Consider the following 115,343-nt stretch of genomic DNA (forward strand, 5'->3'; position numbering starts at 1 on the left):
AGAAATAATGATAGAGAATTTTATCATTTTCTTGGAATAGCAAATGCATCCTCCTTTGAGTTACAGACCCAGTTAATTTTAACTAGAGAATTAAATTTACTTGAAGCAGAAAAAGTTAATGGTTTAATATCAAATCTAAATGAAATTCAAAGAATGATTTATACATTCAAATCTAATTTAAAAAAGTAAAACAACCTGTTGGAAGTCTGAAATCTGACATCTAACATCTTGTATCTAAAAAAAGAAAAATGGCAAAACGTACAGATATAAAAACAATTTTAGTAATCGGTTCAGGACCTATCATCATTGGTCAGGCAGCTGAATTTGATTACGCAGGAACGCAGGCTTGTCTGTCTTTGAAAGAAGAAGGCTACAAAGTAATTTTGATCAACTCAAACCCTGCAACGATCATGACGGATGTGGAAATCGCTGATAAAGTATATATTGAGCCGATTTCATTACAGTTTGTAAGCCACATCATCAGAAAAGAACGCCCGGATGCTTTATTACCAACCCTTGGAGGCCAGACAGGTCTTAACATGGCGGTAGAACTGGAGAAATCAGGAATTCTTGAAGAGTGCAAAGTGGAAGTATTGGGAACAAAACTTTCTGCCATCAACAGAGCAGAAGACAGAGATCTTTTCCGTGAGCTGATGAGAGAACTGAACGAGCCGGTACCGGAATCTGATATCGTAAATACGGTTGAAGGAGCTCTTGCTTTTGCAGATGAAATCGGATATCCTGTAATTGTTCGTCCTGCCTTTACAATGGGAGGAACCGGAGGTGGTATCGCTTCCACAGAAGCTGAATTGAAAGAAATCGCTGAATTGGGACTAAAACACAGCCCGGTTACACAGTGTCTTATTGAAAAATCAATCGCAGGTTTCAAAGAAATTGAATACGAAGTAATGCGTGATGCAAACGACAACGCCATTGTAGTTTGTAACATGGAAAATATAGACCCGGTAGGTGTTCACACAGGAGACTCTATCGTAGTTGCGCCTTCTCAGACGCTTTCAGACAGAGAATATCAGCTGCTGAGAAATGCTTCACTGAAAATCATCAGAGCATTAGGAATTGAAGGAGGATGTAATGTACAGTTAGCTTTAGATCCGCATTCATTCGATTACTATATCATCGAAGTAAACCCTAGAGTTTCCCGTTCATCAGCATTAGCAAGTAAAGCAACAGGTTATCCGATTGCAAAGATTGCTGCAAAGATCGCTGTAGGATTGACTCTGGACGAAATCATGAACCCGGTAACAGGAAAAACATACGCATGTTTCGAGCCGGCTCTTGACTATGTGGTAACAAAATTCCCAAGATTCCCATTCGATAAATTCGAAACGGCAGACAGAAGACTTTCCACTCAAATGAAAGCTACCGGAGAAGTAATGGCAATCGGAAGAAACCTTGAAGAATCATTACAGAAAGCGATTCGTTCACTGGAAACGGGAATCAAACATTTAGGTTTAAAAACCAAGCAGGCTCAGGCACTTACTGCTGAAGAAATCGAAAGAAGAATCAGAGTATGTGATGACGAAAGATTATTCATCATCGGGGATGCTTTAAGAAGAGGATACGACTGGGAACAGATTGTAGAATGGAGTAAAATCGATAAATTCTTCATCTGGAAACTGAAAAAATTAGTTGACTTCGAAAAAGTAATCGCTGAAAACAAATTCGATAAAGAAACCCTGATTGAAGCGAAGAGATTAGGCTTTGCAGACATCAATATCGCAGTTCTTTGGGATGTAAAAGAGCGTGAGGTTTTCAACTTCAGAAAAGAAAACGGAATCATGCCGGTGTACAAAATGGTAGACACCTGCGCCGCTGAATTTGAAAGTGAAACGCCTTACTTCTACGGAACTTACGAAGAGGAGAATGAAAGCGTTGTTTCAGATAAAGAAAAAATCATCGTACTAGGTTCCGGGCCTATCAGAATCGGACAGGGAGTAGAATTTGACTATGCAACGGTTCACTCCGTATGGGCAATCAAAGAAATGGGTTACGAAGCGATTATCATCAACAACAACCCTGAGACAGTTTCTACAGACTTCTCAATTTCAGATAAACTTTACTTCGAGCCGCTTACAGAAGAAGATGTAATGAACATCATCGAGCTTGAAAAGCCAAAAGGAGTAGTGGTACAGTTCGGAGGGCAGACAGCGATTAACCTTGCCGATAAACTAGCCGCTCACGGAGTACAGATCTTAGGAACTTCACTGGAAGATCTTGACAGAGCTGAAAACAGAGATAAGTTTGAAAAAGCACTTCAGGAGCTTGGAATTCCTCAGCCAAAAGGAAGAACTTCAACTTCGAAAGAAGAAGCTATAAAAATTGCCAACGAAATCGGATATCCGGTATTGGTACGTCCAAGCTACGTTCTTGGAGGTAGAGCAATGGAAATTGTATACGCAGAAGCAGAACTGGCTCACTACATGGAAAATGCAGTAGAAGCAAGCCCTGAGCACCCTGTATTGGTAGACAAATACATGGTAGGAAAGGAAATTGAAGTAGATGCAATCTGTGACGGTGAAACAGTAGTGATTCCAGGAATTATGGAGCATATCGAAAGAGCAGGAGTTCACTCTGGAGACTCAATCGCAGTGTATCCGCCACAAAATATATCTCAGAGCGAGATTGATACTTTGGTAGACTACACACAGAGACTGGCAAAAGGATTAAACGTTATCGGATTAATGAATATCCAGTACGTTCTTTTCGAAGGAAATGTATATGTAATCGAAGTAAACCCTCGTTCTTCAAGAACAGTTCCTTTCTTATCTAAAATCACAGAAGTTCCAATGGCGAATCTTGCTACAAAGGCAATTTTGGGACAAAAACTGAAAGATTTAGGCTACGAAAACGGATTAGTTCCAAACAAAGAAGGAGTATTTGTAAAAGTGCCGGTATTCTCTTTCTCAAAACTAACGAAAGTTGATATCTCTTTAGGCCCTGAAATGAAGTCTACAGGAGAAGTTATGGGGAAAGATACAACCCTTGAAAAAGCACTTTACAAAGGATTGGTAGCAGCGGGAAGAAAAGTTCCTATGCACGGATCTATTCTGTTCACAGTAGCTGATAAGCATAAAGATGAAGCAGCAGCTCTTGCAGCAAGATTCCATGAAGTTGGATTCAGAATCTGGGCTACGGAAGGTACTGCGAAGTTCTTCGAAGAAAAAGGAATCCCTTGCAAAATCGGATACAAAATCGGAGAAGAAAGTGTAAATCTTATCGACCTGATCCAGAAAGGAAAAGTTCAGTATGTTGTAAATACCACTACAAAAGGTAAGCAGGCAGAAAGAGACGGATTCCAGATCAGAAGAATGAGTGTGGAAAACGGTGTTCCTTGTTTAACTTCAATGGATACGGTAGAAGCAATTCTAAAAGTAATCGAAAGCATGAGCTTCAAAATGGAGACAATGTAATTTCGAAAAATAAATATTCTAAACCTCATAGATTTTAAAAACCTATGAGGTTTTTTTATGCTCAAACCTACTAAAATAATACCACAAAAGGGTAATTGACATACGATTTCATACAGAGTACTTTTGGTATGTTATAATAAATGAAAGTTTGATAATACAACTCTCATTATATGCAAAACTCATTATCTAACCTCAAAAAACTATACAAATGGAACCTAATCAATGTACAAAGCTTCTGGAGGGTGGAATTTATACCACTTTGAATGTCGTAAAAACTGGAGATTTTCTTTACGACCTGAAGAAATATTATGAATCCGAAAAATTCAAAGACGATTTTAAAACTCAAAAATTTTCATTTGGTTTTGAAGCAATTGATCCTACATCAATGGTTAAAAATGTTTTAAATTTAGGTGCTTCTGATGATGAAATTCATAATTTTCAGGAGAAAATCAAATCTTTGGACACCATTATGGTCTCACAATCATTTTTTGATTCTTTTAGTTTGCATACACCCAACAAAGACATCATTGAAGGATATGTGAAATGTTTAGAAGTTCAAAATAATAAAAAAGGATTATTAACAGTAGTACAGGAAGGAGATGAAGGGATAACCATCTATATTTTTTACAACAAAATATCAAGCACGGATCCAAGCCCTATTGTCGAAGATTATAAAATAACCAATGGGATAGAAATAAGCAAAAGCTTTAATAAAGGGGGTATTCTGGATGATGATAATTCAATTACTTTTAAAAGAAACGATCCGTCAAAAGATATTTTCTTTTTCCTGGACACAGATAAAGGTCCTGTAAACTGCTTATTAAATGGACTTCCCAGTGGTTTTAATAAAGATTTTCCTGTAGGAACAATACTTTGTTCATACTTAAGTTGGGAAGAATTTCAGGAGGTAACTAAAAATAATCTGGCAAATCCTGATAAGAACTGGAATAGCAAATACTCAAAATGGGCACCTTGTGACGGAAGAAAAGTAGACACAACCTGCGGGCTTGCCCGTGCCACACAAAATCTTACAAATGTTCCCGATTTGAGAGGTATTTTCCTTCGTGGAAATAATGCTTTCGACTCCAATGAATTAGGCTACGGTATCCCAACGGTTTCTGAAAATCAAAAAGATCCAGAGGGTAACAGATTACGGGGAAGTATCCAGGGAGATGAAATCAAAGAGCACGATCATCAGATTGTTCAGCAGAGTTTTGGAGGAGTAACTTCAACGCCAAGGGCAGTTTCTGCAAATACATCAGGTGCTGATGGTGACCTTGATGGTTCACAGGTAGTTAGCGGTTATGATAAATCAACGGTCCCTTTAGTTATTGCTGCTGCCGGGGGAAAAGAAACCCGTCCCAAAAATATGGCTGTCAATTATTATATAAGAATAAATTAATAACAAAAGCGATCAAAATTGTTACTGTAGTACAGTCTATCCTGTTTTTTTAAATGATAGAACATGGATTTAAAAAATACTATTGTTTGGAAAAAATGAATCTTAATTCCCGTATGTTTTTCTTACGGGATTTTTTATCGGAAAAACTAATAAATTAAATTTATCTGACTATTTTTACAAAAAAATCATCTAAATTCCAGTACAATGAGTATAAAATCAATTACGATAGGATTTCTATGTTGTATTTTCGTAACAGTGCTTTCAGGATGTTCCTGGATAACTGATTTCTATATTCAAAACCTGACCGGATCTAAAAAAATAATTAAGATCAATTACAGTTATCCCATCTCAAAAGCAATTGATAATGAGGCTGAGAGCTTTGCATTTAATTATGAAAATAGAATATTGTCTCCTCGATCTTTTTATAAAATCAAAAATCCAAAGTCTCTTGAAAAAATAGAAATAAAAGATTCTTCCATTGTCCTTGAACTTTATCCAAATTCAACAACAAAAATTTACACAAGCCATAATGGAAGCTGGAGATATAGGATTAAAAGTGTTGAGATTAATGGAACCATTTTTTATCCTTCAGAATTAATAAATAAAAGCAGATATATCAGTAAAGGTTATGTTTATAAAATTAATTAAAAGTTTACTATGAATTTTTATTTGAAAATAAAACGGACTTTTCTAAAAAGCGTAATAGCGTTTATACTTATTATTGGTTTTCAGGCCAAAGCTCAAAAATCCCAGTTTAATATTGTTGGAAACTGGGAATCCATTGATTACTGGAAGAGTAAAGGCAAAGCAGGCTTTACTAAAGATGGATATGTATCTATTACAATTAACGGGGAAGAAATTGACGGTAAGAATTTTATCATTCACGGAGGTCCTAATAATGGGCAAAAGGGTGAACTCAAATATAAAATTGATATGGAAAAGACACCAATTCATATTGATTTTATTGCACTAAAAGATAATCAGGAAAAAGGAAGACTGCTAGGAATTATTGTTCCTATTAACGATTCAAAATTCCTTATGCTGATCAACATGAATGGGAAGCGGCCTGAAAGTATAGATCATGATGAAACAATGACACTTACAAAGATTGAATGAAATTGATCTGAAAAACAGTTTAAACCTCATACATTTCAGCAATTTATGAGGTTTTTCTATATAAATTCTATAATTTAGGTTAGTCAATATTTCGATTAAAAAGAATATTGTGGTATTATCAATTATTCTATGAAAAAAACACTTCTTACACTCACTTTTGTATTAGGAGTTATATGTATTCTCAATATCAATTTTCCATTAAAAAAGCAGGATATCTATGGAAAATATATTAACATGAATTTTGATAAGCCAATTTGCTGTGTGGAAGCTCCTCACACTGCAGATACTTTAGTTTTATATGAAGACAATACATTTAGAAGTAAATTTTATGGAAGGGGTACATATAAATTATATAATGGATTAAATCCTGAAATAGAACTTCATTATACAGATTTTGGTCAGCCAACTGCTTACAAAACCTATTTTTTAAATGGGATTTTTGAAAAGCCTAAAATTAGTCTAAATGCAGATTCAAACCATTATTATGAAAAACTTGATTGAAAAAATATAATTCTCAACTCTTTCTCAATCATTTTTATCACACCCGCTTAAAAATGCATTTATGTTTACCGAATTATTTATAAATTAGAGCGTTAAAATTCAAGCTGTTATTATTATTTAAAAACTAATACAATTCCACCAAATCAAAATATAACCATGGCAGAATATTACGCAAAATCAAGCAATTCTTTATCTTTTGAAGTTACAAGAGAAGAAAGATTAATTGGAAAACTTATCTATACAAGCTGGTTTAAATTTAATGCTGTTATTGAAATTGCTCATGGGCAGACCTATCAGGTGGAGCCAAAGGGTTTTTGGGGAACTACAATTGAACTGAAAGATCACGAAAGAGTGCTTCTGAAATTCAGAATGAACTGGAACGGGGAAATTGTGGTGCAGACCTATTTTGATGGGATTAAAAATGGCTATCTTTTTAAACACAGAGGTATTTTTAAAGAATCATTTGTCCTTACAGATCAGGACGGCGTCGAGCTGATGATCATAAAACCCCATCTGAAATGGACTTCTATGAATTACGAATACCAGATCACCACCTCTGATGCCTATGAAACCCTTCCGGAAAAAGAAATCGTTTTAATTAATGCACTGCATTGCGCCAATTACTATATGTCGATGATGGCCGCTGCTGTTATATAAGACAGGTAAAGTAAAACTTTAGCAATATAGTTACCTTTATTTTTATTAGCCTTATGGTAAAAAAGAATTGTGTCCTGAGTGTTTTTGGACTGCTATTACTATTTCAATGTAATCCTAGCAAAAATTACAAAAAAGAATTTGAAAAATTTGTTTTTGATGCTGATCAGGTTTTATCCAATGGTGATATTTTACATCCTGCTTGTGCCTATCTTAAAGATGGAAAATTAAAAGGTCTTGAGTTTAATAATCATCCAGAATGTGGAGATTATATCCAAAGATATTTTTTTTCTGAAAATGAAAAAATAAAGAAGATTGTTATTGAGAAAAATTATTATAATGAAAGCTGTGGTAAAACTTTTGACTCATTATTCATTATATATCCCGTATTGGGTAAAACAATTGTGTATGCGGATAATACAAACGCAAAAGAAATGGAAGATAATGTTTTACGGGAGGAAAAAATTAATATTGATCGCTATATGAAAATGATTAAAAATTGGAAAAATAAATAAAAAAACTTATCTATTGATTGAATAAAGGGTTTTCGGAATTTTCGAAAACCCTTTATTTATAGGCTATTCTATGGTAGAAGTTTTATGATTTGTATCATGTTTTTATTTAGAATTAATAAAAATAAAATAATTTTGCAGAACTAACTTAATTATAAACATGAAAAAAACTATTATTTCTGTAGCTCTATTAGCCGTAACGATGCTGAGTGCCCAGGAAACAGATACCATTAAAGTGGCTGAAATTCAATCCGTATCGCTCCAGGGAACTCACAATTACAGAACAAAAAAATCTGAATCTATCGCAAGGCTTCCTCTGGAAAATCTTGAAAACCCTACTGTTTATAATCTTGTTCCCAAAGAAATCATCAGTGAAATGGGAGCCATGGATTTCAACACAGCGATGGCTTCTGCTCCAGGAGTGGTCGTAAGCAATAGTGTAAACGACAGTGGAAATGATATTTTTATGAGAGGTTTCAGTTCCAATGCCAGTTTCAGAAACGGACTGACTCAAAATCCAAGAGTACAATCTGAGATCGCTAATATCGAGAGAGTAGAAGTAATAAAAGGTCCATCCGGAACCTTATTCGGTGGAACATTAGCCAATTATGGCGGTGTGGTGAATATCGTTACGAAAAAACCACAGGAAAACTTCGGGGGAATTATCAATTATACCACCGGAAGCTGGGGAATGAACAGGATTACAGCCGATGTAAATACCCCTTTAAATAAAGAAAAAACTGCATTGGCAAGATTCAATGTCGCAGCCTATTCTCAGGATTCTTTCCAGGATGCAGGCTACAACAAAGGATTATTTTTCTCCGGAAGTGTTTTGTACAAAGTAAGCGACAAAACCACAGTGACACTTGATACCGAGTTCCATGCTCCGGATAAAACATTGAATGCTTATGTAAGAAACTCAGAAAAGCTGACCTTACACTCCATGAAAGACCTGGAAGTAGCCTACAAAAGAGCGTTTACTAGTAATGATATCGGCTCGAAAAGAACCAACTTTGTAACGATGGCTGAGGTTACCCATAAATTCAATGACCAGTGGACGTCAAGGACATCTTACCAAAGAGGAGAAGCCAATGAAAACGAATCTATCTTTTTAGTACTCAGATATCTGAATAATAATCAGGTAGAAAGAATGATCCGTCCTTTTGACAGCTTTAAAGTGACCACAGACAATATCCAGCAGAATTTTACAGGAGATTTTAAAATAGCAGGGTTAAGAAACCGTCTGGTAGTAGGAATAGATTACTTCCAGCAAACAACAAAATATCAGTTCCCTTACTATGAGGCCAACGGATACAGTAATGTTTTCATGCCTTATGATAAAGTGAATCTTGATAGCTCTTCCGCATGGGATCCTATCTCAAGAAACAAATTCATGAATAAGGAAAGAAAATCCACAGAATCGGATATTACAAGATTCAGAACCATCAGCGGTTATATTTCGAATGTTTTAAATATCACAGATAATTTGCTGGTAATGGCCAGTTTGAGAGTAGACAGCTATAAAAATGATGATATGGTGGTAAATGGTGTAGAGATCTCTACCAAAAACGGATATCCTGAAAATAAAGTTTCCGGTTACAGCCAGACCCAGTTTTCACCAAAGTTCGGATTGGTGTATGAAATTGTAAAAGATCAGATTTCATTCTTTGCCAATTATGTGAATGGATTTAAAAACTATGCTCCATCACTGAATGAAGTGGGTATCCTGACAAAGTGGGATCCTGAACAGGGAAATCAGATTGAAACAGGTTTTAAAGTGGATCTGTTCCATAAAAAACTACTGACGACCGTGAGTTACTATAATATTAATGTTAAAAACAGACTGGTTGCAGATCCAGGCGGAATAGGAAGTATTCAGGATGGGAATATCAAAAGTCAGGGACTGGAAATAGGCATCATTGCCAACCCTTTCAAAGGATGGAATATCGTTGCCGGATATGGTTATAACGATAACAAATATGATGACCGGAGCAAAGACAGCGGAAAAAGAATTGCCTGGACTCCAAAACATGTTGCCAATCTATGGACAAGCTACAAAATTATGGATGGTGCATATGAAGGACTTGGTTTCGGAGCCGGATTTAATTTTGTAGACCAGACCTATATCAACATCACCAATCATTTTCTTGCTCCTTCTTATACTACGGTAGGTGCTACAGTTTTTTATGACAGGAAAAAATACAGAATCGGTCTGAAAATGAATAATGCGCTGAATGAAAAATACTGGAACTTCTACGGACAGCCACAGAAGCCAAGAGAAATTCTTGCCAATTTTGCATTCAAATTTTAAATCTAAAAAAACAAAAATAATCTCAACGAAAATATAAGGAGGAAAACCGCAAAGGTGCAAAGCTTTGATTTATAATATATCTATTTCTGAAGCCTTGAAATATGCTAAAGTAAACGGCAGCAGAAATAACTCTTTTCACTTTACAAACACGCCATTATAAATACAATTGCGCCTTTGCATTTTCTACACTTACATTGTTGATTAGATGAAAACAGATATGAAAAATAATAAAACGAATCCTAAAAAAAAGCAGGGTAAATCCCTTACCAAAAGGATCACCGGCTGGCTGCATCTATGGCTCGGTCTGGTTTCCGGAATCATTGTGCTTACTGTTACTCTTTCGGGAACTGTATTTGTCTTCTGTGACGAAATCATTGATCTGTGCGGCGGAAGCGCAAAATATGTCCAGGCTCCGGCTAATGCAGAAAAAATGACCCCTGAAGAGTTGCTTACCCACTTTCACCAGCAGGTTCCGGACAGAAAAGCGTTCTATTTTGATACCTACAAAGATGCTGACAGAAGTTTCAGAGTAGCTTCAGCAACGAAGCCTCCTAAAGATAAAAGTGCGGACAAGGCAGACAAACCAAAGAAAAAAGGCCGTGGTCCACGAGGTGTATTTGCCTATCATTATCTTAACCCTTACACCGGAAAAGTAATCGGTTCTACCAAAAGCTATGAGTTTTTCTATATTGTAGCCCATATTCATGCGCAGCTATTGGCAGGAAAGTTTGGGAAAACGGTGGTTGGCGTTGCTTCCATCATCTTTTTTGTTCAGCTTATCGGTGGACTGATTCTCTGGTGGCCTAAAAAATGGAACAAAACCACAAGAACAACAGCTTTTAAAATTAAATCCGGAACGAAATGGCGCAGGAAAAACTACGATTTCCATAATGTCTTTGGGTTTTATTCATTGCTTCCGGCTGTGTTTATTACCATTACAGGATTGATTATGGCCTATGAGGTTTTAACCAATCTAACCCAACAGGCTTTCGGAGGAGCTGTAGATGCCCATACTATTGCAGAAAAATATGAACCTAAGTTTGATCCGGAAAAGAAAGCTTTGACTTATACTGATGTTATAGACAGAAAGTTTAAAGAGTTTCCTGATGCAAAACAGTTCAGAATGAGTATTCCGAGAAATGATTCTGCAACGGTGTATCATGTGGGAGTCGCTCAGTTTATCGGGTTGAAAAGCCTTATCAACGGGAAAAGTATGGAAACCAATAAATACACAGGAAAGGAGATTGATTATCCTAAAGAAGTTCAGATGCATGAAGTAATAGAGCACATGAACTTCGATCTTCACGTAGGCTATTGGGGCGGAATGTTCGGTAAAATATTCACATTCATTATCGGAATGATCTGTACCAGTCTCCCGATTACCGGATTTCTGATCTGGTGGGGACGCAGAAACAAATCACCCAAAAAGAATAAAGAAATTAAAAATATTCATCAACACAGAAAAGATTCACACCATGAACAATTGGTTTAAAATTATATACCTTCCTGTATTTTTACTGTTTACATTTGGAAAATCCCAGGAAAAACTAACGATAGGGGAGAAGCAAAATGTATTTTCAAAAGTTCTAAATGAAAACAGAGAAATCTGGGTTCATCTGCCCAAAACGTATAACGACAGTACCATCAATCCTGCAAAATATCCTGTTATCTATCTTTTAGACGGAGAAATTAATTTTGATTATTATACAGGATTAACAGATTTCATTGCCAGAACACCCTATGCCGACATTCCGGAATGTATTGTTGTCGGAATTAAAAATACAGAAAGAACAAGAGATCTTACTCCGACAAAGTCTGAAAAGAAGAGTCCGGTAAACCCTGCTCTTACGCTTTTTGCCGACAGCGGAGGAAGTGAAAACTTTCTGAAATTCATGCAGGAGGAATTGAAGCCTTTTATTAATAAAAACTACAGAACTCAGGGTTATTGTGTGTTGGTAGGCCATTCTTTCGGCGGATTATTTGCCATTAATACCTTTCTTTCACATCCGGATTATTTTAATGCTTATGTTGCTAATGATCCTAGTTTATGGTGGGACAATAAAGTAACCATCAAAAGAACGAAAGAGTATCTGGAAAAGAATAAGAACTTTCCTGCAAAAAAATCTTTGTATGTTTCCCAGGCAGATAATGAAGAGCAGCAGAAAAACTGGAATTCTGATATGACCCAGGCGATTGAAGAATTTAAAGGAATGATAGAAAAAAACGGATCTTTGAACTATAAACATCACTTTTTTGAAGGCGAAACCCATGGGACCGTTTCTTATCCCGGAAATTATGAAGCTTTGAAATTTATATTCAAAGGGTATAGAACTGATATAAAACAGTTGGCCAAAAATCCCAAACTGCTTGAAGAAGAGTATCAAAAGTTTTCTGAAAAAATGGGAATAAATTTTATTCCTTCAGAAGCCTATCTGAATGTGGTAATCAAATTTATGAAAAGTAATGGTTTTAAAGAATCCGAAACCTATTTTATGAATCTGAAAGACAACTATTATCCTAAGAAATAATGAACTGAAAATAAAAACCAAATCCGTTTATCAACAGATTTGGTTTTTTATATCTTAATTCTAACGATACCTTTTATGTATCCAGAGAATTCGACATTCCGCTAGAAATCGGAATAAATTCTTTCCGGGAATTAATGCCTGTTATCACAATTAATCGGGAAATCCTTCTCCTTTTGATCTAAAAAATTAATGGAAGGACAGCCAAAAGACTGGGCAATGAACCCAAAAATAACCGGAGGTTTTCCTTTGAAAAGATGGCCTGTATATTGGAAAATATTAGCTTCATCAGCATCTATTCCATACAAAGGGAGGAATTCTCCGCCATCACTTTCAGCAAGGCTAAATGTTTTCTCAACAATTTTTTCCTTACGATCATTGATGACTGCCAGTTTACGCTCTGCAATATTTCCTTCTTCAAGATAATCCTGCAGATAATAGGTCAGATTTTCATATTGGGACTGATAAGTTTTTCCCAAAGCCAGTTTTGAGTGAGAAAAGTATTTTTTTGAAACATCAGCGCCGGCTTTTTGCCATTTCACAGCTTTCATTTTATTGTCTACAAACGGATTTTGATTTCCAAAATAGGCGATGGCATTAGTATAACGATCGTATTCAGTTGTTTTTTGATGAGTTGCCACCTGGAAACCCATCATATAAGAATCCGGGTCTAAATCCTGATCATCGGAATAAGGACTTAAGTAGGCCACGGCTTTTAATTGGCTGACTGGCATTCTTTGAAGCTGGTTGGAGCCATACTCATAGATGTAGAGAGAATCATTTTCAGTAAGGTGAATCCCATCCAGCAATTTTTTTCTGCTGGGTGCATCCAGTTCAAAATGCTGACGTTCCTCATAAGTCATCTGCTTCTGATTTTTCATAATAGCTGCAGGAATCGGTTGTTCCCCCTTATAAATATCTGAAACAGAAATGAAAATATCCATATCAGAATCTTTTTCTGCGGATGAAATAACGGACAGACTGAAAATATTAAAATCAGTATAATCTATTTTCTCCTCAGTTTTTGCTGTTTTTACAGAATCATTCGTCGGATGTATTTCTGTGGTAACAGTTTTTTTCTCTTCTTTCTTACAGCTTACAATAGCCAATGGCAAAAATAAAAGCGCAGCGACGGTTTGGGGTTTTATAATCTTTTTTAGCATTAAAGTGTTTATCATATTCTAATTCATTTTGTAATAAGGTTCTGAAAAATATTTGCTGGGTTTAATGTAAGCCATTTTCCTTTCTGCATCAAAGATCCAGATGAATCTGCGAAGCATATCAGCACCGAGATAATTTACATTCTGTATTTTCAGTTCCCCAGAGAAATATCCTACAGAAACATCTTTAAATACACTATTTCCCAACTTAAAATAGGGTAGGACAGCTTGTTTGGTTGTTAACGTTTTGCCTTCAGAATTCTTTAGTGTTTTTTCTCCTGTTATCTTAAGTTTTTTCTCCAGATGTTTTTCTTCAGCAAACTCATTGCTATAGAGAATAGCTCCGGAAAACCCGGATTGTAAAACAAAATAGGTTTCCTGCTGCGGTCCGTCGTCCATAATATTGTCTGCTGCAAGATAAAAGCCTTCATGATCCATAATGATGTTTATGGGTTGATAATCTTCCAGATCCGGCATTTTGTTATACATCACAAATTGGTTATTGTCGTAATCAATTTTAAAGGTTTTCCCTTCAAAAATTCCGGTCCCGATTTTTCCGTCTGCTTCATGACCTGTCAGCTGATTGTCAAAAAAACGCACATTTTCCTGGATGATCTTTCCGATCTCAACAGTATTATTATCGCTGAGTTCTTCTTTGTTGAAAATAATATGTGCTGCTTTCTGTTTACCATCAGGAGAAATAGCATAATCTTTCATGGCAATCTGGAACATGAGATTGAGCGAATCTTTTTTGTTGACAAGGGTTTTAACAATGATATTATTGTGTCTGGTGATCCGGAAAGGGATGGTTTCCTGCGCTTTCATACCATAAGATCCGGCAGAAAGCAGTATAAAAAGTACTGTTCTTTTGAGCATTATCAGTGATTAGTGTTTTAAAACTTTAAAATTACCTATTATCTTTGGAAAAGCAAATAATAAAATAAAATGGTTGAAAAATTGCTTCAAAGTGGAATCCATTGGGAAAAGAAAGCATTCAGACGAAATGAGTTCCTGAAGATTTCAGGCAGTACAGATACCTCTATTTATTTTATAGAAAATGGAAGTGTCCGGATCTTTATGATGGATGAAGATGAAGAAAGGATCATTCGTTTCGGATACACAGGAAATATTATTGTCAGCCTGGATTCTTTTTTATCGGGAAAGCCTTCGGATCTTTATATTCAGGCGATTAAGAAAACAACGGTAAGAATAGCTTCAAAACAGGATTTCTATGCGTTCGTACAATCGGACGAAGAACATATGAAATTCTGGATGAATGTCCTTGAAGATCTCGTATTACAGCAGCTTGAAAGAGAAAAAGATCTGCTGATCAATGCTCCCGGAGAACGCTTTGAGAGGGTTTTAAAACGAAGTCCAAAACTATTTCAGGAAGTTCCCAATAAATATATTGCCAATTATCTGAGGATGTCACCGGAAACTTTGTCCAGACTAAAAAAATCTTGAGTTCAGTCAAGATTTAAGAACATTCTGATCAGCATATTTGCATAAAAAACGTAATGAAAATTTCAACCTCAGAATTCCTGAATGAATTAAGAAATAGAACTGCAGAACATTTACAATTCGCTGAAATGTTGTTTTTAAAGACGGAACATGATCTGAATTTCAGAACTTCAACAGAAAGCTGGAGTACATTGGAATGTCTGGAGCATCTTAACCGCTACGGAGATTTTTATATTCCCGAAATAAGCCGTACTATTTCTTCTGCCGGAAAACCTTCTCAACTCTATTTTAAGCCCGGAATTCTTGGGAATTATTTTGCTAAAAGTATGCTTCCCAAAGAGAAACTGAATACGATGAAAACGCTTAAGGCCATGAATCCTATCCACAGTAATCTGGATAAAAGCGTAGTGGATACATTCATAAAACAACAGAAAAAAATGCTTGAATTACTGGAAGAGGCTCAATATATTGACTTAGAAAAAACAAAAACAAGTATTAGTATTTCAAAGCTGATCAAGCTGAAGTTGGGAGATACCTTTCGTTTTGTTATTTATCATAATGCAAGGCATGTTGAACAGATAAAAAGAATTTTATCGGATTAAAAACAAGTTATGATTTCCAAAAAGCTTAATTTTAAACGAATGGAAATGATACATCAAAAACATATATCAACCCCTTTGGGAGAAATGATTGCCTGTGCCATAGATCAGGGAATCTGTCTGCTGGAATTTACAGACCGGAAAAATATTGAAAAACAGTTGAAGGCTTTGTCAAAGATTTTGAAAACAGAAATTTTAGAAAAAGAACATCCTCATTTCAAACAGCTGGAAGAGGAACTGAAAGAATATTTTGAAGGAAAAAGAAGTCATTTTGAAGTTCCATTGTTCACTACCGGAACTGCGTTTCAGGAAAAAGTATGGCAGCTTCTTCGCGAAATCCCGATGGGAGAAATAAGGACTTATAAACAACAGTCAGAAATACTGGGAAACCCCAAGGCGATACGTGCCGTAGGAACAGCCAACGGTATCAATAAAATTGCCATTTTAATTCCCTGCCATCGTGTGATAGGTTCCAACGGCGAGTTGGTAGGGTATGCCGGAGGTATCTGGAGAAAACAAAAACTATTGGAGCTGGAAAAGGCTATCTTATTTTAGATATATTAAAAATATCCCTATATATCTGCATTTATCACAAGTTCTGCTACCTTTTATGAAATCAAAAATTCCGGTTATTTTAATCTTTTCCAGATTGATTATTGGCTTTCTCATCATTGCTTTAAGTCTCATTACAATAGAAAATTATCAGGCAATTACTGTCGTTCTTTTATCTATAGGGTTGTTCACTGATATTTTTGATGGAATTATAGCAAGGCATCTTCAGATTTCAACTCAGAAACTCAGGCGTATGGATTCTACTGTTGATCAGATTTTCTTTATCTCGGTAGGACTTGCAGCATATATACAATGCCCTGAATTTTTCAAAACAAACGCTTCCAAAATAATTATTCTTGCAGGATCTGAAGCCCTTATTTATCTGGTAAGCTTTTTAAGATTCAGAAAGGAAGTAGCAACACATTCTATTGGTGCCAAGATCTGGACTTTATTACTTTTTGGAACATTAATTCAGGTTATTTTACAATGTCAGTCTGTCATTCTGTTCAACCTTTGTTTTTGGGTTGGCCTGCTTACAAGGGCAGAGATTATTGCTATTCTTTTTATATTGAAAACCTGGACGAATGATGTTCCTTCTGTTTTTCATTCCATTCAACTAAGAAAAGGGAAAACGATTAAGAAAAATAAATTGTTTAATAGTTGATTATTTACTTTTAAAAAAGATTTGGCTAAAAAATACCGTCATAGAAAAATATCGGTAAAACAAATTTTAACGAAGTTTATGAAAGCTATTTCGCTCTGAATTTTGTAATTTTAAACAAAAATTTACACGTGAAAAAGTTACTAGCAGCAGTTTGCATTTCAGTTTCAGCATTCAGTTTTGCTCAGGATTATTCTGTGCCGGCAGCAAGTCCGCGCCAGAAGGTTGAGCAGCAGTTTTCAATGTCTAAAATTACCATTGATTATGGAAGACCGGGAGTGAAGGGACGTAAAATTTTCGGAGAACTGGTTCCTTATGGCCAGGTTTGGAGAGCGGGAGCGAACTCTTCTACAAAAATTACTTTCGGACAGGCCGTTAACTTCGGTGGGAAAACAGTGCCTGCAGGAACATACGGATTGTTCATCGTTCCTACAGAAAAAGAATGGAAAGTTATCCTTAATAAAGATTTCCAGCAATGGGGAGCTTATACTTACGATCCAAAACAGGATGTAGTAGACGTTACGGTACCGGTTAACAAACTGACAGACAAACAGGAATGGTTTGAAATCACTTTAAATCCTACAGATGAAAACTCAGGAAACCTGGTTATCAAATGGGATATGGCTCAGGCAGAAGTTCCTTTGAAACCGTCCAAATTAGACACTGTTATCAAGATTTCCGACAAGTTGAAAGAAATCAAGAAAATAGAATCAGATTCTACTAAAAAAGGCTAAGCAATGAATTTTTCTGTTCAGCCTGTTTTAGAGAATGAAGAATTTCAATTAATCCCCTTACAGCAAGGGGATTTTGAATCTTTATATGAAGTGGCTTCCGATCCTAAAGTCTGGGAACAGCATCCTAACAAAGACCGTTATAAGAGAGAAGTTTTTGAAAACTTTTTCACAGGAGCTATGGAGAGTAAAGGTGCTTTCAAAATTATGGAGAAAGCTACCGGAGATGTATTGGGAAGCAGCCGTTATTATGATTTTGATGAAGAGAACAATCATATTTTCATCGGATATACTTTCTACGGAACAAAATCATGGGGAAAAGGCATTAATCCTAAGGTTAAAAAGCTGATGCTGGATTATATTTTCCAGTTTGTAGACAAAGTTCATTTTCATATCGGAAAAGAGAATTTTCGTTCACAGACCGCTTTGGAAAGACTGGGAGGACAAAAAATAGCTGAAGAAGAAGTGGCTTATTTTGCAGAACCTACAAGAACCAATTTCGTATATGAAATTAAAAAAGAAAACTGGGTATGAAAAAATATAAAATACAGCAGTCCCCATTTGTAGTGCCTACTACAGACGGAAAACTGATTGAAGAACATTGGGGAAACTCAACAGGGAATTCCAATGTTTCCATTGCTCATATGGTAGCACCTCCGGATTGGAGTGAGCCTCACCAGACTCCTGAGTTTGATGAATTTACCTACATTATTTCAGGAAAAAAGCAATTTGAAATAGATGGAGAAATTGTTACGTTGGAAAAAGGACAGAGTATTCTTATTGAAAAAGGAGCGAGAATCCGTTATAGTAATCCGTTTTCAGAACCATGTGAATATCTTGCGATCTGTCTTCCTGCATTTTCTATGGAATTGGTGCATAGGGAAGAGGAAGGCGTAGACTAAGAAAAGAATTAAAAAATATAAAAAAGCAAATCTGAGAATAGTGGATTTGCTTTTTTTGTGTAATTACACCATCATGAAAAAATAATCATGAATTGCTGATTTCTTTGAAGTTGATTTTCAATGTGTTTTTATTAAGAATGCCCTTCAATAAAAGGTTTCGCAATAGTTTTTTCTTTTTCATGCCTGATAGTTTCAATTTATTTTGTAAGTTCGCGGACTTAAAAAAATGAACTAAAATCTATGAAAAACAAATTATCGATTGTATTCATGCTGGCAATCGCGCTTTCTACCACTTCATGTGCAACCATTTTTACAGGAACTCAGGATTCAATCGCTTTTTCTTCAAGCCCTGAAGGAGCAAAAGTATTTCACAAGGGAATTGAAAAATGTACAACACCTTGTACAACCAAAATTCCAAGAGGTTTGGGTAAGCAGATGGTTACATTTGAAAAAGAAGGATTCGAGAAGAAAGAAGTAAAACTGACAAAAACTTTTAATGCCGTGACTTTACTGAATATTATTCTGGGAGGTGCAATAGGAGTAGGAATTGATGCAGCAACAGGTTCTCTAACCAAATATTCTCCAAAGAAATATGATGTTGAGCTTCAGGCTAAACCGTAATTAAGCTAACAATATAAAAGTAAAAAGGCAAATTCATCAGTTTATGAATTTGCCTTTTTTATGTTTATTTCAAAATTTCTTTCAGGAAAAGCAACGTATGATTCCATGCTCTTTTGGCCATTGTTGCATTGTAATCCGGTGATTTCGGATCTGTAAATGTATGTTTAGAATGGGCATATGTGATGATCTGCCAGTCGGCATTTCCTTCATTCATTTCTTTGATGAGGTTATTATAATCCTCAGGAGTTACACTTTTATCATCAGCCGGATTTTCAACCAGAATTTTAGCTGTTAAAGCCTCATTTTTTCTGCTCTGATCTCTGCCCAGACTTCCGTGGATGGAAACAACACCCGCTACAGGAAGATGACCTCTTGCTGATTCCAGTGCTCCTGTGCCTCCGAAACAATAGCCGATAACCGCTACCTTATCAGAAATGGCTCCGTTTTTCTTCAACTGCTCCAATGCCAGCGAAATTCTTTTCTGGTACTCCTGATAATTCTGTTTGTAATACCCTGAGCTTTTTGCAGCAGATTCGTTATCTGCAGGAATTTTTCCTTCACCGTAAATATCAGCGATAAAAGCAATATAACCTTGCTTTTCGAGTTCAATAGCAGCTGTTTTAGCTTCTTCGTCAATACCTTTCCAGGCTGGAAGAATCAGTACTCCGGGAAGTTTTTTTCCGGCATTGGAAGTGATGAGACCATTAAGTTTCTGGGAACCGTCCTGGTAGGAAACAGATTTAAGTTTCTGACTGAAAAGATTTCCTGAAGCCATAATCATTGCAGTTAATAAGATGGAACGTATCATATTTTGTAATTTAATTTTAATACAGATTACACTAATCCTTTTCACAAATACAACCAATAACAATTGTGCAATTCGTGTAAAAATTTGTGATTAGTGTTGAAAAGAAATCTTATCGAAATTAATAAAAATAACTCAGAAAGAATATTAATAGAATATTATTTAATACTTTTCAGAAATTATCTAATGTTATAAGCCTTACTCAGGTTTGTAAAACTGGTATTGCTCATTTTCATAATAGGCATTAATGTGCTGCAAACCGTTTGTTAAAATAATTTCCCTGGCACCGATAATAGAATTGTACCGGGCAGTCTGTTCAAAAGTTTTTTCCGTTAATTTGATCTGCGGAGCTTTACATTCAATCAGAATTATGGGTTCGGTTTTTTCAGTAACCAGAAGGTCAATTCTTTTGGTAAGACCATTCAGGATAATCTTTTTTTCGGTAATCAGAGCCGATGTTGAGTAGGATTTTACAGTAAGATAATAATGTACCCAATGTTGTCTGACCCATTCCTCAGGAGTGAGCAGAAGATAAGTTTTGCGGACCAAATCATAAATAAAAAACTTATCTTTGTCTTTCTTGAATTTAAAATCAAAAGTTTCCTGAAAATTCAGTTTTGGAAGTTCCATTAATAAGATGAAAGAATTAGATTTAATCCTCAAAAATATTAAAAATAAAGAAGTTTTACCTATTTATTTTTTCCACGGAGAAGAAGCTTACTTCATTGATGTTGCTGTAAAAGCCCTTGAGCATAACTTCTTGGAAGAAGATGAAAAAGCTTTCAATCAAACCGTTACCTATGGAAAAGATACCTCTTATCAGGAAGTTCTTTCCCTGGCAAGACAGTTTCCAATGATGGGAGATAAGCAGGTGATTATTGTGAAAGAAGCTCAGGATTTACGATTCAATGAAGAGGAAAACAGAATTCTGGAAGCCTATGTAGAAAATCCCGTTCCTTCAACGGTATTGGTTTTTGCCCATAAACACAAGAAGCTGGACAGCAGAAAAAAAGCGGCCAAAGCATTGGATAAAGCCAAAGCGCTTTTCCTTAGCGAATCTGTAAAGGAAAGCAATCTGCCGAAATGGATTTCAGATGAGTGTGTAAAGCTTAAAATCAATACAGCTCCCAATATTTCCCATCTGCTGGCAGAATATCTGGGAAATGACCTGTCCAGAATTGCCAACGAGCTGAACAAGCTGAAGATGATCCTTAAAGAAGGAGAAATCCTTGACGGAACCATCGTTGAAAATCATATCGGGATCAGCAAAGAATATAATATTTTTGAGCTCCAGAAGGCTTTAGGAACTAAAAATGCCAATGCAGCTTTTAAAATTGCCCATTTTATGGGTAAAAACCCGAAGAATAATCCTTTTGTCATGATGTTGGCAAGTCTTTATAATTATTTTTCAAACGTTATTATTTACCAAACCATGGCAGGGCAGTCTCCACAAACGATTGCTTCGCAGATGGGAGTGAACCCTTATTTTATCAAAGACTATGCGGAAAGTGCCAGACTTTACCCTCTGAAGCATGCCACAAGAGTGATTTCTATTCTTCGTGAATTCGATATGAAAGGGAAAGGCCTGGGAGCGGTAAATATGGGAGAAGCCGAACTGATCAGAGAACTTGTGTATAAGATCATCAACGTAGATAAGATTAAGATGAAGGTGTGATGTGTTGCGGGATACGAGGTAGCGAGTTGCGGGATAGTGAGATGTGCGATTCGAGGTTTGAGGGTATTGGAGAAGAGTTTACATTTTCTTACCCACCTGAACCCCGTAACGCAATAACCCGAACCCCGAATCCCGGACCACTTAACAGTTACCATCGAAATTCAACATATCAGATATTGACAAGTATCATTAAAATAACTTTAAAAAGAAATTAAAAATTCCGAAATTAGCGGTCTAATTCAAATTAAATCTTTTCGAACAAAGCAAATTATGGAGCAAAACATTTTAGATTGTGTGATCGTTGGATCTGGGCCTTCTGGTTTCACAGCTGCTATCTACGCAGCAAGAGCAGACTTAAAACCTGAATTGTATACAGGTTTGGAGCCGGGCGGACAATTAACAACCACTACTGAAGTGGATAACTTCCCAGGGTATCCAGCCGGGATTACAGGTCCTGAAATGATGATGGATCTGCAAAAACAGGCAGAAAGATTTGATACCAAAGTTCATTACGAAATGATCACCAAAGCTGAATTCTCCAAAGAAGCAGGCGGTGTTCACAAATTATATGCAGGAAACAAAGAGATCCTTGCCAGAACAGTTATTATCTCTACAGGAGCTACTGCAAAATATTTAGGTCTTGAAGATGAGAAAAAATATGCAGGAGGCGGTGTATCAGCTTGTGCTACGTGTGATGGTTTCTTCTACAGAGGAAAAGATGTAGTAGTAGTAGGAGCGGGAGATACAGCTGCTGAAGAGGCTACATACCTAGCAAAGCTTTGTAAAAAAGTAACGCTGTTGGTAAGAAAAGATGTTTTCAGAGCTTCAAAAGCAATGGTTCACAGAGTGGAAAATACGCCGAATATCGAAGTGAAATTCCACCATGAATTAATCGGGATTGAAGGAGAAAACAGCCTTGTAGAAAGAGCGGTAATCATCAATAACCAGACTCAGGAGAAATCTACAGTGGATGTTGAAGGGATCTTTATCGCCATCGGTCACAAGCCGAATACGGATATCTTCGCAGGTCAGGTAGATCTTGATGAAAACGGATATATCGTGACTGAAAAAGGGTCTTCAAGAACCAATCTTCCGGGTGTATTTGCTGCCGGAGATGTTCAGGATCATATCTACAGACAGGCTATTACAGCTGCGGGAAGCGGATGTATGGCGGCAATGGATGCAGAAAAATATTTAGCTGAATTACACGGATAGTATTCAGTGTATACAATACAAAGCGTACCCGAAGGGTGCGCTTTTTTGTTCCTATATACCTGAGCTTTGTCGGGTAATCGCAATGTCGCAAAGGTTTTTTTCACTTTATGTATGATTTTAAGGTGTAAGAACATTTCGACTTCGCTCAATATGAGATTTTCAGTAAAGAATATACGTTATCAATTTTATCGGAGATAAAATCTTTGCACCTTATAACAGTCTTTTTTTAATATTACTTGCGCCTTTGTGCTTACAACATTCAACATCTCTCCATACCCAATATTCGCTAAGAAATTAGATAAATAGCTTTGTTTTCCAGAAATATTTCCAAAATCCTCATGACCATCTATATAACAACTGAAGACGTACACATTCCCCTCCTTTGGAGGGGTGTCAAAAATTCAAAGAATTTTTGACGGGGTGGTTACGACTATACAATTGAGTAAAAGTGATAGATAAGTTATTATGATCATCTTGTTTTGCGTAAAGTAAAATCCCTAAATTAGCCCATAATCAAAAACAAAATGGAAACAAAAATCATAAAAGTTACACACGTTACCGGAACTTACATCATTGAAGTTCCCAATGGAGCCCTTAATGACATGAAAACCCAGCTGGACAAATGCCTTAATGATGAACAGGGCGCAATTGTAGTAAAGGGAGAAGATGGAGATCAGTTTGTATATCCGTCTGATTTTTTAAAAAACAGTTTTATTTCCATTGTTGATCGGGAATAGGTAGCTTTTACAGGTATAAAATAAAAACGACTTCCAATGGAAGCCGTTTTTGTCCTTTATGTGGTGGTGATTATCCCTTTTTCAGTTTTTCATTTTCTTCTTTTAAAGCTTTAATCTGCTCTTTCAGAAGATTAATGTATTCCTGTTGGTTTTCTAATAAATACTCTGGAATATTGCAGTATTGATTGTAATTAATGCTGGAATTATCATTAAGAGTAGGCTTGTCATTGTGTTGTATTTGAGAAGTTTTCTCTTCTTTGATATCTTCTACAGAAACCTCCAAAGCTTTAGCCAGTTTCTCCCATTCGTCATCAAATATTCTTACGTCTCCATTTTCTTTTCTGCTGTAGTTGGAAACATCGGTGGCAAGAAGATCAGCAATCTGCTGCTGAGTATAGCCTTTCTGCTTTCTTAAAGTTCTTAGTTTTTCCATTGTCATAGGATACCTGTGTTTTTACAAATGTAGTGAAAAATATAATTTGCTTGGCTATTGAAAACACATCGACATAAGATAAATCATTTTTATGGTTTTCCATAATTGTGGACTAATATAATTTGTTAATTTTATATTAATTAAATATAAAAATAATAACCAAAAATGTCAAAAATAAAAGAAAAAGGTCATAATGTTAACTTAACAAATATTGTAATTCATAAGATTAATAAAATAGCAGGAGACAGAAAATCAACATTAAAGCTAGCAAATCAAGAAATAAAAATTGGGCTGCCTGAAAGAAGATTCATAGCAGATATTAGAGAATCATTTAGTAGAAGATCAATTCCCTCACATGGTGTATTCGAAGATGCCGTTGCATATAATGGATTTCAAAAAGCACTAATTGACTATAAAAATGATGAGATTGATTTTATGAAATTTTCAATTGACTCTATGGAATATTATAAAAGAACAATAGAAACATCAGCCCCAGCTACGGGTGGTTTTTTAATATTTGCAGATTATGAAATTACAGATAATAATGAACGGTATTTACTAGTTTTTTCGATAGATAATAAACAAGGATATAATTTAAGTGAAATAGCTTTAGTAATTCAAGAAATTCAAAATTTAGAATTGAGTAAGATGGATTTGGCTGCTATTATTAATATTTCTAGATGGGAACAATCAAAAGATCCTAGTAATGGAATCAAGACATACTTAACATTTATCAGGGGTAAAAAACAGATTTCTGATTATTTTCAAAATTTTATTGGATGTGAAGATAAAACTACCGCAACTGAATCATCTACTAGATTTTTGAATGCTGTGAATCATTATGTTGCGGAAAAGGGTGTCTCAGAAAAAGAAGCGAGAGACTTAAAAAGTAAAATATTGGATTATTGTCAGGATTGTAATAAGTCTAGGAAAGAAATCTTACTTTCACATATATCTTTTCTATTTGACGCAGATAATCCTTATGATTTCTCCGAATATGCAACTCATGAAAACTTTGGAAATAGTGAAATAATAAAATATGACAGTAAAATACTACGAAGCTTAAAGTTTATTGACTATCAAAGTAATGATTTAACTCTGAAATTTAATAAAAAATTGCTTGGGGGATCTATAAAAATTAATAAAGATAGAACAACTATTACAATTTCAAATCTTCCAGAAGATTTAAAGTCTCAATTTCCAACTTAATAGTTTATGAAAAATAATTTACAAGAATTTTTAAATTTAAATGGAAAAATATTACAAATAAATTCAGATAATTTTGTATATGAATTAGAAATTGAGGATAAGGATGTTATACTGATAAAAGATTTATATGATGATTGTATAGAAACGATAAAAACAGATGATGGGAAAATTATAAATATTGAAGATTTTGATAGGTTTTTAAAAAAAAATGTATTTATAGAATTTGTTATTGCTGAGATTAGGAGGATAGGATTTTATATTTCATTTAATGATTTTATACTTCATAATCGTTATCAAATGCCAAAAGAAGAATTTTATATTTTTGAGTTTACTTATTTAAGTACTGAAGGAGCTAGAAACGAGCAGATTGAAAAATATAAAGTTACAGTGCTATTAATTGATATACTAACAAATAAATCTAAATTTACTTCAGAAGACAATGGTAAAACAATTTTTTTAATGCAAGAAAATTCTGTCATTGAAATTCCGATTGAAAATATTGTTTATGAAGAATATTTAGATATTAAAAATATACATCCATTAAGCCAATATATTCGAGATATCGATTCTTATAAGGAAAAAAACACCATATATCTAAATCAATTAATTGATTTTTTAAATAATAAATCAAAAATTGATAGATTCAAAGAGCTGCTATTATATTTTGAAGAATTTTATGATAAATGTAATGTGGCATTTGAGTATTATTTGTCAAATTTTTCAGTTAATAAGATTCAACTTGAATTAGATAATTCTGTATTAGAGTACTCAAAAAATATTCGTTCAATTATTAATGATTCTCAATCAAAATTAATTGCAATTCCTGCCGCATTTATTCTTGGTGCAACTCAAATAGATTATACTAAGCCACTTTTATTGAAGAATTTTCTAATTATTTTTTCTACTTTCATTTTTTCTTATATAATTTCAATCTTCATAAAAAATCAAAAAAATGCAATAGATATAATTTCAGATAATTTAGATAATTATAAAATTAATTATAAAAACTCTAAATCGACAGAATTTGAAAGTGAAAAAGAATTAGAAAACTTATCTACTCTAATCAATAATTCTTATAGAAAAACAGAAAATGAGTTATTAGTACAGGAGAAAAGATTAAATATTCTTCAGATTTGTAATTGGGGAATATCAATTATATTAGCATTGTCAGTTATTATAATTTTTTTTGCTAGTAATTATAAAATGGTTTAAATCAAAGATTATTTAATTAGAAAAAATAATTCCCCTGATTCCTAGTCTATTATTAAGTTTTGTTAAAATTTGTGGGGAAAAGTTTTGCAGAAATTAAAAATCGTTCTATATTTGCACCACTGAAAACAACGGTATAGCCGGAGTTTAGGGAGAGTTGGCAGAGTGGTCGATTGCGGCAGTCTTGAAAACTGTTGACTGTAACAGGTCCGGGGGTTCGAATCCCTCACTCTCCGCTTAGGGAGACGTTTAAAAATAAACGTCTCCTTTTTTTATATCCTAAATGGCTTGATTTCCGGTCGGCAAAGGGAGGGACTTCTTATTCATATTGGTAGTTAAACTACATTCAAAAAGCTGGTACAACTTTTAAAAAGGGTTTTCACATTCTTGATAAAACCAAAGTTCTTTCTTTGCTATTTGATTTATCTAAATTGGATCTTCTAAAAATAAATTCTAAAACTGAATCTATGTATAAATATTTCAATTTTAAATGAAATAATTTACGATGCTCAAGTTGGTATAAATACTTTATTAATAGGCGTTTAACATAATAAAATATTTCTATTTTCATTGACTTGAATCCATATATTTGATTTGTAATTTTAAAAATTATCACAATCATGAAAAAACTATTATTTATTGCTATGATTGGTATAGCAGGTTTTGTAAGTGCAAAAGGAAATGTGGAGAAAGTAAATTCTAAAACAAAAGAAGTTAGGGTTGCTAAAAGCACTAAAAAATCTAAGAAAAAACTTCAAATGCAATGTGGAACATTTCAGGCAAGCTGTACATCTGCTTATACTTGTCAGGATTGGAGTGCTGATCAATGGATAGAGTGGGCAGAAAAAATTCAGGATAATTATTGTCAACTATAATTTATCAGTCACAAGTTAGTCATTTCTTTGAGCTCAATAGGAAAGAAGTGTTGACTATTAATCAAAATAATCGTTCAAATAATAAACCTTGTTTGAACGGTTATTATTTTCACAAAAAACAGCAATGAATTTCACAAAGAAACAAACCTTAACAATTTTATTTTTATTTTTTTTCTCTTTTTTGTTTTCTCAAACAGCTACTGGTGATTCATTAAGAGGAGAATTTACCTATTTACTTCAATATAAACCTAATACTCTAAATCGAGATAACGTTTACAAAGAACTTTTTACCATGCAAATAAGTGATAAACGTGCTTTTTTTATTAGTGAAAACAGGTTGAAATTTGACTCTCTTTTCATGGAGCAGTATAATAAAAATAGGAGTAATTTTAATATTGATATGAGAGGGTTGCCTTCATCAAAATTTAAGTTTTTAATTATCCAAACAACTGATAATTCTGAATTTTATGAGTCAGTTGGAACTGCTCTACTATCTTATAATACCCCTGTAATTCGTGACTGGAAATTGATTGATGAAACCAAAGTAATTAATTCTTTTCATTGTAAAAAAGCAGAGGTTCATTATAAAGGAAGAGATTGGACAGCTTGGTATTCAATGGAAATTCCTTTTCCTTATGGACCATACAAATTTAGTGGTCTTCCAGGCTTAATTGTTAAAATAACAGATAAGACAGGGGATTATGATTTTGAACTTGTAAAATCGTTATCAAGTGCTAAGTTGAAGGGAAGAATAATAACAGTAAATAAAAGACATTATCAAAATGCTAAGTTAGTCACAAAAAAAGAGTTAATTCAAGCAACAACAAATTACAGAGACAATATTAAATATGAATTAGAAAAAATGGGAACTGTATTTTCAGAGGGGCAAAGCAGACAAAAAATAAGTGAAACAGAGAAAAAAGGTTATAACCCTATTGAATTAGAGTAATGAAAATTTATTTTCTTAACACTTTTTTTAACCAGGAAAGCATTGTACATAAATTCAAGTATATTTTAAGCATTTAAAAGCTGCTAAAAAAGTGTCTGGAACTTAATTTGCTATTTGTTTTCAGTAAATAATTGATAGTCAATTATTTAATTTGCTATATGGTGACTTTATGTTATTACTAAGTATTTCAAGATAAAAAATTCCCTCCAAATTGTTGAGGGAATTATTTTGTCTAACAAGTCGTAGAAGGTTGATGTCTGTTTCTGAATTAATAAAGAGTTTTTATCAGTAATTTACACTTTTCATGTAAGACAACCATCAATTCATTTTTTCTTCTAATTCCCGCTTCAAAGTAGAAATCCGTTCATCTTTATCATGATGATGCCAGCCCGGAGCATTGAATATATACCCCAATTTCGCTTTCCATGAAGGTGCATTCCGGACATCCTTTATCATATTTCCAAACTCATCAAAGACGATATGAAAAACATTATAAGTATGAATGTTATGATAGATTCCGTAATCCGTCGTTTTCTTTTCTTCCGCTTTGTACGTGCCGAAAAGATGATCCCAAATCATCAAAATGCCTCCATAGTTATTATCTAAATCCTCAATTTTTCGGGAATGATGCACCCGATGGTTGGATGGAGAATTGAATACTTTATCGAACCACCCTAATTTTCCAATAGCATTGGTATGCGGCCAAAATTGAAAAATCAGGTTAAACTGATGCATCATAGCCATCATAATAGGATGAAAACCAATAATGATAAAAGGGATATACCAAATGTCCCGATATATAATTTCAAACCATCCCTGACGCAGTGCAATAGCAAGACTTAAATGAGTAGCCGAGTGATGATTGACATGACCTGTCCAGAATAATCTGATTTTATGACTCAACCGATGATGCCAGTAAAAGCCAAAATCCTGAACAATCATAACCAATAACCAAAGCCACCAGTGATCTGCATGCCATTGTAAAGTGAAGAATTTATTGAAATCTTTGATCCCGAAAATATCAGTAAGCCTAAAATGATTGTAAATCCAAAAAAAGTAGGATAATGATATAGCTTTCATCCCAAAGTCTAACATTACTGCCCCTATCCCCAATCCGATACTCGATACATTATCTTTGATGAGTTTTTTGGTGAATACTTTTTGAGGAATCTGATACAAAAATATTTCCCCTACTATCAACAAGATAAACACAGGAATAAAATAAGTAACAGGATCAGTAAAATCCAATGGACAGAATAGAGCAATATTATGAAAAAACCGGTTATCTTTTCTTTTCATAAGTCTTGATTTTATCGGATAATTCTGTTCTTTTTTTCAAGACCAACCACTCCCAGCACCAACATCAATTGGGCTAAAACATAAGTAATCATCACAACAAGTTCTTTCCCAATACTGCGCTGTACGAATATATTAATGGCCAATACGGAATCTGATATTACAAACAAAACAGCTCCCAGGATTAATAATAAAGAATAAGTTCTGATACTAAAATACAGCATCGTAGCAATGGTAATTCCGTAAATTAACACGGGTATCTTCATTTCGTTTAAATAAGGATATATATAGTAAATAAATGAACCTAAATAAAGCAAAACAAAGGGAAGCCAACTCCATGCATTTTTCTTTTCAATCTTAAAAAAATAAGCTATGTAACAAATATGAGCCAACAAAAAGCTTCCCAAACCGGGCATAAATCCCCATCCAAATAACAAAAACACATCACCCAAAAAGCTTAAAATTAATCCAGATAAAAACCATTGGTTGATCCGACATACGTTTTGCTTAGAATAAGTAAAATAAAACCAGATAATAACAGGTAACAACAGTGTCTTGGTAAAAAACCGCCAGGAACTATGATCCATAGCAATAAATACTAAATCAAATGCAAAAACAATGGACAGAAGGACTAATAACAATTTGATATTGAAAGATTTTATCATGGTATTATTTTATTGCAATTTTTTAATTATCTTTTTACTTGTTACAACATGGATATATCTCAGGTTTGTATCAAGTTGTTCTATATGTGATACTTAGCTCAGATTGTTAAATTACAAATAAAATGAAGATAAAATACCTTTGATATATAAAAATACAATGCATCACACTTTAGTTTATTTTCTATTTTAGAAATCGACTATTATTAGAAGTATTATTTAAGTTTATGCAGTTTAATTACATCTTTTCCAAAGTAATTTTCGAATTTTTTGGAAAATTCTTATCCTTGAACTTTAGGATTGTATGACGACTATCAAAAGCAATGATCTCAAGAAAGGATTTAGAAATTAAAAATTATTGCTAGATTTCCAGTCAGCTATATCTCCGGGTAGCTTGGTCTGGATTTTGTATTCAGGTTTGAAAATAACTAATAACCAGAACATGTAATAAGTTAGAGTTTATTATTATGAATTTGTTATGATAATCAATGAAAATTTTTTACTGGAGCTCAATGTAGAATATAGTAGCTTTTTTTCTAAAGAAGCCATATACAATAAAGATGGCTCCCGTCTTTATTTTTTCCAAATTAAAAACAGTAGAGTTGGATTAATGGTTTATCAGAAGGGTGATATTGGGTACAATAGCCTTGCAATAGGAAAGCTGAAGAAATCCAACGTCACATTCAATAATAAGACAACAGATCATAACTCATATTAAAAAACGAAATTATCTCAATCTAAAACGTTATCAATATGCTTTGGACTGTATGTATTTTGTGTATGACTATCTTAGGACTGATGTTTGTGTTGAAAAAATTTAATCAGCCTTATCTTATTGCTTATATTATTGCCGGGGTGTTATTAGGTCCTTATGTACTAAAGCTATTTAACAAACCGGAAGAAATAGAAACGATTGGCGAAATAGGAATATTACTGCTGATGTTTTTTATCGGAGTGGAAATTAATATTCCCAATAAAAAGAGCCTTATCATTAAGCCCTTATTGGCTCAGGGGATGAAAATACTCTTAAGTTTTATATTTGCGTATTTTGTGGGTAAGTTACTCCATCTGAATCTTGAAAGTGTGCTCCTCATCGCCATTCTGTTTATGTTCAATAGTACTGCAGTTGTAGTTGAGTTTCTGAAGAAGCATGGAACCCTGCATACTGCCTTTGGAATTATTATCCTCAATATTTTGTTATTACAGGATCTTCTTCTGGCTCCGGTGCTCACTGTGTTGAAATTCTGGAATAGCAAAGATTTCAGTATATGGAATATGATGCTTCCCATTGCCATATGTCTTGGTATTTTTTTGATATTCCGGAAAATCAGACATCTGAAGGAAATCAAATTGTCAAGTACATTCCTTGAAAATGACCATGAGCTGCAGGTATTTTCCGGCTTATTGATCTGTCTCGGCTTTGGTCTTATAGCAGAAACGGTCGGAATGAGTGCGGCACTGGGAAGTTTTATTGCGGGGGTCTTAGTCGGAAAAATTCAGGCATTTCGATGGCTGGAACATTCTCTTCTTCCATTTAAGGTTTTCTTTGTGGCACTGTTTTTTGTATCCATTGGTTTACGGCTGGACATCAATTATCTGTTATCCAATTATAAGCTTATCACGATAGGAACTTTAATTGTACTGATAAGCAACAGTATTATGTCGGCTCTCTTTTTCAGAATGCTGAATTTTAAATGGCAGGATAGTTTTTATGGAGGTGCTTTACTTTCTCAAACAGGTGAATTTGGAATACTGGCTATTTCGATTGCTTACAAAACCGGCATGGTAGAGTACGATCTCTATAAAGCCGGGCTGGGTATTACCTGCTTATCCCTTTTATTGTCCACAATATGGATAAGTTGCGGTACATTTTTCAGGTTTCGTAAAAAAAATTGTATTTAGAATAAAGAATAAAAAAACATACGGATGGCGAATGTTCTCAGTACCATGATTTTGTGTCAGTGGTGCTGAAAAAATGACAGAAAACCGGAAAAAATTTCACACTTAATCAAATGGTATTTTTTTTGTAATTTTTGATGTACAGCTGGCCAGCTGACGTGTTTTTAATGATTGTTAAACTTAATTAAAATGATTACAATGAATAATCTAATAAGAAGAAACGGAAACAGCAACCTGGGCTTTTCAAATGTCTTTGATGATTTTTTTGGTCGTGAACTTTTTAACTGGGGCAATAACAATTACTCATCTACCAGTACAACCGTACCATCGGTAAATATAAAGGAGAATGGAGATGCTTACGAAGTTCAGGTCGCAGCACCAGGTATGAATAAAAATGATTTTCAGATCAGGCTGGATGGTAACCTGCTTACCATTTCATCAACGAAGGAAGATCGTAAAGAGTCAAAAGATGACAATTTCACACGAAGAGAGTTCAGTTACCAATCCTTCCAGAGAAGTTTTGAGCTTCCAAAAGATGTGGTGGATCAGGATAACATTAATGCAAAATATGAAAATGGCCTTTTAATGTTAACCATCCCGAAAAAAGAAGATGCGAAGCAGAAACCTCCAAGAATGATTGAAATATCATAGAAAAATTATAAAAAAATTGGCTACTAAAAAGTAGCCAATTTTTTTATAATTTTTAAAAGGGCAGATTAACTTAAATCTTTGAATCGAATGATTCACGGTCTTTAATTGTAGCATATCCTGTGACTGCCAGAAAATCTATTCTATCCAAAAATGCCCTGCAGAATACGTTTGGGCTTTCCCTGCCACAATTACTCTTTCATTTTTATTTTCACAATAGAGCTGGCCGCCTCTTTCAGAGATCTGGCGGGCAAAAAGCTTATCCTTCCCTAATCTTGATGACCAGAAGGGAATCAGTGAACAGTGTGCAGAGCCTGTAACAGGATCTTCAAGAATAGAAGACTGCGGGGTAAAGTATCTTGATACAAAATCACTGTCAGTGCCTGCTGATGTCACGATAACACCGCCCGGGTCTAGGTTGATAAGGTCAAAAACGGATCTTTCAATGTTGATATTTTTTACATCTTCTTCAGAATCGTATACCAGAACATAATCTCTTGCTTTGAAAACTTCCTTAGGCTGTATATTAAGTGATCTGGATATGATTTCCGGAAGAGTAGAGGCTTCGGGCATTCTGGAAGGAAAATCCATATAATAAACTCCATCTTTTACATCTACTGTCAGGTCACCACTTTTTGTTTCAAAAATGATTCTATCATGCTGATAATTGAGGATGGAAACAAGACAATGAGCGGTAGCTAGGGTAGCATGTCCACATAAATCCATCTCTATTTCAGGGGTAAACCATCTCAGATGAACACGATCTCCATTGTCAATAAAGAAAGCGGTTTCTGCTACTGCATTTTCACGGGCTATTTTTAAAAGGATTTCATCGGGTAACCAGGTTTTTAATGGAACAACACATGCCGGATTTCCATGGAAAACAGATTCTGTAAAAGCATCTATCTGATATAATTCTAACTTCATAGGTTGTAAAAATTTTGTAAACTATAAAGATAATCCATTTTCATCAGGAAGTTCTCCGATATTTCTGAAAAAATTATTTCAGATTCTATTTTTATACAAATAAATAATGAGTTTTTATGGTCCTGTTTTGTAATAATTTTTCCACATCCGGGTGGCAATTTTCTTACAGATGTTTTTCAGGAAAAGCTTTCGGAAAATTTAGTTTTGTACTAAATAAAAACGGGAAACAGTGAAAAAATATAATCATAATTTTCTTCATTCAAGTCTTTCGGGAATACCCATGGCTGAAGTCTTCAATCTTTTGAAAAGACTCTGAATCTGCAATTGTTTTCCTAAGATTTCACTTCATTAATAACTCATAATCAAATAATAATGTTTAAAAACTTTACTACATTATCAGTAGCAGTGGCTTTGCTCTCTTACGGTATTGTGTCTGCTCAAAGTGTCGGAATCAATACAGCTCAACCAGGTTCAACACTGGACGTGAACGGATCATTAGCTGCAAAATACAGCACTGTTACTGCCGCAGCGTATACACTGTCTTCTGCGGATTTTCATATCTCGTATAACGGAACGGGCAATGCTGTTTTTACCTTACCGACAGCAATATCCGGTGCAGGTAATTTCAAAGGACGTATGTATACGATCAGAAATAATACCGCTTTTACCATTACAATAAATCCTTCAGCTTCAGAAACAATTAATGGTAATGCAAGTATGGCAATAGGTCCTAACCAGAGCCTTCAGCTGATCAGTACAGGTCTTACGGGAGCTGCTTCTACATGGGATATTTCAGGAAGTGCAAATGTAACGGCAAGCAACGGGCTTACAGCCATAGGGCAGGATGTGAGGCTTGGCGGTACACTTTTACAGAATACAGCGATTGATTATTTAGATAAAGCCTTGTATTTCAGGAGCAATGTAGATGGTGCAGGACTTACATCCATCAGCAACACGAATTCCGGGACTAATGCTTCCGCTCTTCTAAGGCTCACTAATGATGTGGGAAGTTCTATGGATATGTTCCTGAACTCTTCCACGAAAACAATAGAAGGTGGAGCTAATGCAGGAGTCATAAACAATATAGGAGGAGCGCTGACGATCGCGGGAAATAATAATGTTGCCCAGTTGAAACTCAGCCAGGCCAATGGAGGTGATTATCTTTTTAATGGGGACAGAAAGCTTAACTTCAATGGAAACGGTGATATTACAGCTTTTGGGGCTGCCGGTAATTCTGTGAATGCTTTCAATGGTCTTCTTACCTTAAAGGGAAACAGCAATAATCCTGCATTTGCCCAGGTAACGGTTGGTACTACAGGTCTTAGATACTATTATGGTAACAGCGCTAACAGTATGCTTGATATTGATGGTAATGGAGATATCAATATGAACAGACCGGAAGTTAGCGGTATTGGAGGAAATAAAGTGGCGGCCACCAAAGGACACCTTGATTTAAGCGGATACAACACACTGAATGGATCTGTAACCCAGATTTATCTTGGGGCGGAAGGTTTCAAATATAGTTATAACGGAAGTACAAAAGTAACGATTGACGGTAACGGGTTGGTGAGTGCTGCAGGTGGTTTTGTCAATACTTCGGATATGCGTTTAAAAACTCAGGTTAAAGAAATAGGATATGGTCTTAGTACCATTATGGCATTGCAGCCGAAACAATACGAGCTGTCTGCCAATAATCAGATTAAAGAAGGTAAGCCGGCTGTGAATCCGGCACAGAAGACTCAGCATAAAATAGGATTTCTGGCACAGGATCTTTATAAACTAATTCCTGAAGCCGTCTTTAAACCAAAAGATGATACCAGAGAGGCCTGGGCTGTTGACTATGCTTCACTTGTTCCTGCCCTTACAAAAGCTATTCAGGATCAGCAGGCTGAAATAGAAGAGCAGAAAACTAAGATCAAAAAGATGGAAACAGAAATGGAAACCATCAAAAAGAAACTGGGATTGTAATAAACAGGTACAATATTTTGGACTTAAAGTTATTGCATTTCCGATTCTAAGAACACACACACAGTAAAAAGAAAATACCTATCCTTTTGGAAAACTATTTTAATAAAGCATTCCCTCGGCTTTTATTAAAATATTCCGCGATTTAGGGTTTGAAATTCCCAAATTTTTTATTTTCCCATACGTCGCAAAAGCCTGCAGATAGCAGGCTTTTGTATTAATGAATATGGTTTACTAATAATCTTATTTCAGGTTTTTCTTAAAAAAACATCCAGCTTATCGAAAGGAATAATGTCTGTTTTGTCGTAAAGATCTATGTACAGCGTCAGGAATGATTATTAACTCCTTCGTATTCTAACTAATTTTCCCGGTATAGGATAGATCAAAAGGCCAGTATAAGCCAGTATAATAAGTCCACTTTCTGCCATGTGATTGGTATAGGGATCGGATAATTGCTCATTCACTGTCCCGAAAGGTTCGCTCATGGGAGATTATTTTTGATGGTTGTCATTGTTCTTCATTACTGTAATTCATTATATTAGCTTCTTAAAGTATATAATTTGCATTAAGGATATATAACTCTAAGGTGCAGCGATGTATTTTCATAGAAAAACATTAACCACAAAGAATTTAATCATGAAGCAGACTGTTCTTACAGCATTCTTTCTCTTGTTTGTATTAGGTGCAAAAGCACAAAAACAATCTATCCCCCCTGATACAATTTCTGTTTATTTCGATGAGCTGAAGACAGCTTCGAAAAAGAATATCGGACTTTGGAACAAAGATTTATATGGTCCTATGATTTTAATCGATCCGAAAACCAGAGAGTTTTTTGCCAGCGAGCCGGATTCGGAGGGAATACTGAAATATAATGGTACTCTCTATTCTGGAGTTTTACCTGCCACAGTCAACATTGCAAATACCGCTATCAATTGGGGCGGAAAAAGATGGGCAATGATCATGCTCCCGCTTTCTCAAAATAAAGAAAACAGGATTAATCTTTTGGCTCATGAGTCTTTTCACCGTATTCAGCCTTCATTGGGGTTTAGTCTTAACAATGCAGAAAATAACCATCTGGATCAGAAAGAGGGCAGAATTTACCTTCGTCTCGAATTGGAAGCGCTAAGGCAGGCAGTCCGCTCAAATTCAGAAAAAGAAATAAAGCGGCATCTCACCAATGCATTGATCTTTAGGAAATACAGGAATACACTTTACAAAGGTTCAGAAACTACAGAAAACCTGCTGGAACTGAATGAGGGAATTGCTGAGTTTACAGGGCTCATTGTGAGTGGCAGAAATAAAGATCAGACAAGATCATATTTTTTAAATGGCATAGAAGGTTTTATGAAAAATCCCACATTTGTACGTTCATTTGCTTATTACACCACACCTGTTTATGGGTATCTGCTGTATCATAAAGATCCGGGCTGGAACAAAAAAATTGATTCAAAAACAGACCTGACCGGTTATTTCATTAAAGCATTCGATATACGGATTCAGACTGACCTGCAAAAAGCAGTTGAAAAGCTATCTGACAATTATACTGGTACATCAATTATAAAGCAGGAAACCGATAGAGAAGAACAAACAAAAAAGCGTATTGCCGAATACAAACTGAAATTTATTCAACAGCCTCACTTTGAAATCAAATTTGAAAAAATGAATGTTTCCTTTGATCCGAGAAATATTATGCCTGTAGAAGATCTAGGGACAGTATATCCCAATATCCGGATTACTGATTTGTGGGGTATTCTTACGGTTGAAACCGGAGCATTGATGAGCCCCAGCTGGGATAAAATTTCAATATCAAATCCAGTGAAAACTGAAAATAAAAAAGTATCAGGGGATGGGTGGATTCTTGAACTGACAGACGGCTATACCATAGCTAAAGATGAAGACAATGGAAATTATAAATTGATTAAGAACTGATATCCATAAAAAAGCATCACTATTTAGGTGATGCTTCTTATTTTGTAATGAAATTAATGATACCATTTCTTTTTCAAGAATAAACTGGCTTTTACCAAGAGTATTAACACAGGAACCTCTACCAATGGACCAATCACCCCTACAAATGCCTGCGGCGAATGAATGCCAAAGACCGAGATGGCCACAGCAATAGCCAGTTCAAAATTATTTCCGGTGGCGGTAAAGGCTATAGATGCATTTTTATCATAAGGGATTTTTAATGTTTTATTGATGATAAAACTTACAAAAAACATCAGGACAAAATAGATCACCAATGGGATTGCTACCTTAATGACATCCATTGGTAACTCCAGTATTTTAGACCCTTTTAAGCTAAACATCAGTACGATGGTAAATAATAAAGCATACAATGTTACAGGAGATATTTTAGGAACAAATTTCCTGTTGTACCAGTCTGCACCTTTTGATTGAATCAGAAAGTATCGGGTGAGAAAACCTGCCAGAAAAGGAATTCCCAGGTAGATGAGCACACTTTCTGTAATGTCTTTCATAGAAACATTCACATTAAAACTTGCCAGACCAAGTTGAGTAGGAAGTACATTGATAAACAGCCAAACCAGAAAACTGTAAGTGAACACCTGAAAGATGCTGTTTAAAGCCACCAATAATGCTGCATATTCTCTGTTGCCTTTGGCAAGATCATTCCAGACAATAACCATAGCGATACATCTGGCCAGCCCAATGAGTATTAAGCCTGACATATAATCCGGTTCATGCCTTAAAAAAATGATCGCAAGACCAAACATCAAAACCGGGCCAATAATCCAGTTTAGCAATAAAGAAATGCTGATTACTTTTTTATCTTTAAAAACCAATGGCAGAAGAGTATAGTCAACCTTGGCCAATGGCGGATACATCATCAAAATGAGTCCGATGGCCAGAGGAATATTGGTAGTTCCTACAGACTGAGAATTGATGAAACCAGGAATAGCAGGGAAAAAATGTCCCAAAGCAATCCCTATCCCCATAGCCATAAAGATCCATAAGGTAAGATAACGGTCAAGAAATTTTAATCTGGGCTGCATGATTATCTTTTTATTTTAGAAAAAACATAAAACATTTCTGCTGCAATTTGTAAGCTTCTTTCAGCATATACAGCTGTTTGTTCCGGGGTGTGATCTGAAACCTTAGGATCTTCAAACGTGATCGGAATTCTCTTTTCCGCACCGGGAATAAAAGGACATCCGCCATCTGCCTGCGAGCAGGTCATAATCGCTGCAAAACCGGATACAGGATTGAACGGACTATCATATTTTTTAGAAAAGCCAATGATCGGAAGGCTGTTATCATCATATTTTACAGCATATACAGGATTGGTAGTATCGGCAATGCTGAAAACTGAAAAACCTTGTTCTGCTAAAACTTCTGCGATCTTAGGAAACAATGCCGTTGTTTCTGTTCCTCCGGAATAGCAACGGACTTCCGGAATTGTAAAGAAAGAAGCCGCTGCCTGTGCCCATATCTGTGCCAGATGGCTTCGTCTTGAATTGTGAGTGCAGATAAAATTCAGGTTGATTTCCTGTTTATCATCCACTTTTTGCTGGATAAAGCTGATCAATGGTTCAAGAACCTCTTTTCTATCGCTATCTGTATTTTCCCATTTCAGAGATTGAATCGTGTTTAATAATTCCTTATACATAAGATTTTAATAAAATTAATTAGCAGCATCCTGATCCCGGAGTACAGGCTGATGTTGGGTTTACAGATAGTTCAGACAGGTTTTTCTTTTGTTTTTCGGAAGGAATTCCGCAGGCTTCCTGAGCAAGGCAGGCTGTTGTTTTGTTTTTCAGGATGAAGTTTTTCCCGTTAAATTCAAGGTCATATTTTCCAATGGTTTCTCCCTGATATTCAACTTCAATTTCGCTATCTTCTATCCCGAGTCTTTCTTCAGAAAGCTGAATGATATGAAGCAGTTTTCCAGGTTTTAAACGATGCTCATAATCGTTGGCATCCCAGAGCTGGAAGTTGACCACTTTTTCATTTCTGATTACGCCGCCGCAATCGATGAAGTTTTTAATAATCTGTCCCACTTCCGTTACATGGAAATGTTCAGGAACAAAATGTCCGTTTTCCAATTGAAATTCTACATTTTCCAGGGTAGAAAGAATTTCTTTAATTTCTGATAATCTCATAGTAGATTAAAATTTAGTGTTATAATTTTCTAGTGTTATATTGCAATATTACGATGTTTTTGTTCAAAAAAATGCCTTAACAGCATTGTTTTATACTAACATCCTGATTAAAAAACAGGTTGAATTCATTTTGAAACTGTTTCCAGTTGCTTTCATTAATGCAGTAGCATACAGATTTTCCTTCAATGGAACCTTTGATAATTCCAATATTCTTCAGCTCTTTTAAATGTTGGGAAATGGTAGCCTGAGCCAATCCAAGTTCTTCAACAAGATCATTACAGATACATGCTTTTTGATTAATGATATACTGTAAAATAGCGATTCTTGCCGGATGTCCCAAAACTTTAAGCAGAGAAGCCAGCTTATTTTGCTCGTCAGTATAAATTTCTGTTTTAGTAACTCCCATTGTTGTAATTTTATATTGCAATATTACGATGATAAATTAATATAACCATGAAAAAACTTATTAATTTCAGATAAATAAAATTAAATTATTGAATTTCAGCATATTAAAATTGTTTTGTTATGAATGATACAGTTGTAAATCAAAAAAGATGAAGCTTGTTTCCGCTTCATCTTTTGATTTGTTGTTACGGTAAACTAATCTTTTTACCTTGTTCCGGGAAGATATAATTTACTTTTAGAGGATTGTTTTTCAGTAGCTCTTTTTTGATAAGTTCTGGATTATCACCTGTCGGTTTTCTGTGCGTAACTACTATATTAAGGCCTTCAAGGCTGCTTTGTCCTGTCTTTTCTTTGAGTTTGCTCAATTCCTCAATCAGCAGATTCGGAGTAAGGTGCCCGAACAGCAGATGTTCTGGCTGACTGTTGGGGAAAGAAACTTCAATTAATATCGTGTTGAGCTGTCTTTTTTTAACAAGTGGAGCTGTCCTATTCCAAAGTTGATCCAGACGGTCAGATTTTTCTATACGGTCTGCACCGGTATCTCCAAGATAAAGCAGATAATGATTTTCTCTTCTTACCAATGCGGCACTGCTTTTATATGGATTTACGTGGCTCAGTTCATAGCCTGTTATAAAAAAAGGTGTTTTAGGCGCTGGAATCTCAGTTCCTTCCTGGAGTTCATTATAATGGTATTTTCCAAGGATTGGTTTTTGTCCCTGATCTGCAAAATTGATCCAGGTATCTGTAATAAAGTAATGATTCTGTAAAATCTGAATCACAGGAGCTATGGCGAAAATATCTTTCTTGGAATCAGCCGGAGAATTGATGATAAGCCCTGACAAATGATCGAGATGACCGTGGGATACAAAATATCCTTTGATCTGATCTTTTAAAACCGTTTCTGCTGATCCTTCAAGACTTTTCAGTTCAATCGCTTTTCGTATTCCGGCATTTACGCTACCGGCATCCAGGCAGAGAAATGCATTGTCTTTTGGAGCGCCTACCAGATAGGCTGATAAATTGTCTTCGTGCTCACCACCATATATTCCTAAGGGGATTACATCAAAATTTTGTGCCTGGCAAACAATATTCAGAAGAACCAATAAAGAAAGTGCTGTTTTTTTCATAATACGTATAATAGAAAACCATCTTTTTCGGGATGGACAGAGCAAATTTACGCTATTTTTTGACGACTGAAGCCGTCTATCAGTAAAGCCTGCTGAAATGAGCAGGCTTTATTCTTACGATTATTTTATTGAGGTTGTTGCTGGGTGACACAATGCACCATTCCTCCATTGGCGAATAAATTACGGCAATCGATTCCAACTACCTGTTTACCAGGATAGAGCTGTTGGATGATGTTGTTGGCAACCGCATCATTCGGGTCATTATAATTAGGAACCAATACACGGTTATTGGCAATATAATAATTGATGTATGAAGCGCGGCCCACATTTTTCCCGTAAGTAGTGATCACATCATTTCTTGTTAAAGGTACTTTTACAAACTGATAGGCAGCTCCGGTTTTTGTGGTTGCATCATACAGTTTATCAATATCTCCATTGGGAACCTGCCAGTAGTTAAGATCGTCCGGATTCATTGTGATAATGGTAGATGAATTGGCAAATCGGGCAAACCCATCGATGTGCATGTCTGTGATATCCAGACCGGCTTTTCCATTCAGCCAGATAAATTTGGTTACTCCGAGGTTTTTAGTAAATATGGCTTCTGCCTGTTGTTGCGTCATTCCCGGATTTCTGTTATTATTCAGAATAGAACTTTTACAAGCCATCAACACTCCGTTTCCGTCAATTTCCACACTTCCTCCTTCATTGATCATGACTGAATTAAGATTGATTTTTGGTATATTGGTATCGGCTGCTATTTTTGAAGGTATTACGTTACATTTGCTGTAATCGGCTTTGTTTCCCCAGCCGTTAAATCCCCAGTCCTGAATGAATAACTGTCCGTTCTGATCTTTTACATAAATAGGACCGTTATCCCTTACCCAGAAATCATCCGTTGGATAAATTTTGAAGTTGATATTGGTGAGAGAAACTCCAGCATTGTTGAGCAGGCCTATAATACGATTCTTTTCTGCACCGTCATAAGCAATAATGTGAACTTTTTCACTTTGTACAAGTTCTTTAGTCATGGCTACCCAGGTGGCGTCCAGACGGTTTCTGTAGGTAGTTCCATATTGATACTGATGTGGCCACTGAAGCCAGGTTCCTTCATGGGGAGCTGATTCTTCAGGCATTTTGTAAACAATGGTTTCCGGATTTACCGTACCCGGTAATTCTGTTAAGTCCGCTGATGAGCAGGATAATAGAAGAAGAGGTAATAATGGGAACATGATTTTCTTTTTTTGCATAACTGATCTATTTTTAACAGAGCAAAATTAGATCGATTGTTTTTCTTAAAGTTGTCCCAAATTGACAACTTACTTCAAAGGTAATAAAATATAGGTCAGTTGTTTTTCCTGATCATCTTCGTTTTCAGCATGATTTTCATACTTTTCAATGATAGGAGTGTGTGAAAACTCAAGACCTGAATTGAAAATCCAGCGTGAATAGATCTTCGTATACGTGTCGTCTATTGTTTCGTAGCTTCCATGATGGGTAAAACGGGCATATTTACCTCCGAATATCATTTTTGAAGGTAGCTTTTTATTTCCGGACTGAACGGATGAGCATGCATCATAGCGGCAGTTGATTTCTGTTTTTATTAATGGTTCATCGGCTATAACTCCAAAATATTCTATCCCGGAGTCAGGGAAATCATTTTCCATGAACTTTTCCCACAGCACTTCAATCTCTTCATTGTTATAATAGGTGGTCATGCTCTGATAATATACCTGCATAGGCTTCAGATATACAATTTCGGGTTCCAGTAAGACTTCTGAGGTAACAGGGATGATGGCATCTCCACAAAGAAGTTGTTCCTTACTTTGTTTTGCAGCTTTAGGAGAAATCCCAAAATGTTGTTTAAAGGCTTTTGAAAAGGAAGCGATATTGGCAAAACCCACTTCAATGGCAATGGAGGTGAGATTTTCCTGAGTATAAAGAATCCGTTTATAGGCATTTTCTACCTTCAGCCTCTGTTGGAACGCACCTATTGTTTCCCCACAGCTGTACTTGAAAATGCGCTGGATATTCCGGTAAGAATAATGAGAAATGTCTTCCAGTTCCTTTACAGAAACAGGCTGATCATAATTCTTTTCCATGAAATTGATAACTCTGTAAATACAATTCAGGTTGTCTTCCATAAGCATTGAAATTGTCCGAAACTGGTGGTATGAAATAAATTACAAATAAAAGAAATAAAAAAAATATCTTGACAATATCGTATTTTAGCTTTCGGCAAAAATAGCTTTTAAAAAAAATAAATTTTACCGCTTTAAAACAAAAAACCAAAAAATACATTCAATATGGAAAAGGATTTGTCAGAATTAACCGATCAGGAGCTGATAGAGAAAAAAAGAACTATCGAAGCCAGAAATGTTGTGAATGCTATCATCCTGGGAGTATTGGCTGGAATTTCTATTTATAGTACCATAACCAAAGGGATCAGTTTCACTACTTTCTTACCGATACTTCTTGCTTTTTTTGTGGCCAACAGCTGGAATAAAGGAAAGAAAGGCTTGAAAAGGGAAATGGACTCCAGAAATGTGAAGTAATGCAGGAGTTTAACAGAAAAACAGAAATTGGTGCTGTAGCCTATTTTCGGTATTGCATCAGAAATGGAGATGTAAAAGGAGCATTAAGCTGTTTTCATCCTGAAGCAGTCTACATAGACCGCGATGGAAGAGAATGGAGAGGACCTGAGCAGATAGAAAGGGCAATGAATGAGATTTGTCGCTTAAAACTGGATATTCAGGGTGAAACTCCGCATATCACTGTTGTAAATGATCTGGCGATGTGGCAGGATCAGTGGGAAATAACGGGAACTGCTCCTGATGGGCATTCTATTCATATGACAGGCAATACTTCCTGTATCATGAAAAGAAATGAAGAAGGAGAGTGGCTATGGTTGGTTGACAATCCTTTCGGTTCTGCTGTGCTTAAAAATGACAATCTGGTATAAAGTCTTTCAGAAACAAATAAAAAACCTTCAGCTGAACTGAAGGTTTTACTTTTATATTATTTTACTGATTTTAGTTGCGTAAGAATTGGCCGATCCCGGGAGAATCGAAAGTGAATGAATTCTGATTTTCAGATTTGTCAATTTTATTGCTGATCGTTAATGCCCAAAGCACCAGTTCTTTGCAGAAGTTCTGATCTTCTTTGCTCAATTCGGAAGCATTTTCTTCCACTACAGTTGTCAGAGGTTCTATCTTATCAAGTTTAGCATAGAATTCTTCATCCGTATCATTGTAATTAAGTTCTAAATGATTTTTGTTGAACCACCTGATCAGGTCAGTGTACGGTGTTTTAATCCCTTCTTTTTCCAGTTTTGAAATACGTGGGAACAGGCTTTCAAATTGGGTCATTACGGCTTTATCAATTAAGATTTTGGCTACGTAATCAGCACCTTCCTGTTCACCTTCATACACCAGTTCGATTTTCCCTGTGATTGATGGAATGATGGACATGAAGTCAAGCAGACGTACAGTAGTTCTCTCTGCTCCGGATTCAATTAAACGTAATTTGGCTGCTGCCATTAAATTTTCCATAGCACTGATGGTAAGACGGGCACTGACACCACTTTTCGCATCCACATATTCGCTGATACGGGCTGCAAAAGCAACTTCTTCCAGGAGATCTTTCGCCAGATCAGGAATCTGGATCTGTGCTTTATCTTCAGCAGAAATCAATGCTTCCTGTTCTGTAATTTGTCTTGCAAGAGCGATAGTTTTTGGATAATGGGTGAAAATCTGAGACCCGATCCTGTCTTTCAGCGGGGTTACAATACTTCCTCTGTTGGTATAGTCTTCCGGATTGGCTGTGAAAACAAACTGAATATCAAGCGGCATTCTCAGCTGGAATCCACGGATCTGAATATCTCCTTCCTGTAAAATATTAAACAGGGAAACCTGGATTCTGGCCTGCAGATCCGGCAATTCATTTAAAACAAAAATAGAACGGTTGGCACGTGGAATCATTCCGTAATGTAAAACACGTTCATCGGAATAGGGTAGTTTCAAGGTAGCGGCTTTAATAGGGTCTATATCACCAATTAAATCTGCAACATTCACATCGGGAGTAGCCAGTTTTTCGTAGAAACGATGAGAACGGTGTACCCACGAAATTGGAGTTTCATCTCCTAATTCAGCAAGCAGATCTTTGGCAAACTTTGAAATGGGATGAAAAGGACTGTCATTAATTTCTGATCCCTTTACGATAGGCATATATTCATCAAGCAGATCAACCATGCTTCTTGCAATTCTGGTTTTTGCCTGGCCGCGTAGTCCCAATAAATTGATGTGGTGGCCGGCGAGTATTGCTTTTTTCAATTGTGGAACTACCGTGTCTTCATACCCCCAAAGTCCTTTAAATACGGGTTCTTTAGCTTTAATTCTTTCAATTAAATTGGCTTGGATTTCCTCATTAATTGTTTTATGAGTATAGCCGGATTTTTTTAATTCTTTGAATGTAATATCGTTTTTCATTGTCTTGTAATACTATTTATCAGATCAGGTTTTTATTTTAAATCATTTAAATCTGATCTTTATATTCTTCTTATTCTGTTTTTCTCGTAATCTTCAAAAATCATCTGTCCTAAGCCTGATAGCCCGGTGAGGAATGCTTTTCCTTTGTTTTGAGCTGTGAATTCCTCCACAAACTGACGCAGATAAGGATCCTGAGCAATCATGAAGGTGGTGATAGGAATTTTCAGTTTTCTTGCCTGCGCTGCTCTGTTGAAACATTGGTTTACAATTTTTTCATCCAGACCAAAGCTGTTCATATAAAATTCACCACTAGGAAGCTGAATACAACTAGGTTTCCCATCGGTGATCATAAAAATCTGTTTGTTGGTATTTCTTTTTCTGCGGAGAATATCCATGGCCAGCTCAAGTCCGGCTACGGTATTGGTATGGTAAGGGCCTACCTTCAGATAGGGAAGGTCTTTGATCTTAATGGGCCAGGCTTCGTTACCAAAAACAATAATATCAATGGAATCTTTCGGATATTTACGCTTGATCAATTCCACGAGTGCCATGGCTACTTTTTTGGCTGGTGTAATTCGGTCCTCACCATATAAAATCATAGAGTGGCTGATGTCGATCATCAGGACGGTACTCATTTGTGCCTTGTGTTTTGTTTCCTCTACGATGAGGTCTTCTTCTGTCAGGCGAAGGTCTGAGATTCCGTTGTTGATCTGTGCATTTTTTAAACTTTCCGTCATATTCACGGCGGCAAGATCATCTCCGTATTGGAAGGAACGGTTTTCGCCATCTCTTTCATCCCCGATTCCTGTTTTGTTGGTCCTGTGATTTCCGGCTCCGTTTTTCTTCAGTTTTCCAAAAATCTGATCCAATGCATATTCACGAAGAGCGGCTTCAAGCTTCGGAGTTAATATATTTTTACCTTTTCCACTTCCTGTGTTGCCTTCTTCAGGATCTTCTTCCCTAATGTAGCCTCGTTTTTTCAGATCTTCTTTAAAATCCTGAAGGGTGTATTCATCACTGAAAATATCATATTCCTGATCAAGCATGTCCAGCCACTCGAAAGCTTCTTCAATATCTCCGGAGGTGTGGGTAAGCAAATCTTTGAAAACATCAAAGATGCGGTCAAAATGTGATAATTCCTCCGGCACATGTTTACTGAATATAAATCCTTTTCCTGGATTAAAATTTTTATCTGTCATAAGATGATAAAGAGGTTTTGCAGTTATTTGCTTTTGAATATTTCAGAAAATGTAATGAATTGTCTGAAGTATTCTTTATTTCGTTTTAAACTGAAAAGTTATGAAAATATCATCGCAAGATTTCCGTAGAAAAATAGAAAATACTAATGATGGTGATATGGAATAAGAATATAACAGCTTGTTGTTTGATAGAGCTTAAAAAGAATCTAAAATTAACTGCGGTAGTGAGTTACTGTCAAAATGGAAATAATAAAGCTCCGGATTATTCCGGAGCTTATTACACATCATCTTACTATTAATACATGGTTACCATCCTAAATAATATTCAGGATCTAACCAGTAGGGCCAGTCTAATTTAAAATGAGTCTGAAGCATTTTTTCTGCTTCACAGAAAGCACCTTCCACCCAGCCTTGCTGATCAGAATACGCTTCCCCGATAATATGAATCTGTTCATCCATCAACGGTTTTCTCATATAAGGCATCACATCTTTTACGGAGAAACCTGCTTTCCATGCATGATATCCTGCACCGTAAGGATCATCTGTCCAGTCTCTGAAATAGGTTACATATGGTTGAGGAATATCTACTCCGTGTAATTCTTTCAGCTGATTTATCAATTCATTCACCATGAATTCTGTAGCCTGAACATCGTCAAACTTATGCAATTCTTCCAATGAGGCAGATCTTGCAGCTCTTACTTTAAACAGCACTTTGTCATCAGAAAGTGCTTTCCAGAATGTTTCTGTTTCCATATCACCATAGCTTCCCAATAACATTGAGTTTTTAGTTTCAGTATCGGTACCGAAATAATAACATTGTCTCATAGGTAAGTCTGTAATAGAATGCCCGGAATCAATCCCCAGATCTCTCCACCACGGACCTTCAAAACCCATAAGGATTTTAAATGCAGGCTCCATGATGATGGAACGGATATTTTCGTTCAGTTTCTGGTGTCTGTTGGCATCAAAAAAGAAGTTATTCTGATCCAGAAGTTCAAGTGATTTTCTTGGCATACCCAATACGATTGAATTGGCATACACTTTCCATGTTTCGTTGCTTTGTATATTCAGGAAAGTTAATTCGTATTTATGGGTAGCGGTCAAATGATGATCTTTGGTGAAAGTAATCAGCTTGTTTTCAGACCAGATGCGTGCTCCTTCATATTCCATATAAGTGTTGGCTACTGCATAGGCAATACTGTCATAGCCTTCCTCAATGGTTTTGTAGGTAGTATCAGCAGAGAAATCTCCTACCATATACGGAAACGCTTCTGCAGAATTCCAGTTGATGGTATTGGAATAATATCCTCCGGCATTTGCTAAGAACTCATATCCTTCCTGAGAAACCTGGTCTTTGATTAAGTTCCAGAAACCGATATCGTTTACCAGGCGTTTGTCATAAGGAGAACCCGGGAAATTGTAAACCATTCTTGGTTTTATAGCATCCCAGTCTCGGCTGGTCAGTTTGAAAGTGTAATCATAACCATTAGGATCAGCAATAATCAGATCTTTATAGGTTGCAGCTACCCATGGGTCTGCCATTAAAACATTATATATAATTTTGTTGAATAACTGATCAGAGCTGAAACCTTCATCATTTTCATTCAGATAGTAGCGTGTAATCAGTTTATTGCCTTGTTTCTGTTCTTCTGTCCATGCATTCTGTTTGAAACGCTCTTTTCTGATGTACATCAACAGTTTGTCAGGGTCTCCCATATGGAAAGGAATAGGAGTCATTTTATCTTTCAGAACAGGGGTTCTTTTGCTCAGATCTGTTTCTTTCAATGGATAACCTTCAATCAGAGTTGTTACAATTTCCTGAGAAGTCAGATAACGCATTCCTCCGAGTTCACCCCAGAAATTCATTCCCGGCATCATGACAGATTCCAGTCTTCCTCCTAATTTGTCACTCATATCGAAGATCTGGACTTCATGACCTTTGTATTTTTGGTCTGCTACCAAGCGAAAGGCTGTATATAATCCGGAAGTTCCGGCACCGATAATGGCTACTTCTACTTTCAGATCGCGCTGCATTCCTGGATACAGCGGTGTATTTTTGTTGACGTTTTCTTGATTCATGCTTTTATAATTTTTAAAGGGCTAAGAAATATTTATATCCTAATCGGAAGGGAGTAATATCGAAATTTGTATGTCCATCCAAGGCAAGATCCGACATGATTTTTCCTAAGAAAGGAGTGAATTTGGCTGCCCATCCGGTAGCGTACACCACAATGTTTTTATGGTTGGGAACATAAGACGGAGCGAAATCAATCAGTAGTTCTTTATTAGGAATTGTACTCAAAGCGATAAGGCATGTTGAAGTATATTCCGGAACGATGCTGAGTCCGCTCATATGATTCTTAATCCATTCTGAAGTATAAGCCAGTTCCTGAGGATTGGGAATTAGTGTTCTGTCACTCGGTTCTTCCAAAGGTTTGATTACAAAATCCGGTGCTACACGAATGTATTCGGGATGATCCCATTCCACGGAAGGAAAGCCGTAGAATTGATTCCCGTTTTCTCCGCTTGCATTCTGAAATACAAACCATGTTGGATATTGTATCGTAGGGTCGGTCTTTTTAAAATAAGCAGAAGACATATTCCAGTAAGTGGCTTCTATTTTAAAATCAAGCAGATTGATCACACTGTTGATATAAGGTCCGGGAATGATGGCCAGTTTTTTAGCGATATAAATTCCGTTGGGTGTAGTAAGCTCAAAAAGATCACCGTTTTGTTTAATTTCAAGCACCGGAGAATCTTCTCTGAGTTCTACGGTTTCTTCCTTCTGACAAAGAGCTAAAAGTGTTTCAATAGTTGCTTTAAAATTGATACTGGCACCATCAGGTTGGAACAGGCCTGTATAATTATCCGGTAAATTTTTGAAATGGTACTGCTCTTCAATTTCCTTTGATGTTAAAGTCGTATAAGGAACTCCTAAAGCCTGTAATGCTTTTTCTGCCTCCGCAATATTTCCTTCAGTGGAGTGTACTTCAGGGTCTCCAAACCAAAGTGTTCCAACTTTATCCAGCAATTGGGCGTCTGTCTTTTTCTGTAATTCATCCCAATAAGGCTGTGCCTCTAAAGCCATTTGTACCATATATTCATCCGGATAAGGAATCCGGAACTGGCGTGATACTCCTGCAGAGCTGCCTAATTGATTCACAAAAGTATATTGTTCCAGTACTAAAGTCTTAGCCTGACGCTGACCGAGATGATAAGCTGTAGCCAGTCCTATTGCTCCTCCGCCAATGACGATTACGTCGTAGTTTTCTGTAATCATAGGTTATTTTGTTTTATGTTTTATAATCGTAAGAAGAAATACAGAAAACTAAAGACATCCATATGAAGGAATGAACCCTCATTACTAATTTTTAATACTCTCTGAATCTTATTTACTACGATAGTTTAAGTGTTGAGACCAATCTTCCGGTACATGTGAATATTCTGGTTTTCCATTGAATAGTGTCACGGTTAATAAGCCTTTCAAAGTAACAAAGAAGAGCATATATCTTCTTAGAGTGTTAATTACCAAATGTGGTATTGAGTAGAAATACGGAATGCCAGGAAATCCATATCCAGAAGGCTGTTTCAATAATTACAAGGTGGATATGGAATAAGTGGTCTATGAGTTATATGCTCATTTTTTTGACTTATTGTTTACTATTTGTAATAAAATGAACAGAAAAATAATATTTTACTGAGCCTCAACTTTTTGCAATTGATCTAAAAAAATAGATTTACATACATAAAACTGAATGTTTACAAAGCATTTTAATAGTAAAAAAAAATAAATTCTGTGAGTTTAATCAAATATTCATTATTATAAGAAGACAAAAATTACTTTAACTTTGCCAATTGAATGATATATGCATATTATGAAATTATTGAAAATAATGCTATATTGTTAAAGGCTAATATCTAATGGACTTATGTCATCAGGAAATTAATTTAACTGATAAACAAATATGAAAAATAAATTCTTAAATTTTAAATTGAGAAAACTTGTTCATTACTCTTTGATCCTTTGTATTTTACTGATACAGGTCATTATTGCCACATTTTTCTACAATGAATTTGTCAATGGGAAGAAGCTTAAGTTTATTAAAGATCAGCTTGAGGAAAGCCGTGCATTGGGAGGATTGACTGATAATTCCAGGAAAGATTTCATGGATGCACAGGATCATCTTCAAAAATACATGGCGACTCAGGATAATAATGATCTGCAGCTCTATTTCCAGTCATTGAGAAAGCTTAAGACTAATTTTGATAAAATTGGTGAATATGAAAATACAAGTCCGAGACTGAAAAAAAATCTGGCGCTTCGTAGCAAGGATACCTTAAAGACTGCAAAATTGAAGACATTGATAGATTCAGTGTACCAGACTTCTCTGAATCCACCGGCAAAAATTGAGGATAAGCACTATGAGCCTGCCAAGTATAAAAATGATTTTGAAGATTTCAAGATTCAAACCCGTACGTATGCGGATACGGTTAAAAAGAAAGGCTTTTTCGGGCGTTTAAAAGATGCGGTAACAGGGAAAGTAGATGTTCAGAAGGAGAGTACGGTGATTACGATGACCAATAATAAAACTATAGATCTTTCTCAGGTAAAATCCAAAATGGACAATACGATAAAATCTATAGACAAGCATTATGCAGCTGAAGTAAAGAAGGTTCAGCTCCTTGCAGCCATTAGTCAGAAAAATAACTTACAGTTTTACAGCAATTTCAGTAAACTGTTGGTGTACAGTAATAACTTAATAGAAGTATACGAAAATGCTATCAAAGATTTTAAATCTGAACTGGAAAGAGAATACAACGAACAGAGCTCGAATAATAACAAGATAAGGACTTATCTCGTATTGGGACTGATGATTCTGATGTTTATTGTTTCTATTCTGATCATGTATTTTACAAGAATGGCTTTTGTTTATGAACAAAAACTGGATGCAGCCAATAAGGAAATTAAAAAGAACCTTAATTTCAAAAACAGGATTTTGGGAATGTTAAGTCATGACTTGAGATCTCCTTTGAAAATCATCAATATTTTCATAGATAAAATTCAAAGATCTACTGAAGATGAAACGATAAAGGATTATCTTAAATCCATCAAGTTTACTAACAGCACTTTGCTTCTGCAATCTAACCAGATTCTGGAATACACTAAAAATGAAAATGCAGAAAAAGAACTTATAAAATCTGTTTTTAACCTTAAAGATGAGATCAGTTCTATTGTAAAGGTCATTACTCCTTATCTGGAAACGAGAAACAACAGGTTTGCGGTCACAGACAGAATCCCTGAAAATCTAGTAGTGTATTCGGATAATATCAGAATCAATCAGATTTTTATGAATATTCTGGGAAATGCCAACAAGTTTACAGAAAACGGACAGATTGATCTTGTATTGTCTACAGAATCCCTTGGAGACAATAAAATTACCCTGATCACAACAGTAGCAGATACCGGAGTAGGAATATCAGAAGCTGATCTCGGTAAAATTTTTGATCCTTATTATCAGGGAATGGTTTCTGATGAAGTGGATAATCTGGGAGCGGGACTTGGCCTTAATCTGGTAAAAGAAATTGTAGAACTTTTCGATGGCGATATATCTGTGGAAAGCAAATTGCATAAAGGAACTAAAGTGACATTCAGGATCAATTTAAATAGTAATAATAATGGAAACACCAATTCAAAATAAAGAGATTATATTCCTTCTGGCAGACGACCACAGTATTGTACGTCAGGGAATGGAAATTGTGATCAGTGATATTGTTCCTAACGCTAAAGTGTATCAGACTTCATCCCTACATCAGGTCTTGGAGCTCATAGAATCAAAAGGAATAGAGATGGCTATCATTGATGCCCATTTCCCGGACGGAAACAGTCTTCATATTTTACCGCAGATGAAAAGTGTAAATCCTGATATTAAAATTTTGATTTTTACAGGACTTGAAGAAGAGTTGCATGGTCTTAAATTCATCAAAGCCGGTGCTGATGGTTATCTGAGTAAACTGAGTGAAGAGGAAGAGGTAAGGGAAGCGATCACGGCCTTTATCGAGAAGGGAGAATATTTCTCTGCTCTTTTACGAAATCTATTGGTACAGTTTGTTTACAACCCGGATCTGATAAGTCCACTCAACATTTTAACCAAAAGAGAAATGGAGATTGCAGAACTTTATGCTGAAGGGTATGGAAACCTGGAAATTTCAAACAGTCTGAATATCAAACAAAATACAGTAAGCACAATCAAAAAGAATATTTTTGAAAAACTAAAGATCGAAAATATAGTTGAGCTGGTAGAGCTTGTCAAAACCCATCATAAACTATAGTGTTTCAGGATAATCACCACTTCAATGAGTCAGGATATTATATTTCATCGATAAATATCTATAAGTCGATCGATATGTATCGATGGGGTTTATAGGGAATTTTATTTGAGAATGTTGTTCCTTTGTACTATGAAATTTAAGTAATGAAAAAGCAACTGAGAAATGCTTTTTAACTTCTGAAGTTTCAAACACAAAAACAACAAATGATTATAACTATACAAATAATAAAACTGTAGTTATAGAAACACAAATGATGAAAAATTAATAAACACTGATGAAATTAGAAGTGTATGAATAACCTTAACCGGACTTCTTAAAAAAGCCAAATGATCAAAAAAAACACAAACACATATAGTGAGGTTCAGTGATAGGTTACATTACAAACACAAAAAGGAGGCATACAGCCTCCTTTTTGCGTTTTTTATCAAATGATAAACAAATGCTGCCATCGATGCTTTAGTTTTGCATCAAAAAAAGATGTCAGGAGAAAAAGACTTAGCGGTACTGATTCAGAATATGGAACCCGTATTGAATACCGGAGAATATGTATTTTGCACTGTTGAAAATTTAGACCAAATACCGGATATAGAAAAGACCCTGTTTTTTTTCCGGGAAAATGAAGCCGTTACCATTGTTTTGGAAAAAAATATTGCTGATGATTGGTCTTTAAAATATAATTATATTTCTTCCTGGATTACCTTGAATATTCACTCTTCTCTGGAAGCGGTAGGACTTACTGCAGCTTTTGCCAATGCTTTGAGAAAGGAGAATATTAGTTGTAACGTAGTGGCAGCTTATTTTCATGATCATATTTTTGTAGCAGTAAAAGACGCTGAAAAAGCAATGGATGCCCTTGACGCATTGAGATCAGCTCAGGAACTTTAAACATTGTTTTGAGTTTTTACTTTTTATTTTCACCTTGTAAAATGTCTAATTGGGCGGCTAAAATGTCCTGTTGATAAAGCTTATAAGTGTTCTTCCTGTTTTTGTGTTTTATGTTTGCACCATAATCATACAAAAATAAACGACAATGAAAACAATCAGAAAAATCTCAGCCGTAAGCTTATTATGTTTAACTCTTTTTACGGTAGTGACCGTATCCTGCACTGAAGAAAATGAGCCTCCCACGACACAGGAGATACAAAATAACAGCCACCAAACTGCCAAAACCCAATTCATAACTGTTAAAGGAAATGCCATTGCCTACCGTGTTTTAGGAAAAGAAGACGGAGTTCCTCTGGTTCTTCTTCCGGGATTGGGAGGTTCAATGGATGACTGGGATCCTGCAGTGACTGATGGACTGGCCAAGAAGTATAAGGTAATTATCTTTGACAATAAAGGTGTCGCTTCTTCAAATGGAACAACGCCCAATACGGTTCAGGCGATGGCCGATGATGCTGTAGATTTTATTAAAGCTCTACATTATACCAAAGTGAATATCATGGGATTTTCAATGGGTGGATTTATTGCACAGAGAATAGTACTGACTAACCCTTCACTGATCAATAAAGTGATTTTAACAGGTACAGGCCCACAGGGAGCAATCGGGTTATCTAATCTTCCCAATATTATTGCAGGAACAGCCGGATTAAGCCCGGAAGCTTCATTTCTGAAATTCGGTTTTACAGAATCTGCTCAAAGTATTGCAGAAGGAAAAGCATCTTTCGCAAGGGTTCAGCTTCGTACTACGGATAGGGATCTTTCTTTAAGTGATGCCACTTCAAACTCGCAGTTTACCGCTGTATTGAGTTGGGCTCAACCTAATCCTGATGCCCTTACAGAAATACAAAAAATCAAAAATCCGGTACTGATTGTTCATGGTGAAAACGACCTTCCGGTATCTGTTCAGAATGCGAAAAATATGGCTCAGCATTTAGACCATGCAGAACTGGTAATTTTCCCGGATTCAGGACACGCTTCTTTCTATCAATATCATGATGCATTTGTTGGAAAAGCCATTGAATTCCTTGGAGAATAAATTAAAATAATATCAATATATTTATGAAAAACTCGCTGAAGTCCTCAGCGAGTTTTATGTTGATGGATAAAAAATTAACTGAATTTCTTCATAGCCTCTTCACTCACTGGAGTAAAAAAGTTAATCATATTGCCATCCGGATCACAGAACAGGAGAGATCTGTTTCCCCAGGGCATTGTTGTGGGCTCTTGAATAATTTCGGAAGCTATACTTTTGATTCTTTCATATTCTTCGTCAACATTTTTAACCAAAAACTCAATGATGGTTGATTTTGTTCCTGCAAAATCGGTAAGATCTTCCGAGAACATTTTCATTGTTCGTATACTTCCGACAGCGATCGTAACAGAATCTGTAGAAAGTTCTGCAAAATCTTCCGTATACCATGTGGCAGTTATACCCAAGATCTGTTCATAAAATGCTACTGTTGCTTTAATGTCTTTGCTGATCATTCTTAATGAGGTAAGTTTCATAAGGATACTTATTTGTTTAAACTAATTATAAGCAAAGGTAACAGGTATTTATGACAACAGACTGTCAGTAGAAATAAACGATTTCTAATTTGAATAATTTTACTAATAAAAATTAGCAATATGAATTAACTGTTTAACGTTGATGATCTGTATTTTGCGTCCTTCGGATCTGATGAGTTTTTCCTGTTTGAAATCATTGATGATACGCGCTAAAGTTTCTCTGGCCGTTCCTACCATATTGGCAAGATCCACACGAGAAAGCGTAATAAATACTTCTTCATCAGGAGCATCACTTGATTTATATTTATCATGAAGAATCAGCAGACTGAGAGCGGCTCTTTCTCTTACGGTACGATGAGATAAAACAGCAATAAGGTTGGCCATCACACTGAATTCATGACTCAAAGATTTCAGTAACAACCTTGAAAGTACTGATGATTGGCTTAGAATATCCAGAAAGCTGTCTTTCGAAATAAAAGAAATAACTGAATTCTCCAGTGTTGAGGTCGTATCTCCATAAGATTCGTTGCTCAGGATCGCAGAATAGCCGAAAAATTCTCCGGAACTGTAAATGTAAATAATCTGTTCCCTTCCGTCATTATCAACCTTGTATTTCTTTATTTTACCCTCATTCAGGTAGTAAACGCCGTTAGGTTTTGTCCCGTCCGTAAATATGGGCTCATTTTTACGGTAGTTTTTGGTTTTCATTGCTCCTGTAAGCAGATTTTTGTCATACTCGGGGAGTTCATCAAAAAGATACTGATTATTGAAAATAAATTTTGAGATCATAATTTTTTATACGGCTGTTGAATTTACGCTCAGTTTTTAACTTAAATCACATTTTAAACCCATCTATATCACATGGTTTTTTTTCTGAACGAATTACTTTTACAAAAGTAATAAAATTGGTACTGAAATAAGAAACAGAACATTTCAGAGAGGTTTTAAAGGCATTTTCATGTCATAGACTGATCTGTTATTTGTTACGGAAAAAGTAGAATTTTACGTTAAAGGGGATTCCGTAATTCTATAAAGAACACTGGATAAATAGTTAAGCGGATATGTTTTTCACGGCTTTATGCTGACATTTCTAATTTATTTTTTTTTGCTTATTTATTTTATCCAGCTGTTTTTTGAGTAAAATTTTAAAAAAACACAATATACAACCCTTATAGAAATTTAAAATGTTCAGGCACAGAGGGAGAAACAGAACCTATTTTCATAATCTTAAGCTGGCATCAGCACTTTCTTTTGTTGCCGGAATAGTGAATATTGTGGGAGTATTATCTGTTAAAATACTTACCACTAACATAACGGGGCACTTTGCCTTCTTTTCCGAAGAAATTCTACTCAATCATTACAGTGAAGCTCTTACTTATCTTGTCTTTATTATGTGCTTTCTGGGAGGAGCATTCTGTTCAAGCTTTATGGTTGAATTTTCTTCCGGACGTAGCATGTTTCGCCCGCATCTTATTCCTTTGATTATTGAAATTCTGATATTAGGTTTTGTGGGACTATCAGATGATGGGCTACTGAAACTATCAATATCTCCTTATACCATTGCCGGTCTTTTGCTTTTTGCAATGGGAGTTCAGAATTCATTAGTAACAAGAGTATCCCAGTCTGTGGTGAGAACGACTCATCTTACGGGATTATTTACTGATCTGGGAATAGAACTTTCAAAACTTTTCTTTAAAGAACGGGAAAATGAAAAGAAACAGCTTACAAAGAACATCACTCTTAAACTGGTGATTATCGCCTTCTTTTTTTCAGGATGCATTATTGGCGGTTTTGGGTATAGCATGATCGGTCTCAAAACATTGATGGTTACAGCAGGATTTCTGTTTTGTGTGATCCGGTATGATAAGCTTCTGTATAGATATTATGCTTTAAAAAGGAGATTAAGATAGAACAGAGAATAAAAAAGGATATTCCCATCATTGGAATATCCTTTTTTAAATTTATGGAGTGGTCATCTGCTCGATAACAAAAGTTTGTGTATCTGTAGTATGGGCTGAAAAATATCCCAATGCTCCATTACTGATATTACTTGGAGGATTCGTAGGAGTAGCAGTTCCGCCATTGCCTCCTGAAATCTGAAGTAAAGCACTGTAATAAGTAAATATGTTGGTATCTATAGATTGCATCTCTACATGAATTTTATCTCCTACTATCACTTCATGATCTCTGCCTTTATTATCGTCGTTAGGAAGAATCAGAGGCTGTTGATTGGGTAATCCGTTATTCACATTATCTGAAAAAGTATTCATGTACTTTTTAGTAAGATCATTGATGGTGAAGCTAAAAAGGTAGCGGTTTCCTAATGGTAATGGATCTGTAAATAATGGTAAGAGGGTATACGTGGTTTTATCTCCAAATTTGAAAGAACTCTGCTGTAATCCATCGAAATTGACCACTTCAGGCATTTTGCTCTGAGCGCTATACTGCTTTCCTTCGGACTCTACTTTCAAAGTATAGGTTCTACCAGGTTCTCCGGCAAAAGTAGTCGTTTGATAGACTCCGTTTCCTACATAATGAAGGGTTTCTGTTTGACCTGTATTATCACTTAAAATAACCTGAGCGCCAGTGACAGCCGGATATTGATTAGGTGATGAAAAGCTTACTGACTTGGTGATTTTCACTGTGTAAGGTCCTGATTGATTGGTTACATTTCCTTCAATGACAATGTTTCCGCTTTGATCATTCAGGTCCAGGTCGATCTCTTTTTCACAAGAAGTTAATGCAAGGAGATATACTATGATATATAATGTGTTTTTCATGATTTAGAATTTGAAATTATAAGTGATGTTGGGTACCCAACGGAATAAAGAAGTCTGCATCGCACGGGTTGTTCCGGGATGGTCAGGATTGTCTTCAAAGTTGATGGTGTAGGCATTTTCTCTACCATATAGGTTGTAAATACCGAATGTCCATGAACCACGGAATCGTTTATTGGAACTTGGTTCATAAGTCGCACTCAGATCCATTCTGTGATAGGCCGGCATTCTGTCTGCATTTCTGTTACTATACTGGAATACGGTTTGTCCGTTGAGTTCATATTTTCCGGTAGGGAAGGTAACCGCATTTCCTGTGCTATATACGAAAAGTCCTGAAAAACTCCACTTTGGATTAAGCTGGTAGGTCGCAACGATAGAAAGGTCATGGGTTTTATCCATTCTGGCATTGTACCATTCGTTATTATTGATTCCGTTAATCTTTCTTTCTGTTTTGGAAAGGGTATAGGAAATCCATCCTGTCAGTTTTCCGCTTTTCTTTTTGGCAATAAGTTCGAGACCGTAAGCTCTTCCTTTTCCGAATAGCAGTTCACTTTCTACATCCGCTCCAGTGTCAAAACCAATTTGAGCTCCATTTTTGAAGTCGATTTGGTTTTTCATGTCTTTATAGTAGATTTCAGCGTTCAGTTCATAATTATTGTTGTTGAAATTTCTGCTGTAACCAAGGCTGATCTGATCTGCAATTTCCGGTTTTACCGTGTAACTGCTTCCTATCCACTGGTCGGTAGGGTTTCCACTGTTGCTGTTGCTTAAGAGGTGAAGATTCTGGGTATTTCTGGAATAACCTCCTTTTACACTACTAAATTCATTGATGCGGTAGTTGGCGCTAATACGTGGCTCAATATTCACATAGGTTTTTCCGAATTTTCCTTTTTCTAAGAATTTACTGTCGGTGAGCACACCATTCTCATAAGTATTGAATGTATCACCTCCCAATATGCTGAACATGGAGAGCCTTGCTCCATAATTAATTGTTAGCTTTTCCGTTGCTTTATAATCATCATTAATATAAACGGCATTTTCCCATGAATATCTCGGATTTCTTGCAAAGCTGCTCACTGTAGTGCCGGAAGCACTGCTCGGAGTAAGGGTATGATAAATAGACTGCAGACCAAAACGTACAGAATGTTTGTTTCCTGCAAACCAGGTAAAGTCCTGCTTAAGATTCCAGTCACGGATTTTTGAATTTAAATCAAATACAGTATCATCATTTTTCAGACTGATTTTATAATCATAATTACTGTAGATGAATGACGTATTGGAGAATAGTTTACTGCTGATAATGCTGTTCCATCTCAAAGTTGCCGTAGTATTTCCCCAGTCGGTATTGAAAGTATCTCCCAATCCCAGAACATCTCTTCCAAAATATCCGGACAGGTAAATACGGTTGTTTTCATTGATCTGATAATTCGCTTTAAGATTCAGATCATAAAAATATAATTTGTTGTCTTTATAATCTTTATTGGTTTTAAGAAACAAATCCGCATACGTTCTTCTCCCTGAAACAATGAATGAAGACTTTTCTTTTTGAATGGGACCTTCCACACTCAATCTGCTGCTGATAAGTCCGATTCCTCCATTGATGTTATAATCTTTGTTGTTTCCGTCTTTCATTTTAACATCTAATACAGAAGAAAGGCGGCCTCCGTATTGTGCGGGGCTGTTTCCTTTAATGATGCTGGCATCTTTCAGAGCATCACTGTTGAATGTACTAAAAAATCCAAGAAGGTGAGAGGCATTATAAACCGGAGCTTCATCCAGTAAAATCAGGTTCTGGTCGGTAGCACCACCACGTACACTGAATCCACTGCTTCCTTCACCGTTGCTTTTAATGCCGGGTAAAAGCTGTATGGTTTTCATTACATCCTTTTCTCCAAACAGAACAGGAAGTTTTTCTATATTTTTAATGCTTAATGTTTCTGCTCCCATTTGAGCCGAAGTCAAGTTTTTATCCTTTTTAATGCCGGTTATCACCACCTCATCAATTGCTTTTGCTGCAGTTTCTGCAGGAAGGAGGGGAAGATCAACTTTTATATTCTGATCTACTTTGATCTGCTGTTCAAAATCCTGATATCCAGGGTAGGAAATAATCAGGGTATAATTTCCTTCAGGTAAGGAAAGTGAGTAAAATCCATACTCATTGGCTACAACATTGATGGTAGGATCTTCACTTACTTTTACAGAAACTCCGATGAGCAATTCACCGTTTTTTTTGTCTTTCACGGTTCCACTTACGGAATACGTTTGCTGGGCTATTGCCAGGGTACTGAAACAGAGCGCAGCGGTGGCTGCAGTGATTTTTAAAAAGGATGTTTGCATTAGTTTATTTTAAAGTAGTAGATCTCTTGTATAGGAATTAATGTTTAATTGATGTATGATTAGTTAGATGAATAGGGGATTTGTTACACGTAACAATTTAATTATGAAATAAATCCATTGGAAATTGGGTTTTGTAAAAATTTAATAGCATCGATAAAATAAGATGGTTACATAAATAATACTATTATGTATTGTATATTGATTTATTGTTGTTTTTCTGTTGATTTTGTTGAAAAACAAATTATTAACGCTTGTTGAACGAATTTTATTACTGTTAACGTGAAATTTTCAGTGTAGTGTTTGCTAGAATCCTGAGATGTAAGGGATTTTTATTTTAAAAAAAGCCCTTCCTGTCTTTTGATCAAAATATTAATCCTATATTGGCTGGGAATTAAGCGGGAGAATATGGAAAATATGAAGATCTGGTTAAGAAAAAATGGCTCTACAGCAGTACTTACGGTATTGTTTATTATCATTTTGGTGAATAAAGATGCAAAGGCATGGTTGATGAGACAGGTGGCTTCCACAGGAATTCTCAATTCCAGCATATCAGAACCAAAAGAAACCCGGAATAATGCAGCCAAAGTTTCCTATGCCGGGCTGATGCTGAAAAATGAAGATGGAACAATTATCGACGGGTCTGCGTTACAGAATAAAGTAGTCTTCATTAATTTCTGGGCCTCCTGGTGTCCTCCGTGCCGTGCTGAGTTTCCGTCTGTTCAGAAACTGTATGATCAGTACAAAAACAATCCGGATATGGTATTTCTTACAGTAAATCTGGATGATACTCCTGCTCCTGGAAAATCTTATTTAAAAGAAAAAGGCTTTACGGTTCCTTTTCTTACGCCGGCCGGAAATATCCCTGATGTATTGTATAGCGGATCTTTACCAACCACTATTGTACTGGATAAAAAAGGAGAAATCCGCCTGCATCATAAAGGATTGGCAGACTACAGTAAAGATTCATTTTATAAACAGATTGATGAGCTTTTGAAAGAAAATCCATAATTTTTAATAATGATGATTCCTTTTATCCTGCCAACTCTTACCGCAATAGAAAATGAAATCCTTAAAGAAAAAAGCGCCGTGCAGAACTTTCCAAAGGTTATAGATTTTCCTTTCTCTGAAAACTATAAAACGCTGGTTACTCAAATAAAAACAACAGAAATCTCTTCTGAAACCATTCTGTACAATTCAGTGGATGCAGTCAATGAAAATAAAGAATTTAACTTGCCGGAGTACTGGTGTTTTGCTGGCAACGAACAAGGTGACCGATGGTTTCTGGACAGGGATCAGAAGGTTTTTTTCTATGATCATGATGATGAAGGGAAGCTGAAGCCGATGCATATTAATTTTGAAGAATGGCTGCAAATGGCATTCATTATCCATCAGCTGGATGACTGTTTTGATCAATATGAACATATCACTGAGCCGGTTCGGCAAGAGTTTTATAAAGCCCTGAATACTATTCATCCCACATTAAGTGATATGTATCCGTTTACATTGTAACGCTGATTTTATCAGCAATGAATGTAAATGTCTAAGTGAAAAAAGAATACTTTTACCATAAGAAATAGAATATGCTGCATCAGCTAAGAACCCATATTGAAAAAATAATTCCTCTTAATGATGATGAATTTGAATTCATATCATCCTGCTTTACTTATAAAAAATATAAGAAACATCAGTTTCTGGTACAGGAAGGGGAAACGGTTCCCTATAATTATTTTGTCCTGAAAGGCTTGCTGAAGCTGGTTTATTCTGACGAAACCGGAAAAGAACATATTGTTGGATTTGCCATGGAAGACTGGTGGGAAACAGATTTTCCCGCTTATTATCAGCAAACGGCAGCAACAATGTCTCTGGAATGTATTGAAGATACGGAAGTACTGTGTATTAAGCTGGACGATTACAGAAAACTTTGCGCTCAACTTCCAAAGCTGGAGCATTTCTTCCTTGAAAAAGCATATATGGGATTTATTACGGCCCAACAGCGTACCATTTCTATGATGACAACAGGAATAAAAGAACGCTATGAGCAGCTTTTGAAAAAATATCCTTCTCTTGTTCAGCGTGTTCCCAAATCTCTTTTGGCTGCTTATTTAGGGGTGTCCAGAGAAACTTTAAGCCGTCTGCCTCTGTAACGCTGTGATCAAACTCACACTATAATCGTGATCCGTATCACAGGAATTTGCTGTATTTGTTCTGCAATTTTGTACAGTAACAAATAACAAATTCAAGACAATGGAAAAAAGAACGGTTAATCCTTGGAAATGGCAGAATGAAAGAAGCTATTCACAGGCGGTAGAGGTAAAAAATGTGCAAAGTACTTTATATTGCTCGGGACAGGCAGCTATTGACCCCGATGGAACATCCAGTAATAAGGATATGAAATCGCAGCTGGAACAGGCTATTGCCAACCTGGAAGAAGTGATTACTACAGCAGGGTATAAATGCAGCGGTATTGTAAGATTAAATATTTATACTACTTCTACGGAAGAACTCTGGCCTCATTTTCCTATTCTTCAGGAATGGATTGGCAGACATAAAATTCAGCAGGCCGTAACAATGCTTGAAGTGAAAGGTTTGTTTGAAACTTTAAAAGTGGAACTGGAAGCAACCGTGGTCAAATAGATTATCGTTTAAAATTAAAAAGAAACCTTCTTATATATTAAGAAGGTTTTTTGTATTGTTTAAAAATATTATCTGAAAGATTGATAAATCTGATTTTTTCAAAAAGTACAGGGTTTATAATAAGAATAACAATGTTATGAATATAAATAAAAGTTTCTAAATAACTATGCTTATTATATAATCTGTGAATGGAATGCTGATAATTGAAATTGAGTTTATTGAAAAATTAACAATTATTTTTATAAGCCTAGTTCTCTTTTGTGTGAAATTTATTATATTTGTTTTAATATAAGTGATTATTTAGGTTGAATCTTTAATTTTATCACAATAATTTTAGCTTTTTGTTTTTAAAATCATTTTAATGTTGATCAAAAATTATTTATTATGAAACGTAAACTTATCTATTCTTTATTTCTTCTAACAGGAAATTATATTTTTATAAGTGCGCAGGTAGGTATTCAGACTTCCAATCCACAGGGTGTTTTCAATATTGATGCAGCCAAAGATAATCCTGCTACAGGAACACCTTCGGCGGCACAACAGGCCAATGATGTAGCTGTTACTGCCGCTGGAAACATGGGAATCGGGACTACGGTTCCAACGAATAAGCTTCATATCAATGGAACCGATCCGTTGCGAGTACAGGGGCTTTCTGCAGGAAATACCACTACAGATCCTCTGTTGGTAGTGGATGCGACTGGTGTTGTTAAAAGTATCGGTACATTAGGCGCTTTATCTATTCCAAATCCTGCAGTTTTCAGGCTGGAAACTGCACAGACCAATTTCTTGCAGGCACAAGGTGCAGGCGGATCACAGGTGGTCCCTATGTCTGTGGTTAAAAATACCATTCCCGGTATGAGCTATAACGCAGGAACAAGTACTATTACATTTCCTGCAGGAACTTATCAGATGACTTTAGTGTATGAAGCAACTCATAATGCAACAGGATGTACTATCAGCTCATATTTTATAGATTTCCCTCTTAACACAGGTTCTACTCGAATTCACAGTACGGCTTCACACTCAGAAGGAGCCCTTTCTAATCACGGAGGTACCATAACCTATGCTACCACTGTTCCAGCCAACAGAACATGGACGATAACTCTTGGAAGAGGCCAATCCGGTAACTGTGGAGGAGCAGGAATGAGTCTGGCTGCAACTTCTACCCAATTACTTGTTTTCCGTATCGGAGATTAATTTCTTTAAAGTTCCCATATCAGGCATTATTGTTTTAGCAAAAATTCTAATAACACAAATACTGAAACACCAGCTTACCCTGGTGTTTACTGTTGTATAAAATAGCGCCTGCTGTGCATTAAATGATCATTAAAAATAAAGATTGCTTATATTTATACAGATAATCAATACTCATTGCAAAGATGAATATTCAACTTTTTTCAAAAAACGCTTTAGTGGGAGGAGCAACCCAGGGAATAGGAGCAGGAATTGCTGTAGAACTGGCAAAATGTGGAGCCAATGTTACTGTTATGGCCCGCAATGAAGCAAAACTTAAAGATTTCGTTGCTGCACTGCCAGTCATCAATCCTGATCAGAAACATGGATACCTGGTAGCAGATTTTTCAGATTTTGAAAGTTATAAGAAAATTATAGAAGGATTTTTTAATGATCATTCGATAGATATTCTGGTGAATAATACCAATGGTCCGGAACCGGGATTGGCAGTGGATAAAAATACAGAGGATTATCAGAAAGCATTTGATCTTCTTTTTAAAACTGTTTGTGAAACAACATTGCTGGCTTTACCTCATATGATCCAACAGAAGAAAGGGCGTATCATTAATGTTTCATCTCTTTCAGTAAAAGAACCGATTGGAAATCTGGCCTTGTCCAATTCTATCCGTTCTGCAGTGATTGCGTGGGCCAAAACGCTTTCCAACGAAATTGCACAGCATAATATCACGGTAAATAATGTCTTAACAGGATACTTCGATACTGAAAGAATTCAGAAACTCGTTGCTCATGAAGCGCAGCAAAGCGGCAATTCTGAAGAAGAAATAAAAAAGGCGAGGGAAAATAAGATTCCGATGAAAAGATTCGGACAACCTGAGGAGTATGGACATCTCGTGGCTTTTCTGGCTTCGGAATATTCAAATTATCTTACCGGAACAAGTATCCCTTTGGATGGAGGATTGAATAATACCTATTAAACTTTTACCATTTAAGAAATTAATAAATTATTCCAAATAAATAAGGTAAATGTAATAAACCTTTTTCTTGAGTTGTCATATCAATATTGGAAAATATGATATGAAAAACTGGTCTTTTAAAAAATGGAACACCGTACTGGGATGGTTTCTTTTCGCTATTGCGCTTATTACTTATCTTTCAACGATAGAACATTCCCTTAGTTTTTGGGATTGCGGAGAATATATCTCTTCAGCTGTGAAACTGGAGGTAACCCATGCGCCGGGAGCGGCTTTATTCCAGATTATGGGAGCGGTAGCCAGTATTTTTGCATTAGGGAATGCAGAACATTATTCTATTGTAATCAATGCTATGTCGGCTTTATTCAGTGCATTTACGATCCTCTTTCTGTTCTGGACAATTACCCATTTTTTAAGACGGCTTTTACATAAAGATGTTGAAGAAATGACAAAACATGAGGAAATATCAATTCTGTTTGCAGGAGTGATTGGTGCTTTATGCTTTACGTTTTCAGATACATTCTGGTTTTCAGCAGTGGAAGGAGAAGTGTATGCAATGGCTTCCATGTTTATTGCTTTGATGGTCTGGCTCATTACCAAATGGGAAAATGAATATAAAGCCGTAGACAGCGAGAGATGGATCATTCTTATTTTCTTCATTATAGGGCTTTCTGTAGGAGTGCATATGATGTGTATGCTGGCCATTCCCGCCATATGCCTGGTGTATTATGCCAGAAATTATACTTTTTCGTGGAAGAGTTTTATAGTGGCCAATTTGGTTACACTTGGAATTCTTGCCTTCGTATTCAAGATGATTTTTCCTTTGATCATGACGATGTTTGGAAATCTTGAAATCTTCTTCGTGAACGGGCTGGGACTTCCTTTCCATTCGGGGACCATGGTGGCGTTTGTTCTCATGATCATCATCAGTTATCTTCTGATTAAATATGCGAAGAAAACAAAAAGAAAGCTCTATCAGACTGTTGTTTTATCTCTGGTCTATATGATCATCGGGTTTTCATGCTGGCTGGTGATTCCGATAAGAGCCAATGCTAATCCTCCTATGAATCTTAATGATCCGGATACGGCCATCGGAATGCGAGATTATTATAACAGAGTGCAATACGGTGACTGGCCTACCATTTACGGACAGAATTACACCGCCTTTCTTGATAAAAACGGAATGGAAAAAGATGAAGATGGAAGCTACAAAAGAGACATTACCGGAGATATTTACGAAAAAGATGAAAAAACCGGGACCTACAGAAAAACGGGGGAGAGTTTCAACTATGTGTTTAACAAATCCCATATAAGCTTCATGCCAAGAATGTTCAATCAGGATAATGAAGTGATGGCAAACTATATTTCTTTATATGGAGCTCCTGATTTTACTTTTAATTATGAGAATGAAGACGTTGCAGACAATCCGGAAGCGAAAAGGATTTTTGAAGAATTAAGAGCAAAATATGAAGGAGATTCTATTACAGTCGAAGATTATCTGAAAGTGAAGCCTTATGATATTATTAAGGTGCAACGTCCATCCTTCGCTCAGAATATGGATTATTTTATATCATTTCAGAACGGATATTACTTTGTAAGATATCTGATGTGGAACTTTGCAGGAAGACAAAATGATCTTCAGGGGCACATGGAAAATACCAATGGAAATTGGATATCAGGATTTTCTTTTATTGATAATGCTTTATGGGGAGATCAGGATCATATGCCTGCCAAATTTAAAAATGAAAGTACTGTAAAGTTTTTCTTTTTGCCGCTAGTTTTAGGATTGATTGGCTTCTTTTTCCAGCTCAACAGAGATTTTGGAAGATTTTATGCGATGCTTTCACTGTTTATTCTGACCAGTGTGGGAATTGTTTTCTATACCGGAGTAAAACCGTTTGAAGTGCGGGAAAGAGACTATGCCATGGTAGGTTCATTCTATGTCTTTGCCGTCTGGATTGGTCTGGGAGCAGGAGCCATACTTTGGCTGATTCAGTCTAAGATTAAATCCAATGCTGCCAATATTATTCTGGGAACTATTTTATTAGGGGTTCCTTTGATGATGGGATTCCAGAATTATACTTCCCATGACAGAAGCAAAAAAACGGCAGCCCGCGATTATGCCTATTCATTTTTACGGTCATTGCCTAAAGATGATATCATTTTTATTTATGGTGATAATGATACTTTTCCGGTGTGGGCTATTCAGGAAACAGAAAGATTCAGGGATGATGTGAAAACAGTCAACTTTACCCTTTTGGCCACTCCATGGAATATTGATCAGGTGAAGAGAAGAACCTACAATGCCATGGGAATTCCGGGTGAATTAACGCATGAAGAATATAGAGACGGTGTCAATGATCAGGTGTATCTGATGAAAAAAGAAGATTGGGAAGGACTTTTCCAGATGCTGAAAGAACAGGGAGCGCCGGAAACGGCTTTCCAGGAATTCAGAAAATATCTGACCCAGGATTCAATGACCCTTAAGGATGCTATGAAATTCCTGAAATTACAATCGTCTGAAAAAGATGAACTGCTGAAAATGTACTTCGGCGAAAAACAATATGAAAAATACAATATTATTCCAGTCAGTAAATTTATCCTTCCCGTCAACAAAGAAAATGCTGTAAAAGCAGGAATTATTAATCAGTCCGATCTTCCGGATGCTGTAGATCAGATCATGATCAATTATGAAGCGAATACCCTTTACAAAAGCAATCTGATGATGCTGGATATGTTAGCTAATTTCGATTGGAAACGTCCGATCAGTTTCTCTTCAGGCGGGATGTACGACAGTGAAAATATTTTTTATCTGGATGAATATCTGCAGTTTGACGGTTTCAGCTACAGATTGGTTCCCATTCATACGCCTCAGGGGCCTGATGGCGACAAAGGAAGGGTAGATGCCCAATCTCTTTATCAGGTGGTGAAAAATTTCAGATGGGGAAATTTTAAAGATCTGAGTATTTATTATGATGAAACAGCCACATCGAATATTTTAGGCTACAGAATGTCGGTGAGCAGAGCTGTATCTGCACTTGTGGCAAGCGGGCAGAAAGCGAAAGCACTCGAGTTACTGGAACTTGCTGCAAAAGAAATTCCTGCTGAAAAATACAACGATCCACGTTCACTGAGCGCCATGGTTACCGGATATATTGTTGCAGGGCAGGAGCAAAAGGGGCTTCAGCTGGCAGAAAATCTCAAAAAAGGAATATTTGAAGAATACGATTATTATCAAAGTCTCACTCCTCCATTGAAAGCAGCAGCCAAAAGACAGATGAGGTCCAAGCCGATGGAATATGCATTGGTGGTTTCTGCTGTTACTGAAGGCTACAAAAAGCTTGGGCAAAATGAAAAAGCACATGCGTATCTTTTAAAAGCAATGGAGCCTATCGACAAAAAATTCAATATCTTCATAAAAGGGCTTCAGCAGATGGACAAAGAAAGAGCAGGGAAAGAAGCTGAAAATATACGCCAGATCGCTCCCTTTTATCAGTATTTATTCAATGTTATGGAGCCCTTTGATTCCACCTATTCCAGGAAAAAAGAAATTGTGATTACCAATGCGATGATGAAAGTGACACAGTAATAATCAGTGATAAAGCCTTTAAGCATAATGTTTAAAGGCTTTTATTTAATTCAGGGTCCAATTTAATCTGTAAAATTCTGAATAGCTTTATTGCTCTTCCTTAAATCAGAAGGTCTGGATTGGGTAAACTCATGAAAAGTATCACTAAAGGCACTGATAGAGCTGTATCCAACGTCATCCGCTATTTCATTGATGGGTTTGTCTGTATTTAAAAGGAGTTCAATGGCTTTGATGATTCTTAATGTTTTTAAATACTGGAGGAAAGAAATATCCATATCTGCTTTGAAAAGCCGCGACAGAGAACGCTCACTCAAACCAAATCTGCTGCTGACATTGGACAGAGTCAATTTTTCTCCGATATTCCATTCCAGATAAGATACGATTTTCATCATCTGTTTGTTATGAGTGGCAGGAAGAATAATAGGTAATGGCTGTTGATGGGTTTTAGGAAGGATCTTTTTTAATGCTACCAGAAATTCAAAGTTTTCATCTTTTGCAGTTACATGCTTTTCATCCCATATTTCAGAATATTTGATCATCTGAATCAGGAGTTCTGATGCCGGATAAATGCCCAGTCTGCTGTAGAAAGGATCTGAAATATCATCATGGGCATAGAAGTAAAGAGACCGCAAAACCGTTGCCGTATGTCCGATCTCTAAAATATGCTCCATTCCCTGCGGAATCCAGAAGAAATGCCTTGCCGGAACCACATAGGTCCTGTTGTCAATCGTAATATAGGCGATACCCCCTTCCACATAGCTCAGCTGTCCTTTCGTATGTTTGTGAAAAGGAATCAGTTTTTCTGATTTTTCATGCATGATAAATACACTTTTGTCGTCTTTATCTATGTCCGGAAGTGCAGCAATTAATCCCATTAAAAAGTTTAAAATACCAAAGAAAATACAAATATAATCATTTGGCCGGAATCATGTAAAAGTTGACTATTTTAGATAAATAAAATATCCGGATTGCCAATAAATTTGCAGTGCAATAATTCAAAAATTCAAATGAAAATTTATGTCGCCGGATTGCTGATGTTTGGAGTTTTCCCCATCGTATCAGCGCAGACCGGCAGTCCAACAAAGGATACCATACGACTCTCCCTAAAAGACGCATGGCAAAGAGCGGAAGAAAACAGCCGTCATATCAGAATCAATACCATTAATGTAGACATTGCCGAGGCCGAAGTAAAAGATGCAAAAAGAGAGCGTCTCCCGGAAATAGAAGTCAAAGGCTCTGCTGAAAAAGCGTCCAACATTCCTATCTATGAGAACGGAATCTTTTCAAAACCTACCCAGCATGAAGTTATCCATACGCTTTACAGAGCCGGAGCAGATTTTTATCTGAATATTTATAACGGAAACAAACTGAATCTTAAGATTAAGGAAAATCAAACGCTTCAGAAAATTAAGGATATCCGGAAAGAACAGTCCGTTTCAGATATTCACTACAAAACAGCATCGCTTTATCTGGAATTACAGAAAACCTTAATCTTCAGAGATCTTATCAAGCAGGATATTGATGATCAGAAAACACAACTGAAGGAAATACAGACTCTTTATAAAAACGGAGTGGTTTTAAAAAGTGATGTTTTAAGAATTGAACTTGAACTTTCAAAACGAAAAATGGCACTGGTGACCATAGAAAATGATATCCTCATCGCCATGCAGAAATTGAATATTATTCTTGGAATTCCGGATGAACAGGTTGTTATTCCTGAAGCGCCGTTTAATCAATGGAATGAGAATACAACGTATGATGAATATCTGAAACAGGCATTGGATCATTCTTTTGATTACCATGTTTCTGAACAGCAGACAGCGCTGAGTATTATCAAACTGAAACAGGTAAAAGCGAATGTAAGACCTAAAATAGGGATGTATGGCGAATTTTATTATGCCAATCCACAGATTTTTCTTTATCCGTACAATCCGTATTGGTATTCATTGGGGATTGTGGGAATTAAAGCTTCATTTTCCATCTCTTCCCTTTATCACAATACCCATAAGGTAAAGGCAGCCCAGCTTGAGTTTGAAAAAGAAGAGGAAGTGCACAGGGATACGGAGGATAAAGTAAGACAACAGGTGAAAGAAGCTTATTTAAGGTACCAGGAAGCTTTGGAACAGATAAAAGTGGCAGAAGCCAATGTCGCTCAGGCAAAGGAAAATGCACGTATTATCAAAAATACTTACTTCAGCCAGACTTCCCTTATCACAGAACTGCTGGATGCAGATATACAGCTGCTTCAGACAAAATTTGAACTGGAAGCGGCTAAAATTATGGCACAGAACAATTATTATTTATTACAAAATATTACAGGCGTTTTATAAAACAATGAAAAAAAAATACACTCCCACCGATAGAATGATCACGAAGATCACAGGATGGATTTCAGTTGTTATCGTTGCCGCACTTGCTGTTTGGGGCGGTTTTACCTTAAAAAATTATTATGCCTATGAGCAGACCAATGATGCACAGGTTCAGGAATATGTCAACCCGATTATTTCAAGAGCCGGTGGATTCATTGTTGCCGTAAAATTTGAGGAAAATCAGGAAGTTAAAAAAGGAGATACTCTTTTAATCATTGATAACCGTGAATATATTCTACAGGAAAAACAGACTCAGGCAGCCATTCAGAAAGCGCGTGCCCAACTGAGAGTATTGGAAAGTACAACAGGAACTACAGAAAAGGAAGCTGCAGCAGCGATGGCTCAGGTAGATGCCAGTAAAGCAAAGGTCTGGAAGCAGCAGCTTGATTATAACAGATATAAAAAACTGTATGATGAAGAATCTGCTACCAAACAGCGCCTTGAAGATGTGAAAGCAACCCTGGATGTCAACGAAAGTGATTATAAATCTTCGCAGGATAATTATGCAGCTTCTGTGTCCAAGATTAATGATATAAGGGCAGAAAAAGCCGTTGTTCTGGCAGAAATTGCAAGACTGGAAGCATTGCTGGACCGTCACAAACTAGACGTAAGCTATACCGCTGTTACTGCTGCTTATGACGGAAGGATGGGGCGTAGAACCGTTGAGGTGGGGCAGATGATTGATGCCGGAGAAACGTTGGCTTTTATTGTCAATAATGAAACTGATAAATGGGTGGTAGCCAATTATAAAGAAACGCAGATCAAAGACATGCATATCGGCGATCATGTGAAAATTGTGGCGGATTCTTATCCGGACAAAGAATTCCAGGGAACGATTATTTCCCTTTCTCCTGCAACAGGTTCGAGTTTTTCATTGCTTCCACCGGATAATTCCACCGGGAATTATGTAAAAATTGTACAGCGTATTCCCGTAAGAATTAGAGTGGACGGACAAAGAAGCCAGATTGATGTTCTGAAAGTGGGAATGAATGTGAATGTTTATGCCAATAAAAAGCATTCCAATGGCTAAAAGACAAATGCCCTATTTCAAAAAATGGGCACCGGAATGGTTGGTGAAGATTATTCTTTTTTCAATGACACTTCCGGGAATCATTATCTTTTTTCTGCCACTGTCTAATGTGAATGCAGCAGCAGGATATTATGGATGTGAACCGGCAGACATCCAGTTTTCAATAGCCTTATTTTATGCAGGGTATGTAGGTTTTTACAGCCTGGAAAGACGATTTTTCAGTTTTCTGGCCGCAAAAGAATATTTTCTTCTGTTTACCACATTGCAGATTCTGGCTTGTCTGATATGCTATTTCACCCGTGAAGTCTACATTTTGTTTCCGGTTCGTTTTATGCAGGGAATGTTGTTTGCAGGGAATGTAAACCTTTCTCTCACCCTTATTTTCACCCGGCTGAGCAGTGAAAGAGGGCGGGAAATCAGCTTTTCAGTGTTTTTCGGGATATTAATTTGTGCTTTGCCGTTTAACAACCTGATTACCGCCGACCTCATAGATTCGTATAATTTTAATATCGTCTATAAAACTGCCATCTTCTCCTATCTTCCGGGACTTATTTTCCTCACCCTGGCAATGAGCAACTACAGAACCCATGCAAGATTTCATCTCTATAAACTCGACTGGCAGAGTTTCGGACTGTTCAGTACGATGCTGGTGCTCATAGGATATATAACTATTTTCGGGCAGGAATATTATTGGCTGGAGGATAACAGGATTTTGGGAAGTGTCATTGGAATTATTGTCCTAGGTGGAATATCAGTATTTCGCCAGCAGGCTATTAAAAGGCCTTATATTGATCTGCGTGTTTTCAGATACCGGAATTTTAAAGTAGGTCTGCTGATTCTTTTTGTGATGTATATATGCCGTTTTGCTTCAGGAATTGTCAATACCTATTTTGCATCAGAACTGCATTTAGATCCATTTCATATATCCTATATTAATATTTTCAATCTTGCAGGGTTGATTATTGGGGTCATTATCGCCTGTTGTATGGTTTTGCAGAAAAAAAATATACGGTATATCTGGGGACCAGGTTTTTTAATGCTATTGATCTTTCATGGATTAATGTATTATTCTTTTGATGTTCAGGCTGATGAGTTCAATTATTATGTTCCCTTATTTCTTCAGGGATTAGGTGTGGGGTTGATTATGGTTCCGACGATTATTTATATTATTTCTTCCGTTCCTGCTGTTATTGGACCTTCCGCTGCTGCCATAGCATTAGCCATACGATATCTGGGTTTTTGTATCAGTATTGCCCTGATCAATTTTTTTGAACTCTTTGAAAAAAGTCGTCATTATAATGCTTTTCAGGATCATTTAAGTGCTGTCGATCCGGAAGTTAAAAGCTTTCTCCATCAGCAGACTGCTAAGCTTATTGCTCGCGGAATGCCGGAAGATAAGGCTGTTAAAGCTGCCAATAAGCTGTTGATTGGCAGAATGAATGTTCAGGATCATGTCCGTTTTGCGATGGATTATTATGAAATCATGGTATGGCTTCTTGCCGCCTCACTGTTATTGATTTTCCTTTTCCCATATCTTAACCGCACTGCTCTTTATTTAAAATCACGCAGATTATCTCCCGCGTAAGAGAATTTTAATGTTAATCATCGAAAAAGTATAGCTTGTCAGCTAATTTTATAGTAGAGTGCTGAGACTGTCTGATAAGGCAGTCTCTTTTATTTTGATAAAGGATAATGATTACTTCTGGCCGGAATTGTATGTTTTTTGTCATTGCAGACAAAATCCTTTCTCTCTACATTTGTACTCATACAGAAAGAGATATGAAGAAAGAAGGGCGAAAAACAGCAATGAAAAATATAGTGCTTTTAGCATTGCCAGAGGTACAGCTGCTTGATATTGCCGGACCATGGGATGTTTTTACATCAGCAAACCGTTTTTTAAATGATAAACAGGATTCCGGCTATCATGTGTATCTGGTATCCGGAACTTCAGAAAAAGTAATATATTCAGGTTCAGGAATGCCTTTATCATGCAGCCATACTATTTATGATATTGATTTTTCCGTAGACACTTTACTGGTGGCAGGTACCACATTGAGCGTGCTGGATGAGGTCAATCCGGACATTTATCATTACCTTCAAAATATAGCTCCTCACGTGAGACGAATGGGATCTGTCTGTGTAGGGGCGTTCATCCTTGCCAAAGCTGGTCTGCTGGATGGCAAACAGGTAACTACTCATTGGAAGTTCGCAGATACTTTACAGAAATCTTATCCAAAATTGGATGTCAATATTAATCCTTTTTTTATCCGTGACAGGCCAATTTATACTTCCGGAGGTGTTTCTTCAGGGATGGATCTTGCATTGGCTCTATTGGAAGAAGACTTTGGAAAACCTTTGGCTGCCGAAGTTGCCCGTCATCTCGTCCTGTATTTAAAAAGATCCGGAGCACAGTCTCAGTTCGGAAATGCATTGCCGGAATATGAAATAATGTCTCCTTTTACAAAACAAATCCGTGATTTATTGAAAGATAAGCTTGGAGAAGCTGTTACGGTGGAGTATATGGCAGAGTTTCTGAACATGAGTGTCCGTAACTTTTCCAGGGTATTTGTAAAAGAGTCAGGAATGACTCCCGGCAGATTTCTCGAAAAAATGAGGCTGGATCAGGCTAAAAATATGCTGGAATATACTGATATGAGCATCGATATGATAGCTGATAAATGCGGATTGAGTAATGCTGTTTCTCTCAGCCGCTTATTTCTTAAAAACATTTCCCTCTCTCCGGCACAGTACAGGAAGGCATTCAATACTACAGAATAATAGTTTTTTCTTGTTGATTTTACATAAAACTGACAATCATCAATTGTCAGCAGGGAAGACCTGTGCTATGATCTGAAAATAATAATCTTAAATAATAAAATTATGAATCACGTACCAAACGGCAAGACAATGAATGTAGCATTTTTAATCTATGATCAGGTGGAAGCACTTGATTTAAATGGCCCTTTAGATGTTTTTGTTAAAGCGAATGTTCTGGAACCCGGCAGCTACAATTGCTTTACCGTCGGGAAAACAAAAGAGTCGGTGTATATGGAAGCTAATACGATGGCTGTTATTCCTACTTATGATATCCATACCTGTCCTAAACCGGATATGATTGTCGTTCCGGGAGCAAATCCTGAATACATTATGAAATATATTCAGGAGAGGGATTTTCGGGAAACTGTCCTGAAATGGATTGAAAATCATTATCATGCAGGAACAGTTATATTTACGGTATGTACCGGAAGTATGCTGCTATCAGGGACGGAAATGCTTGCTGATTATCATGTTACTACCCATCATATGCTGTTGGATGCCCTTGAACAGCATAATCCGGATACTAAGGTAATCCGGAATATACGATATATTGATCAGGGCAATCTGATAACTACTGCGGGAATCACAGCCGGAATAGATGCCGCTCTTTATCTGGTTGGAAAACACCTCGGACAGAAAACAATGAACACAATTATAGAAATTTTTGAATATCAGAATGCAAAATCTGGAAATTTAGCTTAAACGAGAATCTGTTGATTTGCAAATTTCGCAGATCAGAGATCTGCGAAATTTATATTTTAGATTGAGATCCTGTCATTACTGACGAAAACTGAGTACTTTAATACAAAGAGGAATGAAACCAATTGACACCGCGATATAAACAGCTACCCGAATATAATTAAGGGTTTTCCAAAGTGAAATTCTGGTTATGATTTCCTGTGAAACAGAAGTGGCAGATGCTAAGTTCTGAAACTGTATAATGTTCGGAGCAAAAAAAGCTAATGTCCAGACTCTTACTGCTACGTGGATAATGAGTAAAATCAAAAGCCCGTTCCTTACCGGATCTATTTTCCAGCAAAAAGCAATTGCAAGGATAAAGGTTATTTCATGCAAAGAGTGAAGGATGATCCAAAAAAACTTCAGGCTTACTCCATTTTCATCCTGAAGCAGCTTCAATGTATCGGGTGGGGAAGAAGCCCATTTAGGTACAAATAGGAGAGTTTCGAAAATCTGTGCCCCGTTCATAAGAAAATAAAGTAACGTTGTGATGCAAAGCCAGATTTCTGCGCGGGTTATATAGGTTGCTGTTAAACTTTCCATGGTATTGTATTGATTTATGGGTTATTTAAATGGTCTGTTGTTTCTTTCATAAGAACTGTGGCTTCCCTGAAATAACGTTCAATAGTTTCTATTTCCTTTTTAGAAAAAGTGGAAACGAGTTTCATGGTTTTTTGCTGCAGCTCTTCAAAAATAGGACCGAGTAATTTCATGCTGTTTTCTGCATTTGGTATGATTATTACTTTTCTGCGGTCTTCTTTGGTGAACTCTCTTTTAAGAAGATTCTTTTTCTCCAGACGGTCTATCAATCCGGTAACAGCTCCGGTTGTAAGACCTGTCAGCTTAGATATTTCACCTGCTGTTATGGATTCGTACTGCAGAATAAGTCCCAGATATTTATGATCAGTGCTGGAAAGCCCGGCTTTCCTCGCAATGGCTTCATGCATAAAGATTGAGGCGTCAGAGTATGCTCTGCTGGCTTCACGAAAATTTTGTATATTGTTTTTAGTCATTAATTAAATTATTTGCTAATTATCTTAGTTGCTAAGATAGTATTGTTTTTTGATTTACCAAAATAAATTTTTTACTCAAAAAACAATATTATCCGCCAGCTCCTATTTTTGCTGAGAATTTGAATTAAAAAAGTAACAGCGTAATTAATTTATAAACAAGTGTTTGACTTTTTTAATGTAAAATTTATGATAAAAAAGTTTTAAATAATTTGGATTTAAGCAGTGTTTTTCTATCTTTGCAGTCCCTTAAATAAAGGGATTTACTTGAAAAAGTAAGTGGCCGACTCGGTAGCTCAGCTGGTAGAGCAATACACTTTTAATGTATGGGTCCTGGGTTCGAATCCCAGCCGGGTCACAATCTTAAAGATGCAAAAATCAAAGCATCAGAAAAACACAAAAAAACCTGCAAAAAATAATTTGCAGGTTTTTTATTTATAGTGTTCGCTATAATGTTTTAAAATGGCCGGTTATTTAAATTAATGGACCAGTTGATTGTACTCGCACTTTGCAATCGAAGTTCAGTAATAGCTTTACTCTTCATTTTTGGGCTTAAAGTTTCTCCCGACTCCCTGACGGAGAAATGTAATTTTTCCTTGTACTTTTTTTGCTTTTTCAAGGACTTCCAATGCTTTTGTTCGTTCGTTAATTTTGCCAGCGTGTGTTATATTGTCCTGACGTTCATTTTTTTTCATACATCAATATAGTGAATTTATTTGAAAAAAACAAATTATTGATAGTAAGGTTGTTTCAAATTTTAAGAAAATAAAATTGATTTACTGATCGTCCGCGAGTAGCAAAGGGATTCACTGCAGTTTTCAATTTCATCGGAAGCCTTTTGGGTGCATTTTTGAAATTTATATTAAGAACCTCCTAAGACGCGTGAAATTTTTAAGTCTGATATTGTAAAAGTTAGCGGAATCACAGGCATAAAATGTCCGGGAAGTATTGTAAATAAAGAAAAAGTTTCTATCTTTGCAGTCCCTTAAATAAAGGGATTTACTTAAAAAAGTAAGTGGCCGACTCGGTAGCTCAGCTGGTAGAGCAATACACTTTTAATGTATGGGTCCTGGGTTCGAATCCCAGCCGGGTCACTTGATAAAGCTTCAACATACGTTGAAGCTTTTTTTGTTTAAGAAAATCACAAACTGTAAAAGTCTCCGTTTTAGAGTAATTTGCCTACATAACTGAGCAGTTGCTCATCGTAACTTTATTCTATCAAAATAAACAAATGTTAATTTAAGTCTATTTTTCATGCGTTTTACAAGATTTGGAATTTAAAATGTATATCTGTGTCAGAAGCATTAAAATTTTTGTCTCTGATATTGTAAAAGTTAGCGGAATCAAAGGCATAAAATGTCCGGGAAAGTATTGTAAATAAAGAAAAAGTTTCTATCTTTGCAGTCCCTTAAACATAGGGATTTGCTTGAAAAAGTAAATGACCGACTCGGTAGCTCAGCTGGTAGAGCAATACACTTTTAATGTATGGGTCCTGGGTTCGAATCCCAGCCGGGTCACAATAAACGGACAAACTATTTTATAATGGTTTGTCCGTTTTTCTTTATACTGAGATTTTAATTTTGTGATATTAATATAAGTTAAGATGAATACATTCGGAATTACATGGTTAAATAAAATGATTTAGTTTATCTACGACATGTATCCAAAGCCTGTCTTTCATATTTTTTTTGAAAAAACCAAAGTGGTCAATTTTTTTTAATCCTAATTCAGAAGGAACCAGTTTTGTGAAAGTGATATCTTCTTTACTGTCAATGTGCTGCCAATATGTTTCAGTGTTTTTCTGGCTGGATATCGTATCATCAGTGGTCCAGAATAGATGAATGGGGAATGTATAATTCTTGAAATGTCCTATAGGAACAGTAGTACCATAAAATTGAGCATCGAAAAAGTAATCTTTTTTTTCAAGCCAGTTTCGCCACTCATATACAACATTTTTGGGCAGGTTTTCCATTATTCTAAAGGTTTTGGCTTTTACATATCCTGTCATAAGAACACTTATGGGAGTAAAAATATAAAAATAAAAATAAGCCTTCATTCTGTATGAAAACGGCATATTCATATAATAACCTGCAGATACGGCAAAATTGATCATTCCCTTTACATTATCCAGATTTTTCATAAATCCGATTTGCTGGCCTCCGGCACTGTGCCCTACAATCATAAACGGAAGATCGGGAAACTTTTTATTTAAAAAAACTTTGATGGCGGGCATATCTTTTATTCCATAATCTGAAAAGGTAAATTCACAGGTTTTCAGATTTCCGGAATAAGAATCTCCGCTTCCTCTGTAATCCCAAAGACAGCACAGAAAATCATTTTCAGCAAGATAGGTGAGAAAAGACAAATAGAATTCTTTTTTTGTTCCCGTACCACAGTTAAATTGAATTACTGCTTTAGGATGATCCGGAATAAGAAGTATACCTTTAAGCTTTACACCATCATCACATATTGTTTCAAAGTTTTCCGTTTTCATGCTTTAATTTAACTTAAAAAAATAATGATACATTGTAGTGCTTAGAGCTGTATCCCTTTTCTTTGTTAAATTTAGTAAATACCCTAATTCCATTACAATATTTAACTATGCAGAACTTGGTTTCTGGATCAGGATTCTGATGTTATTCAATTTTTTTAGGCATATATTTCATCATGATACAATGGCTGCTATCTTGGGCAGAAGTTTTTTCTACCTCCAAAAATCCTGTCTTTCTGTATAAATTATAAGCCTTATCATTTCCAGGGGCAACTTCTAAAAGAATTTCAATGTCATTAAATTGTCTGCCTGCTTCATGAATAACAGCTTCAATCAATCCCTGACCTATATTCTTTCCTTGAAACTCCTTCTTTACATACATTTGGTAAATTGTACCAGAGTTTTTGTCACTTTTAACAAAAGTACATATGCCTATAAGCAGATCATTTGCGTAGGCACCCAAAACAAATCTTCCAAAAGTTTGTTCTTCAATATCACTTTCTATTTGGAACTTTTCAATTTTCAGGGCTTCATGATAGTTGGCTCCAAATGATTCCGGGAACTTTTCCAGACTTTCCAGACGGATTACGCGGTATGTTTTGCTTTCTTCGGGAAGAAGTTTTCGATAGCTAATAATATTCATGCTGATCAGGTTTTTATTTACATCAGTATACAAAGATGGAGATAATTTTTTAGCAACAGAGTTTTAAATAATTTATTAAAATTTTAAAACGATCTCATCTATCTGTAACAATTTTCATTTCAGATAGTCTTATTATAAACAAAACATATACTTTTTGATCAGAAAAGCATATAAATGCAGTCTGTCAATTTTAAAAAGTGCTTGTTTAAGGGGGAATATTACATTACTTTATTTGAATGTTACATTTTTGCGAAATAACTCGTTTATTTCATAAGGAACATGATAAATTATGTATATTTATAACACTAATTGGGGAATAATATTGAAATAACGGTAGGAAATTATCAACTTATTTGTAAATAAGTGAATAGGTAGATATGTAGATATATAGGGAAAAGTGGTGGTGATGAGAAAAATTGATTTAATCATTTTTAAAAATATAAAGACAAACTCAGAAGGTATAAAGAAAATAATAGCCTTTCCAATCTGCATGGGAATATTTTGGGTTATATTTTCATGTCATAGTGAACCTCAAAATAAAGTGAGAGAAAACTTTGATATATCTCTGTTGACTGAAAGTTCAGAACTTCAGTTGTCCGGTCAATATGAAGCTTTTGTCAGGCTTAATAAAGAATATCTGAGAAAAGCCGCCAAAATGAGGTACACAGGAGGAAAAGGACTCTGCTATCTGAATATGGCAGGGGTAAATGTTTCTGCAGGGAATTATGAAAAAGCCCGGTACTTTTTCAATAAAGCAGAAAAAGGCCTGTTCAATTCTGAAAATACTTACCATAAAGCAGTCTTCTATGATGATTACAGTCTGTATTATTCTCACCTTAAACTCAACGATAGGGCTATAGAATGTAATAACAAAGCATTTTATTACTTAAAACAGGCAAAAAAAACGAAACTTACCCAGAAACTTCTGCCCAGACTTTATGTAAACAAAGGAATTTACTATGCATGGAAAGGATGGTTTGGAACCTCTTTAAAATGTTTTAGAAAAGCAAATATGTTGGAAAATTCAGCCTATACCAATTGTATGGTGGCACAATATTATTTATTTACCCATAAACCTGATTCTGCGGGTATATACATTGCCAGAGCAGATGAAAAAATGATCAGCCAGAAAACAACGGATGTGGAATCTCTTTGGGTTTATTATACAATGGGATATTATTATAATGAAATTGATAATAGTGAACAAGCTGAAAAAGCCCTTAAAAAAGCCCTGGAGATCAACATTAAGACAAGACGAACCTATTCTTCCCATATCAAAGAAGTCTACAAAGCACTTGCAGAATTATATAAGAAAAAAAATGATGGCGGTAAGGCCTATTTTTATCTGAAGAAATATATGGAAGAGGAAGGAAGGTTTGATTCAGAACGATTTGTCGTCATGAATAAAGCTACCGAAGATTTTATTTCAGAAATGAAACAGGAATCAGACTGGCATAAAAATGATCTTCCGTTATTTATTGCATTGTCTATCACAGTACTTACCGTTTCAGGGGTATATGTCCGGAAAATAATTAACAGGTTACAAAAGAAGAAAAATACTTTAAAAGAGCAAACTGATACGTTGAAAAACCATGTCCAGACCAAGCAGCGACAGGAAGTGATTGAGCTTGCTAAAAGGAATGATTCTTCTTTCTTGTTGAAATTTAAAGAATTCTATCCTGAATTTATTAAGTCGCTTCTGGAGATCAATCCCGATCTTGAAAATTCAGAGCTGGCTTTCTGTGCAATGCTGAAATTACGCTTTTCATCCAAAGAGATTGCAGACTATACTTTTGTACAGCATAAATCTGTTCAACAAAAGAAATACAGGATCAGAAAAAGACTGAATATTCCCGGAGAAACAGATATTTATGACTTTTTTGAAAACTTAGCAGAATAAAGAAATATATCACAATAAAAGCCGCAGGATTCTGTTTTATGAAAAGATTTTATTATTGATCTTATCAGAAATAACCATTGAGAATTTTAAAATTAAACAGGATTGTTATTCTAAAAAGATCATTATTTATACAGGAATTTTAGCTTAATTAGAGAAACCTATGATGCGTATTTTTCTTTCTGTTTTACTGTTTGTTTTAGTTTCGTGCCATTCTCATTCAAAGAAAGAGGCTGAAAAGAAATTTGACGTTGCCTTGCTGAAACAGAATGAAAAGTTCAGAATTGCCGGAGCATATGATTCATTGATTAATCTTAATAAAAGATATTACAAAAAAGCCAATGAAATGAATTATGCAGATGGGAAGGCGCTCTGCTATATCAATCTTGCAGAACTCAATATTTCCCTGGAAAATTTTCAGAAATCACAAATTCTCTTTGATAATGCCAAAGAGATTCTGGATGATTCTGAGGATAACTTACACAAAGCTAGGTTTTATAATGTTTATGGCCGTTTCAATGTAGAGCTTCGAAGGCTTGATAAAGCTTTTCAATATAATAATGAAGCAATGAGTTTTATAAAGAAAAGTGAGAATTATGAACTTAAAAATGATATTCTTTTCAGTATTTATTTGAGGCAGGCTATTTATCTCATCCAAAAAAAAGAATACGAAAAAGCACTGGAATACTTCCATAAAGCAAAAAAAATAGATGATACCGGCCTTGCAGATTGTGCGATAAGTGACTATGTGTATATGCATAAAGACAAAGATTCTGCATATAAATATATAACGATGGCTTACAACAAAGCTAATATCAATGGTAAAGAAGACGGAATAGCCCTCTATGCCAATACCATTATGGGAGAGTATTTTCTTAATTATAAACAGTATGATAAAGCGGAAATAGCTCTTAATAAAGCTTTGAAAATCAATGAAAAAACGAAACGTATTTATGCTTATTATGCTAAGTATATTTATAATGATCTCAGAGTTTTATATGAACGTACCGGAGATAAAGAAAAGGCTTATCTTTATTTGAAAGCTTATACAGATGCTTTTTACAGAACAAATACATCTTTACTGGCTACTATCAATCAGGATATGGAATCTTTTATTGCAGTAACTCAGCAGGATGCTAATCATCATAAAAGTAAAATTTATTGGATTGTTTCTCTGTCGTTTATTGGTCTTTGTCTGCTGGGATTATATGCCTGGAGAATTATTATTGCGTTGAGGAAACGGAAAAAAGTTCTTGCCATAGAAGCTGAGAATCTGAAAATAAGAATGAATGACAATAAACAGGAAAAAGTTATAGAACTGGGTAAAAAAAATGACCCTGAATTTCTGGATCGTTTTAAAGAAAGTTACCCCGAATTTATAGTTCAGCTTTTAACAATTAACCCCAATCTTGAAAATTCTGAATTGATTTTTTGTGCAATGCTTAAACTTCATTTTACTTCTAAAGAAATAGCAAACTATACCATGGTTCAGCACAGGAGTATTCAGCAGAAAAAATACAGGATCAGAAAAAAATTAAAAATTCCGGGAGAAACAGATATTTATCATTTCTTTGATACCTTAAAATAAACCAAAAAAAACTGTCTGATTTATCAGGTCAGACAGTACTCGAAATATTCTCTTTTCACCACCCGGTTTTTTAAGTGGTCTCAATGGTCAAATATGAAAATTTTTAATGGAAACAAGAAAAAAGACTATACTACATGGGTACTACATGGTGTATTCGGTTGTTTAAATTGCTGGTATTTAAACGATTGTGATTTGTAGCCGATTTGCTAACTTATTTTTAAAAAAGAGCCGGTGTTCTTCGAATGTGTTCCTTTTTTGCACCGCGTCTTTTGATTATTCTTGTTTTAATTCATCTTTTTTTCATCTGATATTCAGTATTGTTTTTTCATCCGTCCTTAGATGGAAATTTTTAATAATATGTACGTATAAAAACACAACTATTTAAGACAAAATTAGGTGTTAAATCTAAGTGGTTGATAATTAAACATTTGTAATTGCTGTTGTATATGTGTAGTATCATTTATTTTTGTTTTTTATTTGGAATATGCAAGTTTTGTGGAGTGATTTGTTGTGAATTTTGCATCATGGATTTCATTTTGTTGAACTTATGATAATACTTAAGTGGACTGATCAGACTCCAAAATGATCTTTTGATAAAAAATGAGCTACCTATAATCATACAACCAAAGTAATTTTAAATAAATCTATGAAAAAAAGAATTTTATTCGTTTGTGCATTAGCATCTTGTTTTACGGTTTTCAATGCTCAGAGATGGGAATCTGTCTCTCAGAAAACTTCACAGATAAGAGAAGGAGTAGAAGTACAACATTCTTATAGAGTGGATCTGAAATCTCTTCGCGAAATGCTAAGAAATGCTGAAGAAACCGGGAAGGGTGCAACGCCGGTTATTATTTCTCTACCAACTGTGGACGGAAAGATTGAAAAGTTTGCTGTCTATAGCAATCCTGTACTTGATAAATCCCTGGCCGATAAATATCAACTGGGATCTTATACGGGAGTAGGTGTGGATGATCCATCTAAGTATTTAAGATTCAGTACATCTCCTAATGATATGCAGTCTATGATCATTAAAAATGGTATATTCCAGTTTATAGAGCCAATAAGTGCTGATAAACAGACGTATGGAGTATTCTATAAAACAAAGAATGAAGGAGAGCATGGCTTTAAATGTGATACCGGAGAACGTGATTTTAAGGATATTAATAAGTTGGTAGAGAATGGTAAAAAAATGCTTTCCGGAGTTGGAATCGCCAGCAGACCTACCAATACAAAATACAGAGATTTTAGAATGGCATTGTCCGTTACAGGAGAATACAGCCAATATCAATTAACTGCAGCAGGAACTCCGGCCAATGCAACCGACGACGTAAAGAAAGGAGTAGTGCTGGCTGCCATGAATAATACGATGACCCGCATAAACGGAGTTTTTGAACGTGATTTCGGAGCTCATCTGACCGTTCAGAATCTTCCGGATATCATCTATCTTGATCCGGCTACAGATCCTTATTCTAATAATTTAAATTTACAGTTGCAACAGACCCTTACTTCTGTAGTAGGAAATGCCAACTATGATATTGGGCATGTTCTTAATCAAAATGCAGAAAGAAGCGGAAATGCAGGGGGAATCGGAATTGTCTGTGTAGATCCGGCCACTAATACTGAAATAAAAAAAGGTTCAGCTTATACCCAGGGACCTGTTCCTGTAGGTGAAGTTTTTGACTTTACTGCAGCTCATGAAATGGGACATCAATTGGGAGCTAATCACACATTTTCAAATACTTCTGTCACAGATGCCAATCAGGGAGCCAATGTAGAGCCTGGAGGAGGTACTACTATTATGGGCTATGCCGGAATTACCTATGATAATGTGCAGGCTAACGCTGATGGATACTTCCATTATAAATCCATCGATCAGGTATTAACTAATTTAGAAAATAAACTTAATTGTGGAGCCTCTCAAAATATAAACAATAATACAGCGCCAGCTATTAATCCTTTGGTGGCTTATAGTATTCCTAAAGGAACCGCTTATTATCTTGAAGCTTTAGCCATTGATGCAGAAAATGATCCTGTAAACTATACCTGGGAACAGAATGACAGTACAGATGAATTTTCTACAATTTCAGGGGATAGCGGATGGGGATACAATCCAAAAGGAGCTTTATCAAGATCAGTTCCTGGTACGGCAAACGGAAGAAGATATTTTCCAAAGTTGGCGAGCGTTATGAATGGAATTCTAACAGACAAGCAAGCATGGGAAACGGTATCTTATATCCCCCGAACATTGAATTATGCTGTAACAGTAAGAGATCAAAACGCTCAGCGTCCTATGGTTTCAAGTTCAACAACTACAGTGACTGTAGGGAATGACGGACCGTTCAAATTCAATGGGCTTACTGCATCTTCAGTATTGTATAATGATGCAGTAAATACAATCTATTGGGATGTTGCCAATACAAATGCTGCACCTTATAATACAGCGAGTGTAAAAATTGATTACACTACAGATAATGGAACAACCTGGACAAATCTGGTTGCTGCAACACCAAACACCGGAAGTTATAGCGCACAAATGCCAGGAAATATAAATGGAGCTATAAAACTAAGAGTTTCAGCTGTAGGAAATATCTTTTATGCCGTGTCTCCTGCTATTACTGTGGGGGCTGCACCTACATCTTCTACGTCCGCACCTACAGGTATTTCCACTATAGATACGGAGATTTTTAAAACAACGGCAAGGGTATCCTGGAATAGCGTTCCGGGAGCTACTTACTCTGTTAATTACAGAAAAGCAGGAACGGCAAACTGGTCTAATGCTGTAAGCCAGGCAAATTCTGTAGTTCTGAATAATTTAGAAGATGAAACCAATTATGAAGTGCAGGTAGCGGCTGTAGTTAATTCTGTTTCCGGGGCTTTCTCTAATAATTATACATTCAAAACAAAAGGATTAAAGACTGGAGTTGATTACTGCCTTTTAAATTCAGGTTCACCTTATGTAGGATCCATCTTAAAAGTTACTGTTGCAAATCTTGATTATAGTGATCTTACAGCAAGATCTTATAAAGATTTAAGCGAAGATCTTACTAAGGTAGTTAATTTGACACAAGGTAGTACCTATACGCTTACGTCTAGAATAGGGAATCTGTTGCAAAACGGAATACCGGTAAATCTATCTGCCTGGATTGATTACAACAGAAACGGAGTATTTGAAGCTACAGAAAGGGTAGGACAGACTTCAGCAACAACAAATGCAGGTAATATAGGGCTGCCAAGTTTTAACTTCACGGTTCCTGCTACCTCTTATTCTGGAGATAAGGTGTTAAGAATGAGAGTGGTTGGTAAATTTTCAACGAGTGCTTTGAATAGCGTATGTGGTGAGCTGGCAAGCCAGGCGGGAGGTATTATGGATCTTCCTGTGAAAATTACTGCGAGTACCCTTGCTGTGAGAGAAACGGTAGATACAAAATCATCAGAGGTATCTATTTATCCTAATCCTGCAGATACATTTGTAGAAGTGAAAAATCTTAAAGGTAAAGGTGACTACAAAATTTACAGTGCGGATGGAAGACTTGTTCAGGAAGGTAAGATTGATGGAAAAATCAATGTAGCTTCTCTTGTAAAAGGAATGTATGTGATCACCATCAAAGATGAGAAAAACACTTACAATAACAAATTAATCAAAAAATAAACAACACGAATGAATCTCCGTATCAGGATCTAAAGGCGGAGAGAAAAAGAATTATTTCAAGAGGGAAAAAAGGCTGTCTTCAACTGAAGGCAGCCTTTTGATGATCATTAATCCAAATGGCTATTAAAAAAATCAAGCATAGTGGCTAATGAGGTTTCAGAGTGCATTCGTTCTCCATTTTCAAGGGATTCCTGCGTAGCTGTAGCAGCTCTCTTACGCATATGATGTTCGTAGACGGAAATGGCTTCCTGTAAGGTTTTACAATTCTCATCTGTTAAATATTCACTCAGTTCAAGGGCGTCCAGCATAGCCATATTAGCACCTTCTCCAGCAAATGGAGGCATTACGTGGGCTGCATCCCCAATCAGTGTGAGGTTGGGAAGAGTTTCCCACGTTTGATCTAAAGGCATAGAGTAGATCAAACGTGGAATAAAAGGAGTTTTTGCATTTTTAAAAAGTTCCTCCCAGATTGGGCTCCATTCCGGGTATTCTGTTTTGAACCATTTTAGCATCTGTGCAGTATCAGAAAAATCAAGACCGCAAGTGGCAGGCCAATGTTCATCTGCTTTAAAACTTGCATAAAATCCGAGATCACCATTGCCTTTTTGACCCATTAAGATATTTTGAGAATTTCCAAATGCCATTATTTTTCCCCCTTTGATCAAAGCATCAATCTGAGGAGCATTTTCTTTTGAGACATTTCCTTCCAACATAATGATTCCGGAATAAATAGGTTTACAATCAGTGAGATAAGGGCGGATTTTAGAATTGGCACCATCTGAAGCAACGACAAGATCAGCGTACACAGAATTTCCATTTTTAAAATGGAGCAGCCAGCCTTCACCCTTACGCTCCATAGAGAGAAAATGACTGTCCCAGACAACGGTTTCAGGATCTAGAGATTCCAGCAGCATATTTCTTAATGGACCGCGATCTATTTCAGGACGAAAATTTTCATGGCCGAAATCTTCTTCAGGCTTTGTTTCATGATCGTTAAAAAATATTTCGGCCTTTTCATTCATGATCAGAGTTCTGTCTGCACCCGGACGGAAAGCCTTTTTAAACTCTTCCAGAAGTTCTGCTTTGCGTATGGCAGCCAGCCCAGAATCTTCATGCATATCAAGAGGAGAACCCTGTACACGGGCATTTTTATTAAAATCTCTTTCGTATACTTTTACATTTGCACCTTTCAGTTGTAAAAGTCTTGCCAGTGTAAGTCCTGCAGGACCGCCACCAACGATTGCTATTGATTTATTGTCTATAAGCATTGTTGATTTAAATTTTACAATGCAAATTTATTTTCCTTTCAATACCGATAATAGTACAAATCGGTCGTTTTTATTTTTGGATAATTCTTTAGGAACAACTCCTGAAAATTTCTTCACTTCTTTGATGAAATGATTCTGATCGGTATAATTGAGTTCCGGGAAAAGTCTTCCCTGGGCAATATGTTCCAATGATGTTCTGAAACGTAAAATAGTAGTGTAGGCTTTTAATGACAAGCCAAGCTGTTTGGTAAAATAACGATTGATCTGTCTGCTGCTCCAGCCTGTTTTTTCGGAAAGTTCCTGTACGCTCATTTCCCCTTTTGAAGTATACACCAATTCAAAAAGTCGGCGTTTTCTCTCATCTATTTTCTGAGGAAGAAGTTCTTTTATTTTTTGAGTGGCTTTTGTACAGCAATGATTAAAATCCTTTATATCGTCAGCTTTAAAATTCCAGAAATCAGGAGAGAGTTCCTTTCCTAGGTTTAATAAATCGGCAATAGAGGTATGTAAAATATATTCAACTGCTATAGGTTTAAAGCTGATAACAAAAGCAAGGGTATGAGGAGCGATATATCTTTGCTCAGGATAAGTTTCCAGCCCGAGAAGGGTAATATGAAAAGGCTCTGAAACGGACTCTGAAAAAAATAAATCAATTCTTCCATCAGGAATGATCACCACCTCTTTTGCTTCATCCGAAAGGTTCTGAAAAGTACCCAGATTTTCAACGAAATCTGCAATCTCCTTATCAGGTTCGATAAAGTTATAAGTGAAATCAATATCCATAATCTTGGCCCGTTTAATACTTATTTTTAATGAAGAAAATTACAAAATTTGCTATAGATCACCAAGTCATGTGAAATTCATCGTGATAATTATTAATGAATCTTTCTCATTAAAAGTCCTAGGGAATCAAATTCGAACATTTAAAATATAAAACCCTTTAAATTATGGTTTTCCGTAAGTTGTAGCCATTCTTTTTATTTAATATTGCCGGAAAAAAGATGTCGACCATGGAAATTTTATTGATCATTATTTTATTTGTACTGATAATATATGCCTTCAGTACTTCAGGAAAATTAAAAAAAGAACTCCTTCAAAAAAATACTCAAATTACAAATCTGAACCAAGAAAATAGTCTATTGAAAGTAGAAATTTCTAAACTTCACCTTGATAAGGTCACTCTGAGCAAAAAGATAGCAGAATTATTACAACATAATGATGCATTACGAAAATATCAAGATATTATTGATGTAAAGGTTGAATGTGATTATCTTCTTAAAAAAGCTGAAAGAGATAGTCTGAGATTGAAAGAAAAAGCTGGGCAGGAGTTTTCAGAAGCACAGAGCCAGGCACGGGAAATTCGTAGAAATGTAAAGGAAATCACTGAAAAGAAAACCAGAGAAATGGAATTACTGTATGAAAATGCTGTGAATGAAGCTAAGCGTATTGTGGAAAATGCAGAATTAAAGGCAGAATCAATAGGTGGAGATGCCTATCGAAGTTTAAAAGAAGCCGATCAGATTGCTGATAGAATAAAAGCAATGAAAAATGTGATTCAAGGTTATGGTAATGAATATCTGATACCAACATATACTTTATTGGATGAATTGGCAGAAGATTTTGGCCACAAAGAAGCGGGTGATAATCTTAAAAAACTCAGACAAAATAATAAACTTATGATTATAAGCAGACAAGCTGGTATCTGTGATTATATGGATGAATCAAGAAGAAATACAGCTATTGATTTTGTTATTGATGCCTATAACGGGAAAGTAGATTCTATTTTGGCGTCTGTAAAGAAAGATAATTTTGGTATTCTGAAACAAAAGATGGATGATGCATTCCAATTAGTTAATTTTAATGGACAGGCTTTTAGAAATGCGAGAATATCCGAAATATACCATAGTGCGAGAGTTGAAGAATTACGTTGGGCTGTAGTTGCCCAGGAGTTAAAATGGCAGGAACAGGAAGAGCAAAGACAAATTCGTGAGCAGATTCGAGAAGAAGAAAGAGCACGTAAAGATTATGAAAAAGCAATCAAAGAGGCAGAAAAAGAAGAACAGACTTTAAAAAGGCTGATTGAGAAAGCTGAATCTCAGGTAGCTAGAGCTAATGAGGAGCAAAAAATACTTTTTCAGCAGCAGCTTGAAGAATTACAGCAAAAGCTTACCCAGGCTGAAGAGAAAAATCAAAGAGCAATCTCAATGGCACAGCAGACCAGAACCGGAAATGTATATATTATTTCAAATATCGGTTCATTTGGAGAAGATGTTTATAAAATTGGTATGACAAGACGTTTGGATCCTTTAGACCGTGTTCGTGAGCTTGGGGATGCAAGTGTCCCTTTTGAGTTCGATGTTCATGCCATGATATATGCTGAAGATGCTCCCGCATTGGAAAAACAGCTTCACAAGAAATTTTTGAAAAGTCAGCTTAATAAAATTAATCCTAGAAAAGAGTTTTTTAAGTTGAATATTCATGATGTTAGAAACTATATTGATTCTATTGGAATTGCTTGCAAATGGACACTTGCAGCAGAAGCAAAACAGTACCGTGAAACTTTGAAGCTTGAAGAAGATATGAAAACGAATAAACAGCTTGAAGCAGAATGGGAACAATATCAGGAAGTTACAGATCCTGTTACTTATGATGAAGTTCTCTCAGAAGAATAACTTTTCTACAAAAATAAAAACCCTTTAAGCCCAATGTTTAAAGGGTTTTGTATTTTATAGATATCATTTCTTATGATGTGAAAAATTCCCCTTCTCCGGAGGGGAGGCGAAAATTCAGAGAATTTTTGACGAGTGGTTTTACAATTTCTGATTAACCAAACTTCCACAAATTATTGCTATTTTTAGACCTTAAAATAGATTTAGGACAATACCTAATGGACAAATCATCACTTAATACCTACTTTCATTCCTTATTCAGTATCCAAGCTGAGGTGGTGGAAAAAATTACAGAAAAATTCAACCATTTTAATTTAAAAGCGAATACTGTTTTACTGGATAAAAATGCAATCAGTACCAAAACCTATTTTCTGGAAAAAGGATATGTCCGTTCATTTATATTGAATGAAGATAATGAGGAAATCACAACAAATATTTATACGGCTCCCTGTTTTGTAAATGATTTTCTGTCCTTTTTCAGACAGCAGCCTGCCAAAGAAATATACCAGACCGTAACCGATTGCGTTTTCTGGGAAACAGGATTGGAAAATGTACAGCATAATTTCCATAATATTCCCGAGTTCAGAGAGTTCAGCAGGCTTCTTTTTGTTCTTAATTATTATAATATTCATGACAGGCTGATCGAAATGGCGAGTCAGAAGGCTTCCACAAGATATTTTAACCTGATGAAGAAAGATCCTGATATTTTTCAACATGTTCCTTTGAAAGTGATTGCTTCTTACCTTGGAATTAAAGACAGCTCACTGAGCAGGATCAGAAGAGATATTCATAAACTGTAATTTCTTTTCATTTGTCAAGTGATATTTTAAATGTCATCGCTGATCTTTGCTTAAAAATAATTTCATGAACAAAAAACATATTGTAGTAGTAGGATTGGGTGGTGTAGGCGGTTATTTTGGTTTTAAAATCAATCAGATTAATGAAACTACAGGAAAATATACCGTTTCGTTTGTTGCCCGCGGAGAAACTTATGATAAAGTAAAAGAAAACGGATTGACATTGCTGTCTCCGGAGCATTCCAATTCACAGACTTATCCTAATGATATCGTGCAGAACATCAGTGAGATCAAAAATCCTGATCTGGTACTGATTTGTGTAAAAGAGTATGATCTTGAAAATGTCTGTAAACAATTACTGCCAGTCATTCATAAAGATACTGTCCTTCTTCCGATGATGAACGGAGCAGATATCTATGACAGAATACGCACCATTATTCCTGATCATACTGTTCTGCCAACTTGTGTATATGTAGCTTCTCATATTAAGGAAAGAGGAACTGTAGAACATAAAGGTAATGCAGGTAAAATCATAGTGGGAAGAGATCCTGAGCATTTTTATGCACCTATAGAATGGATTACAGAGCTATTGAGTGAAAGTAAAATTGACTTTGATTTTAAAGATAATTCATTAAAAGATATCTGGACAAAATTCATATTTATAGCAAGCTTTGGATTGGTAACAGCTAAACATAACTCGTCCATGGGAGCGGTATGTACCGATGAGCAGCAAAAGAATGAAGCCACCGGAATTATGAAAGAAATACAACAGATTGCTGCTAAGAAAGGAATAAATCTTCAGGAAGATATTGTTGAAGCTACTTTTAAGAAAGCTTCTACATTTCCTTTTGAAACTCCAACTTCCTTACAGCTTGATATCAATTCAGGAAAGAAGGATAACGAACTGGAATTGTTTGCAGGTGCTGTATTGAAATATGGTACTGAAACAGAGGTAGAAGCTCCTTTTACTCAAAAAATTTATACCGAGATTAAAGCAAAATAACTTTGTGCTAATACCAGATAAAAAATGATAAAGAAGGCGGGTTTTTAACCCGCCTTTATTGAAATTAAATATAAAAGATAGAAGCTGATTAAGCACTGTGCATGAATTTTTGTCTGTCCAATAGTACTTCTTCCGTTTCCCTGTGATCAGGATCATCCACACAGCAGTCTACAGGGCATACAGCCTTACATTGAGGCTCTTCGTGAAAGCCTTTACATTCCGTACATTTTCCGGATACGATATAATACACTTCATCTGAGACAGCAGGATGGTAAGCCTCAGCATCACCTTTTGTGCCGTCGGGGAATGTAATATGTCCTGAAAGCTTGGTTTTGTCTTTCCAGCGCCAGTCGATAGTACCTTCGTAAATGGCTGAGTTGGGGCATTCAGGTTCACAGGCTCCACAGTTGATACAGGCATCTGTTATTTTTATAGCCATATTGTTTGAATTTAAAGGGTTTAAAAAAGGGATTCCGTCAACGTTGAACGATTCTGAAATCCCTGCTAAACTTAAATGACAGCAGTTTAACACTGTTCTTTGAAAATAAGCAGCATAAAGTGTGCTATTTTTTATTTAAATCATTAATATGCAGCAATTTCTGCCGGTACTTAGTCACTAATGGCAATTTTTTTAGAAGCTGCAATGCTGATAAGTTTGTCAAACTTATCGGAATACAGATCCGAAATTTGAGTGGATTGCTCATCCGTAAATAATGATGACCTGACAATGGGAACGCTAAATGGCAATGGCCATGCACGCAATGATTTGGCAATAGAATCCATGGCATTGATTCCCTGCATGGCCTGCAGACCATCTGCCCAGCATACCAGCCCCACAGTTTTATCCGTAAGATAAGGTTCGTTTCTGTTGGCAGTTACTTCAAGCCAGTCCAGACAGTTTTTCATCACTCCAGGAATACTTCCGTGGTAAAGAGGAGCCAGCCAGATATGCAAATCAGCATCAGTGAACATCTGAGTCATACGTTCTACAGCCAAAGGAGTTTTGTTGAGAGTAACATCGAATAAAGGGATTCCAGAATCAGCAAGGGTAAAAATATTCGTGTGAATTCCCAGCGTTTTCAGACGTTCTGAAAAATAATCTGAAATCAGTCCGGAAGTAGATAAAGTTCTTCTTTCCAGTGATCCGTTGAATATGATAGCTTTCATTTTTTTATTGTTTAAAAATTACTTTAGGTAACCCTATCTCGCCGTACATCAATGTTTTTACCAGAGGTTTTAATAATCCTGCTGCTAATAAATACAAAGCAGGATCATGACTGGTACTTGCCCGGACCACCACTTTCTGATTTTTATACCGTTTAAGATCAGCATAAATGAGACGTCGTTTCCAGAGATCGAGCAGTATTGTTTCTGCGTTATTTAAATCTACATAAGAAGCATAAGGAAATAATTTTTCCATAATCAGCATATAAGCCCAGGGAGGAATAATGGCATCCGTAGAACAGATAATTCCTACTGCTTTTTCATTGTATATAGAAAAATCCACCACAGCAATTGATTCCTTAAATTCTTTCTCCTTGACAATCATTCCCATGAAAAGATGATCTTTGATATCCAGTTCTACAATTTCCGTAGTGGGTTTGTATTCTGAAAGGTCAAGGGCAATAATGCCTGAAGCCTTTGCTTTATTGATAAAATTTTCCTCAGTCATAGTTAGTTTACTTTTAGTGTTACTTATCTCACTTTTGATAAAGCTTCTTCATATTTTCTTTCTACAGCAGACCAATCTAGTACAGACCAGAAAGCATCAAGGTAATCTGCACGTTTATTCTGATAATTCAAGTAATAGGCATGCTCCCAGACATCTATTCCCAGAATCGGAAAACCTCTGTTGGTGGAAAGAATATCCATCATCGGATTATCCTGATTAGGAGTAGAGCTGATGGCCAGTGATCCGTTGAATTTTACAAATAACCATACCCATCCGGAACCAAACTGCGACAAACCTGTTTTTTTCATTTCTGCTTTTAGATTGTCAAGACTTCCGAAAGTGGCTGTAATATCATCATGAAGCATCCCTTGAGGAATAAGCTTAGGTTGAGGGGAAAGAATTTCCCAGAATAAAGAATGGTTATAGTGGCCGCCACCATTATTTCTTACAGCAGGACTGTATTCGCTGATTCTTTGCAATAAGGAATCCAGATCAGGATTCGTTTCATTGGTTTGTGCCAATGCTGCATTCAGATTATCTACATAAGCCTGATGATGTTTCTGATGGTGAATCGTCATTGTCTCTTTATCTATAAAAGGAGCCAGAGCATCATAAGCATAAGGCAATTGTGGTAATGTAAATGGGTTCATCGTATTTATTTTTTTGATTATTGTGCCACAAAGGTAGAAATATATTTTAATAAAACAACTTTTAGGTTGTTTTATTGCTTTTGTGATTTGAATCAATAAGATATTGTAAATCTTTATTTTAGCTTTGTTTTTTTGAAATTATAGAAAATGACTATATTTGTTGTTGAAAAATAAAACAACCTAAATATTGTCAAATGAAGAAGCCGGCAGCAGATCGTATTCTGATGTTTTTAAAGATGAGGGGTGAAGCTACCTCCCTTCTTATTGCTGAAGAATTGTCAATCACTAAAGAAGGCGCAAGAAAACACTTGCTCAACCTTGCTCAGGAAGGATTGATCCGGTCTTCGGTGAAGAGTGAAGGAGTTGGCCGTCCTTCTACTTATTATACGCTTACAGAGAAAGGACTGTCTCAATTCCCGGATACGCACGCAGATGTGACCGTTCAGATTTTGAAATCAGTGAAAAATCTTTTAGGGGAAAATGCTTTGGAATTATTGATCAGTGACCGGGAAAAAAACACCCATAAACGGTATGAAAAAGTACTTTCCAAGACAAAATCTCTGGAGCAGCGTCTTGAATCTCTTGCAAAAGTCCGTAGTGATGAAGGCTATATGGCAGAATGGAAAAAAGAAGGCACAGACTATTTTCTGATTGAAAACCATTGTCCGATATGTGCTGCTGCAACCGAATGTCAGGGCTTCTGTCGGGCAGAATTATCCAATTTCCAATCTTTGATAGGGAAGGAGTATAAAGTGGAAAGAGTAGATCACATTATTTCCGGTGGACAGCGCTGCGTGTATAAAATCAGCCAATAACTTATCATTTATCATTAAAAAAATGGTTGTAAAAGCAGTAATATTTGACATGGATGGTGTTCTGGTAGACTCAGAAAAATTCTGGACTCAGGCAGAACTGGATGTATTTTCATCTTATGGAGTGCAGGTTACGGATGATCTTGCGGCACAAACAAAGTATATGACCACTCAGGAAGTGACCGAATTCTGGTATAAAAGATTTCCCTGGGAAAATTTTGATGCCTCTGATCTGGAAAATAAAGTGGTTACAAGAGTAATCGAAATGATACAGACCGAAAACTGTACCATGTCTGGTGTAGAGAAGTTTATTAAAAATCTTAAGAACAAGGACTACAAAATAGGGCTGGCTACCAATGCTCCTTTACGTGTAGCACATGCGGTGCTTGAAAAGCTTCAGATTCATGACCTGTTTGATACCATTCACTCATCAGAGTTTGAAAATCAGGGAAAACCTCATCCTGCCGTGTATCTTACTTCTGCAAAAAAATTGGGAGTTTCTCCGGAACACTGTATTGCCATTGAAGACAGTCAGTCAGGGCTTAAGGCAGCAAAAGAAGCAGGAATGCAGACTATCATTTTCACCAATAATGACGAAAATTTAGATTCAAATCTTGCCGATTTTAAAATCATGGATTTTAATACCATTTTTCTGCCGGTATTTGGTGAATAGTGAATAGTGAATAGTGAATAGTGAATAGTGAATAGTGAATCCGCTTCGCTGTGAATTTAACAGATGTTATAAAAATTGACTATTGACTGCGAAGCAAATTGACTATTGACTTTAAAAGTGAAAGGTGAAAGGTGAATCCGCTCCGCTGTGAATTTTAACAGGTGTTATAAAAATTGACTATTGACTGCGTAGCAAATTGACTATTGACATTAAAGTGAAAGGTGAAAGGTGAATCCGCTCCGCTGTGAATTTAACAGGTGTTATAAAAATTGACTATTGACTGCGAAGCAAATTGACTATTGACTTTAAAAGTGAAAGGTGAAAGGTGAATCCGCTTCGCTGTGAATTTTAACAGGTGTTATAAAAATTGACTATTGACTGCGTAGCAAATTGACTATTGAAATTAAAGTGAAAGGTGAAAGGTGAATCCGCTCCGCTGTGAATTTTAACAGGTGTTATAAAAATTGACTATTGACTGCGTAGCAAATTGACTATTGACATTAAAGTGAAAGGTGAAAGGTGAATCCGCTCCGCTGTGAATGTTAAATGATGTTGTAAAAATTGACTATTGACTGCGCAGCAAATTGACCATTGACATATCCTCGCATCTCGCATCCCGAACCCCAAAATCAATACTTCGTCAACACCTCCATCAACAACAAAATAGAAACCAGCTTTTTAGAAGACTTATACTCCGGATTCAGTTGTTCACGGATTTCTCCCAAAGCTTTGCTTAGCTTATTGCTCACGGTCTTGTTGCTGATTCCCAGTGCTTCTGCTGTTTCATTGACCGACATATTTTTCCTGATTCTCATATCGTAGACCTGTTGCTCTGTTGAGGGAAGCTGAGAAACCACCTCATCAATCATGGATAACAAAGCAGAAATTTCATTTTCCTCAAGAATTTCAAAATAATCTGAATCTGCCATTTCAATTTCATTCGGAATATCAAACTCGTCAATACTCAGAGTAGGAGGAGCTTTTTTGTAGCTGTTATAAAAATCAATAATCCGGTAATGAAGATGACGGAGAAGGTAGCCTTTGGCACTTTCTGTTTCATCGGTTTGTATCACATCTGTATTTTCAAGAATCTTCATCCATAGATTCTGAAGAATTTCTTCAGAGACTTCTTTATCCCGTGTCCGTACAAAAACAAAGCGATATAGACTATCCCAGTATCGGTCATACAGCAGCATAAATGCAGGACGGTCGCCTGATTTTATTTTCTTTAATAATATATAGTCTGTTGGGCTCATATTGTGATACAAAATTACCTAAAGGAAAATTAACTTTTTGTGAACTTTGGGTGTGATAAGATTAAATATTTCTGAAAAACAGGACTCAAATATGACGTTAATGTTGAGTAAATGTGAAAAAGGATGAAAATTATTAACAATTTGGTTGTAATGTGAATATAACGTTAAGAATACCCTGGGGAAGTTTTTCATTTTCTCTGTCTTATAGATAGAAGTATCTGTGAATACATGAAAGACCTTATGAAAAAACTTTTACCATATAAAAATATTGAAGCCTTTGTTTTCAGACTTTGGGAACGGGAAGTTTCGGAAGACTCAATCTCTGAAAAAGAAAATAAACTTTTAAAACTATGGAGAACTCAGACAGAAAAAAATCTGGATGCTATTCATATGAAAGAATCCAAAGAAAGAGTATTATCCGGACTGGAGTATTATTTTCCTCAAACAGATAGTATTTCTATTTCATTTGTAAAGAGCTTTACAACAAATCTCTATAAAATGGCTGCAGTTATTATTCTGCTTTTATCATTGGGCGGAATATTTACCTACACCATGTTCATTAAGCCTGACGTATATATTGCAAAATCCGGAAATCGTATTGTTCGTCTTGAAGACGGATCTGTGGTTACTCTTTTACAAGGCGCTGTACTGACTGTAGAGAAATCTTTTCCTGCGTCCACCAGAGTCGTGGATTTAAAAGGAGATGCAATCTTCTCTGTGGCAAAATCTAAAACACATCCATTCATCGTTCGTGCTGATGGTTTCAGTACCAAAGTATTAGGAACGGTATTTAAAATCTCACAGTCCGGGAAGAGAAAAGCGGTTGATCTTTATGAAGGAAAGGTGGCTGTATCCACTCCCGGGGTTCCTGTTTCTTTCCTTAAGCCTAATCAGAAGTGGACCAACTTCGGAATTGCTCATACTACGGCAGTTATTTCACTGAAACCTGTAAAAAATTCAGCAGACAGAATTGCTGCAATATTGTCTCTGAGTTTTAACGATGTTCCTTTAAAAGAAGTAGTAGTAGTCCTGGAAAGCAATTATCATACAAAGGTTCAATATCCTAAGGAAGCTGAAGATAAAAAAATTACTGCGGATTTTACGGGAGGAACGGTCGGAGAAAATATTGAATCACTGGCTTTCATCCTGGGACTGGAAGTACAGAAAAAAGAAAATACCTATATCCTTAAGAAATAAATCATTATAAAAAATAAATAATCATAATCAAGAGAACACTATTAAGTATGAAAAGTTTGAAATGTGGGATTACCATAGCAGCCTTATTTTTTACTGTAGCCGCAGAAGCTCAGGAGCTGGTGCAGAAAGTAACATTTTCTGTACCTGCCAACAGACCGTTGATTGAAGTTTTGGAAGAATTTGCCGGAAAAACGGGAATGAGACTGGCATATTCCAAGGTAGACATTAAAGAGCTGAAGGTAAAAGGAGTGAAATGTGAAAATACTTCTGTCAACAACTGTCTGAAGGATATTACCAACGGACTTCCTATTATTTACCGACTGCATGGTGATCTTATTTCGATAAAATATGAAAGCTCTACTATTTCCGCATTGGGAAACGGACGAATTTCCGGTAAAATAGTGGATGAAGTAGGAAATCCCATTACCGGAGCAGAAGTCACTGTAGCTCAGAAAACAGTGGTCACTGATAATAACGGTGACTTTACCATAGATCTTCCCTCGGGAACTTATAATCTGACGATAAAAGCACCTAAATATAATACGCTGAGAGTTGAAAAACTGTCTGTTACGAACAAAGAAACGAATGCTGTTTCATTTGCTTTAAACAAGGCCTCAGATAAAATTACAGACATCAAAGAAGTAGTAATTACTGCATCTCGTAAAGCAGATACTCAGGCGGGACTTCTTGCCCAGCAGAAGAAAGCAGCGCAGATGAGTGATGGTATTTCAGCGGAACAAATTTCCAAGACACCGGACAGCGATGTGGGAGGAACTTTGAAAAGGGTAACAGGAATTACCACCATTGATAATAAATATGTAGTGGTAAGATCCATGGGAGAACGTTGGAACACCGCGGCCATGGACGGAATCAACCTGCCAAGCACGGAAGCGTATAACCAGAACTTCTCATTTGATATAATTCCTACAGCAATGGTAGAAAGTGTGGTGGTAAGCAAATCAGCCACTCCTGATATGAATGCCAGCTTTGCAGGAGGTTACGTAGAAGTGAGAACCAAGGATATTCCCAATGAAAACTTTACAACAGTTACGTTAGGAACTTCGTATAATGACCAATCGGCTTTCAAAGAATTTCTGACCCGCAAGCGAGGAAAGTACGACTATTTCGGGTATGATGACGGTACAAGAGATTTTCCCAAAGGACTGGAGCCGATGAACTGGACAGATCCAAGGTTTTTTGAACAGTCCAGGCAGTTTACCAATGACAATTTCAGCACCTATACAACCAGAGGTGATATGGGATCTAATATACAGCTGGCATTGGGAAGAACCTACGCGCTAAAAAACAATAATAAATGGGGATTTGCCGGAGCATTTGTCATCAGAAATGAACAGAATAAACTGGATATTGACCATACGGGAAGAGGAAACTGGCTGGATACTACCGGAATGCCTGATGCAAACGGAGAGATTCCATTCTATAATTTCAAAAACAGTGGGGCCTCCTATAATTACAATTCGACACTGGCAGGAATGCTTAATTTTGGATTGCAACTTGGGAAAAACAGAATCTCATTCCGTAATTCATATACCCATATTTTTGATAATACGCTCACAAGAGTAACAGGCTGGAACGAATACTCAACGGGTAGTGGAATGGCATCCAATGCAGAATTAGCTTATAATTATTTTTATAACGGTGTCATCCCCAATAATGATCCGGCTCAGATCAAAAACTTAGACAGGCCTTATACCGATAATACCAATTACCCGATTTTTCAGACCCTTTTACAAAATAAACTGGAAGGAAGCCATAAAATAGGAAATACAGAGATCAGTTGGTTTGCGGCCCGTACAGGAGTAGCTTCTGATACTAAAGACTACACACAGTATATTACCAGGTACGACTTTATCGGAAATGAAATTCTCACATTTCATAAGATCTATAATTCCGGAGCCGATTTTTACAGAGGATATATAGAAAACAAAGAAACAGATTACAATTACGGTGCGTCTGTTAAGTGGGATATGGATGCAGGAAGCTTTAAAAATACCATTAAAACAGGATATGCCGGTGCTATAAAAAACAATACCAACCAGCAACAGAAGTTTTTTCTTCGTGTTGACGAAAACCGTGACGTTCCGAACAGCGAGAAGAACTATTTGACGATGTATGGTTCACTTGCTGACTGGTTTAATGGCTCCCATTATGTTCCGGGTGGTATTGGCTGGGAAACCAAAGCATTGTATAAAAATGACAAGTATGAAGGAGAGGTTAATCAACATGCGGTTTTTGTCATGTTTGATAACCGTTGGAAGAAATTAAGGTTAGTCTGGGGCCTTCGTGCAGAGTACTTTAAATATGATCTTATCTCACAACAATTAGATCCAAATGATACAAAGAATGTGGAAAGAGCAGCCGTTGAAGATAAACCGTGGCAATGGATGCCCTCAGCGAACTTTACCTACAGTCCTACCAATAAAATTAATCTAAGGCTTGCTTACAACAGATCTGTTATCCGCCCTCAGTTCAATGAAAGAACAGGACTTCCTTATTTCGATCCGATAGCTAATGGTTTAATTTATAATACAGAAATGACGTCCTCTGTCATTAATAATTATGATTTCAAATTTGAATGGTTTCCAGGATTGGGAGAAATATTTTCGGCAGGACTGTATTATAAAAATATAGACAGACCTATCGAACGTGAAGGCCATATTTCTAGCGAGGGAAATCTTTTCCTGTATAATGGAAATTCAAAAAATGCAAAACTGATAGGAGTAGAGGCTGAGGTAAGAAAAAGTTTAGGCTTTATTGCTGACGTAACTTTTCTGGAAAAGCTTTTCATAAGCGGAAATTTTACGTATAACCATACCAAAGTAGTGGCTTTTAAAGATCTGTACAAAACAGGTGATAATGATGAAACCTATGAAGTGAAACGCCCGCTTTACGGACAGACTCCTTATGCTTACAATCTTGGACTGATCTATGATGGAAACCGTTTAGGGATGAGTTTTTTGTATAACGCAAAAGGAGACCAGTACATCACAGTAGGATATGCGTACAAAGGAGAAGAAATCCAGCGGCCTTATGCAGTGGCAGACGCTCAGATCTCTTATAAATTACTTCGTAACAGAAATCTGGAAGTAAAATTAAATGTAAGAAACATTTTTAACAGGGTAAAAGAATATTATAACAATTTCAATTCTTATCTGGCTGCAAAAGATGGAGGAGGAAGTAATGTAGGGACAGAAAGAGAAGCCTGGGATCTGCTTCCGGGAGCAACAGACAGATATGATAAAAATATTGACAAGATCATGTTCAGGGCATACAGTGGAAGAATGTTCAGCCTGAGTGTGAATTATACTTTTTAAAGAAGTATACCAGCGATACAGAAAGATATCTTAAATATAGAAGCGTACAGGTTTCGGGAACCTGATCAAAAACTGAAGAATACTGATGATGCGCACAGCAGTACAGTTCTGAAAAAACCGGACGTTAACAGCTTTTCCCAGGCATTAACGATTCTCATGGGAACGCCCGCAATGCAGTTCCTCCTGCAGCGATGGGATGAACACCAAAAAACAAATCGAAGGAATAGAGAGGAAGATATTCCTGAATAAAAAACTGATCTGGTATAAAAATAATACAGCCGGATTTATTAAAAATTATAACAATGAAAAGACTAACTCTAATTGCAGTGGCAGCATTATCTCTTACAGCTTGTCAAAATGATCAACTGGCAGATTCATCTTCTCCATTCGAAATGAAATCTACTTCTGCTGAGTACCTTACAGCTTCTGCGCTTCCGGTAACCAGTGTAAGTGGTGATATTACTTCAAATACTACATGGAGTGGAGTAGTTGAACTAAATGGAATTGTAACGGTAAAAAATGGAGCTACATTAACAATCCAGCCGGGTACATTCATTAAAGCCAAGCCAAGCGCAAACAATACAGCTACCGGAGTTTTGGTAATTGCTAAAACAGGAAAAATCAATGCAGCGGGTACAGAGGCTCAGCCTATTATTTTCACCAGCTACAAATTGTTAGACGGAAACGAAGATACAACTGCTGCTCCTGGTGACTTCGGAGGTGTTGTTATATTAGGTGATGCGCCTACAAACACTCCATTCACAAAAACAATTGAAGGATTATCCGGTCCTGATTTCTATTACGGAGGTACCAATGCTTCCCATAACGGGGGAACATTGAAGTATGTACGTATCGAATTTGCAGGATATGATCTTTTAGCTCCGAATTCAGGTAACGAAATCAACGGTCTTACGTTAGGAGGAGTAGGAAACGGAACTACTTTGGATCATATTCAGGTTTCTTTCGGGAAAGATGACTCTTTCGAATTCTTCGGTGGTACTGTAAACGCTTCAAACCTTGTTTCTTTTGCTGCAGATGATGATAACTTCGATTTCGATAACGGATATACAGGAACTATTACTTGTGCATTAGCTTTGGCAGATTACAACTCTACACACAGTCTTAGCGGATCAAGCCCGGATTCTAACGGTATCGAGCTTGATAACAACGCAGAAGGTTCTTCTACAACATTGTTGACTCATCCGGTGATCAACAACCTTACTATCGTTGGTTCTAAGAACTCTACTAAAGGTGCTTTATATGAAAACGGTATCCACATCAGAAGACACGGAAGATTAACATTAAATAACGCTGTCGTTACAGGTTATCCTGTGGGTATCAAAGTAGAAGGTACAGGTTCTGAGCTTTCTTCAGCTTCAGCATACAGCACCATCCAGGTTCACGGATTTACTACTTCAGTTACAGGTACAGGTACAGCAGGAATCCCTGCAGCTAACCTGGCGACTGGTACTCCTGCAACTCTATGGGGTATGAGCCAGCCTTTCTTTAACGAAGGTGGTTGGAATGTATCTCCAAGAAACTGTGGAAACTTCCAGGGACTTTGGACAAAATACAATTTCTCTATTGTAGAATAATAAAAACTTTAAAAAGCAGGGAACAGCTTATGCTGCTTCCTTGCTTTTACTTCAAAAACATTAATCATCAGCATTATGAAAAAAATAATTTTATCATCAGCTCTGTTTTTATCTCACCTGGTTGCAGCACAGTCTCTGGTATGGGGAAATTCTTTTGATACTCCTGCTGACCTTCAGGGATGGACCTTTCATGACCTCAATAGCAATGGAAACGGATGGGTACAGGGAGAAAACATTTATCACAACGGAACTACCTTGGCCTATGGAACTGCAGGTGTTCTCCGCCATTCTATCAATTTGGTTCCAAATGGAAATGCTAACGGATTTACCACAGAAAATGACTGGATTATTTCTCCTCAGATTGACCTTACCAATACTGCAGGAACCATTACGTTGGCCGCCTATATCGGGAGACAGAGATCTACTCACACGATTGTTGCCAGAGAACTTTTTATCTATGTAAGCACACCGCAGAAAGAAGTTCCAACGTTATCGGACTTTCAGGCAATGACCGTAGATGCAGACGGAAATGATGTTCAGAGTATGTATAAAATACAGGTAGGTGACTCAGCCAATCCTTTTCCGGCTGATCTTACTCAGTTTGTGGAATCCCTTGTAGATCTTTCTGCTTTTGCCGGGAAAAAGATCTATATCGGAATGTGGTCAAACAGAAAAACAAGCGGAAACAATGTCCAGAACATCAATATTGATGAAATAGGAATTTATGCTACTTCATTTTTGGGAACTAAGGATGTAAAAGGAAACAAAATTGTAACACAAATAGCAGAAAATCCGGTAAGAGAATCTTTACAGCTGCATCTTAACCCAGCATTGAAAGAAAATACAACTGTAGTCAATATTTACAATGCAGCAGGACAAAAAGTCTTAACCACTCCATATGCTAAAGCGATCAGCACAGCAGAGCTTACATCCGGAGCGTATATTGCTGAAATTACGGATGGAAAAACTACGGAAAGGCTGAAGTTTATTAAAAAATAATCATTCTGTCCCCTTAGAATCTGATTTTTAGAAACACCATGAAATTTTATATACAATAATGGATAATCTTTGTAAGAAGAGTATCCAGAATATATCCAACTAGTTTTTTTATAATTATATATTGCCCGGCCCATGGGCCGGGCAATATTTTTAAGTTTTACAAGAAATAATTGAAGAAAGATGAACAAAATCTTCGCATTACTACTGTTATTCACTGTACTGTTTTCATGTACAGACAATAATACCATGGAGCTGTATGATAAAGTACAGAAACCCGGAGACGTTAATATCAAAGGATTTTCCAAACCTGATGCACTTCAGCTGAGGTTCAACGGACAGCCCATATCTATTGATGGAAAAACATCTTACACCAATAAAATAGAAACCCGGCTTCAGTTTGTTCTGGATCAGGGAGAAACTAATAAATTGTCTGTCTACAATAATGAAACAGGTGCTGAAATTGCAAAATACAATATTACATATGATAATATAAATGATTATAAAAACCTCTACTTTTTTAATCTTCCCGGAATTTATCTGCAGACCTCTGCAGTAAAACCTCAGGTGAATCTCGGGAAAGTAGGTTTTGAATTTATTTTTCCCAATCTGGGAGAATTTTCCGGAAGCTCTCTCAAAGAAGTGAAAGGCATTTTGAAAAGAGAAAACGGAGTCGTACTTGCCGAGTTTGACAATATAGGGAAAGACAACTTTACTGCAGTGAAAATCTATAGCTTCTTCAGCTCAACAGCTCCCATATATCTTGAATTATACAAACCGGGAACTACAGAGCCTTACGCAGGATCTAAAATGATTCAGGTGAAATTAAAACAACACACGGGCGCCAATATGATTGTACTTCAGGAAAAAATGGAAAATGGAGAATGGGTGGTAAAAGGAGATATTGACGTAGCAGAATATCTGTAATTATATATGAAAAACTTTTTAAAACTTCAATATATTGCCATCGCAGTTTTTCTCATTTCGTGTACCAATAATAATGACGAAAGTGCACCCGTTTTTCCGGAGGGAAGTACAGAATTTGTGAATCTATGGGTTCAGGACAGTATGAAAAGATACTATTACTGGGCAGATGAGATGCCTGCAAAGCCGGATTATAAGCTTCCTGTAAAAGATTTTTTTAAAAGTCTGCTGTCTCCCAAAGATCGGTTTTCTTTTATGGTGAATACGGAAGATTCCTCTTCGTATCCACGTTCTATAAGGAATATGTACGGTTTTGACTATACCATTGTTCAGCTTGCTAATAATGAAGTGGTTACTGTAGTGAAGCTGGTGCTGCAAAACTCCCCGGCTTTCAATGCAGGACTGGAGAGAGGAATGATCATTACCAAAGTCAATGGAAAAGTAATGACAGCCGCGAATGCCGAAGCAATGGCTTCATCCATTAAAGACCAGACGGTTGTAGAGCTTACCGTTGGAAAATGGCAAAACGGAAGCGTTACGGATGAAAAAAACATCACCGTTTACTATGGTTTCTCTTTTGAACAGCCTGTTTTATCCAAAGTTTTTGAAAAAAATGGTAAAAAAGTAGGTTATATGTACATCTATGATTTCCCTGACGGAATGACTCAAACGCTATATCAAAAGTTTGGGGAATTGAAGGCCGCCGGAGTAAAGGAATTAATTCTGGATCTTCGATACAATTATGGAGGTTCGGTGTCATCTGCTGCAGCTCTTTGCTCCCTGATTCCTTCAGGATTATCATCCGGTTCACCGTTCATCATTTTTAAAGGAAATAAAAACGGAGGGGAAGTAAAAAGAACATTTGCCCAACAGATTGCTTACGATCCCAAAGCTTTGGACTTTACAACTTTGCGTGCGAATGCTTTGGGATTGCAGAAAGTTTTTATCCTCACATCCAACAGTACAGCATCTGCCGCCGAGATTGTTGTGAATAATCTCAAACCTTATATGCAGGTGATTCAGATAGGAGATACTACGCTGGGGAAAGATATGGCAGGATTTGTTGTGGAAGACAAACGTAAACCCAGAAAAATTTCCTGGCAGATTCATCCGGTGATTTATAAAGTCTTTAATGCCAGCGGAGCCGGAGAATATAGTAGTGGAATTTCCCCGCAGAGCAATGTCAATGAATTTGCCGGACTGCCATTATTACCTTTGGGAGATCCCAATGAAACCCTTATTTCTTCTGCACTTAACGGAGATTATTTCAAATCAGCAGACCACGAAAAGAATGGAAATATCAAAATTTTATTTCAGAGTGACGTGCCTCCGGTTATGATGGAGAAATAAGCTGGATTCAAAAAACAAAAAATAATATAAAAAATATCTTTATCCTTTACCCATTCACAAAATAACTAAAATGATAAAATCATGCAGGGAATAGAACCAAAACTTCACATGAACCTGACCAGCCGTATTGAATATTACCGTCTGCTGATAGAAGCTGCAGAAGATCCTGAAAGTCAGCCTTCAGAGGTTATTACTCAGATTTCAGAACTGGGACATCTGTACGAAGAGTATCTGCTTAACAAGAAAAATTTGGAAAACAGCATCAAAAACTACCGTGCCTATCATAACGATTTGAGAAAAAAGCTCACGTCAAGACTTAGGGAGCTCAGAAGAAAGGCAAGACAGAAATAAAGCCCGGAATGTACTTTATCGGTTGGTTTTACGGTGAAATTCATACCTTTATGACCATTAAGCTGAAGGATGAAAAACTTATGAATTTTAACCCAACAGAACTTTCCGGTTATTTACAGGTATTCTGGCAGTTTTCCTGGCCACAATGGTTGATATTCAGTCTGATCGTTAATATTTTCCTATATCTGTTTTCTATAGGGTTGTATATTTTTATCGAAAAGACTTGTCGTAAAAGTCAGCTGCAGGAGAAGAATCATCCTGTTACCCGATCTGACTTTTATCTTAGTCTGCTTACCATAGGATGTAACAGTTTTGTTATGCTTTTGGGGGCTTTTTTATGGAAAAAAGGATGGATTGTGCCGGGGCAGACAGAATCAGTAATTGGAATAATAGCGGAAGTAGCTGTTTTACTCCTCTTAATGGATTTTCTGATGTATTTATTTCATTTTGCAGCACATTTACCTTTGGTCTATAAAGTTCTACACGGAAAACACCATGAACATATCAGTACCAACTTTTTAAGTCTTTTTGTTCTGCATCCTTTGGAAACCATAGGGTTTGGACTGATGATGCTGGTTATACTCACAGGATATGATTTCTCTGTCATTTCGATTTCCATCTATCTTTTGCTTAATCTGATATGGGGAACAATAGGGCATCTGAACAGAGAGTTTTTTCCGGCGTCTTTTGACCGCTTTTTTGTAGGAACAACGAGGTTTCATAACCAGCACCATTTGGATGAAAGTAAAAACTTTGGATTTTATACTTCAATCTGGGACAGGTTATTCGGGACGTATAAGTAACTATGGGTACTACAGTTTTATATTATTCAAAACTTTACCCAGCAGATAATTAAAATTTTTTAATTCTTCAGAGGTAAGTATGGAAGCCGTCTGATGAGTGATAGCCTTACGGAAAGTTTCAGAATTATCTACAATAAACCTTCCTTTATCCGTTACTGAAAGATTGAATTTCCTGTGGTCTGCTTTCTCTTGTTCCCGGACAATCAAATCTTGACCGATCAGAAATTTCAGCTGTTTTGAAATGGCTGCCTGGCTAATGTTGAAAGCCAGTGATATTTCCCTTCCTGTTGCTGTTCCTTTCCTCATAATAAATTCAATAATATTATAATGAGCAGCAGTTACTCCGTTAATGTCACCCCGGTTCATGTGAGCCAGAATAAGGCATTGGAAATCAGTAAATGTGTTAAAAAATTCTTTTTCAATGGGTTTCATTACAAATATGCTTAACTTAGTTAAATATTAACAAAGTTAAACATTTTTATCATGGAAAATATAGAAATTACGAACGCTCGTCAGAATAATCTCAAAAATATTTCCATAAAAATTCCAAAGTACAGGATCGTGGTTTTTACGGGAGTATCGGGATCCGGAAAATCATCTTTGGTCTTTGAAACGATTGGAGCTGAAGCACAAAGACAGATTAATGAGACCCAGAACAGCTTTATCAGAAACCGCCTGCAGCATTATGGCCTTCCGGATGTAGATAAAATTGAAAACCTTAATGTACCAATCATTATCAATCAAAAACGGTTGGGTGGAAATGCCAGATCTACAGTGGGAACGGCAGCGGACGTGTCTGCTTCTCTGAGACTGTTGTTTTCGAGAATGGGAGAGCCGTTTGTAGGGTATTCTAATGTTTTTTCATTTAATCATCCTCAGGGCATGTGTCCTGAATGTGAGGGATTAGGATTTGTGCAAACTTTGAATGTGAATACCTTGATTGATCGTGAAAAATCCTTACATGAAGGAGCCATTCGTTTCCCGACATTTCAGCCTGGAGGATGGCGTTTAACAAGATATACTTTGTCCGGTTATTTCAATAATGATAAAAAGTTGAAGGATTTCACCGATAAAGAATGGGAAACCCTGTTGTATGCACAGGAACACAAACCGAAACATCCTGATAAAGAATGGGGAAAAACGGTAAAATATGAAGGAATTGTTCCAAGGATTGAAAAAGCATTTCTGAAAAAAGATTCAAAAGAAAACATCACAAGAAAAGACGCTCTGAAGAATATTGTGATTACCAAAACCTGCCCGTCTTGCCAGGGAAAACGTCTGAACGAAAAAATACTGTCCTGTAAAATCGAAGGTAAAAGTATTGCAGATTGTATGGCCCTTTCAGTGGATGAACTGCTTGAGTTTATTACCTCACTGGATTCAAAAGCATATGAAGTCATCATCAAAGAGCTTTCCGCAAAGCTGCAGAATATCATTACGATAGGATTGCAGTATCTGACTCTTGACAGAAGTGCCAACACGCTTTCCGGAGGAGAATCTCAGCGTATAAAAATGGTGAGGAGTTTGGGAAACAGCCTGGTAGATCTGTTGTATATTTTTGATGAACCCAGTATTGGACTTCATCCGAAGGATCTGCAGAATATCATCACTATCATTCAGCAGATCAGAGACAAAGGAAACTCTGTTTTAATCGTTGAGCATGATCCGGATCTGATCAAAATGGCGGACAGGGTAATTGATATTGGCCCCGGTTCAGGAAGAAACGGAGGAGAAGTGATCTATGACGGGGCGTTTAAAGATTTAAAAAAATCGTTAGGTAAAACAGGTTCTTATTTCGCAACCAAACCTTCCATCAAACAAGAATTCAGAAAACCTGATGGCTATCTGGAAATTAAAAATGCCAACAGATATAATCTTAAAAATGTGACGGTAAATATTCCCACCGGAATAATGACCGTCGTTACCGGAGTAGCAGGATCCGGCAAAAGTACCCTGATAAATCGTATTCTCCCGGAACTCTATCCGGATGTAACTATTATTGATCAATCTTTGTTCGCTGCAAGTGCCCGCTCCAATTTGCTTACTTATCTCGGAATATCAGATATTGTACGTAAGCTTTTTGCACAATCTAACCATGTTTCAGATAAACTCTTCAGCAGAAACAGTGACGGAGCCTGCAAAAACTGTAAAGGTTTGGGAATAGAAAAGATTGACCTGGCTTTTATGGATGATATTGAGCAGCCATGCGAGGTTTGCGGAGGTTCAGGATTTGATCCTGATGTACTGCAATATACCTACAGCGGAAAAACAATTGCAGAAGTCATGAGCATGACGGTTTCTGAGGCCTCTGATTTTTTTAAGGAAGAATTGGTGCTCAGAAATTTTGACCTCCTGATACAATTAGGACTTGATTATCTGACATTAGGGCAAAGACTGGACAGCTTTTCCGGAGGCGAAAGACAGCGCCTGAAGCTGACAAGAGAACTGAAAAATACCAATCAGATCATTATTCTTGATGAACCGAGCACAGGACTGCATCCAAGTGATACTCAAAAGCTTCTTAGGTTTTTTAATGGTCTTGCAGATCAGAATAATACGCTGATTGTTATCGAACACAATCTTGATATTATTTCCCAGGCAGACTGGATTATTGATATGGGACCGGGCGCAGGGAAATTTGGAGGTGAAGTATTGTTTGAAGGAACTCCGGTGGATCTTTTGAAAAATAAAATATCATTCACTGCAGAGTTTTTGAGAAAACATATCCAATAAAAACAAAAGCATTAAGTTGAACTAAACCATGAGATTGCTTAACCTATGGTTCGCAATGACAGTACAGTTCAACTTAATGCTCCTAAAACCTTATCAGCCTTAATGATTCAAGATTCTTTTATTTTCCAGCCTTTACCGCAGATTTAATGGCTTTTTCAATCACTCTCCAGTCATAATAATGAAATACTCTGCCATTGCTCATCGCAACAAAAACGCCTTTCGGGAATTTTGGACCCAAGTTAACATGGGTCACTTCAGAACCATCACTTTCTAATGTAGAAACCGGAATTTCTGCAATTCTCCCCTTTGATTGGTCTTCTCTTAAGTAGACATTAAAGGTATCATTCTGCTGATTCGAAACCAGAATATAACCTTTCCCTTTATCAGTAGGATAGATGGAAATTCCTTCCACATCAGATTTAAAATCACCTTTTCCGAAAACAGCTAATTCCTCATTACCTTTTTCCGGATCAGCATAGTATTTATGAACTCCAAACTGCTCATCAGAATAGTAGATATAGCCCATTTCGTCATCTACAGCAATGCTTTCAATCTCTTTCAGGCCACTGTATTTTCCGAATTTACTGACAACTTCTCCGGTGATAGAGCCATTTTTCTCCGTAAGCTTATATTGCCATAGGTAGCCGTCAGCAGGACCAGATTTTCTTCCTACAATGACAAATATTTCTTCTGTCTGCGGATTTTTATACATGGAAACTCCCATTGGACCACGTTCTGTTTCTCCTTCAAATACTGAGATTTCTCCCACTTCTTTCAGTTCAGGAAGCGAATATAATTTTACTTTGTTCGTTTCCCTTTCCGTTACGGCAGCGATGTCTGTTTTCTTTCCATTTAAAATAAAACCATATTCAAGATCAACATTGTTGGGGCGCTTCAATCCTAATACTTTATGGATGATTTTTCCGTTAAGATCAAAGGCGTACAAACCTCCATCCGTATCTTTATCTGTTCCGATGATAATACTTTTTGAAGGATCCTGAGAATTGATCCATATGGCAGGATCATCCGTATCATGAACCACTGTTTCTGTAATAACGGTAGGTTTTAATTTTTCTATAACTTCTTTCTGCCCTGTACAGCTGACCACAAAAGGAAGAACTGAAAGAGCCAGTATATAATGTAGGTTTTTCATGTTTATTTTAAAAATCAAATTTCACTCCCATTGTAAACCTTGGTCTGTAATATTCAGCCTGTGCGGTTCTGCTTGGGATTCCCTGGTAGTATCTTAACGGCTGGTTCGTCAGATTATTGGCTTCTGCAAAAACTCTGAGCTGGGTCGTAATCTTGTAGGAAGCATTAGCATCAAGGAAAAACTGTTTGTCGTAATAACGGTCATCAAATGCCTTGCCACCAAGCTCATCAATATAATGAGAAGCATAGTTCATGGAAACTCTTGCTGAAAAACGTTTGTTTTCCCATGAAAGAGATCCGTTGAACATATGAGGAGCAGCTCCCGGAAACCCTACATCTGTTCTTTCAATGCCTTCTTCATTGGTAATTCCTTTTGCTTTGGATTTAGTATAAGTATAGTTGACATACACTCCAAGTCCTTTCCAGAAACCTCCGGGAATGAAATCAAGCTGTCTTTGCAAAGCAACTTCAAACCCATAAATATCTACATTGTCACCATTACGCTGCTGGGTAAATTTCCAGTTGCTTTCTCCGGCCGGAATTGGGTTGGTTTGTCCCGCAAAATCATTGGCAAAGTCGTTCGCGGTATAATTTCTTTTGGAATACGTATAAATGAAATCGTTAAGATTTTTATAGAAAACACCTCCGGAAAGAATCCCTACAGACTTGAAATATTTCTCTGCCATGAAATCAAAATTGTAGGCATAGGTTGCCTTCAGATTCGGATTTCCTGCTGCAACAATTTCATCTTCTGAAATAACATTCAGATAAGGAACTAAAGAATAATAGTTAGGGCGGGCAAGAGCGGTAGTAAATGCTGCACGTAGTACAAGATCCTGCACCGGAACATATTTGAAGGAAATATTCGGAAGGACATTGGTATATGTATTGGTATTATTGATTTGCCCTACCAAATCCTTCTCATTCATGACATAATTTCCGGTGTAATCAATCTGGGTTGTTTCAATACGGGCTCCAACGATCATCGATAGTTTATCATTAAAATCCTGATCCCAGCGGATATAACCTGCATAAATCTGCTCTTTTGCATTGTAATTGCTGGAAAGATACTTTTCAGGTTTCAACTTACCGTTAAATAAAGTTGGATTGAATAAATCCAATCCGCCAAGGAAAGAAGGATCAACAAATGTTCCCGGAACATAATTTCCCGGCTGGAAGTTTTCACCATTAAGGTGTATGGTTGGCACCGATAAAAGACTTCCCATATTGTTAACAGGTGTAAAAGCGTAGAAATCATTCTCTCTTTCCTTTTTCTTCAAACGCATCCGGAAACCGGTACGAAGTCTTCCTTTCTGACCATCAATCACGGAAAACGGAAAACGTACATTTACTTTTGCGCCTAATTCTTTTTCCTGAGTAAAGTTATTGGCATCCGAAAGATCACTCAGTTTATAGCTTCCCAGATTGTCTGCTGCGAGAAGATTGAACATTGGTTTTTCAGGATTGCTAAGGTCAGGAGCGAAGTTCATTTTGCTGTTTTCAAACTCTATATAACGCTGATGAGGCTTATCTTCACTTGCGATGGCGTAATTGACAGCCCAGTCGAGGTCAACTTTAGATCCTAATAAATGTTCTCCTCGTAAAGCATAGTTCTGAACTTTTTGTTTTTCCAGACGGGTATTGTCATTATCGGCATCACCTCCTTTATTTTGTCTTGTGATACTTCCTTTCCAGTCTGTAATCTCAGTTTCATCAGCATTATAAACAGGTTTTATTTTATATCCTAAAGCAAATCTGGTTTCCTTATCATTCCTGAAGTTGTACATCGCAGAAGCATAGATCTTATTTTTGGAATTGAACTCATAATCCATGTTGAGATCAAAACTATGTCTGATACGGTGTTCATTATAATAGCGAACTCCCATTTTGCTTACATAAACCGTTTGGGCAAGATCATTGGCCTGGCTCCATACGGGTTCTATATTGTCCGAACCAAAATTGTTGTTGTTATAGGAAAAACTGAATACCGCGCCTAATTTTTTATCCAGAAAACGGTTTCCGTACACAAATCCGGCAGTGTAATTTCCTTTTTCACGGATGGGATTGTATCCTCCGGCAACGGTTGCGGAAATCCTCTGTCCGTTCGGGGAAGCCCTGGTAATCAGGTTTACGGAACCTCCGATGGCATCGGCGTCCATATCCGGAGTGAGGGTTTTATTAACTTCTATAGTAGAAATCATATCGGAAGGGATCAGGTCCATCTGTACATTACGGTTATCTCCTTCAGCAGACGGAATCCGGTCGCCATTCAGCGTAACGGAGTTCAGATTGGGAGCAAGCCCTCTGATGATAAGGTTTCTGGCTTCACCTTGGTCATTTTGTATCGTAATTCCCGGAACACGTTTCAAAGCATCTCCGATATTGGCATCCGGAAAACGTCCGATCTGATCAGAAGAAATCACATTGGTAATATTGGCGTTATTTCTTTGTTTATTCAGGGCTCTTGCCTGATTTTTCAGAGTCGCTCCCGAAACTACAATGGCTGCAATGGATGTCTCTTTCTTGTCGAAAATAATATTCTGACGGGTATTTTTTTCAGGTTCTACCATTACAGTATACTCATGCACACCATAACCGAGGTAGTCAATTTTCATG

Annotated in this window: 106 protein-coding genes and 4 tRNA genes (2 of these 110 running past the window's edge); 70 read left to right on the top strand and 40 right to left on the bottom strand. The window is 36.4% G+C overall.

What is annotated here, in order from left to right; translation table 11 throughout:
• From PZ898_RS00480 to PZ898_RS00530, 11 genes are all read left to right on the top strand, one after another.
• Positions 1-189, top strand: the 3' portion of a protein-coding gene (locus PZ898_RS00480) for a four helix bundle protein (protein WP_062670677.1). It extends 165 nt beyond the left edge of the window; only the last 189 of its 354 coding nucleotides appear in the window; its start codon lies off the left edge, out of view; the stop codon is at positions 187-189.
• A 59-nt stretch (positions 190-248) separates the two neighbouring features.
• On the top strand, positions 249-3,431 hold the full coding sequence (carB, locus tag PZ898_RS00485) for a carbamoyl-phosphate synthase large subunit (RefSeq protein ID WP_120230614.1): 3,183 nt from the start codon (positions 249-251) through the stop codon (positions 3,429-3,431).
• Positions 3,432-3,639: 208 nt separating this feature from the next.
• Positions 3,640-4,833: a hypothetical protein gene (locus PZ898_RS00490; protein ID WP_277694503.1), complete on the top strand. Its 1,194-nt coding sequence runs from the start codon at positions 3,640-3,642 to the stop codon at positions 4,831-4,833.
• Positions 4,834-5,037: 204 nt separating this feature from the next.
• Positions 5,038-5,481 carry a hypothetical protein gene (locus tag PZ898_RS00495; RefSeq protein ID WP_120230616.1) on the top strand — a complete coding sequence of 148 codons (444 nt, stop codon included), beginning with the start codon at positions 5,038-5,040 and terminating at the stop codon, positions 5,479-5,481.
• 9 nt (positions 5,482-5,490) lie between these two features.
• Positions 5,491-5,949 carry a hypothetical protein gene (locus PZ898_RS00500; RefSeq protein WP_120230617.1) on the top strand — a complete coding sequence of 153 codons (459 nt, stop codon included), beginning with the start codon at positions 5,491-5,493 and terminating at the stop codon, positions 5,947-5,949.
• Between the two features lie 129 nt (positions 5,950-6,078).
• Positions 6,079-6,450 carry a hypothetical protein gene (locus tag PZ898_RS00505; RefSeq protein ID WP_277694504.1) on the top strand — a complete coding sequence of 124 codons (372 nt, stop codon included), beginning with the start codon at positions 6,079-6,081 and terminating at the stop codon, positions 6,448-6,450.
• Between the two features lie 156 nt (positions 6,451-6,606).
• A complete protein-coding gene (locus PZ898_RS00510) occupies positions 6,607-7,107 on the top strand; it encodes a hypothetical protein (protein WP_062670665.1) in 501 nt (166 codons plus the stop codon).
• Positions 7,108-7,160: 53 nt separating this feature from the next.
• On the top strand, positions 7,161-7,619 hold the full coding sequence (locus tag PZ898_RS00515) for a hypothetical protein (RefSeq protein WP_277694505.1): 459 nt from the start codon (positions 7,161-7,163) through the stop codon (positions 7,617-7,619).
• Between the two features lie 157 nt (positions 7,620-7,776).
• Positions 7,777-9,927 carry a TonB-dependent receptor gene (locus PZ898_RS00520; protein WP_277694506.1) on the top strand — a complete coding sequence of 717 codons (2,151 nt, stop codon included), beginning with the start codon at positions 7,777-7,779 and terminating at the stop codon, positions 9,925-9,927.
• 217 nt (positions 9,928-10,144) lie between these two features.
• Positions 10,145-11,419 (top strand): PepSY-associated TM helix domain-containing protein, encoded by a 1,275-nt coding sequence (locus tag PZ898_RS00525; protein ID WP_277694507.1) that lies wholly within the window; start codon positions 10,145-10,147, stop codon positions 11,417-11,419.
• Positions 11,403-12,455, top strand: coding sequence for an alpha/beta hydrolase-fold protein (locus PZ898_RS00530; protein WP_277694508.1), 1,053 nt, complete (start codon positions 11,403-11,405; stop codon positions 12,453-12,455). Before PZ898_RS00525 ends, PZ898_RS00530 begins: the two co-directional genes overlap by 17 nt.
• Before the next feature lie 131 nt (positions 12,456-12,586).
• Here PZ898_RS00530 and PZ898_RS00535 read toward each other — a convergent pair whose 3' ends face one another.
• Both PZ898_RS00535 and PZ898_RS00540 read right to left on the bottom strand, forming a co-directional pair.
• Positions 12,587-13,630 (bottom strand): hypothetical protein, encoded by a 1,044-nt coding sequence (locus PZ898_RS00535; protein ID WP_277694509.1) that lies wholly within the window; start codon positions 13,628-13,630, stop codon positions 12,587-12,589.
• A 3-nt stretch (positions 13,631-13,633) separates the two neighbouring features.
• Complete coding sequence (locus PZ898_RS00540; RefSeq protein ID WP_277694510.1) at positions 13,634-14,488, bottom strand: hypothetical protein; 855 nt, start codon at positions 14,486-14,488, stop codon at positions 13,634-13,636.
• A 69-nt stretch (positions 14,489-14,557) separates the two neighbouring features.
• Between PZ898_RS00540 and PZ898_RS00545 the strand changes: the two genes are divergently transcribed.
• The 8 genes from PZ898_RS00545 (at position 14,558) to PZ898_RS00580 (ending at position 19,139) form a co-directional block, all read left to right on the top strand.
• Positions 14,558-15,076 (top strand): Crp/Fnr family transcriptional regulator, encoded by a 519-nt coding sequence (locus PZ898_RS00545; protein WP_277694511.1) that lies wholly within the window; start codon positions 14,558-14,560, stop codon positions 15,074-15,076.
• 53 nt (positions 15,077-15,129) lie between these two features.
• Positions 15,130-15,675, top strand: a complete 546-nt coding sequence (locus tag PZ898_RS00550) for a DinB family protein (RefSeq protein ID WP_277694512.1) — start codon at positions 15,130-15,132, stop codon at positions 15,673-15,675.
• 45 nt (positions 15,676-15,720) lie between these two features.
• Positions 15,721-16,227: a methylated-DNA--[protein]-cysteine S-methyltransferase gene (locus PZ898_RS00555; RefSeq protein ID WP_277694513.1), complete on the top strand. Its 507-nt coding sequence runs from the start codon at positions 15,721-15,723 to the stop codon at positions 16,225-16,227.
• 55 nt (positions 16,228-16,282) lie between these two features.
• A complete protein-coding gene (locus PZ898_RS00560; RefSeq protein ID WP_277694514.1) occupies positions 16,283-16,888 on the top strand; it encodes a CDP-alcohol phosphatidyltransferase family protein in 606 nt (201 codons plus the stop codon).
• Between the two features lie 128 nt (positions 16,889-17,016).
• Complete coding sequence (locus tag PZ898_RS00565) at positions 17,017-17,619, top strand: DUF2911 domain-containing protein (protein WP_062670647.1); 603 nt, start codon at positions 17,017-17,019, stop codon at positions 17,617-17,619.
• 3 nt (positions 17,620-17,622) lie between these two features.
• Positions 17,623-18,150 carry a GNAT family N-acetyltransferase gene (locus tag PZ898_RS00570; protein ID WP_277694515.1) on the top strand — a complete coding sequence of 176 codons (528 nt, stop codon included), beginning with the start codon at positions 17,623-17,625 and terminating at the stop codon, positions 18,148-18,150.
• Complete coding sequence (locus PZ898_RS00575) at positions 18,147-18,518, top strand: cupin domain-containing protein (RefSeq protein WP_062670643.1); 372 nt, start codon at positions 18,147-18,149, stop codon at positions 18,516-18,518. Before PZ898_RS00570 ends, PZ898_RS00575 begins: the two co-directional genes overlap by 4 nt.
• A gap of 240 nt (positions 18,519-18,758) precedes the next feature.
• Positions 18,759-19,139: a PEGA domain-containing protein gene (locus tag PZ898_RS00580; protein WP_062670641.1), complete on the top strand. Its 381-nt coding sequence runs from the start codon at positions 18,759-18,761 to the stop codon at positions 19,137-19,139.
• Positions 19,140-19,203: 64 nt separating this feature from the next.
• On the opposite strand, the gene PZ898_RS00585 is transcribed toward PZ898_RS00580, so the two are convergent.
• Together PZ898_RS00585 and PZ898_RS00590 are read right to left on the bottom strand one after the other, a co-directional pair.
• Positions 19,204-19,947 carry a dienelactone hydrolase family protein gene (locus tag PZ898_RS00585; RefSeq protein WP_062670639.1) on the bottom strand — a complete coding sequence of 248 codons (744 nt, stop codon included), beginning with the start codon at positions 19,945-19,947 and terminating at the stop codon, positions 19,204-19,206.
• Between the two features lie 195 nt (positions 19,948-20,142).
• Entirely contained in the window at positions 20,143-20,574 is a 432-nt protein-coding gene (locus PZ898_RS00590; protein ID WP_062670636.1) for a type I restriction enzyme HsdR N-terminal domain-containing protein, read from the bottom strand.
• Between the two features lie 7 nt (positions 20,575-20,581).
• Between PZ898_RS00590 and holA the strand changes: the two genes are divergently transcribed.
• The 3 genes from holA to PZ898_RS00605 all read left to right on the top strand — a co-directional run bounded on the left by holA (position 20,582) and on the right by PZ898_RS00605 (position 23,571).
• Positions 20,582-21,619, top strand: a complete 1,038-nt coding sequence (holA, locus tag PZ898_RS00595) for a DNA polymerase III subunit delta (RefSeq protein WP_227941670.1) — start codon at positions 20,582-20,584, stop codon at positions 21,617-21,619.
• 270 nt (positions 21,620-21,889) lie between these two features.
• On the top strand, positions 21,890-22,834 hold the full coding sequence (gene trxB / locus PZ898_RS00600) for a thioredoxin-disulfide reductase (RefSeq protein ID WP_277694516.1): 945 nt from the start codon (positions 21,890-21,892) through the stop codon (positions 22,832-22,834).
• Between the two features lie 524 nt (positions 22,835-23,358).
• Entirely contained in the window at positions 23,359-23,571 is a 213-nt protein-coding gene (locus PZ898_RS00605; RefSeq protein ID WP_062670628.1) for a hypothetical protein, read from the top strand.
• A 70-nt stretch (positions 23,572-23,641) separates the two neighbouring features.
• Here the strand turns inward: PZ898_RS00605 and PZ898_RS00610 are convergent, their stop codons facing one another.
• Positions 23,642-24,004 (bottom strand): helix-turn-helix transcriptional regulator, encoded by a 363-nt coding sequence (locus tag PZ898_RS00610; RefSeq protein ID WP_317047526.1) that lies wholly within the window; start codon positions 24,002-24,004, stop codon positions 23,642-23,644.
• 165 nt (positions 24,005-24,169) lie between these two features.
• Here PZ898_RS00610 and PZ898_RS00615 point away from each other — a divergent pair, with 165 nt between their 5' ends.
• The 5 genes from PZ898_RS00615 to PZ898_RS00635 all read left to right on the top strand — a co-directional run bounded on the left by PZ898_RS00615 (position 24,170) and on the right by PZ898_RS00635 (position 28,246).
• Positions 24,170-25,213, top strand: a complete 1,044-nt coding sequence (locus PZ898_RS00615; protein ID WP_277694517.1) for a nucleoid-associated protein — start codon at positions 24,170-24,172, stop codon at positions 25,211-25,213.
• 6 nt (positions 25,214-25,219) lie between these two features.
• Positions 25,220-26,425 carry a hypothetical protein gene (locus tag PZ898_RS00620; RefSeq protein WP_277694518.1) on the top strand — a complete coding sequence of 402 codons (1,206 nt, stop codon included), beginning with the start codon at positions 25,220-25,222 and terminating at the stop codon, positions 26,423-26,425.
• A 148-nt stretch (positions 26,426-26,573) separates the two neighbouring features.
• Positions 26,574-26,658 (top strand) — tRNA-Ser (locus PZ898_RS00625).
• Between the two features lie 384 nt (positions 26,659-27,042).
• Positions 27,043-27,297, top strand: a complete 255-nt coding sequence (locus PZ898_RS00630; RefSeq protein ID WP_062670571.1) for a hypothetical protein — start codon at positions 27,043-27,045, stop codon at positions 27,295-27,297.
• Positions 27,298-27,421: 124 nt separating this feature from the next.
• Positions 27,422-28,246: a GLPGLI family protein gene (locus PZ898_RS00635; RefSeq protein ID WP_277694519.1), complete on the top strand. Its 825-nt coding sequence runs from the start codon at positions 27,422-27,424 to the stop codon at positions 28,244-28,246.
• Between the two features lie 318 nt (positions 28,247-28,564).
• On the opposite strand, the gene PZ898_RS00640 is transcribed toward PZ898_RS00635, so the two are convergent.
• On the bottom strand, positions 28,565-29,545 hold the full coding sequence (locus tag PZ898_RS00640) for a sterol desaturase family protein (RefSeq protein WP_277694520.1): 981 nt from the start codon (positions 29,543-29,545) through the stop codon (positions 28,565-28,567).
• A gap of 11 nt (positions 29,546-29,556) precedes the next feature.
• Positions 29,557-30,207, bottom strand: coding sequence for a lysoplasmalogenase (locus tag PZ898_RS00645; RefSeq protein WP_347176652.1), 651 nt, complete (start codon positions 30,205-30,207; stop codon positions 29,557-29,559).
• Between the two features lie 750 nt (positions 30,208-30,957).
• Between PZ898_RS00645 and PZ898_RS00650 the strand changes: the two genes are divergently transcribed.
• Together PZ898_RS00650 and PZ898_RS00655 are read left to right on the top strand one after the other, a co-directional pair.
• Entirely contained in the window at positions 30,958-32,106 is a 1,149-nt protein-coding gene (locus PZ898_RS00650) for a cation:proton antiporter (RefSeq protein ID WP_277694521.1), read from the top strand.
• A 195-nt stretch (positions 32,107-32,301) separates the two neighbouring features.
• Positions 32,302-32,754, top strand: a complete 453-nt coding sequence (locus PZ898_RS00655) for an Hsp20/alpha crystallin family protein (RefSeq protein ID WP_062671580.1) — start codon at positions 32,302-32,304, stop codon at positions 32,752-32,754.
• A gap of 135 nt (positions 32,755-32,889) precedes the next feature.
• On the opposite strand, the gene PZ898_RS00660 is transcribed toward PZ898_RS00655, so the two are convergent.
• Positions 32,890-33,678 (bottom strand): PhzF family phenazine biosynthesis protein, encoded by a 789-nt coding sequence (locus tag PZ898_RS00660; protein ID WP_120230741.1) that lies wholly within the window; start codon positions 33,676-33,678, stop codon positions 32,890-32,892.
• 372 nt (positions 33,679-34,050) lie between these two features.
• Between PZ898_RS00660 and PZ898_RS00665 the strand changes: the two genes are divergently transcribed.
• Positions 34,051-35,646, top strand: a complete 1,596-nt coding sequence (locus PZ898_RS00665) for a tail fiber domain-containing protein (protein ID WP_123277870.1) — start codon at positions 34,051-34,053, stop codon at positions 35,644-35,646.
• Between the two features lie 335 nt (positions 35,647-35,981).
• On the opposite strand, the gene PZ898_RS00670 is transcribed toward PZ898_RS00665, so the two are convergent.
• Positions 35,982-36,128 (bottom strand): hypothetical protein, encoded by a 147-nt coding sequence (locus tag PZ898_RS00670; RefSeq protein WP_184935513.1) that lies wholly within the window; start codon positions 36,126-36,128, stop codon positions 35,982-35,984.
• Between the two features lie 151 nt (positions 36,129-36,279).
• On the opposite strand from PZ898_RS00670, the gene PZ898_RS00675 reads away from it, so the two are divergent.
• Positions 36,280-37,572: a hypothetical protein gene (locus PZ898_RS00675; protein WP_277694522.1), complete on the top strand. Its 1,293-nt coding sequence runs from the start codon at positions 36,280-36,282 to the stop codon at positions 37,570-37,572.
• A gap of 53 nt (positions 37,573-37,625) precedes the next feature.
• Here the strand turns inward: PZ898_RS00675 and arsB are convergent, their stop codons facing one another.
• The 7 genes from arsB to PZ898_RS00710 form a co-directional block, all read right to left on the bottom strand.
• Positions 37,626-38,657 (bottom strand): ACR3 family arsenite efflux transporter, encoded by a 1,032-nt coding sequence (gene arsB / locus PZ898_RS00680; RefSeq protein ID WP_277694523.1) that lies wholly within the window; start codon positions 38,655-38,657, stop codon positions 37,626-37,628.
• A gap of 2 nt (positions 38,658-38,659) precedes the next feature.
• On the bottom strand, positions 38,660-39,271 hold the full coding sequence (locus PZ898_RS00685) for a protein-tyrosine-phosphatase (protein WP_062670551.1): 612 nt from the start codon (positions 39,269-39,271) through the stop codon (positions 38,660-38,662).
• A 19-nt stretch (positions 39,272-39,290) separates the two neighbouring features.
• Entirely contained in the window at positions 39,291-39,764 is a 474-nt protein-coding gene (locus PZ898_RS00690; RefSeq protein ID WP_062670549.1) for a DUF6428 family protein, read from the bottom strand.
• 76 nt (positions 39,765-39,840) lie between these two features.
• Positions 39,841-40,170: a metalloregulator ArsR/SmtB family transcription factor gene (locus PZ898_RS00695; protein ID WP_062670547.1), complete on the bottom strand. Its 330-nt coding sequence runs from the start codon at positions 40,168-40,170 to the stop codon at positions 39,841-39,843.
• 184 nt (positions 40,171-40,354) lie between these two features.
• The gene (locus tag PZ898_RS00700; RefSeq protein ID WP_277694524.1) at positions 40,355-41,296 is read right to left on the bottom strand and encodes a 3',5'-cyclic-nucleotide phosphodiesterase; all 942 of its coding nucleotides are present in this window, start codon (positions 41,294-41,296) and stop codon (positions 40,355-40,357) included.
• Positions 41,297-41,421: 125 nt separating this feature from the next.
• A complete protein-coding gene (locus tag PZ898_RS00705) occupies positions 41,422-42,543 on the bottom strand; it encodes an agmatine deiminase family protein (RefSeq protein WP_216444905.1) in 1,122 nt (373 codons plus the stop codon).
• A 69-nt stretch (positions 42,544-42,612) separates the two neighbouring features.
• Positions 42,613-43,437 carry an AraC family transcriptional regulator gene (locus tag PZ898_RS00710; RefSeq protein ID WP_277694525.1) on the bottom strand — a complete coding sequence of 275 codons (825 nt, stop codon included), beginning with the start codon at positions 43,435-43,437 and terminating at the stop codon, positions 42,613-42,615.
• Between the two features lie 162 nt (positions 43,438-43,599).
• On the opposite strand from PZ898_RS00710, the gene PZ898_RS00715 reads away from it, so the two are divergent.
• Together PZ898_RS00715 and PZ898_RS00720 are read left to right on the top strand one after the other, a co-directional pair.
• Positions 43,600-43,848, top strand: coding sequence for a hypothetical protein (locus tag PZ898_RS00715; RefSeq protein WP_062670538.1), 249 nt, complete (start codon positions 43,600-43,602; stop codon positions 43,846-43,848).
• Positions 43,848-44,255: a DUF4440 domain-containing protein gene (locus PZ898_RS00720; RefSeq protein ID WP_062670536.1), complete on the top strand. Its 408-nt coding sequence runs from the start codon at positions 43,848-43,850 to the stop codon at positions 44,253-44,255. Before PZ898_RS00715 ends, PZ898_RS00720 begins: the two co-directional genes overlap by 1 nt.
• Before the next feature lie 70 nt (positions 44,256-44,325).
• Here the strand turns inward: PZ898_RS00720 and PZ898_RS00725 are convergent, their stop codons facing one another.
• The 4 genes from PZ898_RS00725 to PZ898_RS00740 all read right to left on the bottom strand — a co-directional run bounded on the left by PZ898_RS00725 (position 44,326) and on the right by PZ898_RS00740 (position 50,259).
• A complete protein-coding gene (locus PZ898_RS00725; protein WP_277694526.1) occupies positions 44,326-45,780 on the bottom strand; it encodes a sigma 54-interacting transcriptional regulator in 1,455 nt (484 codons plus the stop codon).
• Positions 45,781-45,839: 59 nt separating this feature from the next.
• Positions 45,840-46,979 carry a VWA domain-containing protein gene (locus PZ898_RS00730; protein WP_277694527.1) on the bottom strand — a complete coding sequence of 380 codons (1,140 nt, stop codon included), beginning with the start codon at positions 46,977-46,979 and terminating at the stop codon, positions 45,840-45,842.
• A gap of 306 nt (positions 46,980-47,285) precedes the next feature.
• Entirely contained in the window at positions 47,286-49,058 is a 1,773-nt protein-coding gene (locus PZ898_RS00735; protein ID WP_216444902.1) for an FAD-dependent oxidoreductase, read from the bottom strand.
• 13 nt (positions 49,059-49,071) lie between these two features.
• Positions 49,072-50,259: an FAD-dependent oxidoreductase gene (locus tag PZ898_RS00740; RefSeq protein ID WP_277694528.1), complete on the bottom strand. Its 1,188-nt coding sequence runs from the start codon at positions 50,257-50,259 to the stop codon at positions 49,072-49,074.
• A 685-nt stretch (positions 50,260-50,944) separates the two neighbouring features.
• Here PZ898_RS00740 and PZ898_RS00745 point away from each other — a divergent pair.
• The 4 genes from PZ898_RS00745 (at position 50,945) to PZ898_RS00760 (ending at position 55,287) form a co-directional block, all read left to right on the top strand.
• Positions 50,945-52,678 (top strand): HAMP domain-containing sensor histidine kinase, encoded by a 1,734-nt coding sequence (locus PZ898_RS00745; protein WP_277694529.1) that lies wholly within the window; start codon positions 50,945-50,947, stop codon positions 52,676-52,678.
• Complete coding sequence (locus PZ898_RS00750; RefSeq protein WP_062670524.1) at positions 52,656-53,309, top strand: response regulator transcription factor; 654 nt, start codon at positions 52,656-52,658, stop codon at positions 53,307-53,309. The genes PZ898_RS00745 and PZ898_RS00750 overlap by 23 nt, the downstream gene beginning before the upstream one ends.
• Positions 53,310-53,786: 477 nt before the next feature.
• On the top strand, positions 53,787-54,194 hold the full coding sequence (locus PZ898_RS00755) for an ACT domain-containing protein (protein WP_277694530.1): 408 nt from the start codon (positions 53,787-53,789) through the stop codon (positions 54,192-54,194).
• 145 nt (positions 54,195-54,339) lie between these two features.
• Positions 54,340-55,287 carry an alpha/beta hydrolase gene (locus PZ898_RS00760; protein ID WP_277694531.1) on the top strand — a complete coding sequence of 316 codons (948 nt, stop codon included), beginning with the start codon at positions 54,340-54,342 and terminating at the stop codon, positions 55,285-55,287.
• Positions 55,288-55,361: 74 nt separating this feature from the next.
• On the opposite strand, the gene PZ898_RS00765 is transcribed toward PZ898_RS00760, so the two are convergent.
• Together PZ898_RS00765 and PZ898_RS00770 are read right to left on the bottom strand one after the other, a co-directional pair.
• The gene (locus PZ898_RS00765) at positions 55,362-55,757 is read right to left on the bottom strand and encodes a VOC family protein (protein WP_277694532.1); all 396 of its coding nucleotides are present in this window, start codon (positions 55,755-55,757) and stop codon (positions 55,362-55,364) included.
• Between the two features lie 102 nt (positions 55,758-55,859).
• Positions 55,860-56,546, bottom strand: a complete 687-nt coding sequence (locus PZ898_RS00770) for a Crp/Fnr family transcriptional regulator (RefSeq protein ID WP_062670516.1) — start codon at positions 56,544-56,546, stop codon at positions 55,860-55,862.
• 395 nt (positions 56,547-56,941) lie between these two features.
• On the opposite strand from PZ898_RS00770, the gene PZ898_RS00775 reads away from it, so the two are divergent.
• Positions 56,942-57,667, top strand: a complete 726-nt coding sequence (locus PZ898_RS00775) for a YoaK family protein (RefSeq protein ID WP_277694533.1) — start codon at positions 56,942-56,944, stop codon at positions 57,665-57,667.
• A gap of 51 nt (positions 57,668-57,718) precedes the next feature.
• Here PZ898_RS00775 and PZ898_RS00780 read toward each other — a convergent pair whose 3' ends face one another.
• Together PZ898_RS00780 and PZ898_RS00785 are read right to left on the bottom strand one after the other, a co-directional pair.
• A complete protein-coding gene (locus PZ898_RS00780) occupies positions 57,719-58,537 on the bottom strand; it encodes a DUF4249 domain-containing protein (RefSeq protein ID WP_277694534.1) in 819 nt (272 codons plus the stop codon).
• A 3-nt stretch (positions 58,538-58,540) separates the two neighbouring features.
• Complete coding sequence (locus tag PZ898_RS00785; RefSeq protein ID WP_277694535.1) at positions 58,541-60,871, bottom strand: TonB-dependent receptor; 2,331 nt, start codon at positions 60,869-60,871, stop codon at positions 58,541-58,543.
• 414 nt (positions 60,872-61,285) lie between these two features.
• Between PZ898_RS00785 and PZ898_RS00790 the strand changes: the two genes are divergently transcribed.
• From PZ898_RS00790 to PZ898_RS00820, 7 genes are all read left to right on the top strand, one after another.
• Entirely contained in the window at positions 61,286-61,879 is a 594-nt protein-coding gene (locus PZ898_RS00790) for a TlpA disulfide reductase family protein (protein ID WP_277694536.1), read from the top strand.
• A 9-nt stretch (positions 61,880-61,888) separates the two neighbouring features.
• A complete protein-coding gene (locus PZ898_RS00795; protein WP_277694537.1) occupies positions 61,889-62,380 on the top strand; it encodes a hypothetical protein in 492 nt (163 codons plus the stop codon).
• 71 nt (positions 62,381-62,451) lie between these two features.
• On the top strand, positions 62,452-63,015 hold the full coding sequence (locus PZ898_RS00800; RefSeq protein WP_062670502.1) for a Crp/Fnr family transcriptional regulator: 564 nt from the start codon (positions 62,452-62,454) through the stop codon (positions 63,013-63,015).
• A gap of 100 nt (positions 63,016-63,115) precedes the next feature.
• Complete coding sequence (locus tag PZ898_RS00805) at positions 63,116-63,505, top strand: RidA family protein (RefSeq protein WP_277694538.1); 390 nt, start codon at positions 63,116-63,118, stop codon at positions 63,503-63,505.
• Between the two features lie 384 nt (positions 63,506-63,889).
• The gene (locus PZ898_RS00810; RefSeq protein ID WP_216444895.1) at positions 63,890-64,702 is read left to right on the top strand and encodes a hypothetical protein; all 813 of its coding nucleotides are present in this window, start codon (positions 63,890-63,892) and stop codon (positions 64,700-64,702) included.
• A gap of 182 nt (positions 64,703-64,884) precedes the next feature.
• Positions 64,885-65,673 (top strand): SDR family oxidoreductase, encoded by a 789-nt coding sequence (locus PZ898_RS00815; RefSeq protein ID WP_277694539.1) that lies wholly within the window; start codon positions 64,885-64,887, stop codon positions 65,671-65,673.
• 100 nt (positions 65,674-65,773) lie between these two features.
• The gene (locus PZ898_RS00820) at positions 65,774-69,259 is read left to right on the top strand and encodes a DUF2723 domain-containing protein (protein ID WP_277695622.1); all 3,486 of its coding nucleotides are present in this window, start codon (positions 65,774-65,776) and stop codon (positions 69,257-69,259) included.
• Positions 69,260-69,321: 62 nt separating this feature from the next.
• Here PZ898_RS00820 and PZ898_RS00825 read toward each other — a convergent pair whose 3' ends face one another.
• Positions 69,322-70,134 carry an AraC family transcriptional regulator gene (locus tag PZ898_RS00825; RefSeq protein WP_277694540.1) on the bottom strand — a complete coding sequence of 271 codons (813 nt, stop codon included), beginning with the start codon at positions 70,132-70,134 and terminating at the stop codon, positions 69,322-69,324.
• 132 nt (positions 70,135-70,266) lie between these two features.
• Between PZ898_RS00825 and PZ898_RS00830 the strand changes: the two genes are divergently transcribed.
• The 5 genes from PZ898_RS00830 to PZ898_RS00850 all read left to right on the top strand — a co-directional run bounded on the left by PZ898_RS00830 (position 70,267) and on the right by PZ898_RS00850 (position 76,177).
• Positions 70,267-71,589: a TolC family protein gene (locus PZ898_RS00830; RefSeq protein ID WP_277694541.1), complete on the top strand. Its 1,323-nt coding sequence runs from the start codon at positions 70,267-70,269 to the stop codon at positions 71,587-71,589.
• A 4-nt stretch (positions 71,590-71,593) separates the two neighbouring features.
• Positions 71,594-72,658 (top strand): HlyD family secretion protein, encoded by a 1,065-nt coding sequence (locus PZ898_RS00835; RefSeq protein ID WP_062670488.1) that lies wholly within the window; start codon positions 71,594-71,596, stop codon positions 72,656-72,658.
• Complete coding sequence (locus PZ898_RS00840) at positions 72,651-74,243, top strand: beta-carotene 15,15'-monooxygenase (protein WP_277694542.1); 1,593 nt, start codon at positions 72,651-72,653, stop codon at positions 74,241-74,243. The genes PZ898_RS00835 and PZ898_RS00840 overlap by 8 nt, the downstream gene beginning before the upstream one ends.
• A 221-nt stretch (positions 74,244-74,464) precedes the next feature.
• Positions 74,465-75,436 (top strand): helix-turn-helix domain-containing protein, encoded by a 972-nt coding sequence (locus PZ898_RS00845; RefSeq protein WP_277694543.1) that lies wholly within the window; start codon positions 74,465-74,467, stop codon positions 75,434-75,436.
• 102 nt (positions 75,437-75,538) lie between these two features.
• Positions 75,539-76,177 (top strand): DJ-1/PfpI family protein, encoded by a 639-nt coding sequence (locus PZ898_RS00850; protein WP_277694544.1) that lies wholly within the window; start codon positions 75,539-75,541, stop codon positions 76,175-76,177.
• A gap of 75 nt (positions 76,178-76,252) precedes the next feature.
• Here the strand turns inward: PZ898_RS00850 and PZ898_RS00855 are convergent, their stop codons facing one another.
• Positions 76,253-76,756 (bottom strand): transposase, encoded by a 504-nt coding sequence (locus tag PZ898_RS00855; RefSeq protein ID WP_277694545.1) that lies wholly within the window; start codon positions 76,754-76,756, stop codon positions 76,253-76,255.
• Positions 76,757-76,770: 14 nt separating this feature from the next.
• Positions 76,771-77,226, bottom strand: a complete 456-nt coding sequence (locus PZ898_RS00860) for a MarR family transcriptional regulator (RefSeq protein ID WP_277694546.1) — start codon at positions 77,224-77,226, stop codon at positions 76,771-76,773.
• 282 nt (positions 77,227-77,508) lie between these two features.
• Here PZ898_RS00860 and PZ898_RS00865 point away from each other — a divergent pair.
• A tRNA-Lys gene (locus PZ898_RS00865) sits at positions 77,509-77,581 on the top strand.
• A gap of 175 nt (positions 77,582-77,756) precedes the next feature.
• Here the strand turns inward: PZ898_RS00865 and PZ898_RS00870 are convergent.
• Positions 77,757-77,918, bottom strand: a complete 162-nt coding sequence (locus PZ898_RS00870; RefSeq protein WP_156106559.1) for a hypothetical protein — start codon at positions 77,916-77,918, stop codon at positions 77,757-77,759.
• 326 nt (positions 77,919-78,244) lie between these two features.
• On the opposite strand from PZ898_RS00870, the gene PZ898_RS00875 reads away from it, so the two are divergent.
• Both PZ898_RS00875 and PZ898_RS00880 read left to right on the top strand, forming a co-directional pair.
• Positions 78,245-78,317 (top strand) — tRNA-Lys (locus PZ898_RS00875).
• Between the two features lie 350 nt (positions 78,318-78,667).
• Positions 78,668-78,740, top strand: a tRNA-Lys gene (locus PZ898_RS00880).
• Between the two features lie 110 nt (positions 78,741-78,850).
• On the opposite strand, the gene PZ898_RS00885 is transcribed toward PZ898_RS00880, so the two are convergent.
• Positions 78,851-79,717 carry an alpha/beta hydrolase gene (locus tag PZ898_RS00885; protein ID WP_277694547.1) on the bottom strand — a complete coding sequence of 289 codons (867 nt, stop codon included), beginning with the start codon at positions 79,715-79,717 and terminating at the stop codon, positions 78,851-78,853.
• A gap of 142 nt (positions 79,718-79,859) precedes the next feature.
• Positions 79,860-80,357, bottom strand: a complete 498-nt coding sequence (locus PZ898_RS00890; RefSeq protein ID WP_123277851.1) for a GNAT family N-acetyltransferase — start codon at positions 80,355-80,357, stop codon at positions 79,860-79,862.
• 541 nt (positions 80,358-80,898) lie between these two features.
• Here PZ898_RS00890 and PZ898_RS00895 point away from each other — a divergent pair.
• The 3 genes from PZ898_RS00895 to PZ898_RS00905 all read left to right on the top strand — a co-directional run bounded on the left by PZ898_RS00895 (position 80,899) and on the right by PZ898_RS00905 (position 87,491).
• Positions 80,899-82,257: a tetratricopeptide repeat protein gene (locus PZ898_RS00895; protein WP_120230771.1), complete on the top strand. Its 1,359-nt coding sequence runs from the start codon at positions 80,899-80,901 to the stop codon at positions 82,255-82,257.
• 160 nt (positions 82,258-82,417) lie between these two features.
• Positions 82,418-83,842: a hypothetical protein gene (locus PZ898_RS00900; protein ID WP_277694548.1), complete on the top strand. Its 1,425-nt coding sequence runs from the start codon at positions 82,418-82,420 to the stop codon at positions 83,840-83,842.
• Positions 83,843-84,488: 646 nt separating this feature from the next.
• Positions 84,489-87,491 (top strand): reprolysin-like metallopeptidase, encoded by a 3,003-nt coding sequence (locus tag PZ898_RS00905; protein WP_277694549.1) that lies wholly within the window; start codon positions 84,489-84,491, stop codon positions 87,489-87,491.
• A 107-nt stretch (positions 87,492-87,598) separates the two neighbouring features.
• Here PZ898_RS00905 and PZ898_RS00910 read toward each other — a convergent pair whose 3' ends face one another.
• Both PZ898_RS00910 and PZ898_RS00915 read right to left on the bottom strand, forming a co-directional pair.
• Positions 87,599-88,759 (bottom strand): NAD(P)/FAD-dependent oxidoreductase, encoded by a 1,161-nt coding sequence (locus PZ898_RS00910; RefSeq protein WP_277694550.1) that lies wholly within the window; start codon positions 88,757-88,759, stop codon positions 87,599-87,601.
• 27 nt (positions 88,760-88,786) lie between these two features.
• Positions 88,787-89,542: an AraC family transcriptional regulator gene (locus PZ898_RS00915; RefSeq protein WP_062670466.1), complete on the bottom strand. Its 756-nt coding sequence runs from the start codon at positions 89,540-89,542 to the stop codon at positions 88,787-88,789.
• Between the two features lie 227 nt (positions 89,543-89,769).
• Between PZ898_RS00915 and PZ898_RS00920 the strand changes: the two genes are divergently transcribed.
• The 3 genes from PZ898_RS00920 to PZ898_RS00930 all read left to right on the top strand — a co-directional run bounded on the left by PZ898_RS00920 (position 89,770) and on the right by PZ898_RS00930 (position 93,228).
• Positions 89,770-91,431, top strand: a complete 1,662-nt coding sequence (locus PZ898_RS00920) for a DUF4041 domain-containing protein (RefSeq protein WP_277694551.1) — start codon at positions 89,770-89,772, stop codon at positions 91,429-91,431.
• Between the two features lie 215 nt (positions 91,432-91,646).
• Entirely contained in the window at positions 91,647-92,228 is a 582-nt protein-coding gene (locus PZ898_RS00925; protein ID WP_120230777.1) for a Crp/Fnr family transcriptional regulator, read from the top strand.
• Positions 92,229-92,292: 64 nt separating this feature from the next.
• Complete coding sequence (locus PZ898_RS00930; protein WP_277694552.1) at positions 92,293-93,228, top strand: 2-dehydropantoate 2-reductase; 936 nt, start codon at positions 92,293-92,295, stop codon at positions 93,226-93,228.
• A gap of 88 nt (positions 93,229-93,316) precedes the next feature.
• On the opposite strand, the gene PZ898_RS00935 is transcribed toward PZ898_RS00930, so the two are convergent.
• The 4 genes from PZ898_RS00935 to PZ898_RS00950 all read right to left on the bottom strand — a co-directional run bounded on the left by PZ898_RS00935 (position 93,317) and on the right by PZ898_RS00950 (position 95,550).
• Positions 93,317-93,667 carry a 4Fe-4S dicluster domain-containing protein gene (locus tag PZ898_RS00935; RefSeq protein ID WP_277694553.1) on the bottom strand — a complete coding sequence of 117 codons (351 nt, stop codon included), beginning with the start codon at positions 93,665-93,667 and terminating at the stop codon, positions 93,317-93,319.
• A 170-nt stretch (positions 93,668-93,837) separates the two neighbouring features.
• Positions 93,838-94,395, bottom strand: coding sequence for an NAD(P)H-dependent oxidoreductase (locus PZ898_RS00940; protein WP_277694554.1), 558 nt, complete (start codon positions 94,393-94,395; stop codon positions 93,838-93,840).
• A gap of 4 nt (positions 94,396-94,399) precedes the next feature.
• Positions 94,400-94,900: a DUF2480 family protein gene (locus PZ898_RS00945; RefSeq protein WP_062670458.1), complete on the bottom strand. Its 501-nt coding sequence runs from the start codon at positions 94,898-94,900 to the stop codon at positions 94,400-94,402.
• A gap of 23 nt (positions 94,901-94,923) precedes the next feature.
• Complete coding sequence (locus tag PZ898_RS00950) at positions 94,924-95,550, bottom strand: superoxide dismutase (protein ID WP_216444877.1); 627 nt, start codon at positions 95,548-95,550, stop codon at positions 94,924-94,926.
• Between the two features lie 194 nt (positions 95,551-95,744).
• Here PZ898_RS00950 and PZ898_RS00955 point away from each other — a divergent pair, with 194 nt between their 5' ends.
• Together PZ898_RS00955 and hxpB are read left to right on the top strand one after the other, a co-directional pair.
• A complete protein-coding gene (locus tag PZ898_RS00955; protein ID WP_120230780.1) occupies positions 95,745-96,365 on the top strand; it encodes a metalloregulator ArsR/SmtB family transcription factor in 621 nt (206 codons plus the stop codon).
• Between the two features lie 22 nt (positions 96,366-96,387).
• Positions 96,388-97,035 (top strand): hexitol phosphatase HxpB, encoded by a 648-nt coding sequence (hxpB, locus tag PZ898_RS00960; RefSeq protein WP_277694555.1) that lies wholly within the window; start codon positions 96,388-96,390, stop codon positions 97,033-97,035.
• Positions 97,036-97,664: 629 nt separating this feature from the next.
• Here the strand turns inward: hxpB and PZ898_RS00965 are convergent.
• Positions 97,665-98,291 carry a sigma-70 family RNA polymerase sigma factor gene (locus PZ898_RS00965; RefSeq protein ID WP_062670452.1) on the bottom strand — a complete coding sequence of 209 codons (627 nt, stop codon included), beginning with the start codon at positions 98,289-98,291 and terminating at the stop codon, positions 97,665-97,667.
• 240 nt (positions 98,292-98,531) lie between these two features.
• On the opposite strand from PZ898_RS00965, the gene PZ898_RS00970 reads away from it, so the two are divergent.
• The 8 genes from PZ898_RS00970 (at position 98,532) to PZ898_RS01005 (ending at position 108,842) form a co-directional block, all read left to right on the top strand.
• Positions 98,532-99,488, top strand: coding sequence for a FecR family protein (locus PZ898_RS00970; RefSeq protein ID WP_277694556.1), 957 nt, complete (start codon positions 98,532-98,534; stop codon positions 99,486-99,488).
• 47 nt (positions 99,489-99,535) lie between these two features.
• Entirely contained in the window at positions 99,536-102,823 is a 3,288-nt protein-coding gene (locus PZ898_RS00975) for a TonB-dependent receptor (protein WP_277694557.1), read from the top strand.
• A 302-nt stretch (positions 102,824-103,125) separates the two neighbouring features.
• Entirely contained in the window at positions 103,126-104,418 is a 1,293-nt protein-coding gene (locus PZ898_RS00980) for a hypothetical protein (RefSeq protein ID WP_216444871.1), read from the top strand.
• Between the two features lie 75 nt (positions 104,419-104,493).
• A complete protein-coding gene (locus PZ898_RS00985; protein ID WP_277694558.1) occupies positions 104,494-105,417 on the top strand; it encodes a T9SS type A sorting domain-containing protein in 924 nt (307 codons plus the stop codon).
• A 180-nt stretch (positions 105,418-105,597) separates the two neighbouring features.
• Positions 105,598-106,341 carry a hypothetical protein gene (locus tag PZ898_RS00990; RefSeq protein ID WP_277694559.1) on the top strand — a complete coding sequence of 248 codons (744 nt, stop codon included), beginning with the start codon at positions 105,598-105,600 and terminating at the stop codon, positions 106,339-106,341.
• Between the two features lie 6 nt (positions 106,342-106,347).
• On the top strand, positions 106,348-107,688 hold the full coding sequence (locus tag PZ898_RS00995) for a S41 family peptidase (protein ID WP_277694560.1): 1,341 nt from the start codon (positions 106,348-106,350) through the stop codon (positions 107,686-107,688).
• 81 nt (positions 107,689-107,769) lie between these two features.
• Positions 107,770-108,039, top strand: a complete 270-nt coding sequence (locus tag PZ898_RS01000; protein WP_062670440.1) for a hypothetical protein — start codon at positions 107,770-107,772, stop codon at positions 108,037-108,039.
• Between the two features lie 8 nt (positions 108,040-108,047).
• Positions 108,048-108,842, top strand: a complete 795-nt coding sequence (locus PZ898_RS01005; RefSeq protein ID WP_277694561.1) for a sterol desaturase family protein — start codon at positions 108,048-108,050, stop codon at positions 108,840-108,842.
• Between the two features lie 9 nt (positions 108,843-108,851).
• On the opposite strand, the gene PZ898_RS01010 is transcribed toward PZ898_RS01005, so the two are convergent.
• A complete protein-coding gene (locus PZ898_RS01010; protein ID WP_277694562.1) occupies positions 108,852-109,274 on the bottom strand; it encodes a helix-turn-helix domain-containing protein in 423 nt (140 codons plus the stop codon).
• A 51-nt stretch (positions 109,275-109,325) separates the two neighbouring features.
• Here PZ898_RS01010 and PZ898_RS01015 point away from each other — a divergent pair, with 51 nt between their 5' ends.
• Positions 109,326-111,575 (top strand): excinuclease ABC subunit UvrA, encoded by a 2,250-nt coding sequence (locus PZ898_RS01015; RefSeq protein WP_277694563.1) that lies wholly within the window; start codon positions 109,326-109,328, stop codon positions 111,573-111,575.
• A gap of 118 nt (positions 111,576-111,693) precedes the next feature.
• On the opposite strand, the gene PZ898_RS01020 is transcribed toward PZ898_RS01015, so the two are convergent.
• Positions 111,694-112,728, bottom strand: coding sequence for a phytase (locus PZ898_RS01020; RefSeq protein ID WP_277694564.1), 1,035 nt, complete (start codon positions 112,726-112,728; stop codon positions 111,694-111,696).
• Positions 112,729-112,735: 7 nt separating this feature from the next.
• Positions 112,736-115,343 carry the 3' portion of a TonB-dependent receptor gene (locus PZ898_RS01025; RefSeq protein WP_277694565.1) on the bottom strand. 203 nt of this gene lie beyond the right edge of the window, so 2,608 of the gene's 2,811 nt are visible here — the last part of the coding sequence; the start codon falls outside the window, past its right edge; its stop codon occupies positions 112,736-112,738.

The sequence above is a fragment of the Chryseobacterium sp. WX genome, from assembly GCF_029542485.1.
GTDB lineage: Bacteria > Bacteroidota > Bacteroidia > Flavobacteriales > Weeksellaceae > Chryseobacterium > Chryseobacterium cucumeris.

What these genes read in the sequence shown, in the direction of transcription:
- carB (WP_120230614.1), top strand. Translation starts at nt 249, where the DNA reads ATGGCAAAACGTACAGATATAAAAACAATTTTAGTAATCGGTTCAGGA.
- PZ898_RS00490 (WP_277694503.1), top strand. Translation starts at nt 3,640, where the DNA reads ATGGAACCTAATCAATGTACAAAGCTTCTGGAGGGTGGAATTTATACC.
- PZ898_RS00495 (WP_120230616.1), top strand. Translation starts at nt 5,038, where the DNA reads ATGAGTATAAAATCAATTACGATAGGATTTCTATGTTGTATTTTCGTA.
- PZ898_RS00500 (WP_120230617.1), top strand. Translation starts at nt 5,491, where the DNA reads ATGAATTTTTATTTGAAAATAAAACGGACTTTTCTAAAAAGCGTAATA.
- PZ898_RS00505 (WP_277694504.1), top strand. Translation starts at nt 6,079, where the DNA reads ATGAAAAAAACACTTCTTACACTCACTTTTGTATTAGGAGTTATATGT.
- PZ898_RS00510 (WP_062670665.1), top strand. Translation starts at nt 6,607, where the DNA reads ATGGCAGAATATTACGCAAAATCAAGCAATTCTTTATCTTTTGAAGTT.
- PZ898_RS00515 (WP_277694505.1), top strand. Translation starts at nt 7,161, where the DNA reads ATGGTAAAAAAGAATTGTGTCCTGAGTGTTTTTGGACTGCTATTACTA.
- PZ898_RS00520 (WP_277694506.1), top strand. Translation starts at nt 7,777, where the DNA reads ATGAAAAAAACTATTATTTCTGTAGCTCTATTAGCCGTAACGATGCTG.
- PZ898_RS00525 (WP_277694507.1), top strand. Translation starts at nt 10,145, where the DNA reads ATGAAAAATAATAAAACGAATCCTAAAAAAAAGCAGGGTAAATCCCTT.
- PZ898_RS00530 (WP_277694508.1), top strand. Translation starts at nt 11,403, where the DNA reads ATGAACAATTGGTTTAAAATTATATACCTTCCTGTATTTTTACTGTTT.
- PZ898_RS00535 (WP_277694509.1), bottom strand. Translation starts at nt 13,630, where the DNA reads ATGATAAACACTTTAATGCTAAAAAAGATTATAAAACCCCAAACCGTC.
- PZ898_RS00540 (WP_277694510.1), bottom strand. Translation starts at nt 14,488, where the DNA reads ATGCTCAAAAGAACAGTACTTTTTATACTGCTTTCTGCCGGATCTTAT.
- PZ898_RS00545 (WP_277694511.1), top strand. Translation starts at nt 14,558, where the DNA reads ATGGTTGAAAAATTGCTTCAAAGTGGAATCCATTGGGAAAAGAAAGCA.
- PZ898_RS00550 (WP_277694512.1), top strand. Translation starts at nt 15,130, where the DNA reads ATGAAAATTTCAACCTCAGAATTCCTGAATGAATTAAGAAATAGAACT.
- PZ898_RS00555 (WP_277694513.1), top strand. Translation starts at nt 15,721, where the DNA reads ATGATACATCAAAAACATATATCAACCCCTTTGGGAGAAATGATTGCC.
- PZ898_RS00560 (WP_277694514.1), top strand. Translation starts at nt 16,283, where the DNA reads ATGAAATCAAAAATTCCGGTTATTTTAATCTTTTCCAGATTGATTATT.
- PZ898_RS00570 (WP_277694515.1), top strand. Translation starts at nt 17,623, where the DNA reads ATGAATTTTTCTGTTCAGCCTGTTTTAGAGAATGAAGAATTTCAATTA.
- PZ898_RS00575 (WP_062670643.1), top strand. Translation starts at nt 18,147, where the DNA reads ATGAAAAAATATAAAATACAGCAGTCCCCATTTGTAGTGCCTACTACA.
- PZ898_RS00580 (WP_062670641.1), top strand. Translation starts at nt 18,759, where the DNA reads ATGAAAAACAAATTATCGATTGTATTCATGCTGGCAATCGCGCTTTCT.
- PZ898_RS00585 (WP_062670639.1), bottom strand. Translation starts at nt 19,947, where the DNA reads ATGATACGTTCCATCTTATTAACTGCAATGATTATGGCTTCAGGAAAT.
- PZ898_RS00590 (WP_062670636.1), bottom strand. Translation starts at nt 20,574, where the DNA reads ATGGAACTTCCAAAACTGAATTTTCAGGAAACTTTTGATTTTAAATTC.
- holA (WP_227941670.1), top strand. Translation starts at nt 20,582, where the DNA reads ATGAAAGAATTAGATTTAATCCTCAAAAATATTAAAAATAAAGAAGTT.
- trxB (WP_277694516.1), top strand. Translation starts at nt 21,890, where the DNA reads ATGGAGCAAAACATTTTAGATTGTGTGATCGTTGGATCTGGGCCTTCT.
- PZ898_RS00605 (WP_062670628.1), top strand. Translation starts at nt 23,359, where the DNA reads ATGGAAACAAAAATCATAAAAGTTACACACGTTACCGGAACTTACATC.
- PZ898_RS00610 (WP_317047526.1), bottom strand. Translation starts at nt 24,004, where the DNA reads ATGGAAAAACTAAGAACTTTAAGAAAGCAGAAAGGCTATACTCAGCAG.
- PZ898_RS00615 (WP_277694517.1), top strand. Translation starts at nt 24,170, where the DNA reads ATGTCAAAAATAAAAGAAAAAGGTCATAATGTTAACTTAACAAATATT.
- PZ898_RS00620 (WP_277694518.1), top strand. Translation starts at nt 25,220, where the DNA reads ATGAAAAATAATTTACAAGAATTTTTAAATTTAAATGGAAAAATATTA.
- PZ898_RS00630 (WP_062670571.1), top strand. Translation starts at nt 27,043, where the DNA reads ATGAAAAAACTATTATTTATTGCTATGATTGGTATAGCAGGTTTTGTA.
- PZ898_RS00635 (WP_277694519.1), top strand. Translation starts at nt 27,422, where the DNA reads ATGAATTTCACAAAGAAACAAACCTTAACAATTTTATTTTTATTTTTT.
- PZ898_RS00640 (WP_277694520.1), bottom strand. Translation starts at nt 29,545, where the DNA reads ATGAAAAGAAAAGATAACCGGTTTTTTCATAATATTGCTCTATTCTGT.
- PZ898_RS00645 (WP_347176652.1), bottom strand. Translation starts at nt 30,207, where the DNA reads ATGATAAAATCTTTCAATATCAAATTGTTATTAGTCCTTCTGTCCATT.
- PZ898_RS00650 (WP_277694521.1), top strand. Translation starts at nt 30,958, where the DNA reads ATGCTTTGGACTGTATGTATTTTGTGTATGACTATCTTAGGACTGATG.
- PZ898_RS00655 (WP_062671580.1), top strand. Translation starts at nt 32,302, where the DNA reads ATGAATAATCTAATAAGAAGAAACGGAAACAGCAACCTGGGCTTTTCA.
- PZ898_RS00660 (WP_120230741.1), bottom strand. Translation starts at nt 33,678, where the DNA reads ATGAAGTTAGAATTATATCAGATAGATGCTTTTACAGAATCTGTTTTC.
- PZ898_RS00665 (WP_123277870.1), top strand. Translation starts at nt 34,051, where the DNA reads ATGTTTAAAAACTTTACTACATTATCAGTAGCAGTGGCTTTGCTCTCT.
- PZ898_RS00670 (WP_184935513.1), bottom strand. Translation starts at nt 36,128, where the DNA reads ATGAGCGAACCTTTCGGGACAGTGAATGAGCAATTATCCGATCCCTAT.
- PZ898_RS00675 (WP_277694522.1), top strand. Translation starts at nt 36,280, where the DNA reads ATGAAGCAGACTGTTCTTACAGCATTCTTTCTCTTGTTTGTATTAGGT.
- arsB (WP_277694523.1), bottom strand. Translation starts at nt 38,657, where the DNA reads ATGCAGCCCAGATTAAAATTTCTTGACCGTTATCTTACCTTATGGATC.
- PZ898_RS00685 (WP_062670551.1), bottom strand. Translation starts at nt 39,271, where the DNA reads ATGTATAAGGAATTATTAAACACGATTCAATCTCTGAAATGGGAAAAT.
- PZ898_RS00690 (WP_062670549.1), bottom strand. Translation starts at nt 39,764, where the DNA reads ATGAGATTATCAGAAATTAAAGAAATTCTTTCTACCCTGGAAAATGTA.
- PZ898_RS00695 (WP_062670547.1), bottom strand. Translation starts at nt 40,170, where the DNA reads ATGGGAGTTACTAAAACAGAAATTTATACTGACGAGCAAAATAAGCTG.
- PZ898_RS00700 (WP_277694524.1), bottom strand. Translation starts at nt 41,296, where the DNA reads ATGAAAAAAACAGCACTTTCTTTATTGGTTCTTCTGAATATTGTTTGC.
- PZ898_RS00705 (WP_216444905.1), bottom strand. Translation starts at nt 42,543, where the DNA reads ATGCAAAAAAAGAAAATCATGTTCCCATTATTACCTCTTCTTCTATTA.
- PZ898_RS00710 (WP_277694525.1), bottom strand. Translation starts at nt 43,437, where the DNA reads ATGGAAGACAACCTGAATTGTATTTACAGAGTTATCAATTTCATGGAA.
- PZ898_RS00715 (WP_062670538.1), top strand. Translation starts at nt 43,600, where the DNA reads ATGGAAAAGGATTTGTCAGAATTAACCGATCAGGAGCTGATAGAGAAA.
- PZ898_RS00720 (WP_062670536.1), top strand. Translation starts at nt 43,848, where the DNA reads ATGCAGGAGTTTAACAGAAAAACAGAAATTGGTGCTGTAGCCTATTTT.
- PZ898_RS00725 (WP_277694526.1), bottom strand. Translation starts at nt 45,780, where the DNA reads ATGAAAAACGATATTACATTCAAAGAATTAAAAAAATCCGGCTATACT.
- PZ898_RS00730 (WP_277694527.1), bottom strand. Translation starts at nt 46,979, where the DNA reads ATGACAGATAAAAATTTTAATCCAGGAAAAGGATTTATATTCAGTAAA.
- PZ898_RS00735 (WP_216444902.1), bottom strand. Translation starts at nt 49,058, where the DNA reads ATGAATCAAGAAAACGTCAACAAAAATACACCGCTGTATCCAGGAATG.
- PZ898_RS00740 (WP_277694528.1), bottom strand. Translation starts at nt 50,259, where the DNA reads ATGATTACAGAAAACTACGACGTAATCGTCATTGGCGGAGGAGCAATA.
- PZ898_RS00745 (WP_277694529.1), top strand. Translation starts at nt 50,945, where the DNA reads ATGAAAAATAAATTCTTAAATTTTAAATTGAGAAAACTTGTTCATTAC.
- PZ898_RS00750 (WP_062670524.1), top strand. Translation starts at nt 52,656, where the DNA reads ATGGAAACACCAATTCAAAATAAAGAGATTATATTCCTTCTGGCAGAC.
- PZ898_RS00755 (WP_277694530.1), top strand. Translation starts at nt 53,787, where the DNA reads ATGTCAGGAGAAAAAGACTTAGCGGTACTGATTCAGAATATGGAACCC.
- PZ898_RS00760 (WP_277694531.1), top strand. Translation starts at nt 54,340, where the DNA reads ATGAAAACAATCAGAAAAATCTCAGCCGTAAGCTTATTATGTTTAACT.
- PZ898_RS00765 (WP_277694532.1), bottom strand. Translation starts at nt 55,757, where the DNA reads ATGAAACTTACCTCATTAAGAATGATCAGCAAAGACATTAAAGCAACA.
- PZ898_RS00770 (WP_062670516.1), bottom strand. Translation starts at nt 56,546, where the DNA reads ATGATCTCAAAATTTATTTTCAATAATCAGTATCTTTTTGATGAACTC.
- PZ898_RS00775 (WP_277694533.1), top strand. Translation starts at nt 56,942, where the DNA reads ATGTTCAGGCACAGAGGGAGAAACAGAACCTATTTTCATAATCTTAAG.
- PZ898_RS00780 (WP_277694534.1), bottom strand. Translation starts at nt 58,537, where the DNA reads ATGAAAAACACATTATATATCATAGTATATCTCCTTGCATTAACTTCT.
- PZ898_RS00785 (WP_277694535.1), bottom strand. Translation starts at nt 60,871, where the DNA reads ATGCAAACATCCTTTTTAAAAATCACTGCAGCCACCGCTGCGCTCTGT.
- PZ898_RS00790 (WP_277694536.1), top strand. Translation starts at nt 61,286, where the DNA reads ATGAAGATCTGGTTAAGAAAAAATGGCTCTACAGCAGTACTTACGGTA.
- PZ898_RS00795 (WP_277694537.1), top strand. Translation starts at nt 61,889, where the DNA reads ATGATGATTCCTTTTATCCTGCCAACTCTTACCGCAATAGAAAATGAA.
- PZ898_RS00800 (WP_062670502.1), top strand. Translation starts at nt 62,452, where the DNA reads ATGCTGCATCAGCTAAGAACCCATATTGAAAAAATAATTCCTCTTAAT.
- PZ898_RS00805 (WP_277694538.1), top strand. Translation starts at nt 63,116, where the DNA reads ATGGAAAAAAGAACGGTTAATCCTTGGAAATGGCAGAATGAAAGAAGC.
- PZ898_RS00810 (WP_216444895.1), top strand. Translation starts at nt 63,890, where the DNA reads ATGAAACGTAAACTTATCTATTCTTTATTTCTTCTAACAGGAAATTAT.
- PZ898_RS00815 (WP_277694539.1), top strand. Translation starts at nt 64,885, where the DNA reads ATGAATATTCAACTTTTTTCAAAAAACGCTTTAGTGGGAGGAGCAACC.
- PZ898_RS00820 (WP_277695622.1), top strand. Translation starts at nt 65,774, where the DNA reads ATGAAAAACTGGTCTTTTAAAAAATGGAACACCGTACTGGGATGGTTT.
- PZ898_RS00825 (WP_277694540.1), bottom strand. Translation starts at nt 70,134, where the DNA reads ATGGGATTAATTGCTGCACTTCCGGACATAGATAAAGACGACAAAAGT.
- PZ898_RS00830 (WP_277694541.1), top strand. Translation starts at nt 70,267, where the DNA reads ATGAAAATTTATGTCGCCGGATTGCTGATGTTTGGAGTTTTCCCCATC.
- PZ898_RS00835 (WP_062670488.1), top strand. Translation starts at nt 71,594, where the DNA reads ATGAAAAAAAAATACACTCCCACCGATAGAATGATCACGAAGATCACA.
- PZ898_RS00840 (WP_277694542.1), top strand. Translation starts at nt 72,651, where the DNA reads ATGGCTAAAAGACAAATGCCCTATTTCAAAAAATGGGCACCGGAATGG.
- PZ898_RS00845 (WP_277694543.1), top strand. Translation starts at nt 74,465, where the DNA reads ATGAAAAATATAGTGCTTTTAGCATTGCCAGAGGTACAGCTGCTTGAT.
- PZ898_RS00850 (WP_277694544.1), top strand. Translation starts at nt 75,539, where the DNA reads ATGAATCACGTACCAAACGGCAAGACAATGAATGTAGCATTTTTAATC.
- PZ898_RS00855 (WP_277694545.1), bottom strand. Translation starts at nt 76,756, where the DNA reads ATGGAAAGTTTAACAGCAACCTATATAACCCGCGCAGAAATCTGGCTT.
- PZ898_RS00860 (WP_277694546.1), bottom strand. Translation starts at nt 77,226, where the DNA reads ATGACTAAAAACAATATACAAAATTTTCGTGAAGCCAGCAGAGCATAC.
- PZ898_RS00870 (WP_156106559.1), bottom strand. Translation starts at nt 77,918, where the DNA reads ATGAAAAAAAATGAACGTCAGGACAATATAACACACGCTGGCAAAATT.
- PZ898_RS00885 (WP_277694547.1), bottom strand. Translation starts at nt 79,717, where the DNA reads ATGAAAACGGAAAACTTTGAAACAATATGTGATGATGGTGTAAAGCTT.
- PZ898_RS00890 (WP_123277851.1), bottom strand. Translation starts at nt 80,357, where the DNA reads ATGAATATTATTAGCTATCGAAAACTTCTTCCCGAAGAAAGCAAAACA.
- PZ898_RS00900 (WP_277694548.1), top strand. Translation starts at nt 82,418, where the DNA reads ATGATGCGTATTTTTCTTTCTGTTTTACTGTTTGTTTTAGTTTCGTGC.
- PZ898_RS00905 (WP_277694549.1), top strand. Translation starts at nt 84,489, where the DNA reads ATGAAAAAAAGAATTTTATTCGTTTGTGCATTAGCATCTTGTTTTACG.
- PZ898_RS00910 (WP_277694550.1), bottom strand. Translation starts at nt 88,759, where the DNA reads ATGCTTATAGACAATAAATCAATAGCAATCGTTGGTGGCGGTCCTGCA.
- PZ898_RS00915 (WP_062670466.1), bottom strand. Translation starts at nt 89,542, where the DNA reads ATGGATATTGATTTCACTTATAACTTTATCGAACCTGATAAGGAGATT.
- PZ898_RS00920 (WP_277694551.1), top strand. Translation starts at nt 89,770, where the DNA reads ATGGAAATTTTATTGATCATTATTTTATTTGTACTGATAATATATGCC.
- PZ898_RS00925 (WP_120230777.1), top strand. Translation starts at nt 91,647, where the DNA reads ATGGACAAATCATCACTTAATACCTACTTTCATTCCTTATTCAGTATC.
- PZ898_RS00930 (WP_277694552.1), top strand. Translation starts at nt 92,293, where the DNA reads ATGAACAAAAAACATATTGTAGTAGTAGGATTGGGTGGTGTAGGCGGT.
- PZ898_RS00935 (WP_277694553.1), bottom strand. Translation starts at nt 93,667, where the DNA reads ATGGCTATAAAAATAACAGATGCCTGTATCAACTGTGGAGCCTGTGAA.
- PZ898_RS00940 (WP_277694554.1), bottom strand. Translation starts at nt 94,395, where the DNA reads ATGAAAGCTATCATATTCAACGGATCACTGGAAAGAAGAACTTTATCT.
- PZ898_RS00945 (WP_062670458.1), bottom strand. Translation starts at nt 94,900, where the DNA reads ATGACTGAGGAAAATTTTATCAATAAAGCAAAGGCTTCAGGCATTATT.
- PZ898_RS00950 (WP_216444877.1), bottom strand. Translation starts at nt 95,550, where the DNA reads ATGAACCCATTTACATTACCACAATTGCCTTATGCTTATGATGCTCTG.
- PZ898_RS00955 (WP_120230780.1), top strand. Translation starts at nt 95,745, where the DNA reads ATGAAGAAGCCGGCAGCAGATCGTATTCTGATGTTTTTAAAGATGAGG.
- hxpB (WP_277694555.1), top strand. Translation starts at nt 96,388, where the DNA reads ATGGTTGTAAAAGCAGTAATATTTGACATGGATGGTGTTCTGGTAGAC.
- PZ898_RS00965 (WP_062670452.1), bottom strand. Translation starts at nt 98,291, where the DNA reads ATGAGCCCAACAGACTATATATTATTAAAGAAAATAAAATCAGGCGAC.
- PZ898_RS00970 (WP_277694556.1), top strand. Translation starts at nt 98,532, where the DNA reads ATGAAAAAACTTTTACCATATAAAAATATTGAAGCCTTTGTTTTCAGA.
- PZ898_RS00975 (WP_277694557.1), top strand. Translation starts at nt 99,536, where the DNA reads ATGAAAAGTTTGAAATGTGGGATTACCATAGCAGCCTTATTTTTTACT.
- PZ898_RS00980 (WP_216444871.1), top strand. Translation starts at nt 103,126, where the DNA reads ATGAAAAGACTAACTCTAATTGCAGTGGCAGCATTATCTCTTACAGCT.
- PZ898_RS00985 (WP_277694558.1), top strand. Translation starts at nt 104,494, where the DNA reads ATGAAAAAAATAATTTTATCATCAGCTCTGTTTTTATCTCACCTGGTT.
- PZ898_RS00990 (WP_277694559.1), top strand. Translation starts at nt 105,598, where the DNA reads ATGAACAAAATCTTCGCATTACTACTGTTATTCACTGTACTGTTTTCA.
- PZ898_RS00995 (WP_277694560.1), top strand. Translation starts at nt 106,348, where the DNA reads ATGAAAAACTTTTTAAAACTTCAATATATTGCCATCGCAGTTTTTCTC.
- PZ898_RS01000 (WP_062670440.1), top strand. Translation starts at nt 107,770, where the DNA reads ATGCAGGGAATAGAACCAAAACTTCACATGAACCTGACCAGCCGTATT.
- PZ898_RS01005 (WP_277694561.1), top strand. Translation starts at nt 108,048, where the DNA reads ATGTACTTTATCGGTTGGTTTTACGGTGAAATTCATACCTTTATGACC.
- PZ898_RS01010 (WP_277694562.1), bottom strand. Translation starts at nt 109,274, where the DNA reads ATGAAACCCATTGAAAAAGAATTTTTTAACACATTTACTGATTTCCAA.
- PZ898_RS01015 (WP_277694563.1), top strand. Translation starts at nt 109,326, where the DNA reads ATGGAAAATATAGAAATTACGAACGCTCGTCAGAATAATCTCAAAAAT.
- PZ898_RS01020 (WP_277694564.1), bottom strand. Translation starts at nt 112,728, where the DNA reads ATGAAAAACCTACATTATATACTGGCTCTTTCAGTTCTTCCTTTTGTG.